Origin of the sequence: Bacillus sp. FSL K6-1033 (assembly GCF_038630765.1) — a bacterium.
GTDB classification, from domain to species: Bacteria; Bacillota; Bacilli; order Bacillales; family Bacillaceae; genus Bacillus; species Bacillus altitudinis.
In genome coordinates, this window is record NZ_CP152041.1 from 882,501 (window position 1) to 997,843 (window position 115,343).

Below are 115,343 nucleotides of genomic sequence, written 5' to 3' on the forward strand. Positions count from 1 at the left end.
AGGGCCCGTTGGTCAAGCGGTTAAGACACCGCCCTTTCACGGCGGTAACACGGGTTCGAATCCCGTACGGGTCACCATTTTTATAGAAATACATACCAGCATTTTATTCGGAGGATTAGCTCAGCTGGGAGAGCATCTGCCTTACAAGCAGAGGGTCGGCGGTTCGAGCCCGTCATCCTCCACCATATCTTTTATATCGTCGCGGGGTGGAGCAGTTCGGTAGCTCGTCGGGCTCATAACCCGAAGGTCGCAGGTTCAAATCCTGCCCCCGCAACCAAATTTATCTTTATTGGTCCGGTAGTTCAGTTGGTTAGAATGCCTGCCTGTCACGCAGGAGGTCGCGGGTTCGAGTCCCGTCCGGACCGCCATTTTTTAAAAAGAATACTTGGCTCGGTAGCTCAGTTGGTAGAGCAACGGACTGAAAATCCGTGTGTCGGCGGTTCGATTCCGTCCCGAGCCACCACTATTTGCCGGTGTAGCTCAATTGGTAGAGCAACTGACTTGTAATCAGTAGGTTGGGGGTTCAAGTCCTCTTGCCGGCACTGTTTTTCAAATGTGGAGGGGTAGCGAAGTGGCTAAACGCGGCGGACTGTAAATCCGCTCCCTCCGGGTTCGGCGGTTCGAATCCGCCCCCCTCCACCATTTTTATTTTCATAGGGGCATAGTTTAACGGTAGAACAGAGGTCTCCAAAACCTCCGGTGTGGGTTCGATTCCTACTGCCCCTGCCAATTATATGATTCATAACATCTATGGCGGTTGTGGCGAAGTGGTTAACGCACCAGATTGTGGCTCTGGCACTCGTGGGTTCGATTCCCATCAATCGCCCCATTTTATTATTGGGCTATAGCCAAGCGGTAAGGCAACGGACTTTGACTCCGTCATGCGTTGGTTCGAATCCAGCTAGCCCAGTTGATATGCGGAAGTAGTTCAGTGGTAGAACACCACCTTGCCAAGGTGGGGGTCGCGGGTTCGAATCCCGTCTTCCGCTCCAATTATGGCGGCATAGCCAAGTGGTAAGGCAGAGGTCTGCAAAACCTTTATCCCCGGTTCAAATCCGGGTGTCGCCTTTTTTGAAAAGACTGCCGGGGTGGTGGAATTGGCAGACACACAGGACTTAAAATCCTGCGGTAGGTGACTACCGTGCCGGTTCAAGTCCGGCCCTCGGCACCATTTTTTATTTATTATAAGTTGCGCTCTTTAATGATCATGCCGGTGTGGCGGAATTGGCAGACGCGCACGACTCAAAATCGTGTTCCTCACGGAGTGCCGGTTCGACCCCGGCCACCGGTATCTATATCATCGGTAGTAAATACGATGAAATCAACGTTTCTTACACTTTGTAAGGAACGTTTTTTATTTATCTTCAATACGATTCTTATAAAAATATCGTGTACGTACCTGTCATTAAACAAGAATGTTAAAGGAGGGACATATATTTGGAGATAAGGTTTGCTAATTTATCAGATACATCGATAATACATGATTTAATGATAAAGGCATTTATGGAGTATAAGGACGAAGTGCCACCTTCAAGTGCTTTGGAGGAAACTGTGCAATCCGTTTTAATTGCCTTAAAAGAAGGAGAGAGGAGTTTAATTTGTTATATTGATAATCAGCCAGTTGGAATGGTTCGATTTAAAATAAAAGAAGATAGTTTATATTTTTATAGACTATCAGTAATTCCAGAAATGCAGGGTCATGGTATTGCCAAAAAATTATTAAGTTTTTTAGAAAATTATGCAGTACAAGAAGAATTAACTAGTATATTTTGCAAAGTTCGTATGACCGTGATTAGAAACATAAAATTGTATAGTTCAGTGGGGTATAGCATCTACGATGAGGAAGTTGTACATAAGCCAAATGGTTTAAGTATAAAAATTGTTTCAATGATGAAAAAACTTGGTTAAAAAATTATCGATTGGAGGGTAAATTTCATGCATTTGATATGTGAAAGTGAAAAAACATAAGATTATTTGCTTGAATTAAACCAAGTCAGTTATACTAATCCTATTATTAGGTCTAATGCAGATGAACTTTTTATTCCGGCTCAAACTGAAATTGAAAAGACAAAACTTGCTTATGAGTATGTTCGTGATGAAATATCTCATTCTTGGGATATACAAGGGAAACGAGTAACATGTAATGCATCGGATGTATTAGTGTATAAGAAGGAATATGCTATGCAAAATCTAATTTGTTAGCATCTTTATTTTAAGAAATGTTGAATAAATAGCATAATACCAATGGTTCAAGGGTTCAGACGTTCAAGTACGACTCAAAATCGTGTTCCTCTGGAGTGTCGGTTCGACCCCTGCCACTGTATCTAGTTTAAGATATTCTTTATAATCGTCAATTACAGAAGAATTAAGGAATATTAACGTTTAAAACGTCTTTCTACATATTGTAGGAGGGCTTTTTTTATTTGTTGTTTAGCTGATTTTTCACACGAAAAAATTACTTCAAATTGTGTTCAAAGGAGATTAACTTTTACTTTATTGATGGTTACCTTATGATTAAACTAAAGGGGCAGGACAATTGAAGATGGATTGGATCAATTGTACATAGGAGGTGTTGTAATGATTACGGTTAAAAATGCTGAAAGTTATCTTAAAGATAGCATCGGTGAAGATACCGATGAGATAAAAAAGGTTTGGGAAACATTTAAGGCTTTTTCAAAGGAGACCGTTGAGGGCGAAGAAGATAAAGAAATTTTATTTCAGTGTGGTGTCTATGATTTTACAAGAGAGGAACTATTTCATCTTGATTTTGTACGTCAGTTTACAATTTATGAAGAAGATGATTATTCTCACATGGAACAACTGCACTGTGAATTTTTATTTAAACCAACAAGCGAGTTAAAAAAGTTAAAGGTGGTAGAAGAATGGTCAATGGATTATGACGATATAGATCATTTTTTTAATCATATTGAAAGTATTCATGAGTTTAAAATTCCTTTGACTTTAAAGCCGATAAAATCAGCAATATATCAAGAAGAACTTTAATTCTTATTTCATTAACGGCTGCTTTACTTTAAGCGGGTATACCTTGCCTTTTTGGAATCATTTATCACGGAGTGTCGGTTCGACTCCGGCCACCGGTATCTATTAAAAGTTTGGTTTTTACCGTGAACCCAACGTTTCACCCTCGTGGTGAAACGTTTTTTTGTGGTTTAAATGAGTTATTTAGATGAAAATAGAATCCTATTAGAAGAGAATGAGCATGTACTACTTTTAACAGAATAAACTTTAGATGATTTGCAACATTTGGTACGATACATTTAACCATATAAGGAAACAAAATGGATTAGCGCATTCACATAAAACAGTGAATTACCTTTGTGTAACTAAATGAATATTTGTGGGTACATACACATCTTTAGCTGGCATCATCATTGTGACCTATTTTGGGGGGAGAATTTATGAAAAAACAAAATGATCATGAAGAGTTATTGACAGGTGGAAATGTCTCGAACGTATATCGTTCGGGAGATACGGTTCGCAGAGAGGTAAAGTCAGACAATATGAATATACAAAAGCTACTAAAGCATTTAGAAAAGAAGAATTTCTCCTATGCTCCAAAGTTTTTAGGGGTTGATGAAAAAGGTAGAGAGATCTTGTCCTTCATTGAAGGTGTGGCCGGTCATGATCCCTTAAAAGAATACATGTGCTCTCACAATGCTTTAAAAGAAATAGCGAAAATGCTTAAACTGTATCATGATGCTGTTAGTGATTTTCCCATTTCAGACGATTGGGAACGAATGGACAATACCCCTAACAACATAGAGGTTGTGTGCCATAATGATTTTGCGATGTACAACATCATTTTCAAAAATAAAAAGCCAGTGGGAATCATTGATTTTGATGTAGCCGCCCCTGGTCCAAAGCTTTGGGATATTGCATATACTCTCTATACTTGTGTCCCTCTCAGTAGGTTTTTTCGTACTGAAACAGGGGAGGTCGTAAATTATCATTCGTTAGAGCATGCAGCCCATATAAAGTATAGAGTCAAACTGTTTTTTGAAGCTTATGGTGAGGAAATACCAGAAGATTATGTGGACATGGTGTTGCTGCGTTTAGAAGGTCTATGTCAATACATGAAGCGAAAAGCGAATGAAGGGGATAGAGCCTTTCAAAAAATGATTCATGACGGGCACCTTGAACATTATCAAAAAGACATACAATTCATTCATGAACACAGAAAAGAATGGATTTGAGGATGCCAAGGGTTTTATAAAAGAAAAAGGACAACTCATCTTTTTACTAGTTTCATGTGGATGTTACAATTGGTTATAATAGTTCAATAAAATGAATGTAAAGAGGCGGAGTTGTTACCTTGCAAATGAAGACGATATTACAGACTATTATTGAAGATGAGCGCTCACATGATTATCCGCTTTTTAGACAGTACTGTGTAAGAAAAGAACAGGGTCTGCGTAAAGATGCGTTAAAGGTTCTTCAGTCTTTTGTTGAAGAGATGAATAAGAACGAATTTACAGCACGGCGTTCATTTGTTGTTTGGCTGTTTGATTACATTGAACGTTTTGAGGATGGTCATCATTTGCTTGTGTATCCATTGGTACATGGGGTGATCCATCCTGTTATTCGAGAGTGGGAAAATATTGATCCAATGGATGTGAGACCGTATCGCTGGCAAGGCTTGTTTGTGCATCAGGGGGAAGAGCTGCCCTATTTATTGAAGGCATTAGAGATGGGAGGCAGCAAAGAGCAGCGAGTGATTGTTCAAATTTGCGAAACCTATTTCTCGGCTTTGTGGTATTCGTTTCATCATATACATGAAGATCTTTATTTAAGCACCTATGAGAAAGATCATGAGCGAATTCAAGGGATTCAAGATGTCATGAAACTGATCGAAGATAAAAATGTTCAAAGCAATGTTGAAAAACTAGCAGTCTACTATAACCAGCTTTTATCGGACTGGAAGGAATTTCAGCAGACGGAGACAAGAGGCTTTGTGAAATGGTGTGCGGATCGTAAGAAGCCCTATGAGTGGGTACAGACATTTTACTATCACCAATAGTTGTTTTTCATAAGAAAAAGGCTGGGGTCAACCCTGCCTTTTTTATTTATGCCATATTCTTTCTATTTCTACATGGTCTGGTTTAAAATATTTCAGGATGTAGACATCTGGATTGCTTAGTTGTTTCCACTCCTTGAATCCAATTGCAGGATCGGCGTGTTTTAGAAGCAGGCTCATAATATTGCCATGAGTGGCGAATAAAGTATGATCTCTTCCTAATTTTATTTGTTTATAGAGTGCCTCTACAATACGATTCATCGCTTCTAGGCTCGACTCTCCGCCTTCACAGGTCATATGCAAGTCCGAAAAACTGAGCTTTAGTTTTTCATACCAATCCTTCATTGGTTGACTGCTTAACCTACGTTCAGAGAGACGTTTGTCAATTTGTACCTTTATTTGTTTGGCATAAGCAAGGGGCTCAGCGGTTTGAATCGCTCGTTTATAAGGACTTGAGATGATGTGGTTGAGCTGAATGCCGGAAAAAAACTGTTCGAGTTCATGCGATTGTGTGATGCCTTGAGGCGTTAAAGACGCATCCTCGGATTGTCCATCTGCTTGACAGTGTCTGACGAAATAATATGTCTTCATAGGGGGTACACCTTCCTCTAAGTATAAAAAAATCATCCAATATTGGATGAGGGTTCACGAAAGTTTAGGTTCTATTTGTTCGTGTCTGCTTCTTTGTATGGATCTATCAGTTTTGAGGTTAGGTCTAAGTTGAACAAAAAATCATCTATGGTGTCTGTGCCAAAGGGAAGGGTGGAAAAATTAATTGGGATGCTGTCTTCTTGCGTATCTGAAGTAATCGGCTGTTTGTGCTGCTTTTTTCTCCAGTTCTTAAACAAGCGCATGTGAGGCCCCCTTTTCTAAAAAAAGATGGATTTATACATAATATACGGGGAGAGTTGTCCGAGCGTCAATTGTTTTCTTCAAAAGGATTTATTACATTTGTACGGAAAGAGCCACAGCTAAGTGCGGATCTTTCCGTGTTTTGACATGGCACGGTGTATGGCTTGTTGTACCTTTCGTTCGCATCTGATGTTGTATGGCTTCTTATGGAGTTTACTCGTCTTAAATTGACCAATTACACGGCGGACTCCTTGATCATTTAATAACGCTTGAAACCAGCTGTATTTTTTTAGCTGTGCTGCATTTCGTGATATATCATCTTCATCTACCTGTAAAAAAGGGATATACAGAGCAAGATTGAAGATGTCTAAAATGAATCCCATATTACCGGCCCCCTTCATATCGTTTATTACCTTTAGAAAGGGGAATGGTTCCATACAATTGGTTTTAAAAACAATCCCAGTGCATGAACCATTCTTTATTGTCTTTGTCGTAATAGAAATACATCGTGCCGTTATCACCAATCATGAACCGAGGTTTTTCTTCTGAAGCGATTTGTAGCATGAATTCTCCTGACATCTGGTGGGGAGGAGATTGGATGTAAGCCCCGTATCCACCGATTTTTGTGAACGAGTAGTTTGAGTAATGCTCGAAGAAATGATCTGTTGCTTCTTCACTTTCATTAACCTCTGATAAGTCAACGTATGACCAAGCTTCCTCCCAGCATGGATAATCCGGTTGTTCCCCTTCGAGCCACTCTATCTGGAAAGGCTTAATTCCTTTTACTTCTTCAGGGGTCTCAGCGATTTCTAATCCTTCCATTGATGAATATTCAATGAGTTTCCAGCCATCACCGTTTTTGGCGATATCGATCGGAAGGGTTTTCTTGTTGATGAAAATTTGAATCATCTTACATTCATCAAAGCCGTTCATTCCCCCTGGTACTTCGGGTAAATACATTTGTAAAATGGGAATCATAGCTCCATCTTGATCTGCCGGCCACCCTTTATCACGTTGGATGAAAAAATGACCAGCAAACCAGCTGTACTTAGAAGGATCAGGGCGAAACCCGCCTATTTTGGCTACAATAGGTGTTTTTCCTAGTTGATTTAATTCGTCAAAAGCTTTGATCTTCATTTATCCATCCCCCATTCTTTAGCCAGCAATGTGTGCATCTTGAAACGTTCCATTCATATTGCCAGAGACAATGATGACATGTCCCCAAAATAAATCTCCGTCATGATAGTAGGCTTCGAATTCTCCATTTGGATAAGCATGGAGGCTTTCAAGAGAGATGCGGCTGATAAATTGATCCGGTGTGATCTCTTCTGAATGTTCAGCGGAGTCGTCTTGTTCCTGCCAATCTTTTGCTAGTTCAATCAGCTGATTTGCTGCATATGACTTCATGGAGGCATCCCATGTTGTCTGTTCTACTACGAGTTGTCTAGCCGTTTTCAGAGAGTCATTCATTTCTTCCTCTTCTTCAAGATTGAAGTAAAGAAGGCACTCCTCATTGCCCCACTGTATGGTTGTTTCAAATAAGTCTAGTCCTTTCACTAATTCAAAGGTACCCAGCTTGTCATCGTGGTAAAAGATAGGTTGTTGAGCTTCTTCTAATATTTCTTGAAGTTCCTTATCTTCAGTATCTGTATCAACAAGTGAAACGAGCATAAATTCACCTTCACCTTTACGTACTTGAAGTGTGACGATAGATTCTTTATGTAATTGCGCTTGTTTTTCTCGTAATCCCTTTTCATCTGTTAACCAGCACAGTCTCACTTTTTCGTTTATGATGCGGTCTTTTTCCTTCCATGCAATGAGCGGGATTGAAGCAGTCCAAAGAGTCTCTTTTCCTGCTTTTCCTGCGCCGACTCCAGAAGGTCCTGTAACAGCCATGATGTCTATCACTTCTTCTGAGAATCTTTGTTCAAATATGTTGATTTGTTTGTTTGATTTCATAGGATGTCCCCCAGCTTGATTTATTTGATGGAGCTATACCTTTATCACACCGTACATTGGCAGGGGAAATCAAGCTTTTTTTGCTTAAAACTGTTTTTTAGGTTTGTGGCAACAGAGAGGATACATGGATTGCTGGAGGTTGAGTCACAATAAAAAAGCAAATCGGTTCGGATTTTGTATAAATTTGGCTAAGTGAGTCGAAAAGCCTAGGTGATTCTTCCTTTTCTTTATAATTACTTTGACACGATTAGATGAAAAAAGTAAAGTAGTACTGAGTGATTTACAAAACCTTCATCATTCTCTGAAACATGAAGCGGCAGTAAATTTAATGTAAATGGATATTTTTCCTTTTATTTACTCGTATTTTTTTTGAAACTTATGATGCTTCTTATTCGTTATATTAAAGGAGCACATGTAACCTGCGGAGAAAAGAGCATCGGAATGCTTGGTGCAGAAGATTTACATTTGCAAAATCAATGTAAATTTTTTATGATTTCATTTATATCAGATCGAAAATAAGAAAGAAGAGGTTTTATGAAAAAAATATTTGCGAACAAATATAGCTTTTTTGTTTTGGCTGTTCTTCTATTTTGGGCAAAATCGTACACAGCCTACAAAATGGACTTTAATTTAGGAGTGAAGGGATCTTTTCAAGAGGGTCTTCTCTTATTAAATCCATTCAGTTCAGCCATCGTGTTTTTAGGACTTGCTCTCTTTTTGAAGGGGCGTAAATCGGCCATTGTTTTAATTGTCATTGACTTTATTATGACCGCACTTTTATATGCGAATGTAGCGTACTATCGTTTCTTTGATGATTTTTTAACATTCCCGACAATGAAACAAGCCGGTAATCTTGGGGGAGGTATGACCGGTGGTGTGTTAGCAAGTATTAAGCCGCATGACCTTTTGTACTTCCTTGATATCATCATTTTAATTGCCATTGTCATTTGGAGACCAGAAGTGAAGAAGTTCCAAATGAAAAAAACTTTCGCACTGCTGATTGTGGCTGCAGGTGTTGGACTGTTCTTCGTTAACCTACACTTAGCTGAAAAAGATCGTCCAGAATTATTGACGAGAACATTTGATCATAAGTATATTGTGAAATATTTAGGTGTTTATAACTATGCGATTTATGACGGCGTGCAAACCGCACAAAATGCAACGCAGGTAGCAAATGCGAGTAGTGATGATTTAACGGATGTCGTGAACTATACGACCTCTCACTATGCGAAACCAAATGCAGAATACTTTGGTCAAGCAAAAGGAAAAAACATCATCAAAATCCATTTAGAAAGCTTCCAGTCATTTTTAATTGACTACAAGTTAAATGGAGAAGAAGTGACGCCGTTTTTAAACAAACTAGCTCATGGAAAAGAAGATTTTACGTATTTTGATAACTTCTTCCACCAGACTGGTCAAGGGAAGACTTCTGATGCTGAGCTCATGATGGATAATAGTATGTTTGGCTTGCCAGAGGGTGCAGCGTTTGTGACAAAAGGTGAAAATACCTTCCAATCACTTCCTGCCATCTTAGATCAAAAAGCAGGCTATACGAGTGCAGTGCTTCACGGGGATTATAAATCTTTCTGGAACCGTGACACGATTTATAAACATATGGGAATTGATCAATTCTTCGATGCATCTTATTACAACATGGATGAAGAAAACCTTGTAAACATGGGTCTGAAGGATAAACCATTCTTTAAAGAATCAATCCCAATGTTAGAATCAATGAAAAAGCCATTTTATGCACACTTAATGACATTGACCAACCATTATCCATTTAATTTAGATGAGAAAGATGCGACAATCGCTAAGGCAACAACTGGCGATAAAACAGTGGATAATTATTTCCAAACAGCGAGATACTTGGATGAGTCATTAGAACAATTCTTTAAGGACTTGAAAAAATCGGGTCTGTATAAAGACTCAGTGATTCTATTATATGGTGACCATAATGGAATTTCTGAGAACCATAACCGTGCAATGAGTGAGATTCAAGGGAAAGAAATTACGCCATATCAAAATGCACAAAATCAGCGTGTACCGCTCATGATTCGTATCCCTGGGAAACAAGGCGGCGTGAATCATACGTATGGCGGTGAAGTAGACGTGATGCCAACGCTCCTTCACTTACAAGGTATTGATTCAAATGAGTACGTGAATTTTGGAACAGATTTATTCTCTAAGAAGCATGATCAAACTGTTGCATTCCGTAACGGAAACTATGTGACACCAAAATATACCCTTGTAGATAATACGGTCTACGATACAAAAACGGGTAAAGTGGTGAAACAAAACAAAAAGACAGAAGCGATTAAAGCCCGTGTTGATAATCAGTTAAGCCTGTCAGATAAAGTACTGTACAGGGATCTTCTTCGATTCCATAAGCTATCTGATTTTAAACCAGTGAATCCATCTGATTATTTCTATGGTAAAACAAACAAAGAGACAGAAGCGGATTCTTCTGCTAACTAACTGAGTTTTGGGCAAGCACAGAAAGGTGCTTGCCTTTTTCTCTCTTACAGCTTGATTTGTTGGCAAAATATGTTTATATTTAGGGAGAAACAAGCGTGGCGTCAGCGGTCAGCTGGCGATAACTCATTTTGTCCTAGGGGATTTCAGGAGGAGCTTATGACAACAAATACAAAAACACAAAAAAAGAAATCAGAATTATGGGGCTGGATCAAAGCCATCTTAATCGCATTTATTGCTGTTTTTATCATTCGTAACTTTTTATTCGCACCGTATATTGTGAAGGGGACTTCTATGGAACCAACACTGCATGATACAGAGCGGGTGTTTGTGAATAAAACAGTCGATTACTTCGGCGATTATAAACGCGGACAGATCATTGTTCTTGATGGGGAAGACCGCAGTACTCACTATGTGAAACGATTGATTGGTTTACCTGGTGATAAAATCGAAATGAAAAATGACCAGCTATATGTGAACGGTCAAAAAGTGGCGGAGCCTTATTTAGCATCAAACAAAAAGAAAGCTGCCGCAGATGGCACCTTGCTGACACCTGACTTTGGTCCTCTTACAGTCCCTAAAGGAAAGTACTTTGTCATGGGTGACAATCGCCAAAACTCAATGGACAGTCGCAATGGTTTAGGTCTTTTTACAAAGAGTGACATTCAAGGGACAACATCATTCGTGTTTTATCCCTTCCAAGATATTCGCTTAATCAATCACTAATCAATAAGAAAAAGCACACAGGCGTGTGCTTTTTTTGTTTGGTTAAGACTGGCTTTTTGAAATCGCCTGTTCTAGATCTGCCAGAATATCTTCAATCGCTTCTGTTCCAACAGATAAACGAATAAGTTCTGGTGTCACCCCTGTGGCTTTTTGCTCTGCTTCACTTAATTGCTGATGCGTTGTGCTGGCAGGGTGGATGATGAGTGACTTAGAGTCGCCTACGTTTGCAAGATGTGAGAAAAGCTGAACCGAATCAATGAGTTTTTTTCCTGCGTCTTTGCCACCTTTAATGCCGAATGTGAGGATGGCACCTTGTCCTTTTGGTAAATAAGTTTGAGCCAGCTCAAAGGATTCATGGCCTTCAAGACCTGGATAGCTGACCCATTCTACAAGAGGATGATCTTGTAAAAATTGTGCTGTCTTCAATGCATTTTCACTGTGGCGTTCAAGACGTAGATGCAAGGTTTCTAAGCCTTGCAAGAGTAAAAATGAGTTGAATGGTGATAATGCCGCCCCTAGATCACGTAAGAGCTGTACACGTGCCTTTGTGATATAAGCCGCTTCCCCAATTGCTTCCGTATACGTCAGGCCATGATAGCTTGGGTCTGGTTCAGTCAGTCCTTTGAACTTATCGCTATCACCCCAAGGAAACTTGCCGCTGTCGACGATGACTCCGCCAATGGATGTGCCGTGGCCGCCGATGAATTTCGTCGCTGAATGGACGACAATGTCTGCGCCAAATTCAATCGGTCTTAACAAATAAGGGCTGGCAAGTGTGTTATCCACAATTAGCGGGATATGGTGCTTGTGTGCAATGGCTGATACGGCTTCAATATGTAAAATGTCGCCTTTTGGATTTCCGATGCTCTCTGCATACACTGCTTTTGTTTTATCTGTAATGGCTGCTTCAAGTTCTTCAAGGTTTGAGGAATCCACAAACTTTACTGTTATTCCAAGCTTTTTCAAGGTATGAGCAAATAAATTATATGTGCCGCCATACAGACTGCTGGAGGATACGATTTCGTCACCAGCTCCTGCAATGTTTAAAATGGAGTAAGTGGTCGCTGCTTGTCCTGAGGAGACAGCAAGTGCACCAATTCCACCTTCAAGCTCAGCGATCCGTTTTTCAAACACATCATTTGTCGGGTTCATAATACGTGAATAAATATTACCGGGTTCCTGAAGTCCAAATAAATTCGCCGCATGCTCACTATCTCTAAAACCGAAAGAGCTTGTTTGGTAAATAGGTACAGCTCTTGAATAGGTGGCTGAATCCAGTTCTTGACCTGCGTGTATTGCTTTTGTTTCTAAACGAAATTGAAGTTCTTCTGACATGTGTGTATCCTCCTTTTGTTAGATAAAACCAACTACTTTAATAAGAAATATTTAATAAGACTATAAATCTTGTTTACTGCCCGGTCAATCATTTTTTAGATAAATCTGAAAAAACAATAAATATAGTTGACATGTCGGAATAGTATGTATTAACATAAGCATACTGAAAATACCAACAAGAATCGCTGATCGGTCAACCGAAGGCTCGTTCACTCAGGCATGAGTGAAGGGCCTTTTTTTATTTTAATCAGGAAGGAAGCTGAAGATGGAGAAAAAGAAAAAACGAAAAAAATACAGAAAACATTTGGATATCACGTTAGACATTTTGATTGAGCGGAACAAATATGAGATTTACAGCAATCAAGAACGAATAGAAGAAATTTACGATCGTATTGATGAAAAGCATACAAGGTCGAAATAACCATTTTATAAAATATAGTTGATTTATAGGAATAATATGATTTAGAATGGTGCTAACAACTCAATATGAATAGCTGATCGGACAACACGAAGGCTCTTATCTCACTTTTGGGATAAGGGCCTTTCTGTGTATTTATCTGATGACAAGAGGAGTGAACTTGCAATGACTATTTCCATTGATATTGTGGATAAGTCTTTTTGGAAAGACAAACAAACCATTCAAGTGCTTGAAGACGTAAGACTCACCATCGTTCCTGGTGAATTCGTAACGGTGATTGGTCCGAGCGGATGCGGGAAAAGTACATTGCTGAAGATGATTGGAGGCCTTGATACAGATTATGATGGGCAGATCGTGATAGGAGAAAGGCGTGTGGTAGAACCAGGAATGAAACAGGGCTTTATCTTTCAAGAGCATCGCTTGTTTCCATGGCTGACGGTCGAAGAAAATATCGCTGCCAATTTCAATTTAAAACAGGCGTCTGTTCGCCGCAAAGTGGATGAATTAATTGAAATTGTTCGGTTAAAAGGTTTTGAACACGCCTATCCACATGAGCTTTCAGGCGGGATGTCACAACGTGTTGCTATTGCAAGAGCACTCCTGCGTGATCCGGAGATTTTATTGCTTGATGAACCTTTTGGTGCGCTAGATGCATTTACACGGAAACACTTACAGGATGTACTGCTGGATATTTGGCAGGAGAAAAGAACAACGATGGTGCTTGTCACTCATGATATTGACGAATCCATTTATTTAGCCAATGAAATTGTGCTGTTACAAGCAAGACCCGGTCGAATTCATAAAATCCTTCCCGTGAACTTACCATTCCCGCGGAATAGAACGTCAACAGCTTTTCAGAGCTTAAGACAAAAGGTGCTTTCAGAATTTGAGAAAACAGATGAGCTGTTACTGACGAATGGCTCAGGAATTTAAGGAGGTCAAATTGAATGAAAAGGCAAAAAAGGATCGTTCTCTTTCTGGGTATCCTCCTTGTATTAGCTGGGTGTGGTCAAGCAGCGAATGGATCAGAAGACAAGCCGAAAGAGATTCGGATTGGGATTCAGCAAAGTCTAAGCCCACTTCTTTTAGCAAAGGAAAAAGGGTGGTTTGAGCAATCATTTGAAAAAGAAGGTGTGAAAGTCAAGTGGGTGGAGTTCCAAAGTGGTCCTCCCCAATTCGAAGGACTCGCCGCCAATCAATTAGATTTTTCACAGGTTGGTAATTCACCTGTTATAGCTGGTCAGGCAGCAGGTATTGATTTTAAGGAAATTGGTTTATCTCAGGATGGGTTAAAGGCGAATGGGATTTTAGTGAATAAGAACAGTGAGATTCAAAAAGTAGAAGATTTAAAAGGAAAAAAAATCGCCGTTGCCAAAGGAAGCAGTGGTTTTGACTTTTTATACAAAGTATTAGATCAGGCTGGTTTATCTGCAAAGGATGTTCAGATCATTCAGCTTCAGCCGGATGAGGCAATATCTGCGTTTGAAAATGGATCAGTTGATGCTTGGTCGATCTGGGAGCCGTTCTTATCACTTGAAACGATAGAAAAGGGAGCAAAGCTACTGGTTAATGGAGAAGCGACCGATTTATATTCACCTGGATTCACACTTGTCAGATCCAAGTTTGCCGATGAGTACCCTGAACTAGTGGTGCAATTTTTAAAAGTATATGACAAAGCGGTGAAATGGCAGAAAGACCATCAACAGGAAGCCATTACACTTTATGCTCGTTTGAAACAATTAGATCAGAAGGTGGTGACACAAGTATTAAACAATACAGAGCCGCTCAATGAGCCCATTTCTAAGAAGATCATAAACGCTCAGCAGCATACAGCTGATTTTCAATATCAAACAAAGGCGATTCAGCGGAAGATTGATGTCAATCAGGTGGTAGATAATTCGTTTATTGAAAAAATGCTGAAAGAGGAGAAGAGTTGATGAAAGCTGCATCTAACCCAGCCCTTGTGACTAAAACTGAGCGAATGAAGAAAAAAAGGAGAAAAGCTTCATCCTTCATCATGTTAAAAGGACTTGTATTACCTGCTTTACTCATTGCGATTTGGCAGGGAGCTGCTGCTTCCCAAATCGTTTCTTCTACTGTACTACCTGCACCCACTGTCATTGCGGAATCTTTTCGTGAGTTGATTCGTTCCGGTGAGCTGTTTGGCCATCTTTACATCAGTCTCTACAGAGCAATATGCGGGTTTTTACTTGGGGGAGGTTTAGGACTTGCGATGGGTCTGTGTGTCGGTTTTTCTAGGAAAACCGAGCAGTATGTAGATCCGACCTTGCAAATGCTGAGAACAGTTCCTCATTTAGCGGTGACTCCTTTATTTATTCTTTGGTTTGGTTTTGATGAATCAGCGAAAATTTTATTGATTGCACTTGGGGCTTTTTTTCCGATCTATATCAATACTTTTCTAGGAATTCGCAGTGTAGATAACAAGCTTTTCGATGTGGCTCGCGCTTTAGAGTTTAATCTGTATCAAAATATCACAAAGCTCATTTTACCTGCTGCCCTTCCTCATATTCTTCTGGGCGTGAGGCTTTCATTAGGCATTGCCTGGCTTGGTTTAGTGGTGGCTGAATTGATGGGGTCGAGTAGTGGAGTTGGCTACATGATTATGGATGCAAGACAATTCTCGCAAACGGATAAAGTGTTTGTAGGGATTATCATCTTTGCGGTAGTTGGTAAGATGACTGATTCATTTGTACGGCTGTTAGAAAAGCGACTGCTCAAATGGCGCACAAGTTATCAAGGTGAAAAATAATAGGAGGCGATATGATGAATATTCTATGGTTTATTCCAACGCATGGGGATGGGCGTTATTTAGGATCTTCGAAAGGGGCAAGACAGGCAGACTATCCGTATTTTAAACAAATTGCTCAAGCTGCCGATCAGCTTGGGTACACAGGGGTCTTGCTGCCTACTGGTAGATCTTGTGAAGATCCATGGCTGACAGCGGCCGCTTTAGCTGCAGAAACAACCCATTTAAAGTTTCTTGTGGCTCTTCGGCCAGGGTTGATGCAGCCATCTGTTGCTGCTAGAATGACCTCCACATTTGATCGGCTTTCAGGCGGGAGACTGCTGATCAATGTTGTAGCGGGAGGAAGTAAAGAAGAACTTGAAGGAGACGGGCTATTCATTTCTCATGATGAACGCTATGAGGCAGCAGAAGAATTTTTGACCATCTGGAAGAGGTTATTGAAAGGAGAGAATGTTCAGTTTCAAGGGAAGCATCTGCAAACACAAAATGGACGGCTGTTATTTCCACCAGCTCAAACACCACATCCACCCGTTTTTTTTGGAGGATCATCAGAAGCAGGCATTCAAGCCGCTGCAAAACATACAGATGTTTATTTAACTTGGGGCGAGCCGCCTGCACAAGTAAAAGAGAAAATCGCACAAGTGAAAAAGCAGGCTGAAAAGGAGGGAAGAACGGTGAGGTTTGGTATTCGACTTCATGTGATCGTGAGGGAAACGGAAGATGAAGCTTGGCAGGCAGCGGAACATCTGATTCGTCATTTAGATCAAGAGACTATTGATGATGCGCAAAAGACTTTACAAGGGATGGACTCAGTAGGGCAAAAACGAATGGTTGAATTACATCAAGGGAATAAAGAGAAGCTTGAAATTAGCCCTAATCTTTGGGCGGGCATTGGCTTAGTTAGAGGCGGGGCAGGAACAGCGCTCGTCGGGGACCCGCATACAGTAGCAGAACGTATAATAGAATATCAGTCTCTAGGTATTGATACATTTATCTTTTCTGGTTATCCGCACTTAGAAGAATCTTATTATTTAGCAGAACTTGTTTTCCCGCTTCTCCCATTTAAAAGAAATGGTGATGCAGGACCACACGTTCCTGCTGGTGAAATTATTGGGAACAATTACTTTCCTGATACAGCCTCTGCTGCAAGTTCCTCATAAATGAAAGCAAAGCAGTCATACTTGTCGGGCTGCTTTGCTTTTTTTATAGAAAGAGAAGCAAGTAAAATGATATGTGCTGTGGAAGAAGGCAAGGGCTTTTTTCCCAACAGTTTTTCTTGTATATACATATTTTAAGAGACAAGAGAAGAAGGAAAATATGCTCACTCTTTTGTCGGAATTATCAGTTAATATGTCGTATTTGATGTGTTAACGACATATAATTAGGACTTTTATATCTGATATATCGGGGGAATTCTTTCTATCTCAAAAAAATGAAAGATTAAATAGAAGAGATGATGAAAATGAACTATTTGAAAAAAGGCAGAAAAAAGATGGATTTATTGACAATATATGGGTTTAGTGGTTCTTATGTTGTGGTGAAAAATAGTAAAAAAGGGAGTATTTATACAGTTGAACATGAATAATTGAATAAAAAGTCACATTTTACACGAAAATATGTTCGGTCAAAAATGGGATCTTCTGTTGATGTTTGGAGTGTGACGCCTATGATACGATCATCATAAGCTGGGAGGTGAAAAGTATGACTTATGCAGCGCCGCAAGTTGACTATTCCACTATGGAACCTGCTATTATGGACCAAGCTTGGTTCTTAGTATTTGTTGCTGTCCTTCTTGGATTGGGAGCAACAGTTGTTCTAGGAGCAGCAGTTTGGTGTTTAGCAAACGGCAAGGGTAGCTTTACAGGAGCCGTTCAGTGGGAAAGTGGCTTAAAAGTCCAAATTGAATGTAAGTAGCTATACTTAGGATTCATCTTTTTACTTCTTAGATAAGACACCAGGGCTAAACCGTCTGTGGCGGGCGGTTTAGCCTGATCTGTTTTTAAAGAATATGCAGACACTTGGAGGTTATATGTTTACGATCGAGAATTTAACCAAGACGTATAAAAATAACGTGACTGCTGTCAATGATTTTCATTTGAAAATTGCCCCTCATCAAATCGTTGCTGTGGCTGGACCAAATGGATCCGGTAAAACAACGATGATTAACTGTGTACTCGGCATCATTAAGCATACAGAAGGAACCATTCATATCAAGGATGTCACAAATGATGATCCATCCTTTAAAAAACAAGTCGCCTATGTTCCAGATGATCTGCTGCTCCCTGAAGCATTGACTGGTGCTGAATATTTAGATTTTGTTTCTTCTATGTATGAATGTAAAACAATTCAAAGAAGAAATCAACTAATTGAATTGTTTGATATGGAAACAGCTTTATCAAGACCGATTGAAACCTATTCCCATGGAATGAAAAAAAAGACACAGCTGATTGCTGCCTTTATGCTTGAGAGTCAATTAGTGATCATGGATGAGCCCTTTAGAGGACTTGATATTGAAGCGGTTATAAACACAAAGAAACTGATGAAACGTTATGCCGAGCACCATGGTGCAATCTTGCTTTCAACGCATGATATGCTTTCAGCGGAAGAGCTGTGCCACAAGATCGCCATTATTTCTAAAGGAAATAAAATGGATGAAGGGACGGTTTCAGCCTTAAAAGAAAAGTATCAATCAAGCACATTGGAACAGGTGTTTCTGAAAGCTTCAATGTTAAGTGATAGGGGTGCACATTTTGATGAAATCATTAATCATTTCTAAAATGATGCTTAAAATGTGGCAGCAGGAGATGTATAAGCTCTTTGATACTCAAACGAAGCGAATCATTGTGGTCTTATTCTTTTTGTTTGCAGTCACAATGGGAGCCATCATCGGATACAGTTTTACGGGTGTCTTTATGAAGGCTTTCTTAAATGGAGATGAACGGTCACTTGGGTTGTTGGTTGTGTCGATGGCAATCAATGCATCCATTTTTACAAGCTTGTTATTTGTGCTGATCAAAGTCAGAACACCTGAACAAGATCGTTTTTCTATGCAGCTCAGCTGGTTTCCGCTGTCTACCTTTCAAAAAAGTCTTGGTTACTTCATTCCGATGGTGACAGTTGTAACAGGGCTTGTTTTATTTTTCATCGGGATCTTGCTTTTACCTAATTTTATTGCACAAGGGATCGGTATTTTCTTTATTCTTACATTCTTTTTGATGGTGCTGTTGCAATCGCTCTTTGTCTTAACACTGCTTCAGCTCATTTACAACGTGACTTATTTACTCGTACTAAAATTAAAATTACCATTGCAAAAATTTGCAGCGATATTTGTTTTATTAGCGCTAGTTGTAGCGTATGGAATGACGCATTTCGACATCAATCAAATACAGCAATCATATGTACAGTTTGATTATCATTTGATGTATTTTACAGCGCCGTTTTTCTTAGCGGCACAAGGGATGTCTCCTGACGGGGTGAATTATGCGATGTTGATCCTCTTCATCTTATTATCTGCGGGAGGCGCATTTATTTCTCTTGCTTTAATGCCAATTATGGCTGAGAAAAAAGCGTTAACCTTTCTGCACAAACTGCCATTTTCATCTTCGAAAAAGTGGTCACTCATTGTAAAGGAAATAAAGTCACAAGTGAGAAATGAAGAAAATATTTTAAACTTTCTCATCCTCCTTATTGTCATTTTATTTGTTCGTTATCAGTTTGCCTTCCGCTTTGAAGGAGAAGCTTTTTTTGTCCTATGTGCGCTAGCTGGATTAACAGCTTTTAATTCATTCGGCAATGATAAACGAATGCTGGGGATGTATAAAACGTTCGGTCTAAGATCGAGGGAAGTGGCTCTTTATAAGTTTCTCGGGCTTTTGCTCGTTGGTGTGATCCAAATTGTATTATTTATGATCACAACACTGACGCTCCCGGATCAGATCTGGATCGTGTTGATTGGCGCTGCTGTCTTGGTTAATGCAACGGCTCTCTTTTATGTGGTGGGTATTTTATTGCCCCTTGATCGAAATAATCCATACACAGGCATTTTCTCGTTTGGAGCGCTTATTTTAATCATGATTCCGATTGTATTTATTGGAAACTATGTGATAGGGGAATCGAGTCAAATGCTTCAGTGGCTGCTTGTGGCAGGATTTGAATGTCTGCTCATCTTTGCCATATATAAAGGTTTTTCATGGAGGTATTCACATGATTCAACTTCTTAACAATAAGCTAAAGATTGAGCGGGTGCCGGCACTTGCGCCATATGTGACTTTACAAAAAAGACATTTGACTGATACGCAGTACGGAAGTTCGCTTCCGATTAACGAAAGTGCACATCATATGTTAACGAAAGTGGATGGTCAAAGGACAGAGGCGAGTATTACGGCAGAGCTCGCCGATTTGTTTCAGGTCGATGAGTCTGTGATTGCCCGTGATTTTTATCAATTGATGATGGGGCTGAATCAGCATCACTTGCTGTCGATTCATTATCAATCGCCATATCGGACTGTCACAGCCTTCTGTCAATTTTTTAAGCAGTATCAAGTAAAGATGAAAGAGCGATTTGACTGCACGGGTCATTCATTTCTTCACATATTGGGTACGGCTCTGCTGATGGTGACGCGCAAAATCATCTTTTTCTGGGTGCTCTTTATGATCATGGCGGGAATCGCCTTTTTATTTATGCCTGATCCATCGATTGCAGCCATTGCGATTTATTTTACGATTATTTATTTTGGATTAATTACTGGAACTGCCTTGCATGAGGCGGCACATGGGTATGCACATCGGAAGTTCGCCGGCCGGGATGGTCCTCAAGGCTTTTTTGCGAGCGATATGATGTCTGTGAAATTTGTGAGGCCTGTTTTAGATCCGTTTCAGAAAAAACAGGTGTGGATTACACTGCTTGGTCCGCTTTTGCCGGGGCTTATTGGCGCAGCCGGAATCATTGTGACTGTTTTATTTCTAAAAGAAAATCCAATTTCGACAGGGTTTTTCATTTTTTCAATCACGTATTTTATTCAATTACTCTACCTTCTTCCGTTTATGGGGGATGGTAAGTCTATTATGAAGCAGTTATTGCTTGGTGGAATGGGAGGACAACGATCATGAACGTTCAGGCAATGAAACAAGGTGCAATTGTTGGTAGTTTCCTAGGTTTCTTAGGTTTTCCGATGTTGACCATTGGTGTTCTGTTCTATCACTTATTTCAATCAAAAACAAATAATGAATTATTATTTAACAGTCTTGCTTTTGAGATGGAAGGTTCGTCTGCATTTACGTTTCAAATCAAACCAAACTTTTTTATTTATATGGTTGTCATTTTTGTTGTCAGTTTTCTCATTGTGGCATTCCTATCAGCCATGAAACAGAAAAAAGTGAAAGATTAGGAGAATTTTCCTAATCTTTTTTTGTATAATCAACCAAATTTTAGTATAATAAAGAATAAAAATACTAAAGGGGATATCAATGATTAAGAAATGGAGCATTCTTTTATTTACTGTTTTTCTATTAGCAGGATGCGGCGAGAAGGCTGCAGAAACAACAACGACAGAGAAAACGGTCTCAGAAAAACCTACAAAAGAGAAAAATAAGGAAACAGCAACTCACGATGAAGTAACTGTCGAACCTATGAAACTAACAAAAAATGAAAAAAGTCTTTTGGAAGCATTATCAGATAAGCCGTTTGAAGCGATGACAGTGAAAGGACTAAAAGGCAGTAATAAAAGTGTATCCTTGATCGGTATGCATTACAAAGATGGACAATTATTAAAAGACGATACAAAAAAAATCACCATTGACCTTCATCAAAATGGCGTCGATAACAGTGTGAATTTTATCTACCAGCTAGAAGATGAAAAAGATGATCTGTTAAAAGTAACGTATAGCTTATGGAAAGATAAAGAGCAAAGCGAACTAACGAAACTCTCGACTAGCATGGATTTCAAACAGGACGTGGGAGGAAACACAACGATATCAGCTTCAGATCTTTTTCACATGTCTCCTGGAGAGAAAAAATTAATTTCTACTACCATCACAACTGGATTGAACCATGAGTTTTCTGGTTTAACAGGTTCTGAAAAGAATCTGAAAGAGGAATTAAAAGATGTGAAGCAGGCTTATTTGGTGTATTTGCAGCTAGACAAATAACTATCGTAATATATATGGAGAATATGAAATTTTTTGACGAAAAATCTTCATATTCTCTTGACGAATTGTTAAGAAAGTTGTAACATAATAAAAGTCAACGCAATGATGTTGTCTTTAAAAGATTGATGCGGGTGTAGTTTAGTGGTAAAACCTCAGCCTTCCAAGCTGATGTCGTGAGTTCGATTCTCATCACCCGCTCCAATACATAATTTTGTTTATAACGCAGTATTTCGTTTCATAGATAAACGAAGTGTTGCGTTTTTTATTATGTCAGTATAATGTAAAAAGCACTGTCACCTACAGTGCTTTTTCAATGAGTTCATATTTACTTTCTCCACCATGTATTTGTATAAACATCTTCGTCAAGGATTGTATAAGTGCCTCACTCTTTTCCCGGGAAATAGATGGTGGGAAGAGAATGATTTGAAGAATGCTTTTTGTGTCTTGAGAAATTTGAGCTTTACTTGCTTGAGAAAATAACCCTTTAAGCTCTGCGCCATCCTGCCATTCAATATGACCAGTTTCATTTTTGGATAATGAAAGAGGCCCTTTCAATTGATCGGCATCTAATGTAAGGATAGGCAAGAAATATTTTAATGAAAAAAATATCGACAAATCCTGTACGGAATTGGTCGAGTCAATAAATTGTTCTTTTTGAATATCAGCAAGAAGCGGAAGAAAGGGGACACCTTCTAGAAGATTCGTCCATTCTTTGATCGCTGGTACTTCTTCCAAAGTTTGATCTTCATATTCAAAAAACAAAGATTCTTGAAACAGTCGCAGTCGGCCTTTTAACATTTGAGGGGATTTTCCTATCTCAATATGTGAATATTCAATCTGTCCAACATGGATAGACGGGCTTTGAGGTTGGGAGATTTCCATTTGTATCTTCACAGTGACTCACTCCAATCGGTCATGATACACTCGTATTATACTGAAAACAACTGAAGAAACAAAGAAAGGAGGTTTGCAAGGTGATTCATGTTGGACAATTAAAAGAAGAGTTAATTCAATATGCGAATGAAATTGGTGTCGATAAAATTCGATTTGCAAGTGCTGATACATTTGATTCATTAAAGGACCGCCTCATCTTACATGAATCGTTAGGGTATTTGTCCGGTTTTGAAGAGCCTGATATCGAAAAACGAACAAATCCTGCTTTGCTGCTTCCAAAAGCAAAATCAATTGTCGCCATTGCGCTCGCATACCCTTCCAAAATGAAAGATGCTCCCCGAAGTACAAAGGATGCAAGAAGAGGGATTTTTTGCAGGGCTTCATGGGGAACTGATTATCATGTTGTGCTGAAAAAAAAGCTCGACATGCTTGAAGAATTTTTGCGCAGTAAACACGAAGATATTCGGACAAAATCAATGGTGGACACAGGTGAATTGTCTGACCGTGCTGTAGCCGAACGTGCTGGCATTGGCTTTAGTGCAAAGAACTGTATGATTATCACACCAGAGTTCGGATCTTATGTCTATTTGGCTGAGATGATTACAAATGTTCCATTTGAACCGGATGAGAAAATAGAAGACCAGTGCGGAACTTGTAATAAATGTGTGGATTCATGCCCAACGGGTGCTCTTGTGAATCCAGGCCAGCTCAATTCTCAAAGGTGTATTTCGTTTTTAACACAGACAAAAGGGTTTTTACCTGACGAATTTCGCTCGAAAATAGGGAATCGGTTGTATGGATGTGATACGTGCCAAACGGTTTGCCCAATTAATAAAGGGAAAGACTTTCATCTACATCCTGAAATGGAGCCGGACCCTGAAATTGCAAAGCCGCTCTTAAAGCCACTGCTGACAATCAGCAATCGTGAATTTAAAGAGAAGTATGGTCATGTTTCTGGATCATGGCGAGGGAAAAAGCCAATTCAGCGGAATGCCATTTTGGCACTTGCTCACTTTAAAGATACATCTGCTTTGCCAGATTTGGTTGACCTGATGCATAAAGATCCAAGACCAGTCATTCGAGGCACGGCTGCTTGGGCAATCGGTAAAATTGGCGATGGTCAGCAGCTTTCAGAACTCGAAAAAGCCCTTGAGCGGGAAAGTGATGAAGAAGCAAAACAAGAGATCATCAAAGGGATTGAATTGTTACAAACACCTTTAAATACTAAATAACCTCCCATTGAACATAGAATGAACCAAACAGAGATGTTAAAAAAAGTTTGGTGGTGTCTGTGTGAAACAATTATTAGAACAAACGTTAGAAGACAGACTGGCATATTTATTAAATGGCAGTACGATCAAACAGCCGCAGCTGATGTCTGATGTGGACGCTGTGGAGAGAAAGAAAGAGCTGTTTGCAAGAAGACAAGTTGAGATTGTCAAGGCGAAAGCAAAAGCAAAACTTCTCGATTCAGCTATTCAAGATGATGGAGCTCAGCAAGTACAATATCTCGCGCACCTCACTTATGTCTGTAAGGATATAGACGATTCTTTTTATTTAGAGGAACAGGTTGAGAAAAGAGAAGCGTTTCTTTATAACGACATGCTTGTGAAAGATCGGATGATGTTAGAAGAACGACAAAAGGAAGATCAGGTGGATGAGCGCTTCCAAAATGAAGACCAATTTGGAAGAGCTTTTCACTATGACCGGCGTGCAGCTGTTCAATATGCTGAGACGTATTGGAATAAACGGAATCCAGCCTATAAAAATTTCGAAGATAACTGTACGAATTTTATTTCACAATGTCTAAAAGCAGGGAATGCGCCAACGAGAGGATATCCGAACCGTGGATCTGGCTGGTGGGTTCGTCCACATACGTGGAGCTACAGCTGGACGGTGGCACATTCGATGAAAAATTATTTAGCGAATTCCAAAGCGGGGTTGAGAGCGAAGAAGCTCAAGGAGCCGCAGGAGCTTCAAATAGGTGATGTTATTTGTTACGATTTTGAAGGTGACGGTAGGTATAATCATACAACCATTGTCGTTGATCATGATAAAGGCGGAATGCCTCTTGTGAATGCACAAACGTATGACAGCCGTATGCGTTACTGGTCGTATGAAGATTCAACGGCTTATACACCTAGTATTCGTTATACGTTTTTTCACATTTTGGACGATGCTCCGAAGGATAGTTAATGGTATAATGTTGAGCGGAAAAGAAAATTAGAGGTGAACTTTTTTGGGACTTCATGTCGTTTTATATCAACCAGAAATTCCAGCTAATACTGGAAATATTGCGCGAACATGTGCAGCAACAAATACAACACTTCATCTGATTCGTCCGCTTGGTTTTTCGACAGATGATAAAATGCTGAAGCGTGCAGGACTCGATTATTGGAAATATGCCAATGTCGTCTATCATGATTCATTAGATGAATTGTTTGAGGCTCATCCGAAGGGGCAATTTTTCTATATCACAAAGTTTGGGCAAAAGCCGCATACAACGTTCGATTACTCGCAGCTAGATGAAGACTACTTCTTCGTATTTGGCAGAGAAACGAGTGGATTGCCAAAAGATTTGATTGAACGGAATATGGATCGCTGTCTACGTTTACCAATGACAGAGCATGTTCGTTCACTGAACCTATCGAATACGGCAGCGATTCTTGTGTATGAGGCGCTTCGCCAGCAGCAATACCGAGATTTGATATAAGAACATGATAAAAGCCGAGATCCCATCTCGCTTTCAGTGAATATGTAAGTACTGAAAATATGAACGAAATGAAAAAGGATGTTCCGCTGATGGAACATCCTTTTTTTCATTTACCAGGCTTGCCTTCGTAGCCAGCTGTGAAAATGGATACTAAAAACGTAATGATGACGCCCATCATAATGACCGTTCTCATATAAGCTCCCCCTTATCCCTTTGTTCCTTCGCTGCCGGTTTCATATGTTGTGAAGTTCGCCTTGAAAAGCAGGAGATGAAGATCATTTTTCTCCTGTTTTTCCTTTATTATGAAGGGTCTTGCGGATGGTTGTCAATTCAGTTTGCCAATTCGTCATTTTGAAGAACGAAAGCATGTAATAGGAGGCCTCCGCATAGATTGTAAAACAGTATCTGATTTCTAGCTTCAATCTTGAAAGAGGAGGTTCATATGGATATTTTAAAGAAAATTGAACAGCACAGAGAAGAAGAGCAGCGACTGAAATGGGAAGGCACATTCAGCGAATATTTAGATATTATTAAAGAAAATCCACTTGTCGCTCAATCTGCTCATTCTCGCGTTTATCATATGATTAAGGACAGCGGGATTGAAGAGGAGAATGGGGTCAGAACCTACAAATTTTTTGATCAGGAGCTTTTTGGTTTAGAGGAATCATTGGAAAGGCTAGTGGAAGAGTATTTTCACCCTGCGGCTAAACGTTTAGATGTCAGAAAGCGTATTTTATTGTTAATGGGGCCAGTCAGCGGCGGGAAATCGACGCTTGTCACAAGGCTAAAAAGAGGGCTTGAAGAGTATTCACTGACAGATCATGGCGCAGTCTATGCGATTAAAGGCTGCCCAATGCATGAAGATCCGCTTCATCTCATTCCGCAAAATCTGCGGGAGGATTTTTATAGAGAATATGGCATACGTGTGCAGGGGAATTTATCACCTTTGAACTTGATGAGGCTGGAAGAGGAATATGGCGGCCGCATTGAGGATGTGAGAGTGGAACGAATCTTTTTCTCAGAGGACAAACGGACCGGCATTGGTACCTTCAGCCCGTCGGATCCGAAATCTCAGGACATTGCTGACTTAACAGGAAGTATTGATTTTTCAACGATTGCTGAATTTGGTTCAGAGTCAGACCCGCGTGCGTACCGGTTTGATGGAGAGCTCAATAAAGCGAACCGTGGAATGATGGAATTTCAGGAGATGTTAAAGTGTGATGAGAAATTTCTATGGCATCTTCTTTCATTAACGCAGGAGGGAAATTTTAAGGCGGGGCGTTTTGCGTTGATTAGTGCGGATGAATTGATTGTTGCACATACGAATGAAACGGAGTACCGATCATTTATTTCGAATAAAAAGAACGAGGCTTTACACTCAAGAATTATTGTGATGCCGATCCCTTATAATTTAAAGGTGACAGAGGAAGAACGCATTTATCATAAGATGATTTCAGAAAGTGATGTCTCAGATGTTCATATTGCACCGCATACGCTAAAGGTGGCTGCGATGTTTTCTATTTTGACAAGGCTGAAAGAGCCGAAGCGGTCTGATATCGATTTGGTGAAAAAAATGCGACTGTATGATGGGGAAAGTGTCGAAGGTTTCCAATCTGTTGATATTGATGAGATGAAAAAGGAATTTCATGACGAAGGAATGAGCGGAATTGACCCGAGATATGTCATTAACCGCATTTCATCCACTATTATTCGAAAGAACATGGAATCCATCAATGCACTGGATGTCCTCCGTTCCTTAAAAGAAGGACTCGATCAGCATCCATCGATCTCAAGTGAAGATCGGGAACGTTATTTGAATTTTATTTCTGTCGCACGAAAAGAGTATGACGATATGGCGAAGAAGGAAGTTCAAAAGGCATTTGTGTATTCCTATGAGGAGTCTGCGAAAACTCTCATGGATAATTACTTAGATAATGTCGAGGCGTACTGCAATAAAAACAAACTGCGTGATCCGTTAACAGGTGAAGAAATGAATCCTGATGAAAAGCTCATGCGTTCAATTGAGGAGCAGATCGGCATTTCTGAAAACGCCAAAAAGGCATTCAGAGAAGAAATCCTTATTCGGATTTCAGCTTATGCGAGAAAGGGCAAACGCTTTGATTATAATTCTCACGAGAGATTACGAGAAGCTATTCAGAAGAAGCTCTTTGCCGATTTGAAAGATGTCGTGAAAATTACGACATCGACGAAAACGCCGGATGAGCAACAGTTGAAAAAGGTCAATGAAGTAGTGGCGCGATTGATTGATGAGCATGGCTATAATTCTACAAGTGCAAATGAACTCTTAAAATATGTAGGCAGTCTTCTGAATCGTTAATAAATGAAGGAGGCATTATTGGCGCAAACTAGCACCGGTAATGTCTTTTTTAAAAATCATCGTCATTTCGACGACGGCCAGCATACGATAATGGAATCGATGGGTACAAGAATTGTCCAAAAAGGTGAGGAGGGGGATGGATGTCCCGGCAAGAAAAAAGTCAGTTTATTGTGTCTCAGGAAGACTGGTCCCTCCATCGAAAAGGCTTTGATGACCAGCAGCGTCATCAGAAAAAAGTCAAAGAGGCGATTAAAAACAATTTGCCGGATCTTGTCACAGAGGAAAGCATCATCATGTCTAATGGCAAAGATGTGGTCAAAATTCCGATCCGTTCTTTAGATGAATATAAAATTCGGTACAACTATGATAAGAATAAGCATGTAGGTCAGGGGGATGGAGACAGCCAGGTTGGCGATGTGGTCGCTCGGGATGGATCTGACAGTAAGCAAGGCCAGGGAAAGGGGCAAGGTGCTGGAGATCAAGCCTGTGATGATTATTACGAAGCAGAAGTCTCATTAATGGATTTAGAGGAAGCGCTATTTCGTGAGCTGGAGCTACCAAATCTTAAACAAAAGGAACTTGATGATATCGTTGTCGAGGAAATTGAGTTTAATGATATTCGCAAAACGGGGTTAACCGGTAATATCCATAAAAAACGAACAATGCTGTCAGCATTTAAACGAAATGCCATGACAGGAAGCCCTTCCTTTTATCCTATTTATCCAGAGGATATTAAGTATAAGACGTGGAATGAAGTCACCAAACCAGAATCAAAAGCGGTTGTCCTAGCGATGATGGATACGAGCGGAAGTATGGGGCTTTGGGAAAAATATATGGCGAGAAGCTTTTTCTTTTGGATGACACGTTTCTTGCGGACAAAGTATGAGACAGTCGAGATCGAATTCATTGCCCACCATACAGAGGCGAAGGTCGTAGACGAGGAGCACTTCTTTTCTCGGGGAGAGAGCGGGGGAACCATTTGTTCTTCTGTCTATCGAAAGGCACTAGAGCTCATAGACGAACGATATCCTCCGTCACGATATAATATTTATCCTTTCCATTTTTCTGATGGTGACAATTTGACCTCTGATAATGCACGGTGCGTGAAGCTCGTTTCTGAAATTATGAAAAAAGCCAATTTATTTTGTTATGGTGAAGTGAATCAATATAATCGGCATTCTACGTTAATGTCAGCATATAAACATATTCAGGATGAGAAATTTAAGCATTATATTTTGAAGCAAAAATCAGACGTTTTTCTCGCATTAAAAAAATTTTTTCAGCAGGAAGAAGTTCTTTCTTAAAGAGAACATTCAAAAAAACCTTTCAGCATAAGGGCTGAAAGGTTTTTTGTGTGGAGAAGGAAGGGATCACCAGAAAAAAAGTAAAACTTTCTCTTTGACATTTCAATTTTCATTTATTAATATTTAATCTTGTTAAATATAAGTTTTTCAAAAAAGATGCCGATTGTCTTTTCTTCTTTTTCTGCTTTTTGCTCATAAGTGAACAATAAGTATAAATGGGCTGCACACCATTTTCAGCGGAGTAGAAAAAGGGGAAACAGGCAGCTCTATGATCTTGTTTCATAATCTGTCAGATGATGGGCATTCTAAGTTTGCTAAAGCAGATGACACTATATTTTTATACATGAAAGGAGAAACAAAACATGAACAGAGGGCGTTTATTGCTAACGAATATTATTGGCCTTATTGTGATTCTTGCCATTATTGCCGGAGGTGCTTATTACTACTACGAAAGCACAAACTTCGTAAAAACAGATGAAGCAAAAGTGACAGGTGACATGTACCAAATTACAGCGCCAGCAGCTGGACAAATCAAAGGCTGGGACATCAATGAAGGTGACGAAGTGCAAAAAGACAGCACAGTTGCAAAAGTTGAAGGAGAAGCAAAAACAAACATTAAAGCAGTGGCTGATGGCACATTAGTCAAAAAAGAAGTACAAAACAACCAACAAGTGCAGCCTGGGACAGTTCTTGGTGAAACGATTGACCTAAGCAAGCTTTACATTACAGCGAATATTAAAGAAACAGACATTAAGAACATTGAAAAAGGTGACAAAGTGGACATCGTTGTAGACGGCGATCCTGATACAACATTTGAAGGAACTGTTGAACAAATTGGTTATGCAACAAACTCAACATTCAATATGCTGCCAGCAACAAACTCAAGTGGTAACTACACGAAAGTGACACAAAAAGTAGCAGTGAAAATTTCAATTAAAAATCCATCTGACAAAGTACTTCCAGGTATGAATGCTTCTGTCAAAATTTCTTCTTAATGATGACTGATATCAAAAAATGAAAGGAGGTTGTCTGAGATGGCAAATCAACCTGCAGCGACAAAACAGGGAGCAGGCTCCTTGTCTTTACTGATCATTTTAATGGCCGGTTTGTTCGTAGCGATTTTAAACCAAACGCTTTTGAACGTAGCCATGCCCCATTTAATGACTGAATTTAATGTGAGTGCGACGACAATTCAGTGGCTTACAACAGGTTACATGCTTGTCAACGGTGTGCTCATTCCGTTATCTGCGTTTTTAATCACACGTTTTGGCCAGCGCAGCTTATTCCTCGTGGCGATGATTTCATTTACACTAGGGACTTTTATTTGCGGTATTGCGCCAAACTTTTCTACGATGCTGATTGGTCGTTTGATTCAGGCAGTCGGTGGCGGTATCTTACAGCCGCTCGTCATGACAACAATCCTTTTTATTTTCCCTCCAGAAAACAGAGGGAAAGGAATGGGGATTTTTGGTCTTGCGATGATGTTTGCGCCAGCTGTCGGACCAACGTTATCTGGTTATATTATTGAACACTATTCATGGCGTATTATGTTTTATGGACTTGTACCAATCGGTGCGATTGTCATTATCGCGGCTTTCTTTATGTTTAAAAATATTGTAGAGCCTAAAAAAATCAAGCTGGACACTCTTGGTGCGATTCTGTCGATCGTTGGTTTTGCTTCGCTTCTATACGGAGTGAGTGAAGCGGGAAGTGATGGTTGGACAGATCCAATCGTTTTATCTACGATTATCATTGGTGCGATTGCGATCATTCTCTTTATTTTCCAACAGCTAAAAGCGGATAATCCGATGCTTGATTTCCGCGTGTTTAAATACAGCATTTTCTCATTATCAAGTGTTATTAACATTATTATTACCGTTGCCTTATACACTGGGATGTTCTTACTACCGATCTACTTGCAGAACCTCGTTGGGTTTACTGCACTGCAATCGGGGCTATTAATGCTTCCAGGGGCACTTGCGATGCTCATTATGTCCCCAATTTCAGGGATCTTGTTTGATAAATTTGGACCTCGTCCACTTGCCATTGTGGGGATGCTGATTACGGTTGTCACCACATACGAGTTTACAAGGCTGACGATTGATACATCTTATAGTCACATTGTGCTCATGTATGCAGTACGTGCTTTTGGTATGTCACTCTTAATGATGCCAGTCATGACTGCTGGGATGAACCAATTACCGCAACATTTAAACAGTCATGGTACAGCGATGTCAAACACACTGAGACAAATCAGTGGTTCGATCGGTACGAGTTTGATCACGACGATTTATACAAATCGCACGACATTCCATTATTCCAATATGGCAGATCAAACGAATACAGCTGATCCGTTCTTTATGAATTCATTCCAAGCTGCTGTCTCTAATGTGATGCACCATATGGGCATGACAGCAGAAGCTGCTCAAAAATATGTGTCGACCCAGCTCTTTACGAAAGCACAAGTCGATTCCAATGTGATGGGCATCAATGATGCTTACATGTGGGTGACATTATTCTGTGCAGCGGGTGTGATTCTCAGCTTGTTCCTGCGAGATGTACGTAAGGATAAAAAGCGAAAAGAAAAGCAGGATAAGAAACAAGAAATGACATTGCTTCCAGCACCTAAGGAAGCAAACCAAGATGCAAGATAAGTGTGGAGGGACCGTACATGAAAATTTATGTCGTATACGATAGTGAAGGTGACCATACAAAAGCACTTGCAGAAGCGATTGCAGCTGGCGCAGGTGAAACAGAGCACGCTGAAGTGTTCATTGATCATGTGAAAGATGCGGATATCCGCAAGCTTGATCAAATGGATGCAATCATTTGGGGCTGCCCTGGTCACTTTGGTACCATTAGTTCTGGATTAAAGACATGGATTGACCGTCTTGGGTATTTATGGGCAGAAGGAAAACTCATCGATAAAGTCGGTGCCGTTTTCTGTACCACTGCAACAACACACGGCGGTTTAGAAATGACGATGCATAATTTGATTACGCCGATGTTCCATCAAGGGATGCTTGTGGTCGGCCTTCCTGGAAATGTTCCAGAAAATGCGTTATACGGCTCTTATTATGGAGCAGGTGTGACGTGCCCGATTGATTCTGATGAAGTGATTTCTACAGAAGGCATTGAGCTAGGGAAAGCATTAGGAAGACGTGTAGCATCAGTCACTGCGTCATTTAAGCGATAAGGAGAGGGTTCTTTTGGCGACGATTATTGTAGCGTTAGTAGCTGCTGTTCTAGTCATTATCGGATTAGTAGCGTTCAATGTCAGACATGCTTCGGCCGAGAAGGAAGAGATCAAAGAAGATGTATCGAATCATCCTGACGTGCCGCATAGCGAGCCAGAAGTTGCGGCGAGACCTGTAGAGCCTGAAGTGGAAGAAAAAGCGTCAGAGCCTTCTCAGACAGATGATGCTCCGTCAGGTGATGATTTCTATAGACAGGCGCTTCAAAAGTTTAAGCAGCCAGAACCACCTGTCAAAGAAGAAGAACCAGAGACGAAAATGAATGATGATATGTATCGTTCTGCTTTACAGAAACTAAAGCAGAAGGACAAATAAAAAGAGAACCTTTCGTCAGGTTCTCTTTTTATTGCACAAAAAAACCGCCGGCATAAAAGCCGAGCGGTTTTCCTTCACTCTATAAAGTGCTAAAAGAGCAGATGCTCTTAAATTACGCTTTGTTAACGTTAGCAGCTTGTGGTCCACGGTTACCTTCAACGATTTCGAAAGAAACTGATTGACCTTCTTCTAAAGTTTTGAAGCCTTCGCCTTGGATAGCAGAGAAGTGAACGAATACATCGTCTTGACCTTCTACTTCGATGAATCCGAAACCTTTTTCAGAGTTGAACCATTTTACTTTACCTTCTAACATGAAATTTCCTCCTAAAGCGATCTTAACGCTTAAATTCACTATTCTTGCTCTTACACAAACTTCAAAGACGAAAACTCTTTCAAAACTTTCTTCTTAAAGATGATACGAACAAAAATAATTACCTTTACTTTACCAGTGTTTGCGGGAAAAAACAACTGTTATACGAAAACTTTTTTAAAAATAATTAGCGCTAACAAATTGAGGAAAAAGCCTATGTTAAGTGTTCTCTTTTTCGTCCAGAAAAGCTCACTTGGTTTCTGCCTGCCTGCTTCGCTTTATAGAGCTCCTGGTCTGCAATAATCGGTAATTGTTTGATGTTTTCACTTGTTCCTGCATCATAAGCACATCCAATTGACACCGTAATGTGAATCGATGTTCCGTTTTGTAAATAAATTGGCTGATCCGCCATTTTTTTTCGTAAACGTTCCGCAATTTGCCATGTTTTTTCAACGGAACAATTCGGTAAAAGCACAGCAAATTCTTCACCGCCGATTCGCCCAATATAATCAGAGCTTCTTGTGTTTTTAATTAGCCTTGTTCCGATTTCTTTTAAAACGATATCTCCCTCATGATGTCCATACTGATCATTGATGGTTTTGAAATAATCGATGTCTAGATAAATCAAGGACATTTGATGGATAGGTTGCTTTAAGTTCAGAGAAAAAGCATCACTTAATATTTCATCGAATTTCCGTTTATTTAAAACACCAGTTAAAAAGTCATAATGAGCTTGGAATTTATACAAATTTAACATCTGATACGCTTTTGTTTGATGCTCAATGACATAAAAGTTAAATAAACCGGCAATATACGAGAACATCCAATAGGCAGCATGCAGTTCAAATGATCTTTCATTGACGATGATGATAAATAAAATCGTCGCTATGACGTTGCTCATGGTAATAGATAACAGCATTTTTACGACGTGATTGATATGACGCTCAGCAATTAAAAAAGAAGCTGTGGCGATAAATATCATGGAAAAAATATTAATGAAAGAAGCGACATTGGCTTCGATTAATAATCGGCCAATAATGATCACACAGGCTGCAATGAACGTTTGTGCAATGCCTCCATAAAATGCCGTTAAAATAAGGGGGATATGTCTTAAATCGATGATGGCTGGTCCTGCTTTAATAGAGAAAAACATTAAGAGGACACCGAGTAACCCAGAAATCATTCCTTTATATATTTGTCTGAGCAGGGTGTCTTCCTTTTTTAAAAAATTCTCTTTAAACACAAGCATCAATAAATAATGGAAAGTGACAAGAATTGTTAAATTAATAAAGAGGTCTCTTAGCAAAATAAAATCACCTTTTTAAAATTACTAAAATTTGTTGCAAAAGAAAAGGGGAAACAAGATAATTAATAAAAATTTCACTTATGAGGGGTTTAAAATGAGGAGAAAACAATTTCCAGATCGAACGGACTGGCTTTCTTTTTTTGAGACGTGGCCTGATGAAGGATTTGAACGAGATATGCCCATTGAATATCAAGATCTAACGTTTCGGTTTGAGAATGAGGAAGAGCGATTTGTGGTGACGATGTCTCTTGGAGTACAAGAATTTTCTTTGAAGGCTGTTCGAAAAAAGGACGCATCCGTTTTAGGAGTATATGCCTTTAAAACTGTGCGACATGTAGAAATAAAAAAGGATCGGCAGCATGAAAAAGAGCTGTTGATACTATTAGATGGTGTGGAACGGTTTGTTATCACGATCGAAATCACCTTCTTGCCTTCCTTCTGCATCATGGTGAAAGAGCATTTTTCAGGAGAATAAACAGGAGCCTTCAAAAGGCTCCTGTTTTAGTTATTTGTGCTCGATGTCATTGAGCACTTGCTGAATAGATTCATCATCCATTACATTCATGACACTTTCATCAATGTGAAGAGACTGGGCGTAAGACTCTCTCGGCGGCTGATGAGTTTGGTATGTTTTTGATGATGTTTGATGCTGGCTTGTTTTATTTGGCTGGACAGCGGTGAATGCTTGCTTGATCATTTGTCCTACTTCAGCTGTGCCTTTTGAGTCTTTACGTGAATGTGAATGGGACTCATGACGAGATGACTCATGCTGGTGTTGATCTTTGCCTTTCATCATTGAGGACAAATTCATTTGAGTCATGCTGCTTAGTCTTCTCCGTAATAGTGGTGAAAATAATGCAATGATGGCTGTTGATGCTGCGATCATTGCACCAGTACTCATACCTTTTCTCTTTTTAAACAAACGAATCCCTCCATTTGATCGTGATGATACTTCTTCATCATGTTTAGGATGACCAATCAAGGCTGATTTATGAATTCATTTTCTGAAATAGAGGATGTGTGCATAAAAAGTCTGCTGGATGAAAAACCTATGAGCAAAAGGAGGGAATAAATTGATGAATAAGAAATGGATGCTATCTTTATTACTCGTTCCAACATTGATCACTGCTGGGTGTGGAATGAACAACCAAGGCGATGAACGAAGAGGAACAATGAAACGACAGTACGAAAATGTCACATATAAGAACGACAACATGAGACAGGATCAACCAAATGTACAAACACCTCAGAAGGTGAAAGTGGCAGATAAGGCATCAGAGCTTGTTGCCAACATGTCTGAAGTGAAAACAGCGAACGTACTTGTCACAGGGAAAAATGCATTTGTTGCTGTCGTGCTTGAAGGCAATAAAAGCGGAGATGTAACAGACGATTTGAAAAAGAAAATTTCTGACAAAGTCAAATCGACGGATCAACAAATTGATAATGTGTATGTATCTGCTAATCCAGACTTTGTCGATCGTATGGCAGGGTACGGAAAACGTATTAGAAGTGGAGAGCCAATTTCAGGATTCTTCGACGAGTTTACTGAAACGGTTCGACGTGTCTTCCCTGAATCAAAATAGCTACGACAAAAGCCGTATGTCATATGCGGCTTTTTTGTTTGGAACCGCACCTTGCGCACCTGACTGCATAAAGTAAAAAATATATCACCTCTTGTTGATCTTTGTTTTTTCATAGAGAGAAAGAGGTTGCAGGATGAATTCAGGTGGGGAGTAAATGAAAGCAAAACCGTCATTAATTCATAAAAAACTTGTAAGCGGAATGATTGCAGCAGGTTTGATTTTTTATGCGTTCACTGCGTACTTGATTTATGTAGGGTTCCAGCTGGCAGAGCAATATCTAGAGCAGCATTCTTCGCCTAAAACGGTCTTAACGGAAGGACTCAATAAGCAAGTCTATGAACATATTCGAATATACTATGCAAAGGATGAGGGCGCCTTTGTCGATTTGACCATAGAAGCGCTGGAACAGGCAAAGAAGAGAACGATGTCAGTGTTTCAGTATGAAGCTGACAAACCGTTAGATATCATTTATTTTGATGATAAAGAGACGATTGAGCAATTTGCCGGTATCAAGCATATTACAGGTTTTTATTCTGATGTTGATCATATGATTGGATTATACCCAGATAAACGGGAAGAATTGTTGAAGAAAGAGACACTGCCTTTATACTTTTTCAACACGTTATTCATTCATGAGTATGCCCATTTCGTTTTCTATGAAAAGGTGCATGCATACAATGTATCTCCAGTCGTCTTTCCCCTTTGGTTCCATGAAGGAACAGCAGAATGGACGGCCTATGATGTGCTGAACGCCACGTCTGAACGGTTTGACGTCATTCCTTTTAAATCTCTTTATTCTGATCAAGACTGGCAAGAATCTCGCACGACGTATGAGACAGATGTTTATTTACAAAGCTACTATATGATCTATGAGCTTGTGCAGCTTTATGGACGAGATGTCATACATGAGATCATGGAGGAAACGGCGAAAACTAGTCGTTTTGATAGAGGGTTTGAACAAGCGACAGGACAACGTCTCACAGATTTTGAAGAGCAATTTAAACTGAATTATCAAAGAAACAACGGCTGACCTGTAAATAGGTTGGCCGTTGTTTTTGGTTAATGAAGCGGTTTTTGCTGATTGGCTTTGCTTGGCGGCATCTGCACTTGTCCCTGCATAGGGGCAAATGTAGACGTCATCGCCTGCATATCTTGAGCTGTAAGCTGCGGAACTTGATAATAGCTATGTTTGTTTTGATATAAGAAAATTTCATACGCCATTTCAATAAAGTTCGGGATTTGCGCTGCAAGCACACGTCGCACCACAGGGTTTGTGACCTCTAATGCAGTCATTGAGAGTAATCCAGCATGAGATTTCACGAGACCAAGCATATGCCCTGTAATTCCCGCATCTTTTACATCCTGTAATGATTGATTTGGCTTCTTAGGCTGAGATGGTTTTATTCCGTATGTCACCTGTGTCTGTTCTTTCATCATATAAGTAGATGTTTCTTCACTAGGCTTTTGACCAGTAGAAAAGCAATCTACCGTGACGTTGTACTGGGACAATACAAATTGATATTGTCGATCTAACATGTCGGATAATGCGGGATCTTGGATAAATTGCCGAAAGATCATGTATTGATCCAAAATATTAATGGTCCCTGCTAATACCTCATGTAAATCAAATAACTCATGCCCGCCATGATTGAATTGGGACTGCTGGACATGTCCTTGAACGTTTGGTTGCTGATCGTTTTGCATAAAGAATCCTCCTTCTGTTTATACAGTCTGTTTTAATGTGAGGAAGTTTTCCTCCTTTCATGCAAAAAACATTATTTACAATTAGAGGGTTTTCTTCCTTTTTGTCGAAAAAATGTATCAGACGAATGAACATGGGGGTACCAGATGCAGGACAAAATCATTAATCGTTTGATAGAAGACGAACATGTGCAGGCACCAGTGATTGGCATCGGTGTTTCGCCGTTTGAACAGCATCATCTTGAGGCTTTTTTTCAATCATTTCCGCATGAATTAAATGCCTCTTTTATTGTTGTGCAAAATCATGTGACAGGCGATTGTGTAACTGATTTGGAAGCACTTGTTTTACCGATTGGCTACCGGGCAAAGCCGATTAAGCATGGTGAGAAAGTCATGAAAAATACGATTTATGTTTGTCCGCAGCATGCAGCTGTGACATTGACAGAAGACAAACGGCTACACATAACAGAGCAGCCTCCTACGAACAAGGCGTGTGCTGTAAATTCGTTGTTTCAGTCACTTGCCAATGTGCAAAAGGAAGAGGCCTATGCGATCTTTTTTCAAAAAGGCTATTGTGTAGGAAGTGGTTTGCTTCAAATCGTTGAGCAAGGCGGTACAGCCATATCGTGCAGTGAGACAAATAGTGGGTTTGATCGTATGTATCATCAAACATTTCAAGACCCTTCTGCACTTGCGTCATATATAGCCAACATCATCAACGTTCCGCATACAGATGTTGCAGACCCTGTTTTGATCAGAATCATTGAACGTCTTGAAATGCATAAAGGAATTGCATTTTCAACCTATGAGAAGCGCAGACTGCTCTCTGTCATTCAAAAAAGAATGAGGAGTGCGAACCAATCGATCTCCTTATTGTCCGAGTACGATCGTTTATTAGAGAGAGAACCAGATGAGCTTGATCGCCTGCATGTACAGCTTTTAAGCGGCACGACTTCCTTTTTTAGAGATATGGAAGCCTTTCGAGTATGTGAACATCACATCATTCCGTCGATCATTGATAATACAATGAAAAATGGGAAATCTCGATGCCGCATTTGGATTGCAGGATGTTCTACAGGTGAAGAAGCCTATTCTTTTGCGATGTTATTTTTAGAAGAAATGAAACGAAGACAAGTGTCCATTGAACTTCAAGTGTATGCAACAGACATCAATCGGAAAGCCATCCAAAGTGCAAGCAAAGGTGTTTATTCGCTTGAGTCTATGGCACGGATGCCAGAAAAATGGAGGGCGCGATATTTCGAAAAAAAAGGTGACGCTTTTATTGTGAAGCAGTCGCTTAGAAAACATATAGTCTTTGCTCCTCACAATTTATTGATCGATTCACCTTTTATCCACCTCGATTTTATCAGTTGCCGAAATGTTCTGATGTACTTCCAGCCAGAAGTACAAAAACGAGTCTTATCTCGATTCCAATATGCACTAAAGGATCAAGGGATGTTGATATTAGGACCGAATGAAAAGGTACCCAATATCCCTCGTTTATTTCATTTGTTAAATGAAAAGTGGAACATTTACACCCACTCAAACGTTCCTAAATACAATGCAGGTCATACGGAGTTAAAAGAACGAGCTGTTCAATATATGAAAGAAGTAGAGCAGGAGTATGATGCATGTTTCATCATAGATGATTGCGAGAAAATCCTCGCGATATCAAACGGTGCCTATTCTTTCTTAGCGCATGCAGAAGTCTCAGATGAATTATGTGAATATGTAACCCCTGATTATATGAAAGAGATACTAAGTCAAAGCTTTCAAAAGGTATGGACTGAAGAGACTGAGGTTATTTTTCAACATGTCCTCATTTCGGAAAATGGAAGAAAGCAGTATGCAGATTTTACAGTGAAACATTTTGATCGCCGTTTTAAAGGAGTATACGTCATTCTCATTCGGAAGAGTGAGAGAGGAAAAAATCAAAAGAACGGCAGGGACAAAGGGATGTTAGAGCAGAATTCGGTTTATCAACAGCGAATTGTCGATTTAGAAAACGAGCTCAATGAGGTCAAACAAAAGGAGCAAGAAGCAAGGGCTCAATTAAAAGAAAAAAACAAGCAAATAGAAGTGCGCGAGAAAACAAACGAGCATTTTATTAATATTATAAACAATTTAAAGGTGACAAGAGAAGAACTGTACCGGCCGTCTGTGAAGCCAGAACTTGCCACGTTGTTTGTGGACCGGGAAATGAATATTCGCTATCACACTCCTACAGCTACCTCTTTATTCACTTCAGCTCAAACCCGGCACCAGCAAACGTTTCAGTCGATGGTTAAGAAGTTATCGAAGGAAATGCTCTATCATGATATTCAATCTGTCATTTCAGATAGGCGTGTGATCGAACGTGAAATTGAAACGAACGAAGGAGAACAATTCACGGTTCATATGACGCCTTTCTATGATCAAGATCGCGAGGGAGCAGTGATGACCTGGATCAAAATGACCGAAATGACGAAATTGAAGCAGGCTCTTCATCTTGCGGTGACAGCACTTGATAACAGCCATATTCATATTGTGGTTGCAACGGGAGAAGGCGTCATTCAGTGTGTCAACCAGCGCTTTTGTCAGTTTGTACAACAGCATGAATATGACTTGATCGGAAAAGATATTTTTTCTGTCTATTATGCGTTGTGTCAATGTGATGATCTAGTGAAACAATGGGACGTGTGTTTAAGAGAGGGCAGCTGGACAGGTGAGCTGTATTTTCAGGACTTATCAGGGCGTGAGCGATGGGAAAGAGTCTCTTTACACCGAATCGATGACCCTGACAAAATGCAGTCTACTGTCATGCGGATTTCAGAGGATATTACAAGTCAAAAACAGTCTGAGAAAATGCTGATGAAGTCTGAAATGCTGTCAGCAGTTGGACAGCTTGCAGCTGGTATTGCCCATGAGATACGTAACCCACTTACGTCGTTAAAAGGCTTTTTACAGCTAATGATTCAAAGTAAAAAGTATCAGAAGGATTATGCCGATGTGATGATGTCAGAGTTTAATCGGCTTGAGTCTATTATTAACGAATTCCTTGTGCTCTCTAGAAGTAAATCTGTTAAATTTGAACCGGTGAATGTGAATCTTCTGCTCGAAGAAGTCATTATGGTCGTTGAATCTCAGGCGGTCTTAAAAGGAGTGTCGATTCAAAAGAATCTGGCGCCCTCACTGCCACATATTCAAGGCATTCCAAATGAATTGAAACAAGTGTTCCTTAACATTCTTAAAAATGGAATTGAAGCGATGGATGGAGTAACAGGTGTGATCCAAGTGACTTCATTATTGAAAAACGACCAAATGATGCTGATATTTGAAGACCAAGGAAAGGGCATACCAGAAGATGAGATTGGGAAATTAGGTGAACCTTTTTACACAACGAAAGAAAAAGGCACGGGTCTTGGATTAATGATGACCATTAAGATTATTGAAAGCCATGGCGGTACCATTCGTTTTGAGAGCAAAAGCTTTGAAGGGACACGTGTGATTATTACGTTTCCAAGTAATTGAGATCAGTTTTACACGAAATCCATCCAGTCTTAATAATTGCTTTGTACACTAGAAGAGATGAAGTTCAAAGGGGAGAAATCTAATGAAACGTATACAATCTATTCGAATGGTCTGTTGTTTGATTTTGGTGATATTTAGTCTGCAATCTTTACTGCCTAGTATGATGACAGCTGAGGCGTTTTCTTCTTCTGAGAAAAAGGAGACTTTATGGAAACAAACAAAGCCGATGAACATAAAAAAAGCCCGAAAACTGATAGGAGAAACGGTAACGGTGAGCGGAATCGTAACAGCAGATCAATCCGCTATAGGGAATGGGAAACTATCAACATATATTCAAGACAAAACAGCTGGTCTCAATATTTATTCTGCGCAGCCTAAGAATTTTCCAGAACTGAAAGCAGGCATGAAGGTCACGGTGACTGGCAAGGTGACGACTTATAAAGGGCTCGTTGAAATTGTGCCAGATCAAGATCGTCTGAAGATAGAGGCTGTGAATCAGCCATTGCCTTCGCCAAAGAAAGTTTCCATTAAACAATTGGAATCGGATCAAGCAAGCAAATATGAAGGAAGATTAGTGAAGGTAAAAGGCTATGTAGAACAAGCGCCAGATCAGCCAGCTGGCGGTGGATACAATGTGGTCATCATCGATAAAAAATATCATAGCACAGTCCTTAGAGTCATGGTTGATACGGGTGCCATTGATCAAGTGAAGACCGGAAAATGGTATGAGTTTACTGGCGTTTTAAGCAGATATGATACGCTGCAAGTACTTCCAAGACACAAAACCGATATCAAATTGCTGAAGCACCAGCCAAAGCCGCCAAAAATCAAAAAAGAATATGAGGCAACGGTAGATCGTGTTGTGGATGGAGATACCATTCATTTGAAGAAGCCTGTGCTCGGCACAACAAAGGTACGCTTCGTGAATATGGACACACCAGAAACCTACCACAAGCCCAAAAATGAATTAGATCAAAACCAGCTGCGCTTTGGACAAAAAGCGACGGATTATTTAAAAACGCTTCTTTCAAGTGGTGATCGAGTCACATTAAAGATTGGCCCGGAAGCAAAGGATGGATATGGACGTCTTTTAGCTCAAGTCAAAACCAAAAAAGGGCTGAATACGAACCTAGAGCTTGTGAAAAAAGGATATGCCCCTACTTATTTCATCTGGCCTGTTGGAGATGAAAAAGAGTATCAGATGTTTCAGCAAGCAGTGAAAGATGCCAAGGAAAAAGGGCTTGGTATTTGGAATGAAGAAGATCCTCTGTTAGAACAGCCGTTTGAATTTAGAGCACGCGAGCAGAAAAAAGGGCTCACACGTTATGTGGGGGATTCATCTGCAAAAACCTACGTATCACCTGACAGCTGGAATGAGATCGATGTAGATAAACGTGTCTTTTTTGCTTCTAAAGAAGAAGCAGAGCAGGCTGGATATCAGGCGTCAGAATCATCCAGTGAAGTCCCATTAACCATTTTAAGCATGAATGATTTGCATGGGAAAATTGATCAGCAATATGAGCTGGATGTAAAAGGTGATGGCAGGAAAGGAACATATGGACAGATGGATTATGTGGCGGCTTATATAAAACAAAAGCAAGCTGCGCAAAAAAATACACTGACAGTTCATGCAGGAGATATGATAGGCGGAAGCTCGCCGGTTTCTTCTCTTTTACAAGATGAACCAACCGTTGAACTAATGGAGAACATCGGCTTTGATGTTGGGACAGTTGGCAACCATGAGTTTGATGAAGGTGTAGACGAACTATTACGAATCTTAAAAGGTGGAGATCACCCGAAAGGCACAAAAGGATACGATGGGCAGAACTTCCCGCTTGTTTGTGCAAACTGTGAATACAAGGATACTGGCAAACCACTTTTACCGGCCTATGAAATCATGGATGTCGAGGGAATTCCTGTGGCTTTTATCGGGGTTGTGACAACATCAGCGGCAGGTATGGTCATGCCAGAAGGAATTAAAGACATTCAATTTACTGATGAAGTCCAAGCTGTCAATGAAGCAGCGAAGGAATTAAAGCAAAAAGGGATTAAAGCGATCGCAGTTCTGGCTCATATGACCGCCTCTCAAAATGGTGATACCATTACTGGAGAAAGCGCAAGGCTTGCCAAAGAAGGTGATGACGAAATCGATGTCATTTTCGCTGGCCATAATCACGAAGTGGTCAATGGAGAGGTGAATGGAAAATTAATTGTCCAAGCCTTTGAATACGGAAAGGCAATTGGAGAAGTCAATGTCACACTTGACAGGAAAACAAAAGATATTGTCAAAAAGAGTGCAAAGATCCAGTATGTAGACCAGGCTGGTATTGAAAAGGATCAGGAGGCAGCGGACATTTTAGCTCATTACGGAAAAGAAGTGGAGCCGATTATTAGTGAGGTGGTTGGAGAAGCTGGCGTCAAGATGGAAGGTGGCTATTCCAATGATGGTGATACACCGCTTGGCAACCTCATTGCGGATGGCATGAGATATTCAATGAAAAGTGACTTTGCCATGATGAATGGTGGCGGCATCAGACAAAATCTCGAAAAAGGACCCATTACTTGGGGAGACCTCTTTAATATTCAGCCATTTGGAAATGTGTTAGTGAAGCTGGACATTAAGGGGAAAGATTTAGTTGATATCATTGAAGCTCAAATATCTCCTCAATTTGGACCGGATTATAGCATTTCAGGCTTTTCTTATTCGTACAATCCGTTAACATATAAAGTAGTCGACTTAAAAATGCCTGATGGTTCTTCCGTTGATTTCGATAAAACGTATACACTCACAGTGAATAATTTCATGGCGACTGCGACTGGAAGTAAGTATGCGCCGATTGGACGACTAGGGAAAAATCCTGAAACAGGCCCAGAAGATTTAGAAGCAACGGTCGCTTTTGTAAAGAGCTTCGAGGGAGCTTCTATTGTGTATCAAAAAGAGGGCCGAATTCAACAAGCGAAACAAGAAGAAAAGGCAGCAGCAAGCTAAAGAATCATCAGCAAAGACAAAGGAGTTAACGCATGAAAAAATGGCTTGCAGTGATTGTCATGTCAGCGGGGATTGTGGTGCTTGGCTGGGGAATCTGGCAAATGGCTTCTACTCACTTACAAACAGCACATTCTTTAGAGGAAGCAAAGAAGGTCGTAGAAACTGATCAAGGGATGACAAAGGAAAAATTTTCACCTGAAATGGGGAAAGCCTCTGCCATCCTGACCATTCCGAAATTAAAAGCCGATTTGCCGATTGTTGAAGGGACAGATGCGGACGACCTTGCCAAAGGCGTCGGTCATTATAAAGGCAGTTATTACCCTGATCAAAATGGACAAATCGTTTTGTCGGGACACAGGGATACGGTCTTCCGCCGGACTGGTGAACTGGATATTGGGGATCAGCTGAAAATCACTGTACCGTATGGTGAGTTTGTTTATGAAATCACGCATACGAAAATTGTGGATCAGCATGATACATCCATTATTACCTTACAAAATAAAAAGGAAGAGCTTGTGTTAACCACATGCTATCCATTTCATTTTGTCGGCAACGCACCAGAGCGGTACATTATTTATGCGAAAAGAGCATCTGTCTAACGTCAAAAGAGCCTGTATGATCAGGCTCTTTTTTCTACATATTGTCCATTAATTTAGCCATATCAGGTGGGAGCGGTGCTTCTATCGTCAGCTTTTCACCTGTGAATGGATGGTTCATGTCTACTTGTTTGGCATGAAGGGCGCATCTGTTTATCAGGTCACGCTTCCCGCCATATAATGTATCGCCAGCTAAAGGATGCCCGAGACTGCTAAGATGGACCCGAATTTGATGCGTTCTGCCTGTTTCTAATCGCAGCTTAACGGCCGTCATCTGTAAACGTTTATTGAGATGGAAGACCTCATAATGAGTCTTGGCGCTTTGACCAGTAGGAGAAACCCTCCTTCTGACGGCATGGTGTTTATCACGTCCAATGGCTGCTTGGATCGTTCCTTTCTTTTTCTTAAACAGTCCTTGTGCGATGGCAAGATACGTTCTGTTAATCGCTTTTTTTGAAAGCATTTGATCGAGTACAGCATGTGCCAACCTGTGTTTGGCAAAAATGACGGTGCCACTTGTGTCTTGATCCAGCCTATGTATATGTCTGACCCGCTTTTCTTCTCCATTTGCTTGAAAATGGAAAGCGACTAGGTTCGCCAGCGTACCTGTTTGTCCTTTTTCATTTGGATGCGTCGGCCTTCCAGCAGGCTTTTGGACAACTAATAAATGCTCGTCTTCAAAGAGTACCTCTAATTCACCGTATTCTGGCGTCACATCACTTTCTTCCGTCTCAAATAAATCAATGAGAATCTGATCACCTGTACTCACTTTTGCAGCATGGTGGGCAGGTTTTTGATTGAGACGGACTTTTTGGTGCTCCATCCAAAAATGGATAATCGGTTTAGAGGCAGACACTTCGTCTTTTAAAAATTGACTTAAGGAAATGCCATTTTGCTGCTCACCTACTTTTAGGGAGAGCGTGTGTCCTTTTATGATCATGATATTCGTCCTCTCTTTGGGTATATATAGGAAACACTTACCTTAGCGAATGACTTTTTTTCTGTGCTATTCTGAATGGAGTAATAACGACAGAGAGGTAGATGCCACGTGAGATTAATGAAAGCTGCGACAGACCTTCAAGAGCAGGCAATTGAAGAAGTATCAAAGGAAATTGAAGATCTCTTATCCCATTCTGTCAATGGAGAAGCGCAGGAAAAACAACCCCGGCTTACATTCATTGATGGTGTGTATAACGGGACAATGGATGATGCTTTTCGTATCTTATCAGGTCTTCAGCTATTACATACCATTATTTTAAAGCCGAAGCGACATATCACAAAACGAGATCGTGAGTTATTTGAACTCAACCGTGAACAAGTTAATGTGTGCGGCTTTTCTTTCCCGTTTGATTTAGATGATTTTGCAGGCCGTCACCTTCAAAATGCGTAAAAGTTGGTGTGAACTTCCTTGTTAACTTATAAGGTCGTCGCACATACTATTTTTAAGGGAACGGAGAAACCTTCAAGATCTGTAATACCAATTCCGCTCTTTTTCAACAATGTCTATTCTCCACGAATCGGAGCGCTTGGATCTCTTGCAGAAAGAATCGAACATGACAGGAGCCTGACAAAACGAAGCAGGCTCCTTTTATACATAATCATTTTAGCAGACATTCATCTTTGAAAGTCAATTTTATTCACGATATGATAGCAGTATGGAAGATATTTCAGACTTTCGGAAAAAAGGAGTGGCCTCTTTGGTAAAGGCGATTATATTTGATTTTGATGGATTAATTTTAGATACAGAAACACATGAATATGAGGTTCTGCAGGAAATGTTTGCGGAGCATGAATCGGAGTTGCCTCTGTCTGTATGGGGAAATGTGATTGGAACGCAGGCAGGTTTTAAGCCTTTTGAATATTTGGAAGAGCAGTTAGGAAAGACATTAGATCATGAGGCACTCACAGAAGACCGGCGTTCACGTTTTCAAAAGAGAATGAAGGACGAAGCAGCAAGACCTGGTGTAGAAGCTTATTTAGAAGCGGCAAAGGAGCTTGGAATTAAGATTGGACTTGCTTCCAGCTCAGATTATAAATGGGTGTCTGATCACCTGAAACAAATTGGACTTTTCGATTACTTTGAATGTATCCGCACGTCAGACGATGTGGAAGAAGTGAAACCTCACCCAGAACTTTATTTGCAAACCGCACAATGCTTAGGCGTTGAGCCAAAAGATTGCGTGGCATTTGAGGACTCTGTGAATGGGTCAATCGCTGCCAAACGAGCGGGTATGAAATGTGTCATCGTGCCAAATAAAGTGACGAGCACACTGCAGTTTGAAGAATATGATGCGAGATTAGAATCCATGGCTGAAATCGAATTGCTCCAGCTATTCCATCAGCTTGAAAAAGAGGATCAGTAAGGGGGCAATACATCATGGCAGAAAAACTAGATTTAACGCGATTTGAAAAAAGAATGGTGATTCGAAATATTAGAGAAGAAGATATCGACCGAATCATTGCATTGCAAGAGGTATGCTTTCCAGGCATGGACCCTTGGAAAAAAGAGCACCTTGAAAGCCACCTTGAACATTTCCCAGAAGGTCAGTTCTGTGCGGAATTCGAGGGAGAAATTATTGGCTCATGTTCAAGTTTATTAATTAACTTTGATGAATACGATGATCGTCACACATGGCAGGACATCACAGATGATGGATATATCACAAACCATAATCCAGATGGGATGAATATGTACGGAATTGAAGTAATGGTCAGTCCTGAGTACCGCCGGATGAAAATCGGTCATCGTTTATACGAAGCAAGAAAAGACTTAGCGAGAAGATTAAATTTAAAAAGCATCATCATTGGCGGACGTATCCCGAATTATCATAAATATCAAGAGGAAATGACGCCTCGCCAATATGTAGAGCAAGTCATGCTGCACCAAATTTATGATCCTGTGCTATCTTTTCAGCTGTTAAATGAATTTAGCCTGATGCGGATCAATCCGAATTACTTGCCGGATGATAAAGCTTCCAGTACGTACGCAACGCTAATGGAATGGAACAATGTCGATTATCGTCCGCAATCGAAAAGATATTATAAATCGGCGTTCCCAGTACGAATTTGTGTCATTCAATATGCAATGAAGCAAATTCATTCCTTTGAAGAGTTTATGAATCAAGTGGAGTATTACGTGGATGTGGCATCAGATGCGTCAGCTGACTTTGCCGTTTTCCCGGAAATCTTTACAACGCAGCTTATGTCATATTTAGAAGAGAGATCACCAAGTCTAGCAGTGCAGCGGATCACAGAATATACCGAGGACTACATCAATTTGTTTACAGATCTCTCGGTCAAGTACAACATTAATATCATCGGTGGTTCTCATTTCGTTGAAGAGGAAGGGAAAATCTATAATATCGCCTATTTATTTAGACGTGATGGAACAATTGAAAAGCAATATAAGTTGCATATCACGCCGAATGAAAGAAAATGGTGGGGGATTTCAGCTGGTGACCAAGTCCGGGTATTTGATACGGATTGCGGGAAAATTGCGATCCAAATTTGCTACGATATTGAATTCCCTGAGCTTGCTCGAATTGCAGCTGACAAAGGAGCGAAAATTATTTTCACTCCATTCTGTACAGAAGACCGTCAAGGCTATTTACGAGTACGTTACTGTGCGCAGGCGAGAGCGGTTGAAAATCAGATATATACGGTCATTTCTGGAACGGTCGGAAACCTTCCGCAAACAGAAAACATGGATGTCCAATATGCACAATCAGCAATCTTTGCACCATCTGATTTTGAATTCGCAAGAGATGGCATTGTAGGGGAATGCAATCCGAATATTGAAATGGTGGTTGTCGGTGATGTCGACTTAGAAATATTAAGAAGGCAGCGTCAAGATGGGACGGTTCGTCAGCTGAAAGACCGAAGAAGAGACGTGTATCATATTGAATATAAGAAATAACCAAAACAAGCGCCCCGCAGTTATGCGAGGCGCTTTTCTTTATGTTTACATTTTCTTTAATGCGAGTGTAGCAAAGTGGGCAATGCTTTTGGCAGCTAAAAATGGAACGTCTGATTTGACAAGAGATTGATAAATCGTTTTTTCTACTTGTTTCCATGTAAGAGCAGGCTCTTCTAAAAGATTTTTTAAATCAGGTCCTACATGCTGGTTGAAAAACTGTTCAAATTGTTCGCGTTTTTCTTGTCCGGCAATCACTTCTAATTTTTGTAGCCACTTTTCTTGTTTTTGGAAAGATTGTTCGATGTTTTGTTTAATGGTGTCTGTTGTTGAAGGAAGCTGAAAATCACTTTCTGCTGTCACCTGCTTCGTTTGAATAGATGCAGCATCAGCCGTTTGTGTAATAGGTGAAGCGAATAAAAGGACAGAGGTGGAGAGCATCAAAGATTTTGCGATTGTTTTCATTAAGAAAACCTCCTAGTTCATTTAGTATTGTGCACGAGATTTATTATACATTTTTGTTAAAATAAGGTAATGGGGCTTACCGCTTATTTTTTCATGCGACAAAGGGATGCCAAATGAAAAGACGAATATACTGAATGGAAATGATGTTTTACAAAGGGAGAGGGATATGGGGCGAGAATCTAAACATCTGTATATCAATTTGCCGGTTAAGCATGTAAATGAGTCAAAGGATTTCTTTGAACAGCTGGGTTTTGACTTTCAACAAGAACTGACGAATGAACATGCTGCTTGTTTTGTGATGAATGAGACGATCACAGTCATGCTGTTATCACTTAAGCATTTCCAATCCATTTCAGAGAAGGAATTGGTAGATGCCAGAAATGGCGCAGAGGTCATTATCTCTTTACAGGTCGAGACGAGGGAAGAGGTTGATGAACTTGTAGAGCGTGCGATCGCAGCTGGTGGTTCACCGTTTAAGGAAAAACAAGACCATGATTTCATGTATGGCTGGAGCTTTCAGGATCGTGATGGTCATTTATGGGAAGTGTTTTATATGGATGAGGAGAGAAGCGACCTTTCATAAGGGTGCTTCTTTTTTATTGATGATCAGTGGTATGATAAGAGGGTAAAAAATAAGGAATTCATCTAGAGAAAAGTAGGTGCTGCATGGAGTTTTTACTTGTCTTAATGCCAGTGTTCGGCATATTCCTTATAGGGTATATTGGGCAGAAGACAATTGGCTTTGATATACATACGCTCTCATCAATGTCTTTATATTTAATGTCACCTTTTCTTGCGTTTGAAACCTTTTATCAAAATAAAGTATCGATGGACTATGTGTACTTATCTATATTTGTCGTAGGGCTTTGTCTTTCACTTGTTTTATGTGTCTTCATTTTATCTCGAATTTACGGGTATTCGAATGAAACGTATTGTGCCATGATTTTGTCATCAGCATTTATGAATAATGGAAATTACGGCACGCCTGTTGTCCTTCTTGTTTTTGGAGCAGCTGGTTTAGATATTGCGATTGTGCTAATGGTCCTTCAGCAGCTCGTCATGAGTACGATCGGCATGTATTATGCAGCAAAAGGTGGAGAGGACGCGGGAGACTTGAAGGTCGTTCTAAAAAAAGTGCTGCGTATGCCGGTTGCTTACGGGGCTCTTCTTGGTTTATTATTTCAGCTCATTGACCTTTCATTACCTAAAGAGCTTATGACAGGTGTTCAGCTGGTCGGGGATGCAGCGATACCAACGATTATGCTGATTTTAGGTATGCAGCTCGCAGTGATTTCTTTTAAACAAGTGGATTATCGCAATATTTCCTATGCGGTGCTGCTCAAGCTGTTTATTTCACCTCTCATCGCCTTTGGTTTTACACTTATTTTACCTGTAGATGATTTGGTGAAACAAATTATGATTTTAGTTGCAGCGATGCCGACAGCGGCGAATACAACGCTGATGGCTGTGCAATTTCGAACGAAGCCTGAGTTTGTCTCAAGCACGACGTTTCTCAGTACGATTTTAAGTATTGTGACTTTACCTGTTTTATTATGGATTTTATCCATGCACCCTCTGGGATAGGGGACGGCAAACAAAGGGGGACTTATGAATGAATGTAGATGTTCATTTTCAAGTAAGTGATGTGTTAAAAACGAAGCATTTTACGCATGCGAAAGTGTTAGCTGGGGAAAAGGGATTGTTTCGGCAGGTAAAATGGGTACATGTACTTGAAGTGCCTGCTGTAGAGGATTTGTTAAACGGAGGCGAGCTGATCTTAACGACGGCCGCAGGCTTCCATGATCAATTGGAAGTCTTTCAGGCGTTTTTAAGGCAGTTGATTGACTCAGGTGCGGCTGGACTATGTATTGAATTTGTACCGCTCCGGTTTGATGTACCGGAAGAACTGATTATTTATGCAGAAGAACGTGATTTTCCGCTTATTCTGTTTACAAAAGAAGTGAAGTTCGTCAATATTACACAGCATCTCCATACGATGATGATTGAGCGTCAGTATCAGATGATGGCGGATTTAGAAACACTGTCGTCCAAGTTGAATGAGCTTTTATTGACTCCTCATCCGCAGATGGATATTTTGGATCAAGTGTATCAGCACGTGAGAGGGATTCTTTTGTTGATCCCTGTTCAAGGTGAACCGATTATTTTATGTGATTCATCCAAACAAACAGAAGAGCTTGTGATGAATTATTTGCAATATGCTTCATTACCAAAAGGATATGAAGTGACGCAAAAACAAGTCCTTGCACTCAAACAAACCTTTGCAGACCTCGTCCTCATTCATCAATCGAACACGCTCTCGGAATTTGAACTGCTTGTGATGGATAAAGGAGCGAATGCCCTTGCCCAGCAAACTTTAAGAGAGCTGTATACAGAAGAGCTGAAGAAGACAAAAGAGAATGAATGGCTGCAAAAATGGTTTCATGAAGAGCATACAGAAAGAGAAATCATAGAACACCTTGAGGAAACAGAAGGACTGAAAAAACCGACCGGCTGTGTGGTGATGCTCTTTCAAAAAAACCACCAAATAGAAGAAATCGCAGGGAATCTTTATTTTCTTGTCTCTTGCCGTTCTATTTTTCAGCGTGCTGGTTTCCATTTGATTGTGTACGAGCATCAAGGACAAACCTTATTTATTTTATTGAATACAAGAAAAGTTGAGGACTGGAAAGAGCGTGCAGAAAAAGCGGCAAACGACATCACGCAATTATATGACCGTGAGAAGCCCGGCGAGGCAGTCATCAATTATGGAATCGGTTCATATTGTGAGCAATTTCAGCACATGAGAAAAAGTTTTCAAGCAGCGAAAGAAGTGCTGCATTTAAAGAAAGTGATGCCGCAACGGATAAAAAGCCCATTTTATCAAGATTTACATATGCTTCGATTGATGCCTGTCATGAAAGAAAGCGGGTTATTAGAATGCATGGTGAAAGAGTATTTAGAGCCGGTGATTTTATATGATAAACAAAATAGCGGCAGGCTCTATCAGACGCTGAATATCTTTTTACAGACAAACGGTTCTAAAAAAGAAACCGCAAGCCAGCTCTATATTGTGAGGCAGACGCTTTATCACAGATTGGATAAGCTTCATGCTTTACTTGGTGAGGATATGATGCAAGCGCCAAAACGTCAAGCGCTTGAATTTGCGATCCTTGCTTATGAATTTTTACAGGGGAATCGCCATTAACGGTATATGTTAGATTTGCCAAGGGATCAAGTAGAGTGTCTCATGGTTCTTTTCAATCAGTTGACGATCTGTCTAATGTAATGTGTCTGGCCCCTTTTTTATAATGAGAGTAACGACCGGGCGGTCTTGTTTCAGTTTCATATGCCTCACTTTTTATCCATATAATGAATGGAGAGGTCATATGCAGGACCGTTTTAAGCTTCTTTGATGATGAAAACGGATACATGGGGGCGTGGGAAGATGAAAACACATAACGCACAAGATCTTCAGGCGAAAGATGATCAGTTCATTTGGCATCATATGAAAGGGACAAATAAAGAAAATGAAAGTATGGTGATTCAAGAGGCAGAAGGCGCATGGGTGACAGATATTCATGGAAATCGCTATTTAGACGGGATGTCAGGACTATGGTGTGTAAATGCCGGATATGGACGTAAAGAGCTTGCAGAAGCGGCGTATAAGCAATTAAATACGATGCCTTACTACCCACTGACACAAAGCCATGTGCCGGCGATTCAGCTGGCTGAGAAGCTCAATGAATGGCTAGGCGGGGACTATGTGATCTTCTTTTCTAACAGTGGTTCTGAAGCGAATGAAGCGGCATTTAAGATTGCCAAACAATATCATGCGCAAAAGGGAGAGAGTACACGCACAAAATTTATTTCCCGATATCGATCGTATCATGGCAACACAGCAGCAGCTCTAGCCGCAACGGGTCAAGCGCAGCGTAAGTACAAATATGAACCGTTAGGGCAGGGGTTTATCCATGTCGCACCGCCTGATATGTACCGGCATCCTGAAGATCAAGAGAGCTTGGCAAGTGCTGATGCAATCGATCAAGCGATGACGTGGGAATTAAGTGAGACCATTGCTGGCGTCATCATGGAGCCGATGATTACAGGAGGCGGTATCTTAATGCCGCCAAAAGGATATTTGAAGAAGGTGAAAGAAATCTGTGAAGATCATGGAGCGCTCCTTATTGTGGATGAAGTGATATGCGGCTTTGGCCGGACAGGAAAGCGGTTTGGATTTATGCATGAGGAAGTGAAACCAGATATCATCACCATGGCAAAAGGGATCACAAGTGGATATTTACCGCTATCTGCAACGTGCGTGAAACGAGACATTTATGAAGCGTATGCAGGAGAAGATACGTATGACAGGCTACGGCATGTGAATACATTTGGCGGTCACCCTGCTTCCTGTGCGGTGGCACTTGCTAACCTAGACATCATGGAAAACGAGCAATTAGTGGAGCGGTCAGGCACGCTTGGCCAAGACATGCTCGAACGTTTGCAAGAGTTAAAAGAGCATCCATTTGTCGGTGATGTGAGAGGAAAAGGCCTGCTGTTTGGGATTGAGCTTGTGCAGGATCAGGCGTCAAAAAAGCCAGCTGATCCAAGTGTAGTCGGTCAATTGATTACAGAATGTAAAAAGCGAGGATTGATCATCGGGAAAAATGGCGATACAGTGGCTGGTTATAATAACGTGGCACAGCTCGCACCACCGCTAAATATCACTGATGAAGACGCCTCATTCATTATTCATACTTTAAAAGAAAGCATGGCACAATTATAGCAGAGATTTCTCTGCTTCAGATTGTTGACAAAGGGCTAAAATATTATTTATTTTAGCCCTTTGTCTTCTTTTCAGCGTGATAGAAAACCTTTGCAGTCTAGGAAGAACGAGTACTGGCGCGGAGCGAATTTGACATTCGTGAGCACCAGCACGCAGGACTGACAAAGAATGCGAGGGTTTGCCTACACGCTGTAGCAGAGAGGTTTCTCTGCTTTTTTCTATGCCCTGAAAGGATCAGGTTTTGATCGATCTGCTAGGCTGAATGGTCAATGGGCACACTAGGTGTATTGAAAAAAACATGCGATTCTATTACTGTAAGGAGAAGATAGAACCAATACACACGAGAAGGAGACGGCATATGAGTTTTCATGATCAACCCATTCTACCTGCTGTTCGCAATATGAAGCAATTTGAGGAATTTTTAAAAAGTCCATTTACATATGGGGTCTTACTAGATGTTCACTTAGGGCGGCTTAAGGGCATCATGAATGAGGCGAATGCGCATCATAAAAAAATGTTTGTCCATGTCGATCTCATTCACGGAATCAAACATGATGAGTACGGAACGGAATTTATTTGTCAGGAAATGAAACCAGCTGGCATTATTTCTACTAGGTCTTCTGTCATAGTAAAAGCCAAGCAGAAAAAGGTATATGCCATCCAGCGAATGTTTTTACTTGATACAAGTGCGATGGAAAAAAGCATGGAGTTTGTCGGGAAACATCGTCCAGATTTTATTGAAGTATTGCCGGGTGTCGTGCCAGATTTAATTACAGAAGTGCGCGAAAGAGCTGGAATACCAATATTTGCAGGAGGGTTTATCCGAACAAAAGAAGATGTAGAAAGGGCGCTTGCAGCAGGGGCGACAGCTGTCACCACATCGAATACAGAGCTTTGGAAAGCGTTCCAAAAGTGAAAAAGATAAAATGTGAAAATTGATTGACAACGTTTTCATCCTCTGTTACTATAGCACTAAGTTAATATAATGTGATGGAGAAACGGAGATCCACAACGACGCTTTACTAGGTGACAAATGACCCTGATGTAAAGTATGTTTGTTGTGGATCTTTTTTCTTTATCTTTTCTACACATTTATAGGGGATGGCAACTGAACCAGAGGAGGAATTTTTCATGACACCATTTTGGGGTGAAGTCGTTGGTACAATGCTTCTTATTATTTTCGGAGGCGGTGTGTGTGCGGCAGTCAGTTTAAAGAAATCGCTCGCTTACCAGTCCGGCTGGATTGTAATCGCTTTCGGATGGGGATTTGCAGTAGCGATTGCAGCTTATGCCACTGGAGGAATCAGCGGTGCACATTTAAACCCGGCGCTGACAATAGGTCTTGCATTAGAAGGAAGTTTTCCTTGGGCTGATGTTCCAATGTATATTGTCGGTCAAATGCTTGGCGCATTACTCGGAGCTATTATTGTCTTCTTACATTACTTACCACACTGGAAAGCGACAGACGATCCAGGTGCAAAACTAGGCGTATTCTCAACTGGTCCTGCGATTCCGCATACTTTTGCAAACGTGCTCAGTGAAGTCATTGGTACATTTGTATTGGTGGTAGGAATTTTAGCGATTGGTGCAAATAAATTTGCAGACGGAGTCAATCCGCTGATTGTTGGTTTCTTAATTGTCGCAATTGGTCTTTCATTAGGTGGTACAACTGGTTACGCAATTAACCCTGCACGTGATTTAGGTCCAAGAATCGCACATGCCATTCTGCCGATTCCAGGTAAAGGTCCATCAAATTGGAAATATGCTTGGGTTCCTGTTGTTGGTCCAATTTTGGGCGGTGCATTTGGCGGTGTTTTCTATAATGCAGCCTTTAAAGCGAACGTCACACCAGCCTTTTGGATTGTAAGCGTTATTTTAGTTGTGGTATTGTTAGGACTCTATGTTTCTACGAAAAACCAGACAAATGCTGTCAATGAAAGTATGTAAGGGGAGGAAAACATCATGGCAAAAGAAAAATATATTCTCGCATTAGATCAAGGGACAACAAGCTCAAGAGCGATCTTATTTGATCAAGAAGGTAAAATTGCCCATACAGCTCAGAAGGAATTCAATCAATATTTTCCGAACCCAGGCTGGGTAGAACACAATGCAAATGAAATTTGGAGCTCTGTTCTATCAGTTATTTCAACTGCTTTAATCGAATCAGGAATTGAAGCAGATCAAATCGCCGGTATCGGAATTACGAACCAGCGTGAGACAGCTGTCGTTTGGGATAAACATACAGGCGCACCCGTTTACAATGCAATTGTTTGGCAGTCACGACAAACATCTGGTATATGTGATGAGCTAAAAGCGCAAGGGCACGATGAAACGTTTAGAAATAAAACGGGTCTACTCATTGATGCTTATTTCTCAGGTACTAAAGTGAAATGGATTTTAGACAATGTCGAAGGTGCTCGTGAGAAAGCAGAAAATGGTGACTTGCTGTTTGGCACAATCGATACATGGCTCATTTGGAAAATGACTGGCGGTCAATCACACGTGACAGATTATTCAAATGCATCAAGAACGTTAATGTTCAATATTTACGATCTGAAATGGGATGAAGAACTACTTGATATTTTAGGTGTTCCAGCTTCCATGCTGCCAGACGTCAAACCATCATCACACATTTATGGTGAAACAACAGACTATCACTTCTTCGGTAAAAATATTCCGATTGCAGGAGCGGCAGGAGATCAGCAGTCTGCGCTATTCGGTCAGGCTTGCTTTGAAGAAGGAATGGCGAAGAACACATATGGTACAGGATGTTTCATGTTGATGAATACAGGGGAAAAAGCAATTAAGTCAGATCATGGATTGTTAACGACTATTGCATGGGGCATTGACGGCAAAGTTGAATATGCTTTAGAAGGAAGTATTTTCGTTGCTGGCTCAGCGATCCAGTGGCTGCGTGATGGACTTAGAATGTTTAAAGACTCAAAAGACAGTGAAGCTTATGCTGAGCGCGTTGAGTCAACAGACGGCGTATATGTCGTACCAGCATTTGTTGGTTTAGGCACACCATATTGGGATAGTGATGTCCGAGGCGCTGTATTCGGTTTAACACGCGGTACTTCTAAAGAGCACTTTGTTCGTGCAACGTTAGAATCACTTGCTTATCAAACGAAAGATGTTTTAGATGCGATGGAAAAAGATTCAAACATCTCACTTAAAACATTGCGCGTCGATGGCGGGGCTGTAAAGAATGATTTCTTAATGGGCTTCCAAAGTGATTTGCTCGATGTACCAGTAGAACGTCCAGAAATTAATGAAACGACGGCACTCGGCGCGGCCTATCTTGCGGGAATAGCAGTTGGCTTCTGGAACGACCGTTCAGACATTGCAAAACAATGGAACCTTGACAAGCGCTTTGAACCTAAAATGGAAGAAGACAGCCGTGACTCGTTATACAGCGGGTGGAAAAAGGCTGTAAAAGCAGCTCAAGCTTTCAAATAAACAAAAAGTATGGTATACTTCAAGTAAGTTAATAGAACGGTTGGAGAACTGGAGAGACCGCAAGCACCGAAGTGTAGAAATACGCTTTGGGTGTTTGCGGTCTCTTTTTCTTTACCGTACAACATGGGAGGAACAAGAGATGACTTTTTCTAGCTTAGAAAGAGAACAAATGCTTCAGGACATGACAAAAAAACCATATGATGTGTTTATCATTGGTGGGGGTATTACTGGCGCTGGTACAGCACTTGATGCGGCTTCACGCGGAATGCGTGTCGGTCTTGCGGAAATGCAGGACTTCGCAGCAGGTACGTCTAGCCGCTCAACGAAACTTGTACACGGCGGACTTCGTTATTTAAAACAATTTGAAGTGAAAATGGTCGCAGAGGTCGGTAAAGAGCGTGCCATCGTATACGAAAACGGTCCTCATGTGACAACGCCAGAATGGATGCTTCTTCCGATGCATAAAGGCGGGACATTCGGTAAGTTTTCAACTTCAATCGGACTTAGAGTATATGACTTTTTAGCTGGCGTTAAGCATAGTGAACGCAGAAGTATGCTAAGTGCAAAAGAGACACTTGCAAAAGAACCGCTAGTGAAAAAGGATGGCTTAAAAGGCGGGGGCTACTATGTTGAATACCGTACAGATGATGCACGCCTGACAATTGAAGTCATGAAAGAGGCTGTGAAATTCGGGGCAGAAGCGGTCAACTATGCGAAAGTAAAAGAATTTATTTATGATAAAGGCAAAGTTGTCGGTGTTGTCATTGAAGATGTCACAACACAGAAAACATACGATGTATATGCGAAAAAAATCGTCAATGCGACAGGTCCATGGGTCGATCAGCTAAGAGACAAGGACCACTCAAAAGAGGGGAAACATTTACAGCATACTAAAGGAATTCACTTAGTATTTGACCAATCTGTTTTCCCATTAAAACAAGCAATCTACTTTGACACACCTGATAAACGAATGGTCTTTGCGATTCCAAGAGAAGGAAAAACGTACGTGGGAACAACAGATACCGTTTACAAAAAACAGCTGGAACATCCGCGTATGACAAAAGCAGATCGTGATTACGTGATCAAAGCCATTCAATATATGTTCCCAGATCTTAACATTACAGAGAAAGACGTTGAATCTAACTGGGCTGGTCTTCGTCCACTCATTCATGAAGAAGGCAAAGATCCTTCAGAAATTTCTCGTAAGGATGAGGTATGGACATCATCTTCAGGCTTAATCACGATTGCTGGCGGTAAATTAACAGGTTACCGTAAAATGGCCGAACACATTGTGAATCTTGTACGTGATGGACTTAAAGAGGAAACTGGAAAAGATTTCGGACCATGTAAAACGAAACATATGCCAATTTCAGGCGGGCATGTAGGCGGTTCAAAAAATATGGCATCCTTTGTTCAAGCGAAAACGGCAGAAGGAGCATCCGTTGGTTTGACAGAACCGATTGCACAAAAATTAGCTGAGAAATATGGCTCAAACGTCAGCAATGTCTTCAAGCGTGTAGAGCAGCTTCAAGGGGAAGCAGACAAACGAAACATTCCCGCATATGTGTTGGCTGAACTTGTCTATGCGATCGAAGAAGAATTGGCTGTTACACCTGTCGATTTCTTCTTGAGAAGAACAGGCAGCCTATTATTTAATATCAATTGGGCAAAAACGTATGCACAGCCTGTTGTTGACTATATGGCAGATCGTTTTGGCTGGGATGAAGCGACAAAACAGAAACATCAAACTGAATTAGACCGACTATTCCATGAAGCAGTCGTACCGCTTGATGCTGAATAAGTAAAAAGCCGATCGTGTATCGGCTTTTTTTATTTTGTTCATCGTTTTTTCATATGTTCATGATATAACATGACATGAAGGATAATTCCATATAAAATAACAGTAGATGTTATTTTATTGATGATAAGAGCTGGGAGGACGACCATGAGTTGGAATACGAATTATGAGCGTTGGATCAATGAGAAGCACCTGGATACTGAACTAAGGGAATGGCTGGAGGCACATCAAGATGATCATCAAGCGCTTGAAGACTGCTTCTACAAAAACCTTGAGTTTGGTACTGGAGGAATGCGCGGAGAAATTGGTGCTGGAACGAACCGAATGAATGTTTACACTGTTCGAAAAGCATCTGCTGGTCTTGCTGCGTATATTGCAGCACATGGAGAGGATGCAAAAAAAAGAGGCGTCGCCATTGCCTATGATTCACGCCATAAATCTCCTGAATTTGCGATGGAAGCGGCCAAAACACTTGCTTCACATGGCATTCAAACATACGTATTTGACGAACTGCGTCCGACACCAGAACTCTCTTTTGCAGTTCGAGAACTGAATGCCTTTGCAGGGATTGTTGTGACAGCAAGTCACAATCCGCCAGAATATAATGGCTATAAAGTTTATGGAGAAGATGGAGGCCAAATGCCCCCATTTGAAGCAGATCAAGTCATTAAAGAAGTAGATGCCATCGAAAATGAATTAGCCATTTCAGTGGAATCAGAAGAAGTATTGAAGCAAAATGGTTTGATCCGCATGATTGGTGAAGAAATCGATCAAGCGTATATGGAAAAATTAAAAACCATTCGTGTGCACCCTGAGCTTGCAAAAGAAGTCGATGTCAAAGTGGTGTTTACCCCGCTTCACGGGACGGCGAATAAACCTGTCCGAAACGGACTTCAGGCCTTTGGTTATAAGCATGTGACGGTTGTACCTGAACAGGAAAAACCAGATCCGCAATTCTCGACGGTTACGTCTCCAAATCCAGAGGAGCATGCCGCTTTTGAATACGCCATCAAGCTTGGCGAAAAGCAAAATGCTGATATTTTGATTGCGACAGATCCAGATGCAGATCGATTAGGTATAGCTGTGAAAAATCATGATGGTGAATTTACCGTTTTGACCGGCAACCAAACAGGCGCCTTACTACTTCATTATTTATTATCTGAAAAACAAAAACTAGGTCAGCTGCCGCCTCGCCCCGTTGTGATGAAAACGATTGTGACAAGTGAGCTTGGGCGTGCTGTTGCCTCAGCATTTGGAGCTGACACGATTGATACGCTCACTGGCTTTAAATTTATCGGAGAAAAAATTAAGCAGTTTGAAGAAAGCGGAGAATACACGTTTCAATTCGGCTATGAAGAAAGCTACGGCTATTTGATCGGTGATTTTGCACGAGATAAAGATGCAGTTCAAGCTGCGCTATTAGCAGTTGAAGTCGCAGCCTTTTATAAGAAACAAGGGAAGTCATTATATGATGCGCTTGTTGATATTTTTAAGGAATTTGGATTTTACAGAGAAGGGTTAAAGTCATTAACCTTAAAGGGGAAAGTAGGAGCAGAGCAGATTTCTGCTATTCTTCATACCTTTAGATCAAACCCGCCAGCTTCTATCGCCGGTCAGCGCATTACGGTCATTGAGGATTATCAATCAAGTCAAAGACACCTTGTGGCTGAAAAGAAAGAAGAAACGATTCATCTGCCGGCATCAAACGTCCTGAAATATTTCCTTGAAGATGGCTCATGGTTTTGTTTACGACCTTCTGGTACGGAGCCTAAAGTCAAATTTTATATTGCAGTCAAAGGCACATCGTTAACAGACAGCGAAGAAAAGCTGAAACACTTATCAGAAGAAGTCATGAAAGTCGTCTATGATATTGTGGAAGAAACAGCTAAATAAAATATCACAAAGCCATCATGTCATGCATGATGGCTTTTTCTCAGTCAAAAGGATGAGAAAAAATCATCCTTTTTGAGAAAGAGCCGCACAGATGCTCATGGTATAATCAACATATTGATAAGAGAGGCAGTAAAAGCCGGGGGTACACACGATGGGAGATTACCAAGAAAAAGTCAAAACATTAAAAACGTTAAAAGAAATTGCTGAAAAGCTAAATGAAGGGATGGAAATGAAGGAAACGCTTCATGAAGTGCTTCATATGCTTATGGAAGTGACAGGCTTTCAAACAGCATGGATTTATTTTATAGAAGAAGACGGATCGTATGAACTAATGGCAGAAGTGTGCTTACCTGAAGCGCTAGCAAAGGATCGAAAGCAATTGATGTGTCAAAACGATTGCTATTGCATCAACCGCTACACGAAAGGCTCACTGCAATCAGCTACCAATATCATCAATTGTAAACGGATTGAAACGGCGATTGGGCAAAAGCTTGGAGATACAGAAGGAATTACCCATCATGCAACCGTTCCGCTCCAAGCATGTAAGCGTACGTTTGGCTTATTAAATGTGGCGGCAAAAGGGAAGGTTACATTTACACAGGAGGAGCTGAATCTGCTTGAAAGTATTGCACTGCAAATTGGTACGGCTATTCAGCGCATGAAGCTTGTGCAAAATGAGCAGCAGCATGCACTTTTAGAAGAACGAAACCGGCTTGCGCAGGATTTACATGATTCTGTGAATCAAATGCTGTTTTCCGTGAGTTTGACTGCAAAGGCAGCGCGTCAAATGACAAGTGATCAAAAATTAGGTGAAATGATTGATTTTATTCAGCATTTATCACAAGATGCCCTCATTGAAATGCGATCACTCATCTGGCAGTTAAGACCAAAAGGGCTTGAAAAAGGATTTACAACAGCGATTGAAGAGTATGCACAGCTTTTAGGTCTAAATTGTTCATTGTCTTTATCAGGCTGTATGGAAATAGATCATTCAAAGCACGAGACTTTATTTCGCGTATGCCAAGAAGCTCTAAATAATTGCCAAAAGCATGCGGGCGTTGAGAAAGTAGAGGTCAAACTGGAGCAATCAGGAGATACGTTTGGTATGAAAATCATCGATCAGGGAAAGGGATTTCAGTATGATGAACAAATGAGTCTTCCTTCATTTGGGCTGAAAGGGATGGCTGACCGTATCCGAAGAGCAGGAGGTACATTTTGCATCAATTCTGAGCTAGGTAAGGGAACGACGATTGATGTGAAAGTACCATTTTCTCAAGAAAGGAAGGGATTGTCATGAGGGTAGTCATTGCAGATGATCATCACATTGTCAGAAAAGGGCTGGTCTTTTTCTTGCAAACCCAGCCAGATGTGGACATCGTTGGTGAAGCATCCAATGGAGAAGAGGCACTACAGGTAGTGAGGCAGACAAAGCCTGACATTGTCTTGATGGATCTCTCTATGCCTGTAATGAATGGGATTGAGGCTACAAAGCAAATGACGCTGGATATGCCGGATGTCCGCATTGTCATTTTGACAAGCTATGCAGATAAGGACTATGTGATCCCTGCTATCCAAGCGGGAGCAAAGGCTTATCAGCTCAAAGATGTAGCACCTGAAAAGCTTCTCACGACAATGATTGAGGTGCAAAATGGTACGTACCAGCTAGATGGTCATATTACAGCTTTTCTTGTCCAGCATCTAACTGAACCTAAAGAGCAGAAATGGGCATTGATGAACGAACTGACCAATAGAGAACGTGATGTCTTATTTGAAATCGCAAAAGGGAAAAGTAACAAAGAAATCGCCTCATCGCTGTTTATTTCTGAAAAGACTGTGAAAACTCACGTGTCTCATGTGTTATCAAAGTTAGAGCTGGCAGATCGAACTCAGGCCGCTCTATATGCGGTAGATTATCAAAAAAATCAGCCGAAAGAGCTGTTGTAACAGTCATGGTGGACATTCCAAAAGACTTCATGAGTATTTCTCATGAAGTCTTTTCTTCTTTATGAAAGGCGGTTAGTAAAAGGCTGAAAAGAAAACAAAGAGCTAAAATAAAGTTCATTCTAGCCCTATGTCAACAATCTGAAAGAAAATCAGCCTTTTCCTTTATGTGTACATCGGTTCTGCATATGCTTCAGCAACGGCAGCCTCTGAAGCATGGTCGATATACTGTAGGAGTCCATATAAACATTTTTCAACATCTGCATCGTTCCGGTTAAATTGATACGCGTGTAAGAAATGCTCAATACGTTTCGAGAGCAAATCATCTTGCGTACGGACCATAAGAATAAGTAAATTATCCCATTGCGAGCGATGCGTATAATAAAGTGCCTTATCATAATCTGCCACATTCATTAAACCTTCTCCTTTCCCTTGAGAAGTCTTACTTAGTTTGCTCGGATCAGATCGACTTTTTCAGGGGAAAAGTTGGTGTCTGCATAAACAGGGTACCGGGAATTATAGGCTGAATAAATGCTTGATGTATGAAAAAGAACCAACCAGCAAAACCTAAACAAAATAGATATGAAAGTGAGAATATTGATATCATGCACCCGAAATTATGGATGCTTTTTGCAGCAGGAATTGTTTTATTTGGCAGTCTCATGATTCATCCATCTTCACAAGCAGCCGAGCAGCCGGCAGAGAATTGGGAAAGGCTTGCGTATACTGCCTTGCAAGATGAATATGAAGGCGCCGCTTTAAACGATTATCATTACATTGGACGTACACAAGTGAATGAAGATCAAACAAAAGATGTGTTTCGTGTGACCGTGAAGGAAGGCTCCACACGATTTGCAGCACATGCAGAAATTTATTTTCATCCAGTGACGGGTCATTTGATTAGTATTAACGTATTTCGGCTATAAAAAAACACCTCTTTTAAAAAGAGGTGCTCCAGCTGAAAAGAAGATTTATTTCATGCTTCCTTGAAGATATGAGCGAATATCCACACCGAGTGAATCCGCTAAACGCTGTCCATAATCTTCATCTGCACGATAGAAGTTGCAGATCGCAAGTAATTTCGTTTTTTCATTTACGTCTTTCAAGTCAGCTGTCAAGTTTTTGATCAATGCTTGTTTCTCTTCTTCAGAGTAGCTTCGATATTTTTCTCCAGCTTGTTTGAAATCGTTTGGTTTTTCGATTTTTTGTCTCACCATACGGTCACCGTGAAGAACCGGTTCACTTTCTTTGTAGTGAGGGTTTTCTTTTGGCTGATCGTCATAACGGTTTGGTTCATAGTTAATATGACCGCTTGGACGAGTTGTTGTCATAAAGCCATCCTGTTGGTTATTGTGTACAGGCGCATAAGGACAGTTCACTGGGATGCGCATGTAGTTTGCACCTAGGCGGTGACGCTGCGTGTCAGGATAAGAGAACAGACGACCTTGAAGCAGTTTGTCTTCAGATGCTTCAATTCCTGGTACTAGGGCACTTGGCGTGAAAGCAGCTTGCTCTGTTTCAGCAAAGAAATTTTCTGGATTGCGGTTCAGTGTCATGCGGCCCACTTTTTGAAGCGGATAATCTTCCTCGCTCCACGTTTTCGTCGGATCACATGGATCATAATCTAGTTCATCATAATCACTGAGCGGCATAAGCTGAACGTAAAGATCCCATGCTGGATAATTTCCTTTTTCAATACGATCATACAAGTCTCTTGTCGCATGCTGGAAGTCGTTTGCTTGAATTTCTGCAGCTTCTTCCATCGATAAATTGCGAATGCCTTCTGATGGTCTCCAGTGGTATTTCACATATTTTGTTTCTCCGTATTTGTTTACCCATCTAAACGTATGAACACCAGAACCGCGCATTTCAGCGTAGTTCGCAGGAATACCTTCGTCAGAGAAGAGCCATGTGAGCATGTGAGTGGATTCAGGTGTTAACGTCATAAAATCCCAATAACGGTCTGGATCTTGAATGTTTGTTACAGGATCTGGCTTGAGAGAGTGAACCATATCAGGAAATTTGAGTGCATCACGAATAAAGAAGATCGGCAAGTTGTTCCCAACTAGATCATAGTTGCCTTCTTCTGTATAAAATTTGACAGCGAAGCCGCGAGGGTCACGTAATGTTTCAGGCGAACCTTTAGGATGAATAACCGTTGAGAAACGGACAAAAACGTCTGTTTGTTTTCCTTTTTCACTTAAGAAGGCTGCTCTTGTATGTTTCTCCATGCTATTTTCTACTTCAAATACACCATAAGCGCCGGCGCCTCTTGCATGAACGACACGCTCTGGAATACGTTCACGGTCAAAGTGTGCAAGTTTTTCAATCAAATGGTAATCATCAAGAAATGAAGGCCCCCTGTGACCAGCAGTTCTTGAGTTTTGATTATCGCCAACTGGCACGCCTTGATTCGTTGTCAAATTTTTATGATTAGAATTTGTCATTCTTTTTCTCCTCCTGTAAACAAAAAATGGTTTCTAGCAATCTATATACCCTAATTATATTGAATCAAACATGATAGTCAATATTTATTTATAATAATTTTAAATAAATTATTATTACAAGGAGGTAAAGAAAAAGACGAAAGAAATAAATTCTTTCGCCTTAGAGCAGAAGCTCTCTTAGAGCATCTTTGTTTTGTGTTAAATCATTTAATGTGTATTGGTCAAGAACGCGTAAATAAGCAGTGAGTGCTTCATGAAGTACGTGCTTTAATGAACAAATCGGGGAGATAATACAGCTGTTTTTCTTCGGATCAAAGCATTCAACCATGACTAAATCATCCTCTGTATAGCGGACAACCTCACCAATATTAATGCTTTCTGGGCTTTTCCCCAGCCTAATCCCACCATTTCTTCCGCGGATCGTTTCTACATAACCACGTTTTCCTAGATGGTAAATTACCTTTGTCAGGTGATTTTTCGAAATGCCATAAATATCGGCAATCTGCTGAATATTTGACAGTTCATTGTTTTCTCTCGAAGCTAAATAAATGAGTACCCTTAATGAGAAATCTGTATAATTCGTAAGTTTCATTTGGACGACCTCTAAACCTAATAGAGTTTTGTATCATCGTAACACATTTTAGACAAAAACTGTTCGAGAAAGTGCTAAATGTGACAACATTTAAAACATGTATTATAAATATTGCTTTTATATGTTGTCTTCCATTACGATAAAGATGTATTTAAAATACATCTTTTGAAAGAAGGAATAACGATGTTATCCACAGATCAAATGAATGCCATTAAACAATCAGCCCCTCTTCTAAAAGCTGAGGGAACAAAACTTGTGACAGTTTTTTATCAAAATATGATCAGACAGCATCCAGAGCTACTCAATCAGTTTAATAAAACAAATCTCATGAATGGAAGCCAGCCAGAGGCGCTTGCCGCAACACTCTATCAAGCTGCACTGCACATTGATCGCTTGGCAGACTTGCTTCCTGCTGTGAAACAAATTGCCCATAAGCATGTCAGTGTCATGGTGAAAAAAGAGCAGTACCCAATCGTCGGATATCACCTTCTTGAAGCAATGAAAGAGGTATTTGGGTTATCAGAGGAAGATGACACATTGTTGGCTTGGAAGGCTGCATATGACATCATTGCGAATATATTCATCACCATTGAGGCAGAAATGATGGCTGAAAATATGAAACAAACTGGTGGATGGGCAGATGTCAAACCGTTTATTCTGAAGAAAAAGAAACAAGAATCTCCATCACTCATTTCCTTTTATTTAGTACCAGAGGATGAATCTGAGCTACCAATGTATGAAGCTGGTCAATATATTACGGTGCAGGTAGATATGCCGGGTGAAGCCTATGTATGCAGCAGACAATACAGTTTATCAGATCAATATCACCCATCTTACTATCGCATCACCGTGAAACGAGATGGGCATGTCTCCACATTCCTGCATGATGAAATGAGAGAAGGCGATGTTCTTCACGTCAGTATGCCGCAGGGAATGTTTTGCTTGCGAGATGACACAAAAGAACCCGTTTATTTGATTAGTGCCGGTTCTGGTGTCACACCAATGATTGGTTTAGTGAAAACAGCATCGCATAACAATCAGCCATTCACGATGATTCATGCAGACAGACTAGAGGATGTAACCGCTTTTGAACAAGAGTATGAACACGTTCTCACTTCATCTCCAGAGGGGCGTATTATCCTTTGTAACGAACAATTTGAAAAGAGTGTAAAGAGTGAGCTGGTTGAGAAGGTGGCTACGCGGATTGACCGACCTTTCCTTCAATCAGTCATTGGTGAAGGAAAAGGCCAATTTTATGTTTGCGGTTCCCCAGTATTTACTCAAGAGATGATCCTTATTTTAAAAGCGTTGGACATTCCTGAAGAGAATATCCATTTTGAAGCGTTCGGCGGGCAGTCCATGAAAGAGATGGAAGTCGTCTAAACAACTGGCTGAACATCATGTTTTTTTAGGTACGCTCATATAGTAGGGATAAGTCCGATGAGGAGGGATGGTTTCCTTGAGCGTATCTGAAAAGCGTCTTTTACAACGAGCCATTGATGAAATTACAGAAATTGCAGAAGGATTTGGTCTGGATTTTTATCCGATGAGGTATGAAATCTGTCCCGCGGAGGTTATTTATACATTCGGTGCATATGGCATGCCAACACGATTTAGCCACTGGAGCTTTGGAAAGCAATTTCACAAAATGAAGCTTCATTATGATTTAGGATTAAGCAAAATTTATGAGCTGGTGATTAATTCAAATCCTTGCTATGCCTTTCTCCTTGATAACAATTCGCTTGTTCAAAATAAACTAATTGTGGCTCATGTCCTGGCACACTGCGATTTCTTTAAAAACAACTGCCGTTTCCAAAACACAAAACGAGATATGGTGGAAAGTATGTCAGCGGCAGCAGAGCGAATTAAAGAATATGAACATATCCACGGTACAAAAGAAGTCGAGTCCTTTTTAGATGCTGTATTGGCATTGCAGGAGCATATTGATCCGTCGCTTGTTCGTTCAAAATTAAGCTGGAATCTCGACGATGAAGATGAATATGAAGAGGACAAACCAAAACGTCAAACGCCATATGATGATTTGTGGGGAATGGATGAACCGAAAACACGTGAGAAAAAGAAAACGATCAAGCAATTCCCCCCAAAGCCAGAAAAAGATATTTTGCTCTTTATCGAGGCACACTCCCGGGAGCTAGAGCCTTGGCAGCGGGATGTGCTGACGATGCTGAGAGAGGAAATGCTCTATTTTTGGCCACAGCTAGAAACGAAAATCATGAATGAAGGCTGGGCATCGTATTGGCACCAGCGGATTATGCGTGAACTTGATTTAGATTCAAGTGAATCGATTGAATTTGCCAAATTAAATGCAGGTGTCGTGCAGCCATCTAAGACAGGAATCAATCCTTACTATTTAGGGCTGAAGATTTTTGAAGATATTGAAGAGCGCTACGATCATCCATGCGAGGAATTGAAAAAAGCAGGAGTGACGGAAGGGTCGGGTCGCAGCAAAATGTTTGAAGTGCGGGAAATTGAATCAGACATTTCTTTTATTCGAAATTACTTAACGAAAGACCTTGTGATGAGGGAAGATTTGTACTTGTTTCAAAAGCAGGGGAGAGACTATAAAGTCATTGATAAAGAATGGAAGGCAGTCCGTGATCAGCTAGTCAGCATGAGGGTCAATGGCGGCTTTCCGTATTTGACAGTCATCGATGGCGACTATTTAAAAAACAATGAACTCTATATTAAACATTGGTATGAAGGCATTGAGCTCGATCTCAAATACTTAGAAAAGGTGCTTCCATATTTGTATCAGCTATGGGGAAGAAGTGTGCACATCGAGTCAGTTCTTGAAGGAAAAGAAGTGATGTTTTCATACGATGGAAAAGGGGTTCATAGGAAGTATCTCACTTAATAATCAAAAAAGATGTCTACGAATAGACATCTTTTTTTGTGATTAGCACTTTATTGGTTTTTCAGCAGTTTGAAAATGTGTTTCGCTTGATCTGTATTTTCCATGAGCCCTTTTAGCTGTTCGCTTGTTGGCCCATAAGCATAAAATGGTACTTCATCCCCTGTATGACCCGATGTGGTCCAGCCTGTATGAGACCTTGTATTGATGACTTTTTCGATGGCATCATCAATTTGAACAGGATCTTTTGTTTCAGCTGCCTTTTGAATAGAGGCGATTTCCTCTTTTGTGAAATCAAGGTCGATGTATTGTTTGAGCGCAGTCTCGACCTTCATACCCCCTACAATTTTGTTTGCAATGAAATCAGGTGTCTTTTTTGCTGCTTTGACAGGCTGATAATCCCAGCTGCCCGATCCGTCTGCCCCGAAGGAAAGGCCGCCAGTTGAATGATCTGCTGTCGTGATGACTAACGTGTTTTTATCCTTTTTTGCGAAACGAATGGCTTCTTCAAATGCTTTTTCAAAATCTTTCATCTCACTCATCGCACTGACAATATCGTGGTCATGTCCAGCCCAGTCAATTTGACTGCCTTCAACCATGAGGAAAAATCCTTTTTTGTTTTTAGACAGCTGTTTGATGGCTGAGGATGTCATGTCTTGCAATGAAGGGGTCGTTTTATCACGATCAATTGCTTTATCGAGACCACCGTCAGCAAAAATGCCTAACAATTTTTGCTGTTTGTTTTTTTGTAAGTCAGCTTTATTGGTTACGTAACGATAGCCTGCTTTTTGAAATTCTTTCGTCAAATCACGATCTTTGCGGACAAAATCGATCAGTCCTCCGCCAAGCATGACATCGACTGTATGCTGTTTGCCAATTTTCTCATCGAAGAAATCATCAGCAATGGCTGCTGTGTTTTTTCTAGAAACATCGTGGGCGGCATACGCAGCAGGTGTCGCATTGGTTAATTCAGATGTGACGACGAGACCAGTAGACTTTCCTTTGCGTTTTGCTTCTTCTAATACTGTTTTTAGTTTTTTGCCATTTTTGTTTACACCAATGGCGTTGTTGTATGTCTTTTGACCAGTTGCCATGGCTGTCCCAGCTGCTGCTGAATCAGTAATGTTACTTTTAGAATCATCAGGGTATGTTTTATGCATGCCAGTGAGGTAAGGGTCAAACGCTGTTTGCTTGGAAAGATCACCGTTGTGTTTAAATGAGCGGTAAGTTGAAAGGTAAGGTGTTCCCATGCCATCTCCAATGAGCACGATCACATTTTGTACGTCATTTTTTGGTTTCTTTTTAGCCTCAGCTTTGTCAGCCTGTCCAAATTCAATTCCTGAAAAAATACCAATCGATAACACTGATGCGGCTGCGATTGCAGCTATTTTCGTTTTCGAGCTTTTCAACACACTCATTCATTTTGCCTCCTCATTGTTTATGTATCGCTCTCACGTTTACAATGGTAGAACAGAAGTGTGGATTCCAAATGACAGCACCGTAAAGTTCACTTTAAAATTGTAAAGGTCCACTTTACATAGAATGAACCAAAAAGAGAAATGAATGTATGATTTATCTATGACAAGATGCATTTGTTTTGTCATGATTGTGTAATAAAAATGAAATAAAAAGAACCCTAAAAAAAAATATTTTTTGCCGAATTAATAAGCATAATGTCGTAGGAAGTCAAGACTATTTCTTCTGGTATTCGATCCTTATAATAGAAAGTAGATAAAAATTCGGATCACGATAGATACATACAGGAGGAACAAATGAAAAAACAATTGATCACAGCTGCAAGTGCAGTTCTACTTGGGACGACATTATTTGCCGGAGCTGCCTCAGCACAATCAGTAAAGGTTCAAAAAGGTGACTCTCTTTCTGTTCTAGCGAAAAAATACAAAACAACCGTGAGTAAGATTAAATCAGACAATAAACTGAAATCTAACACGATTTATGTTGGACAAACCTTAAAAGTGAATGGTACTTCTTCAAAAAAGGTAACGAAAACATCAAAAACAACAACAAAAGTAAAAGCGTCTTCAACGACAGCCACTCATAAAGTTGTCAAAGGTGATACTTTATCTAAAATCGGCAAAAAATATGGAATGACAGTGAAAGAGCTGAAATCGTTAAATAAACTCAAAACAGATCTGATTAAAATTGGACAAAAGCTGAAAGTGAAAAAGACGTCCAAAGTGAAACCAACACCTGTCAAAGAAAAAACAGTTGCTACTTCTTCTTTAAATACGTCTAAACTCGTAGCAGATGCGAAAGCACAAAACGGTACACCATATAAATGGGGTGGAACGACACCGAAAGGCTTTGATTGCAGCGGTTTTATGTGGTATATCATTAACAAACAAACAAAGATTTCAAGACAAACGACTGAAGGTTTTTGGGGATCAATGAAAAGCGTCTCAACACCTAAAGTTGGAGATTTTGTCTTCTTTACAACCTATAAATCTGGCCCATCTCACATGGGTGTCTACCTTGGGAACAACAAGTTTATCCACGCTGCTTCTGATGGTGTGACGATCAGCGATATGACTTCAAGCTATTGGAAGCCAATTTACCTTGGCGCAAAGACATTTGTAAATTAATAATGGATCTTAAGAGACTGCTTACTAGGCAGTCTCTTTTTTTGTATATCGTTTGCGCAGCTAAAACAGTCCTTTATCATAGCTCTCTATGAGTCTAAAGGCTTTTAAATAAGCAAAAGTGAAGACAAGTTATCAAAAGAATAATTTTATTTTCACTTTATAAAAATTATATCAAAAAAGTATAATTTTGTATGTTGTATAATAAATAGAAGAGGCCAAGCTATGATTTGAATAAAGATTGAAGAAAATCTACCATGAATATTGACAAGTATTTTGTTGATAAATAAGAATTTTCACTCTATTTCGAAAAAAGTGTTTTCATTTTTTAATTTTCATATATAATAATTTTACGCCACCAATTTATTGCGCTAAATTAAATCTAAATATTCAGAAAATAAAGTGAATTACGAAGTGGTGGCGTCTTTAGACGGATACTAAGTTTTGGGAGTGATGGTATGAGCAATTCGTTGTTTAGAAAGAAGAGCATTTCAGAGCTAATTGCGGCAACACAAGGGGAAAAAGCGTTAAGAAAGGAATTAGGTTCATTTGACTTAACGATGCTTGGTATTGGAGCGATTATCGGTACAGGGATATTTGTTCTGACAGGTACAGGCGCCGTCACAGCAGGACCAGGACTTGTTTTATCATTTGTGATTGCAGGTCTTGCATGTTTATTTGCGGCATTGTCATATGCGGAATTCGCTTCCACAGTGCCAGTATCAGGATCTGTTTATACATTTACGTACGCATCTATGGGAGAATTTTTAGCGTTTATCATTGGCTGGGATTTGATATTAGAATATATGCTAGCCGCTAGTGCCGTTTCAGCAGGCTGGTCAGGCTACTTTGTGTCGTTTTTAAATGGGATAGGGATTCATATACCGGTTGAATTAACAGCAGCACCAGGTGGTTTAAAGGGTCAAGTGACATATTTTAATCTTCCTGCATTTATTATTTTAATGATCATCACCTTCTTGCTGTACTTCGGTATTAAAGAATCAAAACGAGTCAACAACATCATGGTCATTATGAAAATTGCGGTGATTCTGCTCTTTATTTTAGTCGCTGTGAAATATGTAAAACCTGAAAACTGGACACCATTCGTTCCTTTTGGAACTTCAGGCGTGTTAAGTGCAGCAGCTCTCGTATTCTTTGCATTTATCGGATTTGATGCAGTTGCTTCTGCGGCAGAGGAAACAAAAAATCCATCCCGCAACTTGCCAAGAGGAATCATCACTTCCTTATTGATTTGTACCATGTTGTATGTGGTAGTCAGTGCCATCATGACAGGCATTGTTCCATTTATGAACTTTGAGGGAGTATCCCATCCAGTGTCTCTTGTTTTACAAGTAGCCGGTCAAAATTGGGTGGCGGGTATTGTAGATGTTGGGGCGATTTTAGGGATGACCACGGTCATGCTTGTCATGCTGTACGGCCAAACACGTGTCATGTTTGCCATGTCTCGTGATGGCTTGGTACCAAAGGTTCTTTCAAAGGTTCATCCAAAACATAAAACACCTTATATCAATACTCTTTTCTTTGGGACATTGTCAGCATTAATGGGTGGATTCATTCCGCTTGATGAGTTGGCAAGTCTAGTGAACATCGGAACACTTTCAGCTTTCATTTTGATTTCAGTTGCTGTCATTGTCATGAGAAAAACACAGCCTGATTTACCGAGAGCATTCAGATGCCCCGCAGTGCCGCTCATTCCAATCTTGGCTATTCTATCTTGCGGACTGCTCATTTATAAGCTTGGCACCATCACATTTGTTCGTTTCTTAATCTGGCTTGCCATTGGGCTTGTTGTCTATTTCTTATATTCAAGAAAGCACTCCGAATTAAACAAAAAATAAGAGTGTACAGAAAAAGCCAGTCAAGTATGACTGGCTTTTTAGTATTAAAAACCTAATTGAAGATCGACATCAATCGAGACGATCGCATAGACACAAACGATGACAAAAATATTCAGAACGACGCCTAGGAAACCTGGTCCAGTGCGGCCTTTTTTAATGAACAGTTCAATCACACCGAATGGAACTGCGGCCATTGCAAAAGGAAGCATTTGAAACGAATAAAATGTCACATTGCTAATAATGGCGAGGTTCAGCATGAGCAGCGATAAAATAGCGGTGCCGACCGAAATCCAGCCAAACACATTATGCTCTTTAAAAATTCTTACCAATTCCATAATTCCACCTCGCTCACTTTGGCCGTTTTAATGCGTTTTGTCTTCACAAATTTCTCTATTTCTTTAGAAGGACCTGTGACAACAGAACCGTAAACCGTGACACCATTTTGATTGATGTAGCGTATTCGGTTAGAGAGGTCAAGTTCAGGTCTGCCAGAGATCGTTTTTGCCCAGGATGGATGCTGGTTGACATAGGCGAGGGCATCTTTGAACTGATCAACCTCTGTTTTTGATGTGTGCTGAAGCTCTTTTAAAAATTCAGAGTCTTTCCCGGGAAAACCGATTGGACGCTGATTTCCACTTAATGAATCTTCTGTTTTTATCGCATTCCAAAGCACTTTCATATCATATTTTTTAGCAAATGAATACACGTCTTTCGGTGTGTATGCTTTGTCATAGGATACATACACTTCACTCACTGTTCCTTCAGGTAGCTTGTCTAGAGTAGTGAGTGTTTGTTTTTTAGATGTATCTGCCTGAGACGAAGGGTGCGTAAAGAAATCCTCCGTATTACGTGCGCTGTCGCCATAATAAGAGATCGTAGGCTGCTTTAATTTATCGAAAAACATTTCGATTTGTTCACTACCGATGGCTTCTGTTTTATTGCCAATTTGTTTTTGCAGCTTAAGTTCTGTGTTCATACCAAACAGTTTGACTTGCCCTTTTAAATCCTTCATATCAATGGCGACATTCGGTTTTGTTAGGGCGACTGTTACAGCGGCCGTTTCCATAAAATGATTGCCTTTACTGTCTGCTCCGCCAACGCCGTAGTATAGATAACTACCTAGTGTACAAAGCGGTAAAATAATCAGTGTAGATATAACAGCAAGCACAGAAATACGTAAATAGGATTTTCTTTTTCCGTATTGTAAAATGGCTTTTTGTTTTTCAGGACTGATGGAGAAGTCTGTCCAATCTGAGTCATTCAGTTCTTGGCTTAAGCGTTTTTCATTTTCTTCGAGCTCTTCTTCAAACGCCATCATTTCTTCCTCGTTCATCTCGCCATTATTATATTGTTCCCATCGCTTATTAAACTCTTCATTCATCATTAACACCTCTGTTATATAGTGCTTTTAGGCGCTGCCTTGCACGAAATAAAACACTTTTAAAATTTGCTTCAGTAATATTCATGACCTTGGATGCTTCTTTGTAATTCAGTTCTTTTAAATAATACAATGTCAACGCTTCCTTGTAGTTATCTGGAAGCTGCTCCAAATACATGTTGAGGACTTCTTTTATTTCAATCTGTTCAGCAGGACTTTGTACAGACGTTTGTAAAAGGCCGCCAATGAGATCATCCGATATGGTCACTTCTTTTTTATGTTTCCTGACATAATCAATAAAAGCATTTCGTGCCACCTGAAATAACCAAGGTTTCACTTTGCTATGGTCGTAGGAATGAATATGTATATAAGCACGCATAAAGGTTTCCTGCAATAAGTCCTCTGCCAAATGTTTGTCTTTTGTCATGGAGAGCAGAAACCTGTAAACATCGTTCATATACATTTGATAAATTTCATCGATCGTCACTGATTTTTCTCCCCTCTATGTTATACACGCATAAGAAAGGCATAAAGTTGCACGAAACTTCTCATAGGCCGTACATTACTCATCTCTTTCGCCGAATCAAAATCATTTCTCCTTATCATAGCGAAATTTGCATCATTTATAAAGTATTTTCAATAGAACAAATCAGGAAAAAAACTCAAAAAACGACAATTTTGGACACATTTCTTCCTCTATTCTCTCCTAAAAACACATACTTGAATACAGAAGGAGCGGTCATCTTAAGTGAAAAGATGATTTTAGTGAACCGTCTCTATTTTATCAGCAGGAGAAAATTTTTAGTACCAGGTAATAAAAAATTTGTTATAATAGAAACAAATCCTTCATTCTTCAAACAAAGGAAGTGCACTATGTATAAATTTTCAGGCTATACCGTCAAAGCATTTTTTGCTCTCCGAGGCGGAATCAAAGTATATCAAAAAGAAAATCTGCCAACAGACCGGGGGTTTGTCATTGCTTGTACGCATGAGGGTTTTGTGGATGTTCTTGCATTAGGCGCAGGAATTCTTCCGTTTGAGATCCACTACATGGCGAAAAAAGAATTGTTTGCAAATAAATGGATCGGCGGATTTTTAAAGAAGATTCATGCTTTTCCAGTTGATCGAGAGAATCCTGGGCCAAGCAGTATTAAAACGCCCATTAAATTATTAAAAGAGGGGAAAATCGTTGGGATTTTTCCAAGCGGAACACGTACAACAGAAGATGTTCCTTTAAAAAGAGGGGCCGTTACGATTGCGCAGCTCGGCAAATCACCAATCGTACCAGCAGCGTACAAAGGACCTTCTAATGCAAAAAGCCTTTTTAAGAAGGGGAAAATGCGCTTAATTATTGGTGAACCGATTGAGCTGTCTGAATTTGATCATCTGCCGCCAAAAGAAAGATTAGGTGCGATGACAGAAGTATTAAACACAAGAATCAAAGAACTTGAAGCTAAGTTAATCGAAAAGGGATAAAGAAAACGACCACTTGCTAAGGCAAGGGTCGTTTTTTTTCTTAAGAAGCGCCTTCTTCAGCTGCTTCTAATAGTTGTTCGTTTAGTTTTTTGACTTCGATGTATGCCACATGGTGTCCATCGACTTCATTAATGATAAATTCATAGCCTTGTTCACGAATCGCGTCATTTTTCTCGACTTCATATTTTTGTGTAAGGAACCAGCCGCCGATTGTGTCGACTTCTTCGTTATCAAGCTGAATACCTAGTAGCAGGTTAACTTGATCTACAAGGACCTTTCCATCAAAGATATAGTGGTCTTCTCCCAGTTTACGCACTTCGTTGATTTCATCAATATCGAATTCATCACGAATCTCACCGACGATTTCTTCAAGGATGTCTTCAACTGTTACAAGTCCTGCTGTACCGCCATATTCATCTGATAAAATGGCCATGTGTACACGCTCACGCTGCATTTTAAGCAGTAGATCATGAACAGGAACTGTTTCAATTACATGAATAATCGGGTTTACAAAATGTTCGATCGTATCACTTGTGGAACATTCACCACTAATACATGCAGTGAGTACTTCTTTAATATTCACAACACCGATAATGTTGTCTTTATCGCCATCTTCAATTGGATAACGTGTATATTTCTCGACCTTGGTCACTTTCAGCATTTCCTCAATCGTAATATCATGCGGGAAGCTGACAACTTCGGTACGAGGAATCATAATTTCTTTCGCCAGACGGTCATCAAATTCAAAAATTTTATTCACATATTTGAATTCAGACTGGTTAATCTCGCCGCTCTTATAGCTCTCAGATAAAATAATCCGCAATTCTTCTTCAGAGTGCGCCATGTCATGCTCAGATACTTGTTGAAGACCAAATGCTTTCGTTAATAAACGAGCAGATCCATTTAACACCCAAATGAACGGAAACATCACTTTATAAAATATCATAAGCGGTCTAGCAAATAGAAGGGACACTTGCTCAGCCTTTTGAATGGCGAGTGTTTTTGGTGCAAGCTCTCCAACCACGACGTGTAAAAACGTCATAATACTAAACGCAATAATAAAAGTGACAATAGAACTAGCTGATTGAGGAATGGACAGCTCTACAAATAGTGGAGCAAGCATGTGCGCAATTGTTTCTTCCCCTAACCAACCAATACCAAGGGCGGTAATGGTAATACCGAGCTGACAGGCCGACAGATACTCATCAAGGTGAGTCGTGACGTGCTTGACAGCAACTGCTGTTTTATTACCTTCTGCAATTAATTGATCAATTCTTGAGCTTCTTAAGCGAATGATCGCAAACTCCGATGCAACGAAAAACGCGGTTAAAGCTATAAGTAAAGCAACTATGAGTAAATTCACTATGTCCAATTAAGGCCTTCGTTCTGACTTTGAGAACGAAGGTAACACCTCCTGTTTAGTAAAAATTTTAACTTAACAGCAGTAAAAATGATTGGACAGCCGTCATCTTCTCAGGTGTAAGCTGTTCTTTTAATTTTTCACGTTGTTCTGGCTGAAGCTGCTTACAACGTACCAAAATGCGGTCCATATGCTCATTCATCCGATCGATATCAGAGGTTAAATGGACAAGTTCATCAGGATCTTCCTTTTGAGAAGGGAATTGTTCATCTAATCTGGATTTGATGTCAGAAAGAGCCAATCTCTGCTGTTTGCAAAGAACGATTAATTGTAATCGTTTTAAAGCATGTTCATCGTAATAACGATAATTAGAGCAAGATCTAACAGGCGCAAGCAACCCTAGATTCGTATAATAATCTACAGTTCGTTTCGTCACCTGTGCAATCTGTGCTAGTTCACCAATACGATACTTTTTCTCAGCCCCATCTGAACATCTCCTCCTAACCGTCACGTTATAGTTTATGAAAATAGTTTAATATAATTCGAGTCTGAAATACAAGATAATTGTTCAGATTTCCTGCCAATATGAAGAAACAAAGGGCATTTCCATCAATTTAGGTTGTCATCTTTAAAATACTGTAGCGATACAGGAATTTTCAGATTATTTATGGTAAGATAAAATGAATACCGTTTCATATATATGTAGAGAGACGGATTTTACGTGAACCGGAGGTGGTTAAGTGGGGCCCTCAAAGTAGTCTTATTTAATCAGTTAACCGTTTTGCAAAAGATAACATCATCAATCAGGAGGTGACTCCTTGTTCTTCTAAGAAAGAGCAAGGTTAAATGGACGATATTGTTAATCTGAGTATAGTCGGAGTTTTGATTGCTTTAACAGCTTTCTTTGTTGCATCTGAATTTGCCATTGTAAAGGTGAGAAGTTCAAGAATTAATCAGCTTGTTGCCGAAGGGTCCAAAAAGGCTATCATGGCGAAAAAGGTGACATCAAGGCTAGATGAATATTTGTCAGCCTGCCAGCTCGGTATTACAGTGACATCCCTTGGTTTAGGGTGGATCGGTAAACCGGCAGTAAAAGAACTTTTAGTTCGAGGTTTTGGTTTGACAAACATTCCTGATTCAGCAATCAGCCTGATCTCAGCAACACTTGCGTTCTCTATTATTACCTTTTTGCATGTAGTTGTTGGCGAGCTTGCACCAAAAACACTTGCCATACAAAAGGCAGAAAAAATGACGCTTTGGCTGTCAGGACCGCTGCATGCATTTTATATCCTTATGTACCCTTTCATTTATGTCTTGAACGGGTCAGCCCGTGTACTAACGAAAATGATGGGTATCGATATGGGGTCTGAAAAAGAACATTCCCATTCCGAAGAGGAATTAAAGATTTTATTATCTGAAAGCTTAAAAAATGGGGAAATCAACTCATCAGAGTATAATTATATGAACAAGATATTCGATTTTGATAATCGAATCGCAAGAGAAATTATGATACCGCGAAGAGAAATTTGTGCGATTCCAGAAGATATGCCGTTAGACGAAATATTGGCGATCATGACAAAGGAAAAGTACACACGCTTCCCAGTGTTTTCAGGGGATAAAGACCATGTCATTGGCATGCTCAACAAAAAGCAGCTCTTTGCAGATATTGTGTACCAAGGAGAAAAAGATCAACTGAAGCTTCAAGATTATATTTATCCAGTGATTGAAGTGATTGACACGATTCCAATTCAAGAGCTTCTCGTCAAGATGCAGCGCGATCGAATGCATATGGCGATTTTAACGGATGAATATGGCGGGACATCTGGACTTGTCACAACGGAGGATATTTTAGAAGAGATTGTTGGAGACATTCGAGATGAATTCGATGAAGATGAGCAGCCGGTCATTCAAAAGAGAGCGGAGCATCATTATATATTAGATGGAAAAGTGAGATTAGAGGAAGTTCAAGATTTGATCGAAATGTCATATCATGATGAAGAAATTGATACGATAGGCGGGCTAATCTTAAATGAGAACATTGATATCCGAGAAGGACAATCCATTTATCTTGATGATATTCGGATGAAGGTCTTGGAGATGGATGGACGCTATGTGAAAAAGATCGACCTGAAAAAAGGCGTCACATCATCAGAAAAAGAAAATACACGAACAGGGCTTGATATAAAAGAGCCACTGTTAGTAAATGAAATGACCTTGAGCGAAAAATAAGCTCAAGGTTTTTTTAGGTATTTAGCCTCTTTTTCGAGAATGTATGTTCGTATATAATAAGAACAAACGTTCGTAAAAGGGGGATGGACATGCTCTGGTATGAAACAGCAAGTATCGCGGAGAAAAAAACCTCAATGAAACGTATTGAGTTTCATTTAAAAAATTTCAAGAACTATCAAGCAGCCATTTTAAATATTGAAAGACAGCTTGAAAAGCGAAGTTCTCTCCAACATCATCATATGGCACGTCAAAAATTAGAAGAGCAGAAAAGTCAGTATGAACTGATTGTTGCTTGTATTGAAACGGCTTTAAAAGAATTGGATGAAATAGAGCAGCAGCTCATTGATTATAAGTATTTTCGAGATTGGCGCATGGCAAAATGTGCAATCGAAATCGGCTATAGTGAGAAGACACTGTTTTTAATGAAGCGCCAGCTGATGGATCAACTGCTCATCAGCCTAGCTGCCATCACAGATATTTAAAACAGAAGTTGTCCTATTTGATAAAACGCCGCAAAAAGGCATAAAGAGCCGATAATTGTTACAAGTAAATAGGCAGCAAGCTTTCCTATTTGACGCTGCATCAGCATCGTCGCAGATTCTACACTAAACGTAGAGAATGTGGTAAAGCCGCCAAAAAAACCGGTTCCTATGATCACTAGCAGTGGATGATTAGACGTTACAGCGCCTGTGAGAAAACCTAAACCGGCTGCACCTAATAAATTAATGAAAATAATACTGTACGGGAAAAGGGCATGGGACGGAGTTTTCTGGATTGTTTGGCTGATGAAGAAACGACATGCACTGCCGATCCCTCCAGCTACAGCTGTATAAAAAAGAATCATTTATCTGCTTCCTTTCTGCTGCTTATTTTGATGAAAGAGCCGTTCAGCAAGGATCAGGCCAGCTAAAGCAGCGGCTACTCCAGCAATGACTGAGAGCAGGATGTACATCATACTTAAATTGAACTGCCCTGCCTGTAACAGAAGAACTGTCTCTTTAGAAAAGGTGGACATGGTCGTAAACCCGCCGCAAAACCCTGTTCCAATCAAAGCAGCAAGATCTTTTTTCCCTTTCTGAAATAGAAAGTATCCTGTCGCAAAACCAAGAAGCAGGCTGCCGGAAATGTTTTCAATCATCGTTGCATAGGGGAATGTCTGGCTGATGACAGTTTGGCTTAGTTCATATCTGCAAAGTGTACCAATCAATCCACCGATAAAAACGGCGAAATAAGTTTTCATCTGCATCATTTCTCCTTTTGAAAAAATAGCGGGTTATCCGTTACCACACCATCAATTGGGTGTTTTTTGATTCGATCCGCTGTTTTTTGATCTTTTACAGTCCATATAAACACATCCATCCCGAATGTGTGGATGCGGTCTATCCACCATCTATTGATCATCGTTTTCTTCATATTAAGACAATTTGCAAACGAGCTGTATGTCGTTAACTTTCGTTTCGTTAGTTTAAATGCATCAGGCTTTATAATCAAAGCTGTGCGAAGAGAAGGGGCGAATGCTTTGATTCTTTGCAGTGCATGAACATCAAAAGATTGAATCATGATATGACGAGAATAGGCAAACCGATTGATGATGTCGACAACTGCCTTTTCGATTCCTATCTGCCGTTTTGGGTGTTTGATCTCGATCAATATCCCAATCCGCTGACTGTATCTTTCAAGAATTTCTTGTAATGTTGGAATTCGTTCATTCGTATACTGTTGGTCAAACCAGCTTCCTGCGTCCAGTTTTTTCAACTGATCAAGTGTATAACTTTTGACTAAGCCGTTTCCGTTCGTCGTTCGATCAACGGTATCATCATGGATGACGACGACGTGCTGATCCATTGTCATTTGTACATCTAATTCAATATAATCTGCTCCTTGCTCGACAGCTACATCAAACGCAGCGATTGTATTTTCTGGGGCGGCGCTTGATGACCCTCTATGTGCGATAATATACACTTGCTCCAGCTCCCTGACATAAGTTCTGGTCTTATCATATCAAATGCTTTGGTGGTTTTCCTTCTTTACTATATGGAGAAGAAGAGCGCCGTATTATCATGGAACCTCATGTACCGAAAAAGCTTGATGTATCATTTTGAAAAGTTACAGGAATAGAGCAAGCTTTGATTGAGTAAACCTGAATTACATCAATTTTTCTTCGATCAATTTTGTCCAAATCGTCAGCGTTCGTCAAAATATTAGTGCTTTCGTCATGTTGACTGAAAATTCTGATGTTTTATAATGATGAAAAGGAGGCGAGATGATTGGGTAAAGGGAGAATTAGAGTGGAAGAACGTATTAAGGCCGAAACGGATGCTGAAATGTTTAAAGCGACTCTCCTTGATCAGGCTCAGAAGAAAAAGTAGTTTGCTGCCCGTCGATATGTCTCAAGCCAAAATTTCATAATTGAACATCATGCCTCGGGATAGGTCCCGAGGCTTTTTATATAGAGGTCAGACATTTAAGAGAGGACATAAACGAAGGTTATATTATAAACTAGAGAGGATTGTTTTAAAGGAGAGAGACAGAGATGTTTACACAAAAATGGATGGATACATATTTTACAGTCGATATTGCGATCCAAATAGGCATTAGCCTTTGTATTTTATTGCTTTTTTTATTACTTCGAAAAGTATTTACGAAATACTTGTTTCACCTGCTCTTTAAGCTGACAAACCGGTCTAAAACCGAAGTCATTAATCAAATTGTCGTGGCGTTTGAAAAACCTGCGAGGCTGTTTTTTGTGGCACTAGGTTTATATTTTGCGTTAAGACAAGCCCCATACTTTGAGCACCATATGGATGTCATTGTCAAATTGTATAGATCCTCTATTATTTTGATGCTGACGTGGGGACTTTGTAATCTAACCGCAGCTTCTTCCTTCTTATTTCAAAAAGTGAATTCAAAATTTGAATTAGAGATGGATGATATTTTAGCGCCATTTTTATCAAAGGTTCTTCGTTTTATTATTATTGCACTGAGTATTAGCGTCATTGCACAAGAGTTTAATTATGATGTGAACGGACTTGTGGCAGGGCTTGGTCTAGGTGGTCTTGCTTTTGCGCTCGCTGCGCAGGATACAGTGGCGAACTTTTTTGGAGGAATTGTGATTATTACAGAGAAGCCTTTTACAATGGGCGATTTTGTAGAGACTCCAAGTGTACTTGGAACTGTAGAGGACATTACCTTCCGAAGCACAAAATTTAGAACACCTGCTGAAGCGGTGGTGACCGTGCCAAATTCGACCCTTTCAAAGGAGCCGATCACAAATTGGACGAGAATGAATAAACGTCAAATTACGTTCTCCGTTCGCGTATCTTACAATACACCGAAAGAAAACATTGATAAGTGCATCAAACGTCTGAAGCAAATGCTTTATGAGCATGATGGGGTTCATAAGGAAACGATTATGGTGAATCTCGATGTGCTGGCAGACAGCTATTTAAATTTATTCTTCAACTTTTATACAAACACAACCGCTTGGTCTGAAAACCTGGATATTAAGCAGGATATTAACTATCGCATTATTGATATTTTCCATGAAGAAGGGGTAGAATTTGCTTTCCCTGGACAGACCATTTATATGAAACAAAAAGGTGAGAAACAGCTCGGTGAATAAAGGAGGAATGGTGGTTGGATCAAACAAAAGTGGCAGCGCTAAGAGAGAGATTATCAAAGGCCTCACATATTACGGTCCTTTCAGGTGCTGGGATGAGCACAGAATCGGGAATTCCCGATTTTAGATCAACAGGTGGACTATGGACAGAAGATACCTCTCGCATGGAGGCAATGAGCCGGTCTTACTTTTTATCACATCCTCATCAATTTTGGCCGAAATTCAAAGAATTGTTTCAAATGAAGATGAGTGGAGAGTACGAGCCAAACGCTGGACATGCTTTTTTAGCCAATTTAGAAAAGCAAGGAAAACGCGTGGATATTTTCACGCAAAATATCGATGGTCTGCATAAAAAAGCGGGAAGCCAGCATGTGTATGAACTGCATGGTTCCATTCAAACAGCTACATGTCCATCATGCGGGTCAACATACGAACTGCCTTATTTATTACAAGAAGAGGTGCCGGTTTGTGAGCGGATTTCATCAGACGGCCGCACATGTGGACGAGTACTTAAAACAGATGTTGTCCTTTTTGGAGACATGGTGAAGCACTTTGATCAAGTGGAGAAATCGCTCCAGCAAACGGACATGCTGCTCGTCATGGGAACTTCCTTAGAAGTGGCACCAGCACGATATATTCCAGAAGATGCTGCTCATCATCCTTCCATCTTTAAGGTCATGATGAATTTAAGTGAAACGGAATTCGATCCGCTGTTTGATCTTGTCTTTCACGAACGAATTGGCGAGCTTGTGAATGCTTTATAAATCATAAAAAACCCGCATCCAACAGGTGCGGGTTTGCTTTATTGCTGTAGTGGCTTCATTGTTTCATCAAGGACTTCAAACGTGTAGCCCTTCGCCTTTAATTGTGTGATCAGACTGTTTAAGTATTTTGCGGTAGCTGGCTGATCATGCATTAAGATGATTTTTGGCTCTTTCGGGTACTTGGTTTCAAGCACTTGCAGCTGATTTAATACTTCTGGTACATATTTTGAGCTTTTATATTTCCAGTCAAGACTGTCAATGGTCCAGTCCCAGTATACAAAGCCTTTTTGTTTTAAACGTGTTTTTTGCTGGTCTGTTAAGTTTGGAGAACTGCCATAAGGTGTTCTCACAAGATGTGTATATTCACCAGTTACAGAAGCCAATATACGTTGATCTTCTTTCATCTCATTTACAGGAGAATCACTTTTTTGATAAAAGCGTTTCACATCATGCGTGATGCCATGAAGTCCTAATTGATGACCTTCTTGATGAAGTCTTTTCACAGCTGCTGGGTGTTCTTTGATTTGCGGCCCGAGCATAAAGAATGTGGCCTTCACTTGCTGTGATTTTAGCACATCTAACAGCTGATTTGATGTAGCAGAAGGGCCATCATCAAAGGTCAAAAAGATCGTTTGATCCGTTACATGTTTGTTTGGATTGATCTTAAAATGTGCATCTAATGTTTTTGGCGAATCATCTTTTGGTTTCAGACTTGTACTTGTGTCTCGAAATGGACTGCTCGCAGACACTTCATTCGGTTGATCTGCTGCCTGCATATTGGTTTTAGACATATCCCAAATGAAAAAAAGGATCAATGTCAGGATGACTAGACCAATCGCCTTTGAGAGCAGCATCGTGTTTGAAGGTGTCTGTTTTTTCGTAACCCGTTGCATTACAATCGCTCCAATAAATCAGTAGTTTGTGTCGAATCATGTAGTGGATTCTGTCTTTTTTCGCTGTTTTTTGTCGTGCTCATATGGAGTAAGTATACAGGAAAAAAGAGCCTATGAATATAGAAGATGCTAAAAAATTGGAATCTTTTTGGTTATGAATCTATATTTGTTACAATAGAAGGTTATCCAGTCAAATGGATATGAAATAATTCTGAATAATCATTGAAACGTTTACATTTATCCGCTAAGATAGCATCAGATTCAACCATTAAGCAAAGCGAAGGGGAGATTCCATATGAAAGTATTGTACAATGGGGATTTTATTGAAAAAAAAGATGCACATGTTGATATTGAAGACAGAGGCTATCAATTTGGCGACGGAGTCTATGAGGTCATCCGCGTATATAATGGGACTTTGTTTACATTAAAAGAGCATACTGAGCGTCTATTCAAGAGTGCAAAGGAAATCGGCATTCATCTGCAAGGTACAGTATCCGATATGGAAGAGAATTTGAAGAAGCTAGTCGCAGATAATCAAGTGATTGATGGTGGCGTGTATATTCAAGTCACGCGAGGCGTCGCACCTCGTAAACATCAATATGGTGCACTTACCCCTCAGATTACGGCATATACATTTCAAGTGAAAAAGCCTATTCAAGAGCAGACAGCTGGTGCGAAAGCTCTATTGTCTGAAGATCTTCGCTGGTTAAGATGTGATATTAAAAGCTTAAACCTTTTATATAACGTCATGGAAAAGCAGAAAGCGTCTGAAGCTGGTGCGTTTGAAGCGATTTTAATAAGAGACGGCTTTGTGACAGAGGGGACGTCCTCGAATGTGTATGCCGTCATTGACGGTGTCATTCGTACACACCCAGCAAATAACCTGATTTTAAACGGCATTACACGTAGAAAGCTGCTAGAGGTTTGTCAGGAAGAAGGATGTCGTGTGGAAGAAACCCGCATGAGTAAAGACGAACTTTTGCATGCGCAGGAAATTTTCATTAGTTCAACGACAGCTGAAGTGATTCCAATTGTAGAAATAGATGGTCAGCCAGTTGGGGAAGGTGTTCCAGGGGAGATCACGAAGCGTGTACAGGAAGGGTTCCAGAAAAAAATTAAGCATGAAAGCGAAGCATCTATTTCTTCGTAAAAGGAAAAAGGCTGTAAACCGATGTTTGCAGCCTTTTCAGCGTGTAGACAAACCCTCGCATTCGGTGTCAGTCCTGCGCGCTGGTACTCACGAATGTCAAATTCGCTCCGTGCCAGTGCTCGTCCTTCCTAGACTTCAAAGGTTTTCTATCACGCTGAAAAAAAGACAAAAGGCTAAAATCAAGTTCATTTTAGCCTTTTGTGATGACATTTATTTCACGATCAGTACAGGTATATCTGATTTGGACGATAACTTTTCACTCACACTGCCAAAGAGCATCTTTTTCAATCTGCTTTGGTCACGTGCTCCCATGACGATGAGGTCTGCTGAAATCTCTTCAGCGTATTCGATAATCGCTTCTGCAGGCTCCCCTTCAACAATTTCAATCGCAGCTTCAAACTGCTCTTCATTTAACAGCATTCTTGCTTCTGCAACGACCTCTTCTGTATGGTCTTCAAAAATCAAGGGACTTTGCTGTTCATCATGAGGTACATACACAGGGGGTGTTTGAAGGTCTGCCATGCCGCCTCCGATATAAGCGCCGCCAGTCATTGGGCGAGGTGCATCAAACACCTGTCTGCTGGATTTCCCATCATGAGCGTAGGCAATGGTCAGCTTGGCATGCAAAGTTTTGGCTAAAGCGATTGCCTTCTTTAATGCTTTCTTACTGTCTTCATGTCCATCAAACGCAACGACCATCCGATCAGCTTGAAACAATGTCCTCATTCCTTTCAAAAGGAGTCTATACGTTCATGGTATACCCGATATCTGAAAAAGATACACATAAAGGGTGTGAACTTTTTGTTAGAAAATTTCATTTATTGAAAAATATTTATTGACAAAATAGTGACAGCCACTATAAGATAAAAAAAGATTCAAGAGCCAAAAGGAGGAAATGTCATGTGCAACATCATTGGAAGAATGAAATCAAACTGCATGAATGGATTGATTCACGTGACAATTACACCTTCATTGGTCATTGAAAAGGGACTCGTATGTTCCAATTGATCGGATGAATCAAGGCGTATGTTGCGTATTTGTCAACATGCGCCTTTTTATCATGTATAAAAGAGGCGTACCAGTCAGCTGGTTGCCTCTTTTTTTGTTGTATACATTTCGCATCTCGAAATAATGGAATGCATCAACAACTAAATGAAGAGGAGTGAAAGCATGTGAACATGCCAAAGGCAAGACAAATGACAAAAGCTCAAAAAACGAAACAAGGTGACAATCAGGAAAATATAGAAAGCGGCTAGCTTTAAAAGGAGAGACAAACATGTTTTCAGTATTTGTGAAATTAGGCTGGTTCTTTAAACAAGAGTGGAGGCGCTATACAATCGCCATTACGCTGCTGCTCATAGTGAATGTACTTGAAATGCTGCCACCGAGGTATCTAGGTCAAGCAGTTGATGACATTCGGTCTGGTCAATTTACAACATCCAGTATTCTGTTTTACGTAACCATTTTTTGCTTACTTGGTGTCAGTGTCTATGCGCTCACCTATTTTTGGATGTATCAGTTATTTGGCGGCGCGAATGTCATGGAGCGTGTGCTGCGCGGAAAATTAATGCGCCACTTACTTAAGATGACACCCACCTTTTATGAAAAGAAAAAAACCGGAAATTTAATGGCGTTAGGTACAAATGATTTGAATGCTGTGGCTTTAACAACAGGCTTTGGCGTTTTAACATTAGTCGATTCCACTGCTTACATGCTGATGATCTTTTTTACGATGGGACTGACGATCAGCTGGAAATTAACTTTAATGGCCATTATTCCGATGCCGCTGATGGCGATTTTGATAGCGTTTTATGGCAGTAAAATTCATGAACGCTTTACAGTCGCTCAAGATGCATTTGGTGATATGAATGATCGTGTATTAGAATCAGTTGCCGGCGTTCGGGTGATTCGGTCTTTTGTACAGGAAAAACAAGATGTGAATCGCTTTCGAGAAATGACAGATGATGTTTTTCAAAAAAATATGAGAGTGGCGATCATTGATTCATTGTTTGAGCCGACGGTGAAATTGCTTGTGGGGATCAGTTATTTAATCGGTATCGGTTACGGCGCATATCTTGTGTTCCAAAGTGATTTAACCATTGGTGAGCTTGTCGCATTTAACGTCTATCTGGGGATGATGATCTGGCCAATGTTTGCCATTGGTGAATTGATTAATATCATGCAAAGAGGAAATGCCTCATTAGATCGGTTGAATCATACACTCAGTTATCAACCGGATGTAACTGACGCAGCCAAGCCAAAAACATTACAAGAGCCTGGCGATATTCAATTTGAACATGTGACATTTAGGTATCCAACTTCCTCTAAAGATAATCTAACGGATGTCTCCTTTACTGTACGAAAAGGGCAAACGATTGGTATTACAGGAAAAACGGGAAGCGGAAAAACAACGATTGTCAAACAGCTTCTTCGTCAGTATCCGACAGGTGATGGAAAGATCTTGTTTTCAGGTGTTCCAATTGAGGACATTGAATTGGATCAACTGTTCCAATGGATTGGCTATGTGCCGCAAGATCATGTCCTTTTCTCTAAAAGTGTAGAAGAGAATATGCGTTTCGGTCATAGAGACGCGAGAGAAGCTGAATTAGCACAAGCGATTAAAGATGCTTACTTTGAAAAGGATTTACGCCTTTTACCAGAAGGCTTGGAAACCATGGTTGGAGAAAAGGGAGTGGCGCTGTCAGGAGGACAGAAGCAGCGGATTTCCATTGCACGTGCTTTATTAATTGATCCAGACATTTTGATTTTGGATGACTCGTTATCTGCAGTTGATGCAAAAACAGAAACGGCTATTTTAGAGAATTTAAGACAAAATCGTCATGGAAAAACGACATTTATTACAACCCACCGTCTATCAGCTGTAGAGCATGCGGATCTCATTCTTGTCATGGAAGAAGGACGTATTGTTCAAAAGGGAACCCATCAAGCGCTTATTCAGCAAGATGGATGGTATAAAGAGCAATTTCTGCGTCAGCAGCTGACAAATCAGCTGGAAGGAGGGGATGAGGCATGACAACAGGGAGAAGACTTCTTGCCTATGCACTCCTATATAAAAAAGTATTGTCTGTTGCTTTGATCTTTCTGATCATTGCAGTTGGTGCTGAGTTGACAGGACCTTTCATTGGGAAAAAAATGATTGATGATCATATTTTAGGTGTAGAAAAACCGTATGTTGAGGTAAATGAAAAAACAGATAAAACGGTTTATTACCAGGGAAATAACTATATAAGAAGTGACCGGCTACAGAATCAAAATGAAGCTGGAAAGCAAATCAATGTCGTGCAAGTCGGATTTGGGTACTATTTTGTGAATGAACCGATTCGATTTGACGGGAGCCGGACAATAGAAGGGGATCAGCTCACCATTGAAAATGGGAGCGAGCGTGAGACGTATCAGGTACAGCGTTTATCCAAAGAGGAAATCTTCGCTTTTTATCAACCGGAAATCAGTGGTTTGGTGCAGCTTGTTCTATTTTATTTTGGGATGCTCGTCATTGCGATTTTCTTTCAATATGGGCAGCACTATTTACTCCAGCGTATTGCAAATCGCATTATTCAAAAAATGCGAGTGGACGTATTTGAACATATTCAAACGCTTCCGATTCGGTATTTTGATAATTTACCGGCTGGAAAGGTTGTCGCGCGGATTACCAATGACACAGAAACCATTCGTGATTTATATGTCACAGTACTAGCGAATTTCGTCACAAGTGCCATTTACATGATTGGCATTTATATCGCCATGTTTTTATTAAATGTGAAGCTGGCGCTCATTTGTTTAGTGGCTGTTCCGATTATTTTCCTATGGTCGATGACTTACAGAAAGTTTGCGTCGGTTTACAATCATCGCATTCGATCCATCATCAGTGAAATTAATGCCAAGCTAAATGAAGCTATTCAAGGAATGACGATTATTCAAGCATTTCGACATGAACAAGCAACGAAAGAAGAATTTGATGAGCTGAATAACAATCACTTTCGATATCAGCGAAAGATGCTTCATTTAAATTCACTGCTCTCACATAACTTGGTGAATCTGCTTCGGAACTTAGCATACGTCGCACTCATTTGGTATTTTGGCGGCGCGTCCTTAAGTGCGACGGGCATTGTGTCGATTGGGGTGCTTTATGCATTTGTCGATTATTTAAATCGTTTGTTCCAGCCGATTACAGGCATTGTGAATCAATTTTCTAGATTAGAATTAGCAAGGGTTTCATCTGAACGGGTCTTTCGATTATTAGATGAGCCTGGTACTGAAGTGGAAGAACCGGTTCAGAAGAAAATCGAGGGGCACGTTCAATTTCAGGATGTTACCTTTGCGTATAATGAAGGGAAAAATGTATTAAAGAACATCACCTTTGAGGCGAGAAAAGGTCAGACGGTGGCACTCGTTGGACATACCGGTTCTGGGAAAAGTTCGATCATGAATTTGCTGCTGCGTTTTTATGATATTCAGCATGGGGATATCCTCATTGATGGAAAAAGCATCTATGATCAGTCGCGCCAAACGTTGCGTAAGCAAATGGGCATTGTACTGCAAGATCCTTATTTGTTCTCTGGAACGATTGCCTCCAATGTCAGTTTAGGAAATGAAGACATTAAAAGAGAAACGATTGAAACATCGTTAAAGCAAGTGGGCGCAGCAGAACTATTAAAGCATTTGCCTGAAGGTTTTGATGAACCAGTTGTTGAAAAGGGGAGTACTCTTTCCTCTGGGGAGCGTCAATTGATTTCATTTGCCCGTGCACTGGCATACGATCCAGCGATCTTAATTCTAGATGAAGCGACGGCTAACATCGATACAGAAACAGAAGCCATCATTCAACGGGCACTAGATGTCGTCAAAGAAGGACGAACCACTTTTGTCATTGCACACCGATTATCTACTATTAAGAAAGCTGACATGATTTTGGTGTTAGAAAAGGGTGAGATTGTCGAGCGCGGCAGCCACGAAGAGCTCATGGAGCAAGGCGGACTGTATGCGCAAATGTACGAATTACAAAAGGGAGCTGTGACGAGCGGCTGATAGGATGAGTAGCAAAAGCCTCTTTCAATTTGAAAGAGGCTTTTTCATGGCAATGAAAAAAGTCGAGGCTTCATGATATGATCTCGACTTTTACTGGTTGTATATCATTTACACGAACTAAATGGTCAATAAGCGATACCGACACGTTGATGCACAAATTCTTTTGAGTTTAACTGCTGATACAAAAAGTGTGCGGTATCTTCAACTGAGATTTTCTGTCCATCTATAGGGAGAAAATTCTTTTCATAGCGATACGACCGTGTCACTTCTCCATCTGGTAAATAGGTTGGGCAAATGATTGTCCAATCTAGTTCAGTTGATTGAAGAATTTCAAATGCTTTGGCATGTTCTTTAGCAGCTCGGGAAGTGGTTCGCCTTGATTCATTTGTTTCAAAGCGGTAAAGCTCAGGCTGCTGCCTTGCTTTCAAAATCCCCGCAGTGCCAATCGTTATAATTCTTGATGTTCCTGTTTGCTTCATGGCTTGTACGATATGCTCCATTGAAACAGATAAAGTATCATCACCATCTGTTGATAGACAGCTCACGACAATATCTGATCCTTTAATTGTTTCAAGCACATCCTCTTGATTTCTGGAATTGCCGGTGACTTGAAACATACCCGCAAGCATTTCTTCCCGGTTTGTCCGAATTAACGAGCGAACCATGTAACGATCATCTTCTTTTACGAAACGAAGAAATGCTTGTCCTACACGTCCATGAGCACCGAAAAGAGCTATTTTCATCTGATCGATCCCTCCACTACATACTATAAGTGAAAAGAACTTAAAATGGTACAGTTTTATGTCATGCTTTTTTTATAAAGATGAAAGGACCGAATACTATGAGCATATTCACATAATAGAGAGAGACCGACAAATTGTAGAAGTTCAAAATTCACACCTGAAATAATGTCCATGAAGATCCGCTCCTTTCTAATACATCATATGAATTCAAAAGGAATCGGTGAGGGATAAAACCAAAAAAAGAAGACACCATAAGAGGTGCCTTCTATGATCCAGATATGAAATTAAGCTTTTGTTCCGCCAAGGTTTTGCTGAGCGTAAGATACAAGACGTTTCGTGATTTCTCCACCAACTGAACCGTTAGCACGAGCTGTTGTTTCTGCTCCAAGGTTTACACCAAACTCAGAAGCGATTTCGTATTTCATTTGATCGATTGCTTGCGCTGCTCCAGGAACTAGTAATTGATTTGAACTATTAGAATTTGCCATGATGTGAATCTCCTTTTTATATAAGATTTTTTTGGTTGGGTTTGCTGGAGTCGCACCAGCGAAATGACCAAGTCATTTGCCACTTGGCGAAACCCAATGCGGTAACTGCTTTGTACTAAATATTATGGTTCGCTACGAAAAAAAAAATACGGAAAAAGAACATGGTAAATGTTGTTTTCACATACAAAAAACCACCACCCAATGGTGATGGTTTGTGGAACGTCTTCTTATTCAGCTGAGCGGATGCGCAGCTCAGTCTCTGTATCAAAGAAGTGCGCTTTATTCATATCAATGGCAAGAGGGATCGTCTGACCTGCCTGAATATCTGTGCGAGAATCAACACGTGCAATAAACGTTTGACCAGCGAGAGAAGAATAAAGCATCGTTTCGGCTCCCATTAATTCAGCCACTTCTACGTTTGCTTCAATTTTTGTTCCTTCAGAAGCCTCTATAAACACAGGCTCATCATGGAAATCTTCTGGTCTGATGCCTAGAATCACGTCTTTTCCAATATAGCCCTGACTGCGTAATACTTTCATTTTTCCTTCTGGTACACGAATGTGCGTATTCCCAATGGCAATGGCTCCGTCAGACAGTTTTCCTGTAAAAAAGTTCATCGCTGGAGAGCCAATAAATCCTCCTACAAAGACATTCTCTGGGTTTTCATACACATCCTTTGGTGCGCCAACCTGCTGAATAAAGCCATCTTTCATGACAACAAGCCGAGTAGCCATTGTCATGGCTTCTGTTTGATCGTGTGTGACATAGATGAATGTCGTCTGCAGCCGCTGATGAAGTTTAGAAATTTCGGCACGCATCTGAACACGAAGTTTAGCATCTAAATTAGAGAGAGGTTCATCCAAAAGAAAGACTTTTGCATCGCGTACAATGGCCCTTCCAAGTGCAACACGCTGTCTTTGACCTCCAGACAATGCCTTAGGTTTTCGATCTAAGTATTGTTCAAGCCCTAATATTTTTGCAGCGTTACGTACCCGCTCATCAATTTCTGCTTTAGGAAATTTTCGAAGCTTTAATCCAAAAGCCATATTATCGTACACATTCATATGAGGATATAAGGCATAGTTTTGGAAAACCATCGCAATATCCCGATCTTTTGGTGCCACATCATTCATTCGCTTGCCGTCTAATAGAAAATCTCCTTGTGAAATTTCTTCAAGGCCTGCAATCATGCGGAGGGTTGTTGATTTTCCGCACCCAGATGGACCAACAAACACAATAAATTCTTTATCCTCAATATGTAGATTAAAGTTATCTACTGCTGTTACTTTGTTATCGTACACTTTATAAATTTGATTCAGCATCATTTCAGCCATAGGTGGTAGCCTCCCAGTCCTTTTTGAAAGCGCTTTACTTATAAATGAAGTGTATAAAAAGGAAGGGTGTCTGTAAATGGACAACGTGCACAACATCTTATTTTCATTTTTAGGCAAGGTGCTCATGTTAGGATCATTTAAGAAAGATCGAGAAGATTCATCATGAAATAAGCAGCTGACGCTTCTTGAAAATGCCGTATATCTAGTCCTGTCCGTTCAATAAATTTATCAATCCGATACTGAAGGCTGTTTCGATGAACATATAACGCTTTTGCTGCCTGCGATGCATTTAAATTACACTGCATATAGGTCGTGAGAGTCCGGTAAACGTCCCGATCAAAGATTGTTTCTATAAATGCATCTGAAATAGCGGCAGAAACTATGTCTGTATCATGGCGAATGAAAGCAGGTAGACATTGATAAAATGTTGCAACCCCTGACCTAAGTTTTCCTTGCTTCAGATGCCATAAAAAGAGCTGATGTTCATTTAATAATCTCATTTTTAAATTTCCATTCGGCAAATGCAGCTGTCCTTGCATGAAGACAACGTCTGTTAAAAAATCACTTGTGATGGCTTGAGACAGATCATGTAGCTGTTCAAGTTGACCATTTTCTGATGTAGCGTTTGTTTGAATGAGCATAGCTGTTTCAGTGCCTGTCCATATGAAATGAATATGTTCGAGGCTGCTGTTCACAGCCTCTTTTATTTGCTGCCTTTGTTCTGCTTGGTGATCCATTTTAAAAAAATGAACACGGACGGAGTGATCAATGGTGATTGATTTGTTTTCAAAGAGATAGCTGTACCATTTCTGTTCTTCTTCCGTTTCCTGCGTATGAGGTACATCAATTGGTGTGAGGAATGAATTGAGAAGAAGCGCTTCCCTTTCTGTTAGCTCCGTATTGTTTACTCCGAAAATTTCGCCTTCGTCTGTTTGATACCAGAGAATTTGTTTATCATTTGTTGGTGAACTGATGATATGGTGTCCGTAAACAAGTTTTAGTTTTTCTAACATGGCGAGGCTCCTTAAACAGTTTAATCATACACATGGAATAGCATTAATTCGTGGATTTCTTCTTTTAAGGTTGGTTCAACTTCATGAGGCGGAAGCTGAGAGCCCCATTCAATATCACCCGTTTTGTGATAAATGCCTTCATAGTGTGAACCATTATGAAAAAAGGATATTTTCCAGCCAGGTAATTGCGCTTTTTTAAAGAGAGGTTTCCATTGAAAATGAGAAATCATATCATCATTGCCTCCTTGCTTTTATTGATGAAACAATAAATACACACGACAATACGGAAACAATCTTGAACTTGGTTTTATTGTATCTCATCTGATGAAAAGAGCATAGGGAAAGCACAGATTTCAGAGACATGAAAAGAAAACATCAGTAGGCGTTTGCATGGTCTATAGGAGTAAGAGCCATTTGTGTTAGGTAAGATGCGTATTCAACGATTCTTTTCCCAATCAGCCATTCTGAGTTTTTCAATGGTGCATGCAGAAAAATCTCGCGGCCTGGACGAGAATTGGCTTCAAACATCCAGATAGCACCTAAGTGATCAATACCTAAGTCAAAACCAATTTCCCCAATCAGACCGGGCATTTTTTCATCTATCACACGACTAAGTGCGAGGGCAGTATCAGAGAGCTCTTGCAAAACCTTCAAACGTTTCTCTGCATCAGGAAAGATATCATATAGTGTTTTTACTGAACCACCATGCAGTTGATGGGTTGTGACAGTGTGATCTCCTGAAACTTTTCCAGCAGCGGCTGTAACAGTCCAATGACCATACTTATTTTTATTCGTATGAATTCTAAAATCCAGTGGTTGATTGTCTATTTGAAGAAGCTCAATGCCTTGTTGTGCAATCAAGTCTTGAATTGCACAATCTTCCCGCAGTTTTTTCACGAAATGGTCTACGGAATGATATGAAGTGGATTTCCCTTTATTTGAGCAGACAGTGACCCCGTTTTCCGTCTTCTTTAACTGATAAATCCCGTCTCCGTGACTGCCGTTTGTTGGTTTTAAATAAATGACATGATGCAGATGAAGGAGTGTTTCTATTTTATTTAAAGCATCAACAGGATCTAATCGTATAGAATGTGGTAAGAAAGAGCTTGTTTTTTCATCTGTTAATAGCTGTTCATGAATGTCCCATTTATTAAAAAAATAAGGGTTGAACCAAGGGATATCGTAGTCTTGAGTGAGTTTTCGTTTTGTTTCTTGAATGAATGCCGACTGAGCAGCCTTTCTATTAGGCAGCCGGTCATAAACAACGGATGGGAGGGGCATCTGCTTTTTTACCCAGCGCTCCTCTTGGTAAAGCAAACCTTCTACTATTCCTTTATCCCAATCGATAGAATGAGTACCAAAAAGATATGCAAAACCAGCATGCTGCCTACAAGATTGCAGCAATTTCATAAAATAGGAAGATCTTGCGCCTAAAGGTGCTGTATTTTGTTCGAATCCTGCAGTGAAAATGCCGATGAGAGGTCCTATATAGAGTGTATGTTGAACTAATATGACATCAGCTTTCGTTTTGTATGGAATGAGTAAAGCGCGATAAAGGTCTTCTGATAATAAAATCCTTTGTGATTGATGATGATAGGAAATGGTGAAATCATCTACTAAACAAGAACCTAAAGCAATAGATAAAATTGCCTCCTGCTCTTTAAACTGAGCAGGGAGATATACTGTTTTTTCACTTGCTGAATGAGGAGCGATGATGTAGCGTTTTCTCTTCATAAGGAACCTCCTTTTCTTCAGCCATCATCGATTTGGCATGTTCAAGTATGGTCTGAATCAATTGATTCTCCCTCTCAGGGTATGCTTTTAAAAAAGAGGATCGTCCTGGCTTTGATCTTACATTTGAGATGAAAAGTCTGCCTTCATTTGTATGAAGCAAGTCTATAGCGAATTCAATACACGGTGAGAAAGTTTTGTCTATAAACGCTGGAAGAGATGATTGAATGGAGGCAATATCATCTAACAACAGCTCCTTGATGTGTGGCTTTAATGAGTTTAAATAGTGATCAAAGGCTACCACATGAATGGAATTTTGTGTATTGCTTAAAAGGCTGTTTTCTACTGATGGTTTTGTATGAATCCCCATGCTATTCCATTGATTTTGTGAATTTTTTATAAGAAAAATCCTAATTTCATTGAATATAACGTCTTTTTGATCATTCGTGTTAAAAAATTGAAGGAAAGATCGGCCGATATACTTTTTGCACCAGCGTTCAACCTCTGCTGAATGTGAAAAGGTGATGATTTGCTTAGCGTTTAGCTGCACAGTAATGAGTGATTTGTCTTTTAAAGAAATGAAGCAAGAGGGTGCTGCGTGCTGTTGAGAAAGCGGCTGTATTTTACAATATCCGCCCTTTCTGACCAAGTTGAGAAGGTCTGAAGGCTTTGTCAATAGAGAGCAGACAGGTAAATATGGTTGTAAAGAAGGGAGGAGACGGAGCTGCTCGAATAGCCGCATTTTATTTGAAATTCCAGTATTCAAAAAAAGGGTTTTTGGATACTTTTTTAACCAATTCATGATAGGTTTTGCTTTTTTAGATTGTGCGTCATGCTGATAAAGACAACGATCATAAATCAAGTCAGGAATCTGAAATTCTGACGCTTCAAATCCTTTGCCAGTCTTAAATTTTTGACCGTGAATGACATTTGAAGCAGGCTTTAAATCTAGAGGTGAAAAACGAACAACTTCTAAATCAAAAGAAGAGGCTGCTTTGGCAAGCTGATGTGTGAATGCTTCTTCATGCTTCGGAGAAAGAGTGACAATGCCGAGCGTTGACGTCATGAAACAACACCTACTTTTCAAATTCTTTTTTTAACATCTGAAAAACACTTTTTGTTGATTTTACATAAACTTGGCGTTCCTATATCATTACGACAGATCGTTGTCTCATATGTCACATTGAATGCTTCATTTGCTTGGACTCTTGACAACAACTATAATACGTATAGATAAAAACAATAAACTTCAGGTGTTGTTTGAAAGGTAGATGACGACTTTGGATATATTCACAACGTTTATCTTTATGATTGTGATAGGTGCAGTGATAGGGGCAGCAACAAACCATCTCGCGATTAAAATGCTTTTTCGTCCGTATAAGCCATATTATTTATTTGGGAAGCAGCTCCCATTTACACCGGGTCTCATTCCTAAAAGAAGAGATGAAGTAGCCAAGCAGGTTGGCGTCATGGTGATGGAGCATTTACTAACGCCAGAGGGCATTAAAAAACGATTTGAATCATCAGAGGCAAAGCAAGAGATATTGAGGACAGTGCACCGATATATTGATAAAGGTGCTGATATGGAAATGACGGTTTTCTCCATGTTAGAAAAATACGGTTTTTCACAGGCTGACGTTAAAGCTGACGCATGGCTTCATCAGTGGACTGATCATAAGCTCCACTCACTGCTTGAAAAGTATGATCAGCAAACATTGTCTGAGCTGTTGCCACAGGATGTAGAAAATAAGCTTGCATCAAAAATTCCAGATGCCGCAGATTATATTTTAAAGAGAGGCATTCATTATTTTGAAAGTGATGAGGGAAAAGCAAGACTCGGTCATATGATAGATGATTTCTTAAAAGAACGAGGAATGCTTGGCAGTATGGTCCAAATGTTTTTAGGGAATTCAAGCTTAATTGATCGCGTGCATCCTGAAATGATGAAGTTCTTAAAGAATGCAGAGACAAAAAGGTTTTTATCAGATTTACTTGTTCAAGAATGGGACAAGGTAAAGCAATTTTCTTTACATGAGCTTGATGAAAAATGGAATGTGAAAGAGCTTCTATTTAGTGTGAAAAAGCAATTGCTTTCACATTTTTCTACAAAGGTGCTGTTAGATAGACCAGTAGGAGTTTACATCAGTGCAGTAGCGGATGATCTTAAGACCAAATTTGCACCATCTCTCATTGATAAAGGGATTGAAGCCGCATCTAATGCGCTTGAGGGACTGCTCGCAAAGCTCCAATTTGAAGAAATTATTCGTGAACAAATTGAACTTTTCCCGCTTGAAAAAATGGAAGAGCTTGTGATCAGCATATCTAATAAGGAGCTGAAGATGATCACATTTTTAGGCGGTCTTTTAGGTGGATTGATCGGTGCTGTCCAAGCGATTTTTGTCACCTTATTCTAAGGCAAGATCGAGAAATTTCGATGAATTTATTGTATATATGTGAAACGAAAGCCATAGTTTGTTATAGTGGAGTGGTGTCCGCCGATCCATATCGGTGATAACGGATAGAAAGGAGACATAACATGTCTGTAAATCTTTATGATGTTGCATATGACCTTGAAAAAGCACTGCGTCATAGCGAAGAATATTCAGCGTTAAGAAATCTTTATGATGAGGTAAACGGGGATGAATCCTCTAAAAGAATGTTTGAGAACTTCCGTGACATTCAAGTAAACCTTCAACAAAAACAAATGACTGGTCAAGAGATTACACAAGAAGAAGTAGAGCAAGCGCAAAAAACGGTTGCACTTGTGCAGCAGCACGATAAAATCTCTCAGTTGATGGAAGCAGAACAACGCGTAAGTGTTCTCATCGGTGAATTAAATAAAATTATCATGAAGCCTCTTGAAGAGCTTTATGGAAATACTGAAGAAAATTAATTGAAAGGGCGATCATATTCGCCCTTTTTTTCATTCATATCGCCGCTTGTATATCTTTAAAAAAAGGGTTGTCGAAGCTCGTAAATTCTGCGATAATACTTATTGAAAGTGCTTTCAAAAAGCGCTATCGTGATGAATTGGGTGCGTTCCACTTTGGATTGACGGCGATGAGCCAAATGAGAGAGAAGCGCTTCTGGGAGAAAAGCAAAGCATAAGGGGATATGATATAAGCAATGCTTTGGTGTGTGAAAGATGAGGGGATCATGGGGAGCTTCATCACGCCATTGTTACGCATCCAAACCATACATAAAAAAAAGCCTAGGGGTAGGCTTTTTTTATTTGCGATTGAGGCATAAAACAAGGGCTGCTTCAACTGCATGTTCTAAAGCGATAAGCTAGGGCATATCCTCATCGTAAGTACAGTCATCAAGAAGGGGGATGCCTCAGTGTCAAAAAAGCTACTTGCACTCAATATAGATGGAACGTTGCTTCGTTCCAATGGGAAAATCCATTCCGCTACAAAAGAAGCTGTGGAATATGTTAAGAAAAAAGGGGTTTACGTGACGATTGTCACCAACCGTCATTTTCGATCTGCACAAAAAATTGCCAAGGCGTTGAAAATACCAACTTCAACTCTTGTGACGCATAGTGGTGCATTTATCGCTGATAAGCTTGATGAGCCGCTCCATGTGAAGAAATTAACGGAAGAGAAAACATTTAATCTTGTGCAGATCCTTGAAAGCTTTGATTGTAATGTTCGCTTGTTACATGAAAAATTCTCAATCGGCAATCGGAAAAAAACACAGTCTCAACTGATGGGAAAAACGTTGATTCATCCGTCTGATCCCATTTTCTATCCCGTTCAATTTGTTGAATCATTAAGTGATATGCTCATGGATGAACCGGTTAGCACACCTGTCATTGAAGTGTATTCGACGGCAGCACTTCAGCCTGAAATCCACACAACCATTCAACAAGCATTCCCATCTGTTGATCTGATTAAGATCAGTGATGAGAAAATGAACATTGTATGCAAAGGGGTATCGAAAGAAGCAGGACTTTCTCTTTTAACCTCAGCACTAGGTTTTACATTAGAAGATACGGTCGTGATCGGTCACGGGACAGACGACATCCCGATGCTTGAGTTAGCTGGCTTAGGCGTTGCGATGGGGAATGCACCTTATTCGGTCAAACGTAAAGCCGATTGGGTGACACGTTCTCATGATGAACAGGGTGTTGCTTATATGATCAAAGAATACTTTAGAATGCAGCAAAGGGAAGGTTTTTTACATCAATTTGATATTAAACGATAATATAGTGAAGGCCCTGTCTATTAAGAAATGGCAGGGCCTTCGTCTGTTCTCTTCATTGCTTTTCCTAGATGAATTTTGTAAAATGAAACAAGTTTGAAGATAAAGGTGATATGATGCGAATTTTAGTTAAAGGGCTGTCTAATGAACGATTTCATCGACCGCTTGTCAATATAGCCAATTTATTCGAGGAAGATAGTGAAGTGCTGTTTGATTCAGGTGAAGCAAACGATGGCCTGGTCATGGTGTTTGATTGGAAAGAAACTGGCGGTATGGTGGAGGCTTCTGGCCATATTGCTGGATCAGATATGACGAGTTGTTTTACAAGAGAGATGCCGGAGGGCTTGAACGATAAAGAGCGCTGGAAGCAAATCAAAAACACTGTGCTGTCTGTTTATTTACATCTGCTTCAGGAATATACAGGAATGACGCAAAAATGGGGGATTCTTACGGGGATACGTCCTACGAAATTACTTCATAAGATGCTAAGAGAAGGCATCACAAAGGAAGAAGCACATGCAGCGTTAAAGCGCGATTACTTGATTCATGATGAAAAGATCAATTTGATGCAGGAAATTGTTGATCGTCAAATCAAAGCCATTCCAGATCTGTACGATCTGCAGGAGGAAGTGAGTATTTATATCGGTATTCCTTTCTGTCCAACAAAATGTGCTTATTGCACGTTCCCTGCTTATGCCATTCAAGGACAAGCTGGAAGAGTAGGAACGTTTCTTTTTGGGCTGCATTATGAGATGCAAAAAATGGGCGAATGGTTAAAGGAACATGGGATTAAAGTGACGACTGTTTATTTTGGCGGAGGTACTCCAACGAGTATTACAGCAGAAGAAATGGATTTGCTGTATGAGGAGATGTATCGCTCTTTTCCAGATGTGAAACATATTCGGGAAGTCACTGTAGAAGCGGGACGACCTGATACGATTTCACCTGATAAGCTGGAGGTGCTCAACCGTTATCATATTGACCGGATTAGTATCAATCCGCAATCATATGAGAATGAAACATTGAAAGCGATTGGCCGGCACCATAGTGTGGAAGAAACGATTGAAAAGTATCATTTATCAAGGCAGTATGGCATGAATAATATTAACATGGACTTAATCATCGGGCTGCCAGGAGAAGGGCTAAAGGAATTCCAACATTCCTTGCAGCAAACAGAAGAACTGAAGCCTGAATCTTTAACGGTGCATACCCTTTCCTTTAAGAGAGCGTCTGAAATGACCCGTAATAAGGAAAAGTATCAAGTGGCAGACCGTGAAGAGATCACACGTATGATGGATGAAGCGGTTGCTTGGACAAAGGCACATGACTATCATCCGTACTATTTATACAGACAAAAAAACATTTTGGGGAATCTCGAAAATGTCGGGTATTCGTTAGATGGACAGGAAAGTTTGTATAATATTATCATTATGGAAGAGGTGCAGACGATCATTGGCATTGGATGCGGCGCTGCGAGTAAATTCATTGATCCGCGAACCGGAAAAATTACGCAGTATGCCAATCCAAAAGATCCAAAGTCTTATAATGATCGTTATGAGCACTATACGGAAGAGAAGATTCAGTTTCTTGAGTCATTATTTGTTTCTCACATGTAAACACTGCGGTGACGCAGTGTTTTTTTCATTTGTAAAAGGGTATATAGGGGGTAAAAAGATAAAGCAGGTGTACATATGATGGATGTGATCGGAATTGGGATTGGGCCAGCAAATTTAGGATTGGCCGCTTTATTAGAGGAGTATGAAGATGTGACATGCTGTTTTTTTGAACAGGAAACCGAATTTGCTTGGCATCCTGGTATGCTCATCAAAGGAACGGACTTACAAGTTTCCTTTCTAGCGGACCTTGTAACAATGGCTAATCCAAGGAGCAAGTATACATTTTTAAATTATTTACATGAATCAAACAGGCTTCACCGATTTTATACATTTGAACAATTTGATATCCCCCGGAGAGAATTCAATGAGTATTTATCATGGGTTGCAGGTGAATTAGATAGCTGTCAGTTCGGGATGAAGGTGGAAGAAGTGACCGACTGTGAAGACGGGTATCTTGTAAAAGTTCGGCGGTTGAAAGATGGGGCGCTTTCTGAATATCGTGCAAAGCATGTCGTCCTTGGAACTGGAAGCAAGCCGATGATTCCTGTCGATGTGCCAGAAGCTGCGTTGCCGCATGTGACCCATAGCAGCCGTTATATAGATCAACAAAAAGAACTTCATGAAGCTGAAACGGTGGCGGTGATTGGTTCAGGTCAGAGTGCAGCTGAAATTTTCTTAGACCTGCTTCAGCATCAGAAGAAAGGACAGCAGCTTTCGTGGTTTACACGTTCAAGTGAATTTAGAGAACTAGAGACAGCGGAGCTTGGTCAGGAGCTATTTACACCTAAGTATGTTGAATATTTTCATTCCCTTCCTTATGAAGAACGGATGAACACATTGCCTAGACTGGCAGGATTAAGGAATGGCATAGATGCATCGACGCTTTCTCGTATTTATCAGGAATTGTACCATCGCTCCGTTTCAGGAGAAGAGCCTTCTGTACTCATTCAGCCAATGACTGAGCTTGAAGCGATACATATGGAGGATGAGCAGCAGTTAGAGCTACATTTGAAACAATGGCAACTGAAGAAAGAAAAGAAAATGACAGCCGATCATGTGGTATTGGCTACAGGATATACGCCTAATATTCCGGAATGGTTTAGCGCATATGAACCATTGATTGAATGGGAGAGCGATAAGCATTTTAAAGTGACAGACGACTTCAGGCTTGTGTTTAAAGACAAACGGTCTCATCATTTCTTTACATTCACGAACCTCGATCACTCTCATGGAACAGCGGCGACCAATTTAAAACTATCGATCTACCGCAATCAGAAAGTCATCCGAACCATTCGCGGGGATACGAAAGAACAAGTGAAGCAAGAAACAGCATTTCAGCAATTTGAATAGATATAAAAAAAGGGCCCCAGCACTGGGCCCTTTTCAATTAAATGGTTGTTTCTCTTTTTACTTTCGGTTTTTCAGTTTTCCATTTGAAGATTTTGTTTAGGATTTGATAGATACGCTTTGATTCTTTCGTCACTAGCGGTCCTAAAATCGCAAGGATTAATACATATAATGCAGCAAATGGCTTCAATGTAGCGGCAAGACCGCCTGCAATCCCAAGTTCGGCTACAATGATGGAAAACTCTCCTCTTGATACGATGGTTAATCCAATATTAGAAGAAGCTTTGTGAGAGAAACCGGCTCTTCTTCCAGCAAACATCCCGGCGGTGAAGTTCCCAATTAAGGTGAGAATGACAGCGCCGATCGCAAGCCAGAAGGCATCTCCTAATGTAAATGGATCAATACTCAATCCGAAGCTGAAGAAGAACATGGCGCCAAAGAAATCTCTAAAAGGAACAACGAGATGTTCAATGCGGTCTGAGTGCTCTGTTTCTGAAAACACAAGACCTAGTAAGAGAGCGCCAATGGCCTCTGCGACATGAATCGTCTCTGAAAAACCAGCCACGAAGAACAAAGCGGCAAAAATGACAATGATAAATACTTCATTTGAACGGATATCGAATAGTTTGTTTAATAGTTTTGGCAGCTTACGTGCGATGATAAAGAAAATCATCATGTAACCAAAAGCGATTAAAATAGATAATAAGGCACCGCCAACGGACGTGGCATCTCCAAGGACAAGACCGGATACGACAGATAAATAGACGGCGAGAAAAATATCCTCAAACATAATAATCCCAAGAATTAACTCTGTTTCAGGGTTCGCTGTCCGTTTTAAATCGACAAGCACTTTGGCGACAATGGCGCTGGATGAAATGGTGATAACGCCTGCCATAATGAGAACTTCAAGGAATCCAAAGCCTGTGATAAACCCATAAAGCAATCCTAAGCTAAAGTTGATCAAAATATAAATAGATCCGCCGACTGCAATGGATTTACCCGATTTTATGAGTTTGCCGACAGAGAACTCAAGCCCGAGGTAGAATAGAAGGAACAGGACACCCATTCTACCAAAAAACGAAATAATCTCGGTGCTCTCGATAAACTTCAAATCAATGATCCCGATGGTTGGTGCATGCGGACCAACAATCATCCCGAGGACAATGAGAAAAGGAATGATAGAAAATTTAATTTTATTGGCGATTAAGCTGGCAATGGCGATGAGAATAAGCGCCGTTCCAACTTCAAAGACTAAATGATCCATTCATCACTCTCCCCCTCTAGAAAGAAAATCACGTATCAATCGCTTCAAGTGTTTTCTTTCGCCTGAAATGACCATCGTATCATTTGCTTGAATTATCGAATCGGCACCGGGGTTGAGTAATTTTTCATTTGTATGTTTAATGATCGCAATGACGGTGACTTCATAATTTTGTCTCACATCTAAATCGCCGAGTGTATGCCCAACCGCTTTTGCGTCTTTTTCTACCTTAAACCATTCAATGATCAAATCATTGAACGCCATTTCAATCGTTTCAAGTGCTTGCGGCTTATACACCATACCGCCAATAATGGCAGCAATTTGCCGGGCTTCAGCATCATCGAGAGAAATGGTGGACAGTACTTCATCTGGATCTTCATCGTCGAAACGATAAATCTCCCGTCTGCCATCATCATGAATCACAATCGTCATCTTTTCTCTATTTCTCGTTTCAATTTCAAATTTCTTTCCAATCCCAGGAAGATCATTTTCTTTAATGTTCATTTTATCCCTCCGAATATGATAGGTTTTGTTTTTCATATAGTGAGTACGGATGAAATAAAATGAATCAGTCGAGGTAATTTGATTGATACATAATGGGGATTGCACACTTCATTTCTAAAAAACATAAATCAATAGATAACGCTGTGGTTGATGCAAGCTTTACAAGAAAAGCTTTTGAAGCGCCTATTGATAACCTCTGTTTTAACAGAAGAGATGCGGCATGTTTTTTTGAGAATGGAGGTGTCTTCACAGCGTTGATTTCTTCATCATAAATCGATGGAGAAATCAGGCTTGGTGTGCTCGCTTCTGCTTGTGAAGCAAAAACGACATTTGAAAAGGGAGAAAACATGACGATGCAGCTAATCAATATACATATGGAACTTCTTATCAATCATCCTCCCCCTTTCAAATGATGTTTTATTTCTTATTTTACTATATAAAAATATATTTCTCGTTTCAACAATTATGCTTATTTTAGTATCAGTTGATCTTGAAATTTTTTATGTAGAGGAAAAGGAATTACTTGATGGAAATTGAAGTAAGTCATGAGCTTGAAAAGAAAGAGGGGGAATGGATGATGACTTATATCAATTGTCAGGTAGACGGGGATATTTTTGAAATCGCTTTCAATAGACCTGAAGCGTATAATTCGTTTCATGTTGACATGTTTGCTGAATTGAAGGAAGCGTGTGATACAGCGAGTGAGAGCAGTGCGAAAATTGTTGTTCTTAAGGGGATGGGCAAAGGGTTTTCAGCAGGCGGAGATATTGGCATGATGCTAAAGCAAGATCGTGAAGAAGATTTTCATCGCGTGATGGATTTGATTGAGGGAATTACACTTTCTTTAGCCAGTATGAAAAAAGTGACGATTGCACTTGTCCACGGGGCAGCGGCTGGTCTTGCTTTTAGCTTTGCCCTTAGCTGTGACTATTTGTTTATGCATCAAGATGCTAAACTTGCCATGAACTTTAATGGAATCGGGTTAATCCCAGATGGCGGAGGGCATTTTTTCCTCACCAAAAGAGTTAGTGAACAAACCGCTAAACAATTGATTTGGAGCGGACAAAAGCTGCCGGCTGAAGAAGCGCTCAAGCTTCGCCTTGCAGACGGCGTGTTTCAAGATGAGGTGGATACGTATCAAAAAGCGTGCGTCAAGCCATTTTTAAATATGCCGCTTCAAGCCTTTGTTGAAACAAAGATGATTTATTTTCAGCAGTCAGAATCACAGCTGTTAGCCGTTCTTCAAAAAGAGCGTGCTGCACAAGCTAGACTGAGACAAAGCCGTGATCATCAGGAGGGTGTTCAAGCGTTTTTGGAAAAAAGACGTCCTGTGTTTCATTAAATAGAAGAATGAATGGCCGGCGGATGCCGGCTTTTTTAACGTTCAAATAAAAGAAGTTTACCTGCATCATTTACGAGCCGGTGAGAATGCTTTGTGTATTGTTGTTCGATTAAACGATGACGTCCTAATTCTTTTGCTTTTTCATCACTATCTGTGGTGATTTTTTCGTTTAATAAGGTTTCACCTGACGAATCAAATACAGTCAAATAGTAGGTTTTCTCCATCACTGATCTTCCCTTTCTTCTTGTTTTTTAATGAATTATACAAGGAGGAAGTTAAAACCTCTTTTTTCACCCCTAAAAATGTGTTTTTTAGAATGAGAGCGATAGAACGTGCATTCGTAAAAACGGCGTGATAAAATATGGACAACTACAGTAACGTACAAGGAGATAGACGTTTGACGAAGCTCACTTTTATTCATGCCGCAGATCTTCATTTAGATAGTCCGTTTGCGGGAATGTCCAATATACCGAACCGAATTTTTAAGAGGTTGAAAGAAAGTACATTTCAAAGTGCCAAGAACATGTTTGAACTTGCGATTGATCGAGAAGTAGACTTTATGCTGCTGAGCGGAGATATATTTGACGAATCGAATCGCAGCCTAAAAGCACAGCTTTTTTTAAGAAATCAGTTTCTTAAGCTACAATCACACGGGATTGAAGTGTTTATTATTTATGGTAATCATGATCATTTAGGTGGTGAATGGACACCAATTGAGTGGCCAGAGAATGTTCACGTTTTTTTGAGCAGTACGCCAAGTGAGCAAGCCTTTTATAGAGAAGGTCAGCTTGTGGCAAGTATTTACGGGTTCAGCTACAAAGAGCGAGCTGTCCATGAAAATATGACACCTTATTATGAAAAAACAACAGATGCCCCCTATCATATTGCAATGCTTCACGGCACATTAGCAGGTCAAGAAGGGCATGATGCGTATGCACCATTTCAGCTTCAGCAGCTTCTAGCGCGGGATTTTGATTATTGGGCGCTTGGACATATTCATAAGCGGGCTCTTCTGCATGAAGACCCAATGGTGATCTATCCTGGAAACGTGCAAGGAAGACATATAAAAGAAACAGGAGAGAAAGGCTGTTATGTCGTTTACCTATCTGAAGATGCTCAAAGAGCGGAGTTTATGAGCTGTTCAGATGTCATCTTTGAGACATTGACAATAGATATCACACATACCGCTCATATGACCGATCTTGTGATACTTGTGGACAAAAAGATGAGTGGACTGAAAGAGAGAGGTGTTCCTCATTTTGTGAAAATCGAACTAACTGGCGATGCTCCTGCTTATATGGAGCTCACGCAGCTTGAAGTGCTTGAGGAGCTGATGGCTGTTCTTCATGAACAGGAGGAAGATGAAGACTTGTTCGTTTGGGTGATGTCGATTGACTGCCGGACACATGAAGATGCCGTCTATCCAGAAGATTCTTTTTTGACAGAACTAACAGCAGAAATTGCCGAGTTTGATGCGTATGATGAGCTGCTTTCACCGATCAAGCGTCATCCAACCTATAGAAAGGCAGGAAGAGCTTTTACAAAAGAGGACGAGATCGATATTAAAGAAGAGGCACAGAGGCTGCTGGCAGAACAGCTGAAGCATTTATGAGAAAAGGAGAGGCATGATGAAAATACGTTCACTCCATATTGCGAATTTCGGGAAATTTTCCAATCAAACCTTCCACTTTTCTGATGACGGTTTTCAGTTAGTTTATGGCCTGAATGAATCGGGGAAAACGACATTGAAGGCGTTTATTGAATCGATGTTATTTGGTTTTTCTAAAAGCCATATGTATAAGCCAAAGCATGGCTCATTTTATGGCGGGTCTCTTACATGTTTAGATGAGGAATTAGGTGTGATTCATATTGAAAGAACATCTGATCATGGCGGCCAAGCTCAGGTGTTGCTGCCAAATGGTGAAGTGAAAGATGAAGCGTTTCTACATGCGATGTTAAAGGGAACAGATCGCAGATTATACCAATCAATCTATTCTTTTGACGTGTTTGGTCTGCAAAATGTACAAGCATTAAATCAAGATCAAATAGGGGAATTTCTACTCTTTTCAAGTTTGTTTGGCTCAGATGCGGCATCCAAAATGGACAGCAGGCTGCTAAAACAGCAGGAGCAGCTTTTTAAACCCAATGGACGTAAGCCTGAATTAAATCAGCAGCTTGATCATGTAAAAGAGCTGTCAGGTAAGTTGAAACAGGCCAAATTGGTAGAAAGTCGTTATACCGAAAAGAAAAAAGAACAAGCTGAATTAACTGAGAAGGTAGAAATGCTTCAGCATGAAATGAGACAGACTGAAGAAGAGATTCAGCTTTTGACTGAACATATTCGACTTTATCCTATGATAGAAAACAAGATAGAGTTAAAAAAAGATTTGGCTAGTTATCCAGAACGAGTCAAACGGTTTAGACCGGAAACCGCGCATGAACTTGATAAATTAGAATCACACCTTCACCCAAAAAAGGCGCAAGTGACGGCACTGAAACAAAAATTAGATCATTTGCAAACGTCGCTCACGCAAGTTCAGCCACTCTATGACAAGGATACGGTATTGGAGATGAATCGAGTCATAGCTGAATCGTCGGATGCTGAACTTTTGAAGAAACGCTTAGCAGAAGGGAAAACAGAGCAGAATTCTTTGAAACAAAAAATAGAAGAAGCATCAGCGAAGCTGAAGAGGCAGCGTCCAATCAAGCTTGACCAGCTGGATGATTCACTTGACTTTGAGTGGGAATTAAAAGAGGCTGTGAGCCAATACGTTCGTTTAATGGATAGGAAAACGCAGCTCGATGACCGGTTTGATCATGCAAGACATGAGCTGGAAGAAGCGGAAACCGCTCTAAAAGGATTAAAGGAACAGCCCGTTAAACAGCAAGATGCAGAAGATGTCAGGGGCACAAGGGCTACAGTGAAACAGAATCATTCCAGAGTGTGGTTATTCCCGCTGATGTTCGTGCTATGTGCTGTCATTCTCACGGTCTTATTCGTTTTAGCAGAGAGCTGGGTGACGTTACTGTTTGCAGGATTTTCCGTTTTTGTCTTGATCGCTATTTATCCAGTGCTTAAACAGACTCAGATGAAGGAAGCAAACGACAGTAACGCCTATCATTCCTTTCAAGTTCAAACAGCTTCAGCTGAAACGCTAGTGAAGCAAAAGGAGCTTTTATACGAAAGAATGATACAGCAATATGAAGACTGGGAGCGGGAACTGGAACCTGTACAGCAACAAGTAGAAGATATGAGAAGGCAGCTGGGTTTGTCCTCAGAGCTCTCATTCCTTGTGGAAGCTTTCCATATCTTGAAACAATTAAAAGCGAATACAGCGGCATTTGAGGCGCTTAACAAGGAAATAGAGATGCTCACACAGCAGCAATCGATCTACGAGAAAAGAGTTTCAGCGCTCATGAGTCTCCTTCAAAGAAAAGAAGGGACCATTCAAGAGAATATCTCAGCCTTTCAAGAGATATTGAAAGATGAGGAAAAAAGAGAAAAAGAACGTCAGACATTGCACGTATCCATTCAACATGTAGAGCAGCAGCTGACAACATTAGAAGGAGAAGTTCAATATTATGAAAAACAAACGGACGAGCTTTTTCGAAAAGTAGAAGCAGCGTCAAAAGAAGATTATCATGTCCTATCTCATCTATCCAAAGAATACCGGGAGCGGCTGTACAATTTGCAGCAGCTGAACCAAGAGCTACACAAAAGCGGTTATATAGATGAGGAAGAGGTCATTGTCCGTAAAGGTTTACGCACCCTTGAGGAGCAGTGTGCACAAGCAAAAAGACATCTGAATGACATGCAAGAGAATGTGACGAATATGAAAAAACGCTTGGCAGAATTAGCAGTAGAAATACGCCAAATAGAAGCATCAGGTACAGTGTCTGATTTGACTCATCAGCTTGCTGTAGAGCAGGAGCAGGCAAAGCATCTAGCGAAAAAATGGGCGGCTATTCAGCTCGTGCGTTCCGTCATTCGAGAGAAACTCAATGAGCATAAAGAAACGAGGCTACCAGCACTCCTCCAAACAGCTTCCCGATTTATTCAGCCGTTAACGAATGATCGATATGAAGTGATTTTATTTTCTGCCGAAGATGACCGGCTGATTGTGAAACGGAGGGATGGACGCCTATTCCGCCCGGAGGAGCTTTCACAAGCAACATGTGAGCAAATTTATCTCTCGATTCGTTTTGCACTTGCTTTGTCCCACCAGCAAGATTGTCAGCTCCCATTTATGATGGATGACAGTTTCGTTCACTTTGATCATGTCCGTCTAGACAGGGTGCTGGAGCTGATGAATGAACTCACTCGTTTTGAAACACAGCTGTTTTATTTCACTTGTCATCATTATATGAAACAAGCAGCGGAAGACGGGCAGATTACGAGCTTAGCAGTGGAATGATTGACAAATTATGACTTATGTTATACTTATATGAGCAGAAACATGGAAGGAGCATTTATTGAATGGCTAAAGGGATCATGACCTATGACGTCGGCGAACAAGTTGACCTGCATTTATTAATTAAATCATCTACTAAAGGGATTGCGAGTAATGGCAAACCATTTTTAACGTTAATTCTTCAAGATCAAAGTGGAGATATTGAGGCGAAGCTATGGGATGCAAAGCAGAATGATGAACTCACATATGCTGCGCAAACCATTGTGAAGGTAGTAGGTGATATTCATCATTATCGCGGAAGGAATCAGCTGAAGCTTAGGAATATACGTCCTGTTGCTGAAAACGAGCAAATCCGCATTGATGATTTTCTAGAAACAGCTCCTATTCCAAAGCACGATATGATGGATACCATCATGCAATATATTTTTGATATGAAAAATCCTAATATTCAGCGTGTCACAAGACATTTGCTGAAGAAATATGGACAGGAATTCGCTGATTACCCAGCAGCTACGAAAAACCATCACGAGTTTGTTTCGGGTCTTGCCTATCATGTGGTATCGATGCTTCATTTAGCGAAATCCATTGTTGATCTATACCCATCACTAGATCGAGATCTTTTATATTCAGGGATCATTCTACATGATTTAGGGAAAGTCAAAGAGCTTTCGGGTCCTGTCTCCACCACATATACAGTAGAAGGGAACTTAATTGGCCACATTTCTATTATGGTGACAGAAATTGCGAAAGCCGCAGAGGAGCTCGGCATTGATTCTGAGGAAATTCTGATTCTGCAGCATTTAGTGCTGAGTCATCATGGAAAAGGGGAGTGGGGCAGTCCTAAACCACCAATGGTGAAGGAAGCCGAAATTCTCCACTATATAGATAATTTAGATGCAAAAATGAACATGATGGATCGTGCGCTTGAGCATGTGAAGCCAGGAGAATATACAGAGCGTATTTTTGCACTAGAGAATCGTTCGTTTTATAAACCAACCTTTCACAATGAATCCTCATGATAAAACGCCCGTTTGATGCGGGCGTTTTTTTTCATAACTTGTCTTCTTTTCGCATAAGCATGTAACACAAAGGAAGAGAGATTAGTCCTGAAAAAGGAGGCGAAGACAATGTTATTTTTTCCATGGTGGGTATATGCATGTATCATTGGTATTATCTTTTGTGCCTATAAATTAATGACGACAGCCAAAGAGGAACAAGAGATTGATCAATCCTTTATTGAAAAAGAGGGAGAAATCTTTATCGAACGAATGGAGCAGGAGAGAGAGCGTAGACGTCAAGGACAGCAAATGAAACGATCCCAGGAAACGGCGAAGCATGAGGACCATTCGATTGCATAATCAATAAGAATAAAAAAAACCCCTCTACAAGTTCATGTAGAGGGGTTTTTCGTTCATTATTGGTTTGGTGTTTGTTGTGTGGTTTGCTCAGATTTTTCTTTGAATGTATTTTCAAGTTCTTTATCTTTTACTTTCACATCAGCATCTTTCACCAATTTGTTTAAGATCGTTTGAATTTCATTGTTGTCTGCTTGTTTTTGATCAAGCAGTTCTTTTTTCAAGTCTGCTTTCATGTCATCGTATTTACCGCGTTCTTCGGTCTTTTTAATGATATGGTAACCAAATTGAGATTTTACTGGTTTGCTGATTTCATTTACTTTTAGTTTGAAGGCAGCTTTACTGAAGTTCTCATCCATTTGGCCTTCTTTTGCGAACCAGCCTACATCGCCGCCTTGTGCTGCTGAAGCAGTGTCAGTTGAATATTCAGATACAAGGTCATCCCATTTTTCGCCTTTATCTAATTTCTTTTCTACTTCATCTGCTGTTTTCTTGTCAGCAACTAAAATGTGGCTTGCGCGGATTTTTCCTTTTAGGTCATCGTAATACGCTTTTACTTCTTTGTCAGTGATTTTGATGTTAGCTTTGGCAGCCTTTTGAGTCAGCAGCTCATATTTTACTTGATCTTTGATGTAATCTTTTCCGAATTCATCTTGAAGTTGTTTTAAACGATCTTCACCAAGTGTCTTTTTATATTCTTCCAATTTCTTATCAATTTCTTTATCTGATACTTTGTATTTGTCAGCAAGAACCTTTTGTTGAACAAGTAGGTTTAAAGCATCTCCACCTGCTTGTTTCTTAAGTGTTGTGTAAAGCTCTTCTTTTGTGACATCTCCTGATTTTGTTGTTGCGATCACTTCTTTGTCACCGCTACTGCATGCGCCAAGAGTTAAAACACTTACTGCTGTTACAGCTGCTAAAGCCATTTTTTTCATTCAAAAAACACTCCTAATCTTTCCAATTTATTTATCATTGCTTGTATCATAACATATTGTGACATGCTGTAAAAAGAAATGCAAATGGGAGGGCATTCGTCTAGTCAAATTTTTGCGACCAACATACACATATATTGATCACAAAAAGGAGGCTGAATTATATGGGAGCAGGATATTCTAATGGGTTTGCTTTATTGGTCGTGCTATTCATTTTGCTGATCATCGTTGGTGCAGCATATCTTTATTAATTAAATCGCTGTGACAGAAAGGAGCCGTCCTGCCATGCGTGCGGGCGGTTCTTTTTTAAAACGATGACAAGTGCCTAAACGTTTTAAAATTTTCTGCATACACTGAGCTTAGAACAGAGGAAGAACTGGCAGGAGGTGTTTTCACATGGGAGGAGAAGTCTTTGCTGGCGGTTTTGCACTAGTCGTCGTATTATTTATCTTATTGATCATTATCGGTGCATCTTGGATTTGCTAATAGATCATCATACACAAAAAGCTGCCATCAAACAGGCAGCTTTTGCTTTGATCTTAAATAGATATGGTAATTTCAACAAATGATGAGATCAGTAAGATCAGTATCGATACATTGATAAAGCGAAACACCTTATCTTGCCGTTCTTCAGGAATCTCTCTGACAAGGCATAATGTATTAGTAAGCCTGTTTATTGAATACACAATAAACGCGGCAAAGACGATGAAGTAAAATAAAACTATCGGAGATCCCCCCTCTCTATGCTATTCCCATACTACATTACCAAATTTTTTATGAAAAAGATAGAAGTTGGCTTTAAAAACCTCATGATGAGGAAGTTGGGTCAACTAAAATATCAAACTCGTCTTGGGCTTGATCAATGATGCATGATTTTGGCGCTTTTAGCAGTTTCCAAGCAAATAAAAAGTCAGGCAAACAATAGCCTGCATGAATACTTGCGATCATGATAAAATAGTGTGCGTACATTGGAAATGCCATTCCTAAAACAAAGTAAACAGGTGAGATGACACAAAACGGGCTGAGCAGTGAGAAAAGCATCACTCTCTTAGGCACGCGCTGCCAACAATTTCGTTTAAATAACGTCATTTTTTTCTTATGTTTCATGACTGGGATCAAGTGAACCACGCGGTGGACAAGCAATGTCGCAAGTAAAAGCACGACAAAAAGTGGTGCATTGTGACTGCTGAGTCTCGTTTCAGGATGAGTCAGTTGAAAACATAAAAATGCCATAATGAAAAAAAATACAGTCAGACATATGGCTGAAATCATCATTCTCGTATAACCATAATCCTTTTCAAGATTAATGGTCTTCCAACAATTCATTTTTCATCCTTCCAATCTCAAAAAAACTAATTGAATATCTCAAGATAATTTACTCTTCCTGAGGATAAAAATCAATGGTTTTCAAGAAAAAAAATAAATTGTTACATTCATATGGAATAAAGAGAGGAAACTTTGGGTTTTTCAAGAAAAAAAGACATAAGAGGGAGGTTCGTCTCTTTCGTCAATGAGTAATTTCGGCTAAAATAGAGTGACTAAGAGAAAGAGGGAACGTACATGAGTATTGAGGAACGAATGAGCCAGCTCGAATATTATATGGAACTGTTACTGACGGCGACAGATATGAGCCCTTATCCATATTATGCGCTATTGATCCGGCAGCGTGTATCGAAAGAAGAGGCAAAGGACATTGAGCGTATTTGTGCTGAGCTCTCAGATGAAATGGACAAGCAAAAAGCACAAGGCTACGTCATGTTCGACGATCTCCTTGCGCTGTTTGCGGGACAGTTAATTGAAAAGCTGGATGTTCATGAGACGATTTTTGCTTTGCATGATCAAGGGCTGTTTCAGCCGTTAATGAATGAATTTATAAAGATCATTAAACAATTTGATTTGCTTTAGCCGCTTTTTCCTCCGCGGAGTCTTCAAGTTCTTCAGGCTTTTTCGTGACTTTCCCACGTTCATTCAAAAAGTCCTTCTCAATGTTTGAAAACG

Annotated in this window: 116 protein-coding genes and 15 tRNA genes (1 of these 131 only partly in view); 89 read left to right on the forward strand and 42 right to left on the reverse strand. The window is 40.2% G+C overall.

The window, feature by feature from the left end:
- Positions 1 to 2: 2 nt before the first annotated feature.
- From MHH31_RS04360 to MHH31_RS04445, 18 genes are all read left to right on the forward strand, one after another.
- Positions 3 to 77: transfer RNA gene (locus MHH31_RS04360), tRNA-Glu, on the forward strand.
- Between the two features lie 32 nt (positions 78 to 109).
- Positions 110 to 185: transfer RNA gene (locus MHH31_RS04365), tRNA-Val, on the forward strand.
- 15 nt (positions 186 to 200) lie between these two features.
- Positions 201 to 277: transfer RNA gene (locus tag MHH31_RS04370), tRNA-Met, on the forward strand.
- A 14-nt stretch (positions 278 to 291) separates the two neighbouring features.
- Positions 292 to 368 (forward strand) — tRNA-Asp (locus MHH31_RS04375).
- Positions 369 to 387: 19 nt separating this feature from the next.
- Positions 388 to 463: transfer RNA gene (locus MHH31_RS04380), tRNA-Phe, on the forward strand.
- A 6-nt stretch (positions 464 to 469) separates the two neighbouring features.
- Positions 470 to 542, forward strand: a tRNA-Thr gene (locus MHH31_RS04385).
- 15 nt (positions 543 to 557) lie between these two features.
- Positions 558 to 642: transfer RNA gene (locus MHH31_RS04390), tRNA-Tyr, on the forward strand.
- A 13-nt stretch (positions 643 to 655) separates the two neighbouring features.
- Positions 656 to 729 (forward strand) — tRNA-Trp (locus tag MHH31_RS04395).
- Positions 730 to 753: 24 nt separating this feature from the next.
- Positions 754 to 829: transfer RNA gene (locus MHH31_RS04400), tRNA-His, on the forward strand.
- Positions 830 to 838: 9 nt separating this feature from the next.
- A tRNA-Gln gene (locus MHH31_RS04405) sits at positions 839 to 910 on the forward strand.
- Positions 911 to 917: 7 nt separating this feature from the next.
- Positions 918 to 992 (forward strand) — tRNA-Gly (locus MHH31_RS04410).
- Positions 993 to 997: 5 nt separating this feature from the next.
- Positions 998 to 1,068: transfer RNA gene (locus tag MHH31_RS04415), tRNA-Cys, on the forward strand.
- Between the two features lie 14 nt (positions 1,069 to 1,082).
- Positions 1,083 to 1,171, forward strand: a tRNA-Leu gene (locus MHH31_RS04420).
- Between the two features lie 38 nt (positions 1,172 to 1,209).
- A tRNA-Leu gene (locus MHH31_RS04425) sits at positions 1,210 to 1,291 on the forward strand.
- Positions 1,292 to 1,437: 146 nt separating this feature from the next.
- Positions 1,438 to 1,908: a GNAT family N-acetyltransferase gene (locus MHH31_RS04430; RefSeq protein WP_024719919.1), complete on the forward strand. Its 471-nt coding sequence runs from the start codon at positions 1,438 to 1,440 to the stop codon at positions 1,906 to 1,908.
- Positions 1,909 to 2,577: 669 nt separating this feature from the next.
- A complete protein-coding gene (locus MHH31_RS04435; RefSeq protein ID WP_144678986.1) occupies positions 2,578 to 3,003 on the forward strand; it encodes a hypothetical protein in 426 nt (141 codons plus the stop codon).
- 416 nt (positions 3,004 to 3,419) lie between these two features.
- Positions 3,420 to 4,214 carry a phosphotransferase gene (locus tag MHH31_RS04440; protein WP_024719921.1) on the forward strand — a complete coding sequence of 265 codons (795 nt, stop codon included), beginning with the start codon at positions 3,420 to 3,422 and terminating at the stop codon, positions 4,212 to 4,214.
- Between the two features lie 119 nt (positions 4,215 to 4,333).
- Positions 4,334 to 5,038, forward strand: coding sequence for a hypothetical protein (locus MHH31_RS04445; protein WP_135009127.1), 705 nt, complete (start codon positions 4,334 to 4,336; stop codon positions 5,036 to 5,038).
- Positions 5,039 to 5,080: 42 nt separating this feature from the next.
- Here the strand turns inward: MHH31_RS04445 and MHH31_RS04450 are convergent, their stop codons facing one another.
- The 5 genes from MHH31_RS04450 to MHH31_RS04470 form a co-directional block, all read right to left on the reverse strand.
- Positions 5,081 to 5,626: a histidine phosphatase family protein gene (locus MHH31_RS04450; protein WP_338704836.1), complete on the reverse strand. Its 546-nt coding sequence runs from the start codon at positions 5,624 to 5,626 to the stop codon at positions 5,081 to 5,083.
- A 71-nt stretch (positions 5,627 to 5,697) separates the two neighbouring features.
- Positions 5,698 to 5,889, reverse strand: coding sequence for a hypothetical protein (locus tag MHH31_RS04455; RefSeq protein ID WP_024719924.1), 192 nt, complete (start codon positions 5,887 to 5,889; stop codon positions 5,698 to 5,700).
- 117 nt (positions 5,890 to 6,006) lie between these two features.
- Positions 6,007 to 6,270, reverse strand: a complete 264-nt coding sequence (locus tag MHH31_RS04460; protein WP_135009125.1) for a hypothetical protein — start codon at positions 6,268 to 6,270, stop codon at positions 6,007 to 6,009.
- A 64-nt stretch (positions 6,271 to 6,334) separates the two neighbouring features.
- On the reverse strand, positions 6,335 to 7,024 hold the full coding sequence (locus MHH31_RS04465) for a DUF1963 domain-containing protein (RefSeq protein WP_047947338.1): 690 nt from the start codon (positions 7,022 to 7,024) through the stop codon (positions 6,335 to 6,337).
- Positions 7,025 to 7,042: 18 nt separating this feature from the next.
- A complete protein-coding gene (locus MHH31_RS04470) occupies positions 7,043 to 7,846 on the reverse strand; it encodes a DUF2262 domain-containing protein (protein WP_342467900.1) in 804 nt (267 codons plus the stop codon).
- A 534-nt stretch (positions 7,847 to 8,380) separates the two neighbouring features.
- Between MHH31_RS04470 and MHH31_RS04475 the strand changes: the two genes are divergently transcribed.
- The gene (locus MHH31_RS04475; protein WP_007497007.1) at positions 8,381 to 10,324 is read left to right on the forward strand and encodes an LTA synthase family protein; all 1,944 of its coding nucleotides are present in this window, start codon (positions 8,381 to 8,383) and stop codon (positions 10,322 to 10,324) included.
- Positions 10,325 to 10,480: 156 nt separating this feature from the next.
- A complete protein-coding gene (lepB, locus tag MHH31_RS04480) occupies positions 10,481 to 11,047 on the forward strand; it encodes a signal peptidase I (RefSeq protein ID WP_039170157.1) in 567 nt (188 codons plus the stop codon).
- Positions 11,048 to 11,089: 42 nt separating this feature from the next.
- Here lepB and MHH31_RS04485 read toward each other — a convergent pair whose 3' ends face one another.
- Positions 11,090 to 12,382, reverse strand: coding sequence for a homocysteine synthase (locus MHH31_RS04485; RefSeq protein WP_019743963.1), 1,293 nt, complete (start codon positions 12,380 to 12,382; stop codon positions 11,090 to 11,092).
- A 265-nt stretch (positions 12,383 to 12,647) separates the two neighbouring features.
- On the opposite strand from MHH31_RS04485, the gene MHH31_RS04490 reads away from it, so the two are divergent.
- The 13 genes from MHH31_RS04490 (at position 12,648) to MHH31_RS04550 (ending at position 21,915) form a co-directional block, all read left to right on the forward strand.
- Entirely contained in the window at positions 12,648 to 12,803 is a 156-nt protein-coding gene (locus tag MHH31_RS04490; RefSeq protein WP_034647783.1) for an FbpB family small basic protein, read from the forward strand.
- 162 nt (positions 12,804 to 12,965) lie between these two features.
- Positions 12,966 to 13,733 (forward strand): ABC transporter ATP-binding protein, encoded by a 768-nt coding sequence (locus MHH31_RS04495; protein WP_096881168.1) that lies wholly within the window; start codon positions 12,966 to 12,968, stop codon positions 13,731 to 13,733.
- 14 nt (positions 13,734 to 13,747) lie between these two features.
- The gene (locus MHH31_RS04500) at positions 13,748 to 14,737 is read left to right on the forward strand and encodes an aliphatic sulfonate ABC transporter substrate-binding protein (protein WP_041093314.1); all 990 of its coding nucleotides are present in this window, start codon (positions 13,748 to 13,750) and stop codon (positions 14,735 to 14,737) included.
- A 44-nt stretch (positions 14,738 to 14,781) separates the two neighbouring features.
- Complete coding sequence (locus MHH31_RS04505) at positions 14,782 to 15,570, forward strand: ABC transporter permease (RefSeq protein WP_225310416.1); 789 nt, start codon at positions 14,782 to 14,784, stop codon at positions 15,568 to 15,570.
- A gap of 14 nt (positions 15,571 to 15,584) precedes the next feature.
- Positions 15,585 to 16,727 carry an FMNH2-dependent alkanesulfonate monooxygenase gene (gene ssuD / locus MHH31_RS04510; RefSeq protein WP_047947124.1) on the forward strand — a complete coding sequence of 381 codons (1,143 nt, stop codon included), beginning with the start codon at positions 15,585 to 15,587 and terminating at the stop codon, positions 16,725 to 16,727.
- A 302-nt stretch (positions 16,728 to 17,029) separates the two neighbouring features.
- Entirely contained in the window at positions 17,030 to 17,152 is a 123-nt protein-coding gene (locus MHH31_RS04515; RefSeq protein ID WP_283938908.1) for a hypothetical protein, read from the forward strand.
- A 116-nt stretch (positions 17,153 to 17,268) separates the two neighbouring features.
- Positions 17,269 to 17,481 (forward strand): hypothetical protein, encoded by a 213-nt coding sequence (locus MHH31_RS04520; RefSeq protein ID WP_003211695.1) that lies wholly within the window; start codon positions 17,269 to 17,271, stop codon positions 17,479 to 17,481.
- Positions 17,482 to 17,596: 115 nt separating this feature from the next.
- Positions 17,597 to 18,343, forward strand: a complete 747-nt coding sequence (locus MHH31_RS04525; protein WP_041507552.1) for an ABC transporter ATP-binding protein — start codon at positions 17,597 to 17,599, stop codon at positions 18,341 to 18,343.
- On the forward strand, positions 18,321 to 19,787 hold the full coding sequence (locus MHH31_RS04530) for a hypothetical protein (RefSeq protein ID WP_342495328.1): 1,467 nt from the start codon (positions 18,321 to 18,323) through the stop codon (positions 19,785 to 19,787). The genes MHH31_RS04525 and MHH31_RS04530 overlap by 23 nt, the downstream gene beginning before the upstream one ends.
- Positions 19,771 to 20,676, forward strand: coding sequence for a PqqD family peptide modification chaperone (locus tag MHH31_RS04535; protein ID WP_342495329.1), 906 nt, complete (start codon positions 19,771 to 19,773; stop codon positions 20,674 to 20,676). The genes MHH31_RS04530 and MHH31_RS04535 overlap by 17 nt, the downstream gene beginning before the upstream one ends.
- Positions 20,673 to 20,954: a hypothetical protein gene (locus MHH31_RS04540; RefSeq protein WP_138278314.1), complete on the forward strand. Its 282-nt coding sequence runs from the start codon at positions 20,673 to 20,675 to the stop codon at positions 20,952 to 20,954. The genes MHH31_RS04535 and MHH31_RS04540 overlap by 4 nt, the downstream gene beginning before the upstream one ends.
- A 79-nt stretch (positions 20,955 to 21,033) precedes the next feature.
- Positions 21,034 to 21,714 carry a hypothetical protein gene (locus MHH31_RS04545; protein WP_342495330.1) on the forward strand — a complete coding sequence of 227 codons (681 nt, stop codon included), beginning with the start codon at positions 21,034 to 21,036 and terminating at the stop codon, positions 21,712 to 21,714.
- 127 nt (positions 21,715 to 21,841) lie between these two features.
- A tRNA-Gly gene (locus MHH31_RS04550) sits at positions 21,842 to 21,915 on the forward strand.
- A gap of 96 nt (positions 21,916 to 22,011) precedes the next feature.
- On the opposite strand, the gene MHH31_RS04555 is transcribed toward MHH31_RS04550, so the two are convergent.
- Positions 22,012 to 22,608 (reverse strand): hypothetical protein, encoded by a 597-nt coding sequence (locus MHH31_RS04555; RefSeq protein ID WP_017360378.1) that lies wholly within the window; start codon positions 22,606 to 22,608, stop codon positions 22,012 to 22,014.
- An 83-nt stretch (positions 22,609 to 22,691) separates the two neighbouring features.
- Here MHH31_RS04555 and queG point away from each other — a divergent pair, with 83 nt between their 5' ends.
- From queG to MHH31_RS04600, 9 genes are all read left to right on the forward strand, one after another.
- Positions 22,692 to 23,840, forward strand: a complete 1,149-nt coding sequence (gene queG, locus MHH31_RS04560; protein ID WP_026050065.1) for a tRNA epoxyqueuosine(34) reductase QueG — start codon at positions 22,692 to 22,694, stop codon at positions 23,838 to 23,840.
- 61 nt (positions 23,841 to 23,901) lie between these two features.
- Positions 23,902 to 24,804 carry an amidase domain-containing protein gene (locus MHH31_RS04565; RefSeq protein ID WP_008349082.1) on the forward strand — a complete coding sequence of 301 codons (903 nt, stop codon included), beginning with the start codon at positions 23,902 to 23,904 and terminating at the stop codon, positions 24,802 to 24,804.
- Between the two features lie 43 nt (positions 24,805 to 24,847).
- Positions 24,848 to 25,321 (forward strand): tRNA (uridine(34)/cytosine(34)/5-carboxymethylaminomethyluridine(34)-2'-O)-methyltransferase TrmL, encoded by a 474-nt coding sequence (gene trmL, locus MHH31_RS04570; RefSeq protein ID WP_003211950.1) that lies wholly within the window; start codon positions 24,848 to 24,850, stop codon positions 25,319 to 25,321.
- A gap of 442 nt (positions 25,322 to 25,763) precedes the next feature.
- A complete protein-coding gene (locus MHH31_RS04575; RefSeq protein ID WP_017360374.1) occupies positions 25,764 to 27,659 on the forward strand; it encodes a PrkA family serine protein kinase in 1,896 nt (631 codons plus the stop codon).
- Positions 27,660 to 27,799: 140 nt separating this feature from the next.
- Positions 27,800 to 28,963: a sporulation protein YhbH gene (gene yhbH, locus MHH31_RS04580; RefSeq protein WP_342495331.1), complete on the forward strand. Its 1,164-nt coding sequence runs from the start codon at positions 27,800 to 27,802 to the stop codon at positions 28,961 to 28,963.
- A gap of 362 nt (positions 28,964 to 29,325) precedes the next feature.
- The gene (locus MHH31_RS04585; RefSeq protein ID WP_007497037.1) at positions 29,326 to 29,958 is read left to right on the forward strand and encodes an HlyD family efflux transporter periplasmic adaptor subunit; all 633 of its coding nucleotides are present in this window, start codon (positions 29,326 to 29,328) and stop codon (positions 29,956 to 29,958) included.
- Positions 29,959 to 29,997: 39 nt separating this feature from the next.
- Positions 29,998 to 31,617, forward strand: coding sequence for a DHA2 family efflux MFS transporter permease subunit (locus MHH31_RS04590; RefSeq protein ID WP_041507548.1), 1,620 nt, complete (start codon positions 29,998 to 30,000; stop codon positions 31,615 to 31,617).
- A gap of 17 nt (positions 31,618 to 31,634) precedes the next feature.
- Positions 31,635 to 32,159, forward strand: coding sequence for a flavodoxin family protein (locus MHH31_RS04595; protein ID WP_046343038.1), 525 nt, complete (start codon positions 31,635 to 31,637; stop codon positions 32,157 to 32,159).
- Between the two features lie 13 nt (positions 32,160 to 32,172).
- Positions 32,173 to 32,532, forward strand: coding sequence for a hypothetical protein (locus MHH31_RS04600; RefSeq protein ID WP_017360371.1), 360 nt, complete (start codon positions 32,173 to 32,175; stop codon positions 32,530 to 32,532).
- Between the two features lie 112 nt (positions 32,533 to 32,644).
- Here MHH31_RS04600 and cspB read toward each other — a convergent pair whose 3' ends face one another.
- Both cspB and MHH31_RS04610 read right to left on the reverse strand, forming a co-directional pair.
- Positions 32,645 to 32,845, reverse strand: a complete 201-nt coding sequence (gene cspB / locus MHH31_RS04605; protein WP_008349061.1) for a cold shock-like protein CspB — start codon at positions 32,843 to 32,845, stop codon at positions 32,645 to 32,647.
- A gap of 211 nt (positions 32,846 to 33,056) precedes the next feature.
- Positions 33,057 to 34,148 (reverse strand): diguanylate cyclase, encoded by a 1,092-nt coding sequence (locus tag MHH31_RS04610; protein WP_041507546.1) that lies wholly within the window; start codon positions 34,146 to 34,148, stop codon positions 33,057 to 33,059.
- Between the two features lie 94 nt (positions 34,149 to 34,242).
- On the opposite strand from MHH31_RS04610, the gene MHH31_RS04615 reads away from it, so the two are divergent.
- Entirely contained in the window at positions 34,243 to 34,623 is a 381-nt protein-coding gene (locus MHH31_RS04615) for a hypothetical protein (protein ID WP_008349057.1), read from the forward strand.
- 30 nt (positions 34,624 to 34,653) lie between these two features.
- On the opposite strand, the gene MHH31_RS04620 is transcribed toward MHH31_RS04615, so the two are convergent.
- Positions 34,654 to 35,070 carry a spore coat protein gene (locus MHH31_RS04620; RefSeq protein ID WP_342495332.1) on the reverse strand — a complete coding sequence of 139 codons (417 nt, stop codon included), beginning with the start codon at positions 35,068 to 35,070 and terminating at the stop codon, positions 34,654 to 34,656.
- Positions 35,071 to 35,224: 154 nt separating this feature from the next.
- Here MHH31_RS04620 and MHH31_RS04625 point away from each other — a divergent pair, with 154 nt between their 5' ends.
- Both MHH31_RS04625 and MHH31_RS04630 read left to right on the forward strand, forming a co-directional pair.
- Complete coding sequence (locus MHH31_RS04625; protein WP_008349054.1) at positions 35,225 to 35,731, forward strand: YhcN/YlaJ family sporulation lipoprotein; 507 nt, start codon at positions 35,225 to 35,227, stop codon at positions 35,729 to 35,731.
- Positions 35,732 to 35,885: 154 nt separating this feature from the next.
- Positions 35,886 to 36,761 (forward strand): hypothetical protein, encoded by an 876-nt coding sequence (locus MHH31_RS04630; protein WP_138278319.1) that lies wholly within the window; start codon positions 35,886 to 35,888, stop codon positions 36,759 to 36,761.
- Positions 36,762 to 36,790: 29 nt separating this feature from the next.
- On the opposite strand, the gene MHH31_RS04635 is transcribed toward MHH31_RS04630, so the two are convergent.
- Positions 36,791 to 37,435 carry a spore coat protein gene (locus MHH31_RS04635; RefSeq protein WP_047947129.1) on the reverse strand — a complete coding sequence of 215 codons (645 nt, stop codon included), beginning with the start codon at positions 37,433 to 37,435 and terminating at the stop codon, positions 36,791 to 36,793.
- A 144-nt stretch (positions 37,436 to 37,579) separates the two neighbouring features.
- Between MHH31_RS04635 and MHH31_RS04640 the strand changes: the two genes are divergently transcribed.
- The 3 genes from MHH31_RS04640 (at position 37,580) to MHH31_RS04650 (ending at position 44,530) form a co-directional block, all read left to right on the forward strand.
- Positions 37,580 to 40,942, forward strand: a complete 3,363-nt coding sequence (locus MHH31_RS04640; RefSeq protein WP_342495333.1) for a CheR family methyltransferase — start codon at positions 37,580 to 37,582, stop codon at positions 40,940 to 40,942.
- Positions 40,943 to 41,024: 82 nt separating this feature from the next.
- Positions 41,025 to 43,931 (forward strand): 5'-nucleotidase C-terminal domain-containing protein, encoded by a 2,907-nt coding sequence (locus MHH31_RS04645; RefSeq protein ID WP_342495334.1) that lies wholly within the window; start codon positions 41,025 to 41,027, stop codon positions 43,929 to 43,931.
- Positions 43,932 to 43,963: 32 nt separating this feature from the next.
- Positions 43,964 to 44,530 (forward strand): class D sortase, encoded by a 567-nt coding sequence (locus tag MHH31_RS04650; RefSeq protein WP_342495335.1) that lies wholly within the window; start codon positions 43,964 to 43,966, stop codon positions 44,528 to 44,530.
- A gap of 34 nt (positions 44,531 to 44,564) precedes the next feature.
- On the opposite strand, the gene MHH31_RS04655 is transcribed toward MHH31_RS04650, so the two are convergent.
- Positions 44,565 to 45,467: an RluA family pseudouridine synthase gene (locus tag MHH31_RS04655; protein ID WP_342495336.1), complete on the reverse strand. Its 903-nt coding sequence runs from the start codon at positions 45,465 to 45,467 to the stop codon at positions 44,565 to 44,567.
- A 108-nt stretch (positions 45,468 to 45,575) separates the two neighbouring features.
- Here MHH31_RS04655 and MHH31_RS04660 point away from each other — a divergent pair, with 108 nt between their 5' ends.
- The 3 genes from MHH31_RS04660 to MHH31_RS04670 all read left to right on the forward strand — a co-directional run bounded on the left by MHH31_RS04660 (position 45,576) and on the right by MHH31_RS04670 (position 48,443).
- Entirely contained in the window at positions 45,576 to 45,917 is a 342-nt protein-coding gene (locus tag MHH31_RS04660) for a DUF5365 family protein (RefSeq protein WP_342495337.1), read from the forward strand.
- Positions 45,918 to 46,224: 307 nt separating this feature from the next.
- Positions 46,225 to 46,890, forward strand: coding sequence for an HAD family hydrolase (locus MHH31_RS04665; RefSeq protein WP_017366913.1), 666 nt, complete (start codon positions 46,225 to 46,227; stop codon positions 46,888 to 46,890).
- 14 nt (positions 46,891 to 46,904) lie between these two features.
- The gene (locus MHH31_RS04670; RefSeq protein ID WP_007497061.1) at positions 46,905 to 48,443 is read left to right on the forward strand and encodes a bifunctional GNAT family N-acetyltransferase/carbon-nitrogen hydrolase family protein; all 1,539 of its coding nucleotides are present in this window, start codon (positions 46,905 to 46,907) and stop codon (positions 48,441 to 48,443) included.
- A gap of 45 nt (positions 48,444 to 48,488) precedes the next feature.
- Here the strand turns inward: MHH31_RS04670 and MHH31_RS04675 are convergent, their stop codons facing one another.
- Complete coding sequence (locus tag MHH31_RS04675; RefSeq protein ID WP_024719949.1) at positions 48,489 to 48,905, reverse strand: hypothetical protein; 417 nt, start codon at positions 48,903 to 48,905, stop codon at positions 48,489 to 48,491.
- Positions 48,906 to 49,071: 166 nt separating this feature from the next.
- On the opposite strand from MHH31_RS04675, the gene MHH31_RS04680 reads away from it, so the two are divergent.
- From MHH31_RS04680 to MHH31_RS04730, 11 genes are all read left to right on the forward strand, one after another.
- Entirely contained in the window at positions 49,072 to 49,488 is a 417-nt protein-coding gene (locus MHH31_RS04680; RefSeq protein WP_024719950.1) for a VOC family protein, read from the forward strand.
- 83 nt (positions 49,489 to 49,571) lie between these two features.
- Positions 49,572 to 50,489, forward strand: coding sequence for an AEC family transporter (locus MHH31_RS04685; protein WP_007497064.1), 918 nt, complete (start codon positions 49,572 to 49,574; stop codon positions 50,487 to 50,489).
- 28 nt (positions 50,490 to 50,517) lie between these two features.
- Positions 50,518 to 52,110, forward strand: a complete 1,593-nt coding sequence (locus tag MHH31_RS04690; protein ID WP_342495338.1) for a PucR family transcriptional regulator ligand-binding domain-containing protein — start codon at positions 50,518 to 50,520, stop codon at positions 52,108 to 52,110.
- 240 nt (positions 52,111 to 52,350) lie between these two features.
- A complete protein-coding gene (locus tag MHH31_RS04695; protein WP_342495339.1) occupies positions 52,351 to 53,688 on the forward strand; it encodes an aspartate aminotransferase family protein in 1,338 nt (445 codons plus the stop codon).
- A gap of 358 nt (positions 53,689 to 54,046) precedes the next feature.
- Positions 54,047 to 54,604: a glycerol-3-phosphate responsive antiterminator gene (locus tag MHH31_RS04700; RefSeq protein WP_017360356.1), complete on the forward strand. Its 558-nt coding sequence runs from the start codon at positions 54,047 to 54,049 to the stop codon at positions 54,602 to 54,604.
- Positions 54,605 to 54,819: 215 nt separating this feature from the next.
- Complete coding sequence (locus tag MHH31_RS04705) at positions 54,820 to 55,635, forward strand: MIP/aquaporin family protein (protein ID WP_008349011.1); 816 nt, start codon at positions 54,820 to 54,822, stop codon at positions 55,633 to 55,635.
- 15 nt (positions 55,636 to 55,650) lie between these two features.
- Positions 55,651 to 57,147 carry a glycerol kinase GlpK gene (glpK, locus tag MHH31_RS04710; RefSeq protein ID WP_007497075.1) on the forward strand — a complete coding sequence of 499 codons (1,497 nt, stop codon included), beginning with the start codon at positions 55,651 to 55,653 and terminating at the stop codon, positions 57,145 to 57,147.
- Between the two features lie 139 nt (positions 57,148 to 57,286).
- Positions 57,287 to 58,948: a glycerol-3-phosphate dehydrogenase gene (gene glpD / locus MHH31_RS04715; protein ID WP_017360355.1), complete on the forward strand. Its 1,662-nt coding sequence runs from the start codon at positions 57,287 to 57,289 to the stop codon at positions 58,946 to 58,948.
- Between the two features lie 144 nt (positions 58,949 to 59,092).
- Entirely contained in the window at positions 59,093 to 60,838 is a 1,746-nt protein-coding gene (locus MHH31_RS04720) for a phospho-sugar mutase (protein WP_024719954.1), read from the forward strand.
- Between the two features lie 151 nt (positions 60,839 to 60,989).
- Positions 60,990 to 62,135, forward strand: coding sequence for a GAF domain-containing sensor histidine kinase (locus tag MHH31_RS04725; protein ID WP_058337536.1), 1,146 nt, complete (start codon positions 60,990 to 60,992; stop codon positions 62,133 to 62,135).
- Positions 62,132 to 62,782: a response regulator transcription factor gene (locus tag MHH31_RS04730; RefSeq protein ID WP_007497084.1), complete on the forward strand. Its 651-nt coding sequence runs from the start codon at positions 62,132 to 62,134 to the stop codon at positions 62,780 to 62,782. Before MHH31_RS04725 ends, MHH31_RS04730 begins: the two co-directional genes overlap by 4 nt.
- Before the next feature lie 162 nt (positions 62,783 to 62,944).
- On the opposite strand, the gene MHH31_RS04735 is transcribed toward MHH31_RS04730, so the two are convergent.
- Positions 62,945 to 63,193 (reverse strand): YhdB family protein, encoded by a 249-nt coding sequence (locus MHH31_RS04735; RefSeq protein WP_008349000.1) that lies wholly within the window; start codon positions 63,191 to 63,193, stop codon positions 62,945 to 62,947.
- Between the two features lie 128 nt (positions 63,194 to 63,321).
- Between MHH31_RS04735 and MHH31_RS04740 the strand changes: the two genes are divergently transcribed.
- Positions 63,322 to 63,705 (forward strand): YqzG/YhdC family protein, encoded by a 384-nt coding sequence (locus tag MHH31_RS04740; RefSeq protein ID WP_058337535.1) that lies wholly within the window; start codon positions 63,322 to 63,324, stop codon positions 63,703 to 63,705.
- 45 nt (positions 63,706 to 63,750) lie between these two features.
- Here the strand turns inward: MHH31_RS04740 and MHH31_RS04745 are convergent, their stop codons facing one another.
- Positions 63,751 to 65,226 carry a catalase gene (locus tag MHH31_RS04745; RefSeq protein WP_024719958.1) on the reverse strand — a complete coding sequence of 492 codons (1,476 nt, stop codon included), beginning with the start codon at positions 65,224 to 65,226 and terminating at the stop codon, positions 63,751 to 63,753.
- Positions 65,227 to 65,386: 160 nt separating this feature from the next.
- Positions 65,387 to 65,818 (reverse strand): Rrf2 family transcriptional regulator, encoded by a 432-nt coding sequence (locus tag MHH31_RS04750; RefSeq protein ID WP_041507532.1) that lies wholly within the window; start codon positions 65,816 to 65,818, stop codon positions 65,387 to 65,389.
- A 183-nt stretch (positions 65,819 to 66,001) separates the two neighbouring features.
- Between MHH31_RS04750 and MHH31_RS04755 the strand changes: the two genes are divergently transcribed.
- Both MHH31_RS04755 and MHH31_RS04760 read left to right on the forward strand, forming a co-directional pair.
- Entirely contained in the window at positions 66,002 to 67,201 is a 1,200-nt protein-coding gene (locus tag MHH31_RS04755; protein WP_342495341.1) for a globin domain-containing protein, read from the forward strand.
- A gap of 76 nt (positions 67,202 to 67,277) precedes the next feature.
- Positions 67,278 to 68,693, forward strand: a complete 1,416-nt coding sequence (locus MHH31_RS04760; protein WP_096881186.1) for a SpoVR family protein — start codon at positions 67,278 to 67,280, stop codon at positions 68,691 to 68,693.
- Positions 68,694 to 68,743: 50 nt separating this feature from the next.
- Here the strand turns inward: MHH31_RS04760 and MHH31_RS04765 are convergent, their stop codons facing one another.
- Positions 68,744 to 70,108 carry an alkaline phosphatase gene (locus tag MHH31_RS04765; protein ID WP_058337533.1) on the reverse strand — a complete coding sequence of 455 codons (1,365 nt, stop codon included), beginning with the start codon at positions 70,106 to 70,108 and terminating at the stop codon, positions 68,744 to 68,746.
- A gap of 354 nt (positions 70,109 to 70,462) precedes the next feature.
- On the opposite strand from MHH31_RS04765, the gene MHH31_RS04770 reads away from it, so the two are divergent.
- Together MHH31_RS04770 and MHH31_RS04775 are read left to right on the forward strand one after the other, a co-directional pair.
- Positions 70,463 to 71,293: a C40 family peptidase gene (locus MHH31_RS04770; protein WP_007497097.1), complete on the forward strand. Its 831-nt coding sequence runs from the start codon at positions 70,463 to 70,465 to the stop codon at positions 71,291 to 71,293.
- 455 nt (positions 71,294 to 71,748) lie between these two features.
- Positions 71,749 to 73,149, forward strand: a complete 1,401-nt coding sequence (locus MHH31_RS04775) for an amino acid permease (RefSeq protein ID WP_024719963.1) — start codon at positions 71,749 to 71,751, stop codon at positions 73,147 to 73,149.
- 44 nt (positions 73,150 to 73,193) lie between these two features.
- Here the strand turns inward: MHH31_RS04775 and MHH31_RS04780 are convergent, their stop codons facing one another.
- From MHH31_RS04780 to MHH31_RS04790, 3 genes are read right to left on the reverse strand one after another with little or no spacing between them, the layout of a single operon-like run.
- Positions 73,194 to 73,484 (reverse strand): hypothetical protein, encoded by a 291-nt coding sequence (locus MHH31_RS04780; protein WP_008348984.1) that lies wholly within the window; start codon positions 73,482 to 73,484, stop codon positions 73,194 to 73,196.
- Positions 73,472 to 74,530, reverse strand: a complete 1,059-nt coding sequence (locus tag MHH31_RS04785) for an anti-sigma factor (RefSeq protein ID WP_024719964.1) — start codon at positions 74,528 to 74,530, stop codon at positions 73,472 to 73,474. The genes MHH31_RS04780 and MHH31_RS04785 overlap by 13 nt, the downstream gene beginning before the upstream one ends.
- Positions 74,523 to 75,014 (reverse strand): sigma-70 family RNA polymerase sigma factor, encoded by a 492-nt coding sequence (locus MHH31_RS04790; protein ID WP_008348979.1) that lies wholly within the window; start codon positions 75,012 to 75,014, stop codon positions 74,523 to 74,525. Before MHH31_RS04790 ends, MHH31_RS04785 begins: the two co-directional genes overlap by 8 nt.
- Before the next feature lie 386 nt (positions 75,015 to 75,400).
- Between MHH31_RS04790 and MHH31_RS04795 the strand changes: the two genes are divergently transcribed.
- Positions 75,401 to 76,003 carry a 1-acyl-sn-glycerol-3-phosphate acyltransferase gene (locus MHH31_RS04795; protein ID WP_017360344.1) on the forward strand — a complete coding sequence of 201 codons (603 nt, stop codon included), beginning with the start codon at positions 75,401 to 75,403 and terminating at the stop codon, positions 76,001 to 76,003.
- A 40-nt stretch (positions 76,004 to 76,043) separates the two neighbouring features.
- On the opposite strand, the gene MHH31_RS04800 is transcribed toward MHH31_RS04795, so the two are convergent.
- Positions 76,044 to 77,375 (reverse strand): hemolysin family protein, encoded by a 1,332-nt coding sequence (locus MHH31_RS04800; protein WP_008348975.1) that lies wholly within the window; start codon positions 77,373 to 77,375, stop codon positions 76,044 to 76,046.
- A 58-nt stretch (positions 77,376 to 77,433) separates the two neighbouring features.
- Entirely contained in the window at positions 77,434 to 77,874 is a 441-nt protein-coding gene (locus tag MHH31_RS04805) for a MerR family transcriptional regulator (RefSeq protein ID WP_034620022.1), read from the reverse strand.
- A 335-nt stretch (positions 77,875 to 78,209) separates the two neighbouring features.
- Between MHH31_RS04805 and MHH31_RS04810 the strand changes: the two genes are divergently transcribed.
- Positions 78,210 to 79,592, forward strand: a complete 1,383-nt coding sequence (locus MHH31_RS04810) for a hemolysin family protein (RefSeq protein ID WP_017360343.1) — start codon at positions 78,210 to 78,212, stop codon at positions 79,590 to 79,592.
- An 89-nt stretch (positions 79,593 to 79,681) separates the two neighbouring features.
- Complete coding sequence (locus MHH31_RS04815) at positions 79,682 to 80,074, forward strand: hypothetical protein (RefSeq protein ID WP_024719967.1); 393 nt, start codon at positions 79,682 to 79,684, stop codon at positions 80,072 to 80,074.
- Here the strand turns inward: MHH31_RS04815 and MHH31_RS04820 are convergent.
- The 3 genes from MHH31_RS04820 to MHH31_RS04830 are packed head-to-tail and all read right to left on the reverse strand — an operon-like array spanning position 80,071 to position 81,554.
- A complete protein-coding gene (locus MHH31_RS04820) occupies positions 80,071 to 80,436 on the reverse strand; it encodes a CrcB family protein (protein ID WP_058337531.1) in 366 nt (121 codons plus the stop codon). The two genes, MHH31_RS04815 and MHH31_RS04820, sit on opposite strands and share 4 nt — an antisense overlap.
- Positions 80,437 to 80,838 carry a fluoride efflux transporter CrcB gene (crcB, locus tag MHH31_RS04825; protein WP_017366925.1) on the reverse strand — a complete coding sequence of 134 codons (402 nt, stop codon included), beginning with the start codon at positions 80,836 to 80,838 and terminating at the stop codon, positions 80,437 to 80,439.
- Complete coding sequence (locus tag MHH31_RS04830) at positions 80,838 to 81,554, reverse strand: glycerophosphodiester phosphodiesterase family protein (protein ID WP_058337530.1); 717 nt, start codon at positions 81,552 to 81,554, stop codon at positions 80,838 to 80,840. The genes crcB and MHH31_RS04830 overlap by 1 nt, the downstream gene beginning before the upstream one ends.
- A gap of 305 nt (positions 81,555 to 81,859) precedes the next feature.
- On the opposite strand from MHH31_RS04830, the gene MHH31_RS04835 reads away from it, so the two are divergent.
- From MHH31_RS04835 to MHH31_RS04845, 3 genes are all read left to right on the forward strand, one after another.
- On the forward strand, positions 81,860 to 81,961 hold the full coding sequence (locus MHH31_RS04835; protein ID WP_017360338.1) for a YhdX family protein: 102 nt from the start codon (positions 81,860 to 81,862) through the stop codon (positions 81,959 to 81,961).
- 164 nt (positions 81,962 to 82,125) lie between these two features.
- Positions 82,126 to 83,214: a mechanosensitive ion channel family protein gene (locus MHH31_RS04840; RefSeq protein WP_007497114.1), complete on the forward strand. Its 1,089-nt coding sequence runs from the start codon at positions 82,126 to 82,128 to the stop codon at positions 83,212 to 83,214.
- 14 nt (positions 83,215 to 83,228) lie between these two features.
- A complete protein-coding gene (locus MHH31_RS04845) occupies positions 83,229 to 83,975 on the forward strand; it encodes an NAD-dependent protein deacylase (RefSeq protein WP_017360336.1) in 747 nt (248 codons plus the stop codon).
- A gap of 38 nt (positions 83,976 to 84,013) precedes the next feature.
- On the opposite strand, the gene MHH31_RS04850 is transcribed toward MHH31_RS04845, so the two are convergent.
- Positions 84,014 to 84,868 carry a polysaccharide deacetylase family protein gene (locus MHH31_RS04850; RefSeq protein ID WP_039169286.1) on the reverse strand — a complete coding sequence of 285 codons (855 nt, stop codon included), beginning with the start codon at positions 84,866 to 84,868 and terminating at the stop codon, positions 84,014 to 84,016.
- 295 nt (positions 84,869 to 85,163) lie between these two features.
- On the opposite strand from MHH31_RS04850, the gene dat reads away from it, so the two are divergent.
- Positions 85,164 to 86,018: a D-amino-acid transaminase gene (gene dat, locus MHH31_RS04855; protein WP_008348952.1), complete on the forward strand. Its 855-nt coding sequence runs from the start codon at positions 85,164 to 85,166 to the stop codon at positions 86,016 to 86,018.
- A 210-nt stretch (positions 86,019 to 86,228) separates the two neighbouring features.
- Here dat and MHH31_RS04860 read toward each other — a convergent pair whose 3' ends face one another.
- Positions 86,229 to 86,735: a universal stress protein gene (locus tag MHH31_RS04860; RefSeq protein WP_008348950.1), complete on the reverse strand. Its 507-nt coding sequence runs from the start codon at positions 86,733 to 86,735 to the stop codon at positions 86,229 to 86,231.
- A gap of 559 nt (positions 86,736 to 87,294) precedes the next feature.
- On the opposite strand from MHH31_RS04860, the gene MHH31_RS04865 reads away from it, so the two are divergent.
- Together MHH31_RS04865 and MHH31_RS04870 are read left to right on the forward strand one after the other, a co-directional pair.
- Entirely contained in the window at positions 87,295 to 89,052 is a 1,758-nt protein-coding gene (locus MHH31_RS04865; protein ID WP_058337529.1) for an ABC transporter transmembrane domain-containing protein, read from the forward strand.
- Positions 89,049 to 91,064, forward strand: a complete 2,016-nt coding sequence (locus MHH31_RS04870) for an ABC transporter ATP-binding protein (RefSeq protein WP_058337528.1) — start codon at positions 89,049 to 89,051, stop codon at positions 91,062 to 91,064. The genes MHH31_RS04865 and MHH31_RS04870 overlap by 4 nt, the downstream gene beginning before the upstream one ends.
- 125 nt (positions 91,065 to 91,189) lie before the next feature.
- Here MHH31_RS04870 and MHH31_RS04875 read toward each other — a convergent pair whose 3' ends face one another.
- From MHH31_RS04875 to MHH31_RS04905, 7 genes are all read right to left on the reverse strand, one after another.
- A complete protein-coding gene (locus tag MHH31_RS04875) occupies positions 91,190 to 91,807 on the reverse strand; it encodes an NAD(P)H-binding protein (protein ID WP_008348943.1) in 618 nt (205 codons plus the stop codon).
- Between the two features lie 284 nt (positions 91,808 to 92,091).
- A complete protein-coding gene (locus MHH31_RS04880) occupies positions 92,092 to 92,295 on the reverse strand; it encodes an alpha/beta-type small acid-soluble spore protein (protein WP_008348940.1) in 204 nt (67 codons plus the stop codon).
- 227 nt (positions 92,296 to 92,522) lie between these two features.
- Positions 92,523 to 93,629, reverse strand: a complete 1,107-nt coding sequence (ugpC, locus tag MHH31_RS04885; RefSeq protein ID WP_024719977.1) for a sn-glycerol-3-phosphate ABC transporter ATP-binding protein UgpC — start codon at positions 93,627 to 93,629, stop codon at positions 92,523 to 92,525.
- A gap of 137 nt (positions 93,630 to 93,766) precedes the next feature.
- Positions 93,767 to 94,642 (reverse strand): helix-turn-helix domain-containing protein, encoded by an 876-nt coding sequence (locus MHH31_RS04890; protein WP_058337527.1) that lies wholly within the window; start codon positions 94,640 to 94,642, stop codon positions 93,767 to 93,769.
- A gap of 20 nt (positions 94,643 to 94,662) precedes the next feature.
- Positions 94,663 to 94,872 carry a YheE family protein gene (locus tag MHH31_RS04895; RefSeq protein ID WP_008348933.1) on the reverse strand — a complete coding sequence of 70 codons (210 nt, stop codon included), beginning with the start codon at positions 94,870 to 94,872 and terminating at the stop codon, positions 94,663 to 94,665.
- Positions 94,873 to 95,017: 145 nt separating this feature from the next.
- Positions 95,018 to 96,376: a YheC/YheD family protein gene (locus tag MHH31_RS04900; protein ID WP_025207025.1), complete on the reverse strand. Its 1,359-nt coding sequence runs from the start codon at positions 96,374 to 96,376 to the stop codon at positions 95,018 to 95,020.
- A complete protein-coding gene (locus MHH31_RS04905; protein WP_058337526.1) occupies positions 96,333 to 97,439 on the reverse strand; it encodes a YheC/YheD family protein in 1,107 nt (368 codons plus the stop codon). Before MHH31_RS04905 ends, MHH31_RS04900 begins: the two co-directional genes overlap by 44 nt.
- A 214-nt stretch (positions 97,440 to 97,653) precedes the next feature.
- Between MHH31_RS04905 and MHH31_RS04910 the strand changes: the two genes are divergently transcribed.
- The 5 genes from MHH31_RS04910 (at position 97,654) to MHH31_RS04930 (ending at position 103,542) form a co-directional block, all read left to right on the forward strand.
- Complete coding sequence (locus MHH31_RS04910) at positions 97,654 to 98,787, forward strand: DUF445 family protein (protein ID WP_024719981.1); 1,134 nt, start codon at positions 97,654 to 97,656, stop codon at positions 98,785 to 98,787.
- A gap of 122 nt (positions 98,788 to 98,909) precedes the next feature.
- On the forward strand, positions 98,910 to 99,266 hold the full coding sequence (locus MHH31_RS04915; protein WP_008348927.1) for a YlbF family regulator: 357 nt from the start codon (positions 98,910 to 98,912) through the stop codon (positions 99,264 to 99,266).
- A 446-nt stretch (positions 99,267 to 99,712) separates the two neighbouring features.
- Positions 99,713 to 100,579, forward strand: a complete 867-nt coding sequence (locus MHH31_RS04920; protein WP_058337525.1) for a Cof-type HAD-IIB family hydrolase — start codon at positions 99,713 to 99,715, stop codon at positions 100,577 to 100,579.
- 113 nt (positions 100,580 to 100,692) lie between these two features.
- Positions 100,693 to 102,192, forward strand: coding sequence for a coproporphyrinogen III oxidase (locus tag MHH31_RS04925; RefSeq protein WP_058337524.1), 1,500 nt, complete (start codon positions 100,693 to 100,695; stop codon positions 102,190 to 102,192).
- Between the two features lie 75 nt (positions 102,193 to 102,267).
- Entirely contained in the window at positions 102,268 to 103,542 is a 1,275-nt protein-coding gene (locus tag MHH31_RS04930) for a SidA/IucD/PvdA family monooxygenase (RefSeq protein WP_058337523.1), read from the forward strand.
- Positions 103,543 to 103,579: 37 nt separating this feature from the next.
- Here MHH31_RS04930 and MHH31_RS04935 read toward each other — a convergent pair whose 3' ends face one another.
- From MHH31_RS04935 to MHH31_RS04945, 3 genes are all read right to left on the reverse strand, one after another.
- On the reverse strand, positions 103,580 to 104,803 hold the full coding sequence (locus tag MHH31_RS04935; protein WP_007497140.1) for a cation:proton antiporter: 1,224 nt from the start codon (positions 104,801 to 104,803) through the stop codon (positions 103,580 to 103,582).
- A gap of 3 nt (positions 104,804 to 104,806) precedes the next feature.
- Complete coding sequence (locus MHH31_RS04940; RefSeq protein ID WP_017366937.1) at positions 104,807 to 105,304, reverse strand: cation:proton antiporter regulatory subunit; 498 nt, start codon at positions 105,302 to 105,304, stop codon at positions 104,807 to 104,809.
- A gap of 64 nt (positions 105,305 to 105,368) precedes the next feature.
- Positions 105,369 to 105,695, reverse strand: coding sequence for a potassium:proton antiporter (locus tag MHH31_RS04945; protein WP_236551965.1), 327 nt, complete (start codon positions 105,693 to 105,695; stop codon positions 105,369 to 105,371).
- Positions 105,696 to 105,830: 135 nt separating this feature from the next.
- Between MHH31_RS04945 and MHH31_RS04950 the strand changes: the two genes are divergently transcribed.
- Positions 105,831 to 106,646, forward strand: a complete 816-nt coding sequence (locus MHH31_RS04950; RefSeq protein ID WP_080628729.1) for an enoyl-CoA hydratase — start codon at positions 105,831 to 105,833, stop codon at positions 106,644 to 106,646.
- A gap of 35 nt (positions 106,647 to 106,681) precedes the next feature.
- On the opposite strand, the gene MHH31_RS04955 is transcribed toward MHH31_RS04950, so the two are convergent.
- Positions 106,682 to 106,870 carry a YhzD family protein gene (locus MHH31_RS04955; protein WP_024719988.1) on the reverse strand — a complete coding sequence of 63 codons (189 nt, stop codon included), beginning with the start codon at positions 106,868 to 106,870 and terminating at the stop codon, positions 106,682 to 106,684.
- Between the two features lie 173 nt (positions 106,871 to 107,043).
- Between MHH31_RS04955 and MHH31_RS04960 the strand changes: the two genes are divergently transcribed.
- From MHH31_RS04960 to MHH31_RS04975, 4 genes are all read left to right on the forward strand, one after another.
- Entirely contained in the window at positions 107,044 to 108,258 is a 1,215-nt protein-coding gene (locus MHH31_RS04960; RefSeq protein WP_039167572.1) for a DNA repair exonuclease, read from the forward strand.
- A 16-nt stretch (positions 108,259 to 108,274) separates the two neighbouring features.
- Positions 108,275 to 111,061 carry an AAA family ATPase gene (locus MHH31_RS04965; protein ID WP_058337521.1) on the forward strand — a complete coding sequence of 929 codons (2,787 nt, stop codon included), beginning with the start codon at positions 108,275 to 108,277 and terminating at the stop codon, positions 111,059 to 111,061.
- 62 nt (positions 111,062 to 111,123) lie between these two features.
- Positions 111,124 to 112,077, forward strand: coding sequence for a 3'-5' exoribonuclease YhaM (gene yhaM, locus MHH31_RS04970; RefSeq protein WP_007497151.1), 954 nt, complete (start codon positions 111,124 to 111,126; stop codon positions 112,075 to 112,077).
- A 108-nt stretch (positions 112,078 to 112,185) separates the two neighbouring features.
- Positions 112,186 to 112,416, forward strand: a complete 231-nt coding sequence (locus tag MHH31_RS04975) for a sporulation YhaL family protein (protein WP_017360318.1) — start codon at positions 112,186 to 112,188, stop codon at positions 112,414 to 112,416.
- Positions 112,417 to 112,472: 56 nt separating this feature from the next.
- Here the strand turns inward: MHH31_RS04975 and MHH31_RS04980 are convergent, their stop codons facing one another.
- Complete coding sequence (locus MHH31_RS04980) at positions 112,473 to 113,348, reverse strand: peptidylprolyl isomerase (RefSeq protein ID WP_024719991.1); 876 nt, start codon at positions 113,346 to 113,348, stop codon at positions 112,473 to 112,475.
- A 161-nt stretch (positions 113,349 to 113,509) separates the two neighbouring features.
- On the opposite strand from MHH31_RS04980, the gene MHH31_RS04985 reads away from it, so the two are divergent.
- Together MHH31_RS04985 and MHH31_RS04990 are read left to right on the forward strand one after the other, a co-directional pair.
- Positions 113,510 to 113,596 (forward strand): YjcZ family sporulation protein, encoded by an 87-nt coding sequence (locus tag MHH31_RS04985; RefSeq protein WP_008361129.1) that lies wholly within the window; start codon positions 113,510 to 113,512, stop codon positions 113,594 to 113,596.
- A 145-nt stretch (positions 113,597 to 113,741) separates the two neighbouring features.
- Positions 113,742 to 113,831: a YjcZ family sporulation protein gene (locus tag MHH31_RS04990; protein ID WP_017360317.1), complete on the forward strand. Its 90-nt coding sequence runs from the start codon at positions 113,742 to 113,744 to the stop codon at positions 113,829 to 113,831.
- Between the two features lie 53 nt (positions 113,832 to 113,884).
- On the opposite strand, the gene MHH31_RS04995 is transcribed toward MHH31_RS04990, so the two are convergent.
- Positions 113,885 to 114,070, reverse strand: coding sequence for a hypothetical protein (locus tag MHH31_RS04995; RefSeq protein ID WP_072368131.1), 186 nt, complete (start codon positions 114,068 to 114,070; stop codon positions 113,885 to 113,887).
- 82 nt (positions 114,071 to 114,152) lie between these two features.
- Positions 114,153 to 114,671: a DUF3267 domain-containing protein gene (locus MHH31_RS05000; protein WP_007497155.1), complete on the reverse strand. Its 519-nt coding sequence runs from the start codon at positions 114,669 to 114,671 to the stop codon at positions 114,153 to 114,155.
- A gap of 234 nt (positions 114,672 to 114,905) precedes the next feature.
- On the opposite strand from MHH31_RS05000, the gene MHH31_RS05005 reads away from it, so the two are divergent.
- Positions 114,906 to 115,250 carry a YhaI family protein gene (locus MHH31_RS05005; RefSeq protein WP_058337520.1) on the forward strand — a complete coding sequence of 115 codons (345 nt, stop codon included), beginning with the start codon at positions 114,906 to 114,908 and terminating at the stop codon, positions 115,248 to 115,250.
- Here MHH31_RS05005 and MHH31_RS05010 read toward each other — a convergent pair.
- Positions 115,228 to 115,343 carry the 3' portion of an HTH-type transcriptional regulator Hpr gene (locus MHH31_RS05010; RefSeq protein ID WP_008348891.1) on the reverse strand. Its footprint extends 499 nt past the window's final position, so 116 of the gene's 615 nt are visible here — the last part of the coding sequence; its start codon lies beyond the right edge, outside the window — the gene reads right to left on this strand; it ends in the stop codon at positions 115,228 to 115,230. The genes MHH31_RS05005 and MHH31_RS05010 overlap by 23 nt on opposite strands.

Coding starts and splice junctions, on each gene's coding strand:
- MHH31_RS04435 (WP_144678986.1), top strand. CDS start 2,578: ATGATTACGGTTAAAAATGCTGAAAGTTATCTTAAAGATAGCATCGGT.
- MHH31_RS04440 (WP_024719921.1), top strand. CDS start 3,420: ATGAAAAAACAAAATGATCATGAAGAGTTATTGACAGGTGGAAATGTC.
- MHH31_RS04450 (WP_338704836.1), bottom strand. CDS start 5,626: ATGAAGACATATTATTTCGTCAGACACTGTCAAGCAGATGGACAATCC.
- MHH31_RS04455 (WP_024719924.1), bottom strand. CDS start 5,889: ATGCGCTTGTTTAAGAACTGGAGAAAAAAGCAGCACAAACAGCCGATT.
- MHH31_RS04460 (WP_135009125.1), bottom strand. CDS start 6,270: ATGGGATTCATTTTAGACATCTTCAATCTTGCTCTGTATATCCCTTTT.
- MHH31_RS04465 (WP_047947338.1), bottom strand. CDS start 7,024: ATGAAGATCAAAGCTTTTGACGAATTAAATCAACTAGGAAAAACACCT.
- MHH31_RS04470 (WP_342467900.1), bottom strand. CDS start 7,846: ATGAAATCAAACAAACAAATCAACATATTTGAACAAAGATTCTCAGAA.
- MHH31_RS04475 (WP_007497007.1), top strand. CDS start 8,381: ATGAAAAAAATATTTGCGAACAAATATAGCTTTTTTGTTTTGGCTGTT.
- lepB (WP_039170157.1), top strand. CDS start 10,481: ATGACAACAAATACAAAAACACAAAAAAAGAAATCAGAATTATGGGGC.
- MHH31_RS04485 (WP_019743963.1), bottom strand. CDS start 12,382: ATGTCAGAAGAACTTCAATTTCGTTTAGAAACAAAAGCAATACACGCA.
- MHH31_RS04490 (WP_034647783.1), top strand. CDS start 12,648: ATGGAGAAAAAGAAAAAACGAAAAAAATACAGAAAACATTTGGATATC.
- MHH31_RS04495 (WP_096881168.1), top strand. CDS start 12,966: ATGACTATTTCCATTGATATTGTGGATAAGTCTTTTTGGAAAGACAAA.
- MHH31_RS04500 (WP_041093314.1), top strand. CDS start 13,748: ATGAAAAGGCAAAAAAGGATCGTTCTCTTTCTGGGTATCCTCCTTGTA.
- MHH31_RS04505 (WP_225310416.1), top strand. CDS start 14,782: ATGAAGAAAAAAAGGAGAAAAGCTTCATCCTTCATCATGTTAAAAGGA.
- ssuD (WP_047947124.1), top strand. CDS start 15,585: ATGAATATTCTATGGTTTATTCCAACGCATGGGGATGGGCGTTATTTA.
- MHH31_RS04515 (WP_283938908.1), top strand. CDS start 17,030: ATGAACTATTTGAAAAAAGGCAGAAAAAAGATGGATTTATTGACAATA.
- MHH31_RS04520 (WP_003211695.1), top strand. CDS start 17,269: ATGACTTATGCAGCGCCGCAAGTTGACTATTCCACTATGGAACCTGCT.
- MHH31_RS04525 (WP_041507552.1), top strand. CDS start 17,597: ATGTTTACGATCGAGAATTTAACCAAGACGTATAAAAATAACGTGACT.
- MHH31_RS04530 (WP_342495328.1), top strand. CDS start 18,321: ATGAAATCATTAATCATTTCTAAAATGATGCTTAAAATGTGGCAGCAG.
- MHH31_RS04535 (WP_342495329.1), top strand. CDS start 19,771: ATGATTCAACTTCTTAACAATAAGCTAAAGATTGAGCGGGTGCCGGCA.
- MHH31_RS04540 (WP_138278314.1), top strand. CDS start 20,673: ATGAACGTTCAGGCAATGAAACAAGGTGCAATTGTTGGTAGTTTCCTA.
- MHH31_RS04545 (WP_342495330.1), top strand. CDS start 21,034: ATGATTAAGAAATGGAGCATTCTTTTATTTACTGTTTTTCTATTAGCA.
- MHH31_RS04575 (WP_017360374.1), top strand. CDS start 25,764: ATGGATATTTTAAAGAAAATTGAACAGCACAGAGAAGAAGAGCAGCGA.
- yhbH (WP_342495331.1), top strand. CDS start 27,800: ATGTCCCGGCAAGAAAAAAGTCAGTTTATTGTGTCTCAGGAAGACTGG.
- MHH31_RS04585 (WP_007497037.1), top strand. CDS start 29,326: ATGAACAGAGGGCGTTTATTGCTAACGAATATTATTGGCCTTATTGTG.
- MHH31_RS04590 (WP_041507548.1), top strand. CDS start 29,998: ATGGCAAATCAACCTGCAGCGACAAAACAGGGAGCAGGCTCCTTGTCT.
- MHH31_RS04595 (WP_046343038.1), top strand. CDS start 31,635: ATGAAAATTTATGTCGTATACGATAGTGAAGGTGACCATACAAAAGCA.
- cspB (WP_008349061.1), bottom strand. CDS start 32,845: ATGTTAGAAGGTAAAGTAAAATGGTTCAACTCTGAAAAAGGTTTCGGA.
- MHH31_RS04615 (WP_008349057.1), top strand. CDS start 34,243: ATGAGGAGAAAACAATTTCCAGATCGAACGGACTGGCTTTCTTTTTTT.
- MHH31_RS04625 (WP_008349054.1), top strand. CDS start 35,225: ATGAATAAGAAATGGATGCTATCTTTATTACTCGTTCCAACATTGATC.
- MHH31_RS04630 (WP_138278319.1), top strand. CDS start 35,886: ATGAAAGCAAAACCGTCATTAATTCATAAAAAACTTGTAAGCGGAATG.
- MHH31_RS04635 (WP_047947129.1), bottom strand. CDS start 37,435: ATGCAAAACGATCAGCAACCAAACGTTCAAGGACATGTCCAGCAGTCC.
- MHH31_RS04640 (WP_342495333.1), top strand. CDS start 37,580: ATGCAGGACAAAATCATTAATCGTTTGATAGAAGACGAACATGTGCAG.
- MHH31_RS04645 (WP_342495334.1), top strand. CDS start 41,025: ATGAAACGTATACAATCTATTCGAATGGTCTGTTGTTTGATTTTGGTG.
- MHH31_RS04650 (WP_342495335.1), top strand. CDS start 43,964: ATGAAAAAATGGCTTGCAGTGATTGTCATGTCAGCGGGGATTGTGGTG.
- MHH31_RS04655 (WP_342495336.1), bottom strand. CDS start 45,467: ATGATCATAAAAGGACACACGCTCTCCCTAAAAGTAGGTGAGCAGCAA.
- MHH31_RS04670 (WP_007497061.1), top strand. CDS start 46,905: ATGGCAGAAAAACTAGATTTAACGCGATTTGAAAAAAGAATGGTGATT.
- MHH31_RS04675 (WP_024719949.1), bottom strand. CDS start 48,905: ATGAAAACAATCGCAAAATCTTTGATGCTCTCCACCTCTGTCCTTTTA.
- MHH31_RS04680 (WP_024719950.1), top strand. CDS start 49,072: ATGGGGCGAGAATCTAAACATCTGTATATCAATTTGCCGGTTAAGCAT.
- MHH31_RS04685 (WP_007497064.1), top strand. CDS start 49,572: ATGGAGTTTTTACTTGTCTTAATGCCAGTGTTCGGCATATTCCTTATA.
- MHH31_RS04690 (WP_342495338.1), top strand. CDS start 50,518: ATGAATGTAGATGTTCATTTTCAAGTAAGTGATGTGTTAAAAACGAAG.
- MHH31_RS04695 (WP_342495339.1), top strand. CDS start 52,351: ATGAAAACACATAACGCACAAGATCTTCAGGCGAAAGATGATCAGTTC.
- MHH31_RS04700 (WP_017360356.1), top strand. CDS start 54,047: ATGAGTTTTCATGATCAACCCATTCTACCTGCTGTTCGCAATATGAAG.
- MHH31_RS04705 (WP_008349011.1), top strand. CDS start 54,820: ATGACACCATTTTGGGGTGAAGTCGTTGGTACAATGCTTCTTATTATT.
- glpK (WP_007497075.1), top strand. CDS start 55,651: ATGGCAAAAGAAAAATATATTCTCGCATTAGATCAAGGGACAACAAGC.
- glpD (WP_017360355.1), top strand. CDS start 57,287: ATGACTTTTTCTAGCTTAGAAAGAGAACAAATGCTTCAGGACATGACA.
- MHH31_RS04720 (WP_024719954.1), top strand. CDS start 59,093: ATGAGTTGGAATACGAATTATGAGCGTTGGATCAATGAGAAGCACCTG.
- MHH31_RS04725 (WP_058337536.1), top strand. CDS start 60,990: ATGGGAGATTACCAAGAAAAAGTCAAAACATTAAAAACGTTAAAAGAA.
- MHH31_RS04730 (WP_007497084.1), top strand. CDS start 62,132: ATGAGGGTAGTCATTGCAGATGATCATCACATTGTCAGAAAAGGGCTG.
- MHH31_RS04735 (WP_008349000.1), bottom strand. CDS start 63,193: ATGAATGTGGCAGATTATGATAAGGCACTTTATTATACGCATCGCTCG.
- MHH31_RS04740 (WP_058337535.1), top strand. CDS start 63,322: ATGAAAAAGAACCAACCAGCAAAACCTAAACAAAATAGATATGAAAGT.
- MHH31_RS04745 (WP_024719958.1), bottom strand. CDS start 65,226: ATGACAAATTCTAATCATAAAAATTTGACAACGAATCAAGGCGTGCCA.
- MHH31_RS04750 (WP_041507532.1), bottom strand. CDS start 65,818: ATGAAACTTACGAATTATACAGATTTCTCATTAAGGGTACTCATTTAT.
- MHH31_RS04755 (WP_342495341.1), top strand. CDS start 66,002: ATGTTATCCACAGATCAAATGAATGCCATTAAACAATCAGCCCCTCTT.
- MHH31_RS04765 (WP_058337533.1), bottom strand. CDS start 70,108: ATGAGTGTGTTGAAAAGCTCGAAAACGAAAATAGCTGCAATCGCAGCC.
- MHH31_RS04770 (WP_007497097.1), top strand. CDS start 70,463: ATGAAAAAACAATTGATCACAGCTGCAAGTGCAGTTCTACTTGGGACG.
- MHH31_RS04775 (WP_024719963.1), top strand. CDS start 71,749: ATGAGCAATTCGTTGTTTAGAAAGAAGAGCATTTCAGAGCTAATTGCG.
- MHH31_RS04780 (WP_008348984.1), bottom strand. CDS start 73,484: ATGGAATTGGTAAGAATTTTTAAAGAGCATAATGTGTTTGGCTGGATT.
- MHH31_RS04785 (WP_024719964.1), bottom strand. CDS start 74,530: ATGAATGAAGAGTTTAATAAGCGATGGGAACAATATAATAATGGCGAG.
- MHH31_RS04795 (WP_017360344.1), top strand. CDS start 75,401: ATGTATAAATTTTCAGGCTATACCGTCAAAGCATTTTTTGCTCTCCGA.
- MHH31_RS04810 (WP_017360343.1), top strand. CDS start 78,210: ATGGACGATATTGTTAATCTGAGTATAGTCGGAGTTTTGATTGCTTTA.
- MHH31_RS04815 (WP_024719967.1), top strand. CDS start 79,682: ATGCTCTGGTATGAAACAGCAAGTATCGCGGAGAAAAAAACCTCAATG.
- MHH31_RS04820 (WP_058337531.1), bottom strand. CDS start 80,436: ATGATTCTTTTTTATACAGCTGTAGCTGGAGGGATCGGCAGTGCATGT.
- crcB (WP_017366925.1), bottom strand. CDS start 80,838: ATGCAGATGAAAACTTATTTCGCCGTTTTTATCGGTGGATTGATTGGT.
- MHH31_RS04840 (WP_007497114.1), top strand. CDS start 82,126: ATGTTTACACAAAAATGGATGGATACATATTTTACAGTCGATATTGCG.
- MHH31_RS04850 (WP_039169286.1), bottom strand. CDS start 84,868: ATGCAACGGGTTACGAAAAAACAGACACCTTCAAACACGATGCTGCTC.
- dat (WP_008348952.1), top strand. CDS start 85,164: ATGAAAGTATTGTACAATGGGGATTTTATTGAAAAAAAAGATGCACAT.
- MHH31_RS04865 (WP_058337529.1), top strand. CDS start 87,295: ATGTTTTCAGTATTTGTGAAATTAGGCTGGTTCTTTAAACAAGAGTGG.
- MHH31_RS04870 (WP_058337528.1), top strand. CDS start 89,049: ATGACAACAGGGAGAAGACTTCTTGCCTATGCACTCCTATATAAAAAA.
- MHH31_RS04875 (WP_008348943.1), bottom strand. CDS start 91,807: ATGAAAATAGCTCTTTTCGGTGCTCATGGACGTGTAGGACAAGCATTT.
- MHH31_RS04880 (WP_008348940.1), bottom strand. CDS start 92,295: ATGGCAAATTCTAATAGTTCAAATCAATTACTAGTTCCTGGAGCAGCG.
- ugpC (WP_024719977.1), bottom strand. CDS start 93,629: ATGGCTGAAATGATGCTGAATCAAATTTATAAAGTGTACGATAACAAA.
- MHH31_RS04890 (WP_058337527.1), bottom strand. CDS start 94,642: ATGTTAGAAAAACTAAAACTTGTTTACGGACACCATATCATCAGTTCA.
- MHH31_RS04895 (WP_008348933.1), bottom strand. CDS start 94,872: ATGATTTCTCATTTTCAATGGAAACCTCTCTTTAAAAAAGCGCAATTA.
- MHH31_RS04900 (WP_025207025.1), bottom strand. CDS start 96,376: ATGAAGAGAAAACGCTACATCATCGCTCCTCATTCAGCAAGTGAAAAA.
- MHH31_RS04905 (WP_058337526.1), bottom strand. CDS start 97,439: ATGACGTCAACGCTCGGCATTGTCACTCTTTCTCCGAAGCATGAAGAA.
- MHH31_RS04915 (WP_008348927.1), top strand. CDS start 98,910: ATGTCTGTAAATCTTTATGATGTTGCATATGACCTTGAAAAAGCACTG.
- MHH31_RS04925 (WP_058337524.1), top strand. CDS start 100,693: ATGCGAATTTTAGTTAAAGGGCTGTCTAATGAACGATTTCATCGACCG.
- MHH31_RS04930 (WP_058337523.1), top strand. CDS start 102,268: ATGATGGATGTGATCGGAATTGGGATTGGGCCAGCAAATTTAGGATTG.
- MHH31_RS04935 (WP_007497140.1), bottom strand. CDS start 104,803: ATGGATCATTTAGTCTTTGAAGTTGGAACGGCGCTTATTCTCATCGCC.
- MHH31_RS04940 (WP_017366937.1), bottom strand. CDS start 105,304: ATGAACATTAAAGAAAATGATCTTCCTGGGATTGGAAAGAAATTTGAA.
- MHH31_RS04950 (WP_080628729.1), top strand. CDS start 105,831: ATGGAAATTGAAGTAAGTCATGAGCTTGAAAAGAAAGAGGGGGAATGG.
- MHH31_RS04955 (WP_024719988.1), bottom strand. CDS start 106,870: ATGGAGAAAACCTACTATTTGACTGTATTTGATTCGTCAGGTGAAACC.
- MHH31_RS04965 (WP_058337521.1), top strand. CDS start 108,275: ATGAAAATACGTTCACTCCATATTGCGAATTTCGGGAAATTTTCCAAT.
- yhaM (WP_007497151.1), top strand. CDS start 111,124: ATGGCTAAAGGGATCATGACCTATGACGTCGGCGAACAAGTTGACCTG.
- MHH31_RS04975 (WP_017360318.1), top strand. CDS start 112,186: ATGTTATTTTTTCCATGGTGGGTATATGCATGTATCATTGGTATTATC.
- MHH31_RS04980 (WP_024719991.1), bottom strand. CDS start 113,348: ATGAAAAAAATGGCTTTAGCAGCTGTAACAGCAGTAAGTGTTTTAACT.
- MHH31_RS04985 (WP_008361129.1), top strand. CDS start 113,510: ATGGGAGCAGGATATTCTAATGGGTTTGCTTTATTGGTCGTGCTATTC.
- MHH31_RS04990 (WP_017360317.1), top strand. CDS start 113,742: ATGGGAGGAGAAGTCTTTGCTGGCGGTTTTGCACTAGTCGTCGTATTA.
- MHH31_RS05000 (WP_007497155.1), bottom strand. CDS start 114,671: ATGAATTGTTGGAAGACCATTAATCTTGAAAAGGATTATGGTTATACG.
- MHH31_RS05005 (WP_058337520.1), top strand. CDS start 114,906: ATGAGTATTGAGGAACGAATGAGCCAGCTCGAATATTATATGGAACTG.